Origin of the sequence: Aurantimonas aggregata (genome assembly GCF_010500835.1) — a bacterium.
GTDB classification, from domain to species: Bacteria; Pseudomonadota; Alphaproteobacteria; order Rhizobiales; family Rhizobiaceae; genus Aurantimonas; species Aurantimonas aggregata.
Genome location: NZ_JAAAMJ010000013.1, coordinates 1 through 114,691, shown reverse-complemented (window position 1 = coordinate 114,691; position 114,691 = coordinate 1). Strand labels below are relative to the sequence as shown.

At 66.2% G+C, this 114,691-nt stretch carries 105 protein-coding genes, 1 tRNA gene and 2 pseudogenes; 39 read left to right on the top strand and 69 right to left on the bottom strand.

What is annotated here, in order from left to right; genetic code table 11:
* The first annotated feature begins 55 nt into the window (after positions 1-55).
* Complete coding sequence (locus GTW51_RS15980) at positions 56-1,270, top strand: UbiH/UbiF family hydroxylase (RefSeq protein ID WP_343034033.1); 1,215 nt, start codon at positions 56-58, stop codon at positions 1,268-1,270.
* Here the strand turns inward: GTW51_RS15980 and GTW51_RS15975 are convergent.
* On the bottom strand, positions 1,238-2,200 hold the full coding sequence (locus GTW51_RS15975; RefSeq protein WP_163045019.1) for an AEC family transporter: 963 nt from the start codon (positions 2,198-2,200) through the stop codon (positions 1,238-1,240). The genes GTW51_RS15980 and GTW51_RS15975 overlap by 33 nt on opposite strands.
* 124 nt (positions 2,201-2,324) lie before the next feature.
* On the opposite strand from GTW51_RS15975, the gene hspQ reads away from it, so the two are divergent.
* Complete coding sequence (hspQ, locus tag GTW51_RS15970) at positions 2,325-2,648, top strand: heat shock protein HspQ (protein WP_163045018.1); 324 nt, start codon at positions 2,325-2,327, stop codon at positions 2,646-2,648.
* Between the two features lie 98 nt (positions 2,649-2,746).
* Here the strand turns inward: hspQ and GTW51_RS15965 are convergent, their stop codons facing one another.
* Positions 2,747-3,394, bottom strand: a complete 648-nt coding sequence (locus GTW51_RS15965) for an invasion associated locus B family protein (RefSeq protein ID WP_163045042.1) — start codon at positions 3,392-3,394, stop codon at positions 2,747-2,749.
* A 221-nt stretch (positions 3,395-3,615) separates the two neighbouring features.
* Between GTW51_RS15965 and GTW51_RS15960 the strand changes: the two genes are divergently transcribed.
* Positions 3,616-5,466, top strand: a complete 1,851-nt coding sequence (locus tag GTW51_RS15960; RefSeq protein ID WP_163045017.1) for an extracellular solute-binding protein — start codon at positions 3,616-3,618, stop codon at positions 5,464-5,466.
* Between the two features lie 21 nt (positions 5,467-5,487).
* Here GTW51_RS15960 and GTW51_RS15955 read toward each other — a convergent pair whose 3' ends face one another.
* The 3 genes from GTW51_RS15955 to GTW51_RS15945 form a co-directional block, all read right to left on the bottom strand.
* Entirely contained in the window at positions 5,488-6,243 is a 756-nt protein-coding gene (locus GTW51_RS15955; RefSeq protein WP_163045016.1) for a hypothetical protein, read from the bottom strand.
* A 98-nt stretch (positions 6,244-6,341) separates the two neighbouring features.
* Positions 6,342-9,848 (bottom strand): transcription-repair coupling factor, encoded by a 3,507-nt coding sequence (gene mfd / locus GTW51_RS15950; RefSeq protein ID WP_163045015.1) that lies wholly within the window; start codon positions 9,846-9,848, stop codon positions 6,342-6,344.
* Positions 9,845-10,141: an FAD assembly factor SdhE gene (locus tag GTW51_RS15945; protein WP_163045014.1), complete on the bottom strand. Its 297-nt coding sequence runs from the start codon at positions 10,139-10,141 to the stop codon at positions 9,845-9,847. Before GTW51_RS15945 ends, mfd begins: the two co-directional genes overlap by 4 nt.
* A gap of 93 nt (positions 10,142-10,234) precedes the next feature.
* Here GTW51_RS15945 and recG point away from each other — a divergent pair, with 93 nt between their 5' ends.
* Positions 10,235-12,337, top strand: coding sequence for an ATP-dependent DNA helicase RecG (gene recG, locus GTW51_RS15940; protein WP_163045013.1), 2,103 nt, complete (start codon positions 10,235-10,237; stop codon positions 12,335-12,337).
* A 25-nt stretch (positions 12,338-12,362) separates the two neighbouring features.
* Here the strand turns inward: recG and GTW51_RS15935 are convergent, their stop codons facing one another.
* Positions 12,363-13,061, bottom strand: a complete 699-nt coding sequence (locus GTW51_RS15935; RefSeq protein ID WP_163045012.1) for a DUF502 domain-containing protein — start codon at positions 13,059-13,061, stop codon at positions 12,363-12,365.
* Between the two features lie 140 nt (positions 13,062-13,201).
* Positions 13,202-13,942 carry a cytochrome c biogenesis CcdA family protein gene (locus GTW51_RS15930; protein WP_163045011.1) on the bottom strand — a complete coding sequence of 247 codons (741 nt, stop codon included), beginning with the start codon at positions 13,940-13,942 and terminating at the stop codon, positions 13,202-13,204.
* Positions 13,943-14,132: 190 nt separating this feature from the next.
* Between GTW51_RS15930 and GTW51_RS15925 the strand changes: the two genes are divergently transcribed.
* Positions 14,133-14,208: transfer RNA gene (locus GTW51_RS15925), tRNA-Lys, on the top strand.
* Positions 14,209-14,299: 91 nt separating this feature from the next.
* Entirely contained in the window at positions 14,300-14,614 is a 315-nt protein-coding gene (locus GTW51_RS15920) for a hypothetical protein (protein ID WP_163045010.1), read from the top strand.
* 52 nt (positions 14,615-14,666) lie between these two features.
* Here GTW51_RS15920 and tgt read toward each other — a convergent pair whose 3' ends face one another.
* From tgt to coaD, 5 genes are all read right to left on the bottom strand, one after another.
* Positions 14,667-15,797 (bottom strand): tRNA guanosine(34) transglycosylase Tgt, encoded by a 1,131-nt coding sequence (gene tgt / locus GTW51_RS15915; protein WP_163045009.1) that lies wholly within the window; start codon positions 15,795-15,797, stop codon positions 14,667-14,669.
* Entirely contained in the window at positions 15,794-16,873 is a 1,080-nt protein-coding gene (gene queA / locus GTW51_RS15910) for a tRNA preQ1(34) S-adenosylmethionine ribosyltransferase-isomerase QueA (protein WP_163045008.1), read from the bottom strand. Before queA ends, tgt begins: the two co-directional genes overlap by 4 nt.
* A 108-nt stretch (positions 16,874-16,981) precedes the next feature.
* Positions 16,982-17,452, bottom strand: coding sequence for a peptidylprolyl isomerase (locus tag GTW51_RS15905; protein ID WP_163045007.1), 471 nt, complete (start codon positions 17,450-17,452; stop codon positions 16,982-16,984).
* Between the two features lie 129 nt (positions 17,453-17,581).
* On the bottom strand, positions 17,582-18,136 hold the full coding sequence (locus tag GTW51_RS15900) for a peptidylprolyl isomerase (RefSeq protein ID WP_163045006.1): 555 nt from the start codon (positions 18,134-18,136) through the stop codon (positions 17,582-17,584).
* 40 nt (positions 18,137-18,176) lie between these two features.
* Positions 18,177-18,647, bottom strand: a complete 471-nt coding sequence (coaD, locus tag GTW51_RS15895) for a pantetheine-phosphate adenylyltransferase (protein ID WP_163045005.1) — start codon at positions 18,645-18,647, stop codon at positions 18,177-18,179.
* Positions 18,648-18,817: 170 nt separating this feature from the next.
* Here coaD and GTW51_RS24355 point away from each other — a divergent pair, with 170 nt between their 5' ends.
* On the top strand, positions 18,818-18,946 hold the full coding sequence (locus tag GTW51_RS24355; protein ID WP_281354618.1) for a hypothetical protein: 129 nt from the start codon (positions 18,818-18,820) through the stop codon (positions 18,944-18,946).
* Positions 18,947-19,089: 143 nt separating this feature from the next.
* On the opposite strand, the gene gyrA is transcribed toward GTW51_RS24355, so the two are convergent.
* Complete coding sequence (gene gyrA / locus GTW51_RS15890) at positions 19,090-21,837, bottom strand: DNA gyrase subunit A (protein ID WP_246233205.1); 2,748 nt, start codon at positions 21,835-21,837, stop codon at positions 19,090-19,092.
* A gap of 335 nt (positions 21,838-22,172) precedes the next feature.
* Here gyrA and GTW51_RS15885 point away from each other — a divergent pair, with 335 nt between their 5' ends.
* On the top strand, positions 22,173-22,820 hold the full coding sequence (locus GTW51_RS15885) for a MarC family protein (protein ID WP_163045041.1): 648 nt from the start codon (positions 22,173-22,175) through the stop codon (positions 22,818-22,820).
* A gap of 100 nt (positions 22,821-22,920) precedes the next feature.
* On the opposite strand, the gene ssb is transcribed toward GTW51_RS15885, so the two are convergent.
* A complete protein-coding gene (gene ssb, locus GTW51_RS15880; protein ID WP_163045040.1) occupies positions 22,921-23,457 on the bottom strand; it encodes a single-stranded DNA-binding protein in 537 nt (178 codons plus the stop codon).
* A 279-nt stretch (positions 23,458-23,736) separates the two neighbouring features.
* Between ssb and uvrA the strand changes: the two are divergent.
* The 3 genes and pseudogenes from uvrA to GTW51_RS15865 form a co-directional block, all read left to right on the top strand.
* Positions 23,737-26,586: pseudogene (uvrA, locus tag GTW51_RS15875) on the top strand (excinuclease ABC subunit UvrA); the annotation flags it as partial.
* A gap of 66 nt (positions 26,587-26,652) precedes the next feature.
* Entirely contained in the window at positions 26,653-27,279 is a 627-nt protein-coding gene (locus GTW51_RS15870; protein ID WP_163045002.1) for a glutathione S-transferase family protein, read from the top strand.
* Between the two features lie 19 nt (positions 27,280-27,298).
* On the top strand, positions 27,299-28,108 hold the full coding sequence (locus GTW51_RS15865; RefSeq protein ID WP_163045001.1) for a DUF72 domain-containing protein: 810 nt from the start codon (positions 27,299-27,301) through the stop codon (positions 28,106-28,108).
* Between the two features lie 23 nt (positions 28,109-28,131).
* Here the strand turns inward: GTW51_RS15865 and GTW51_RS15860 are convergent, their stop codons facing one another.
* The gene (locus GTW51_RS15860; protein WP_163045000.1) at positions 28,132-29,667 is read right to left on the bottom strand and encodes an NAD(P)H-hydrate dehydratase; all 1,536 of its coding nucleotides are present in this window, start codon (positions 29,665-29,667) and stop codon (positions 28,132-28,134) included.
* Between the two features lie 286 nt (positions 29,668-29,953).
* Here GTW51_RS15860 and GTW51_RS15855 point away from each other — a divergent pair, with 286 nt between their 5' ends.
* From GTW51_RS15855 to GTW51_RS15840, 4 genes are all read left to right on the top strand, one after another.
* The gene (locus GTW51_RS15855) at positions 29,954-30,292 is read left to right on the top strand and encodes a P-II family nitrogen regulator (protein ID WP_163044999.1); all 339 of its coding nucleotides are present in this window, start codon (positions 29,954-29,956) and stop codon (positions 30,290-30,292) included.
* A 52-nt stretch (positions 30,293-30,344) separates the two neighbouring features.
* Positions 30,345-31,754: a type I glutamate--ammonia ligase gene (gene glnA / locus GTW51_RS15850; RefSeq protein ID WP_163044998.1), complete on the top strand. Its 1,410-nt coding sequence runs from the start codon at positions 30,345-30,347 to the stop codon at positions 31,752-31,754.
* Positions 31,755-32,034: 280 nt separating this feature from the next.
* Entirely contained in the window at positions 32,035-34,059 is a 2,025-nt protein-coding gene (parE, locus tag GTW51_RS15845; protein ID WP_163044997.1) for a DNA topoisomerase IV subunit B, read from the top strand.
* A 46-nt stretch (positions 34,060-34,105) separates the two neighbouring features.
* The gene (locus tag GTW51_RS15840) at positions 34,106-34,663 is read left to right on the top strand and encodes a hypothetical protein (RefSeq protein WP_163044996.1); all 558 of its coding nucleotides are present in this window, start codon (positions 34,106-34,108) and stop codon (positions 34,661-34,663) included.
* On the opposite strand, the gene GTW51_RS15835 is transcribed toward GTW51_RS15840, so the two are convergent.
* A complete protein-coding gene (locus GTW51_RS15835; RefSeq protein ID WP_203566119.1) occupies positions 34,636-35,421 on the bottom strand; it encodes an alpha/beta fold hydrolase in 786 nt (261 codons plus the stop codon). The two genes, GTW51_RS15840 and GTW51_RS15835, sit on opposite strands and share 28 nt — an antisense overlap.
* A gap of 107 nt (positions 35,422-35,528) precedes the next feature.
* Between GTW51_RS15835 and GTW51_RS15830 the strand changes: the two genes are divergently transcribed.
* Positions 35,529-37,067, top strand: coding sequence for a DEAD/DEAH box helicase (locus GTW51_RS15830; protein ID WP_163044995.1), 1,539 nt, complete (start codon positions 35,529-35,531; stop codon positions 37,065-37,067).
* Positions 37,068-37,155: 88 nt separating this feature from the next.
* Here GTW51_RS15830 and hflX read toward each other — a convergent pair whose 3' ends face one another.
* The 8 genes from hflX to dusB form a co-directional block, all read right to left on the bottom strand.
* Positions 37,156-38,544: a GTPase HflX gene (gene hflX / locus GTW51_RS15825; protein ID WP_163044994.1), complete on the bottom strand. Its 1,389-nt coding sequence runs from the start codon at positions 38,542-38,544 to the stop codon at positions 37,156-37,158.
* The gene (hfq, locus tag GTW51_RS15820) at positions 38,545-38,793 is read right to left on the bottom strand and encodes an RNA chaperone Hfq (protein ID WP_163044993.1); all 249 of its coding nucleotides are present in this window, start codon (positions 38,791-38,793) and stop codon (positions 38,545-38,547) included.
* Positions 38,794-38,989: 196 nt separating this feature from the next.
* Complete coding sequence (gene trkA, locus GTW51_RS15815) at positions 38,990-40,366, bottom strand: Trk system potassium transporter TrkA (protein ID WP_163044992.1); 1,377 nt, start codon at positions 40,364-40,366, stop codon at positions 38,990-38,992.
* A 91-nt stretch (positions 40,367-40,457) separates the two neighbouring features.
* On the bottom strand, positions 40,458-41,822 hold the full coding sequence (gene ntrX, locus GTW51_RS15810; protein WP_163044991.1) for a nitrogen assimilation response regulator NtrX: 1,365 nt from the start codon (positions 41,820-41,822) through the stop codon (positions 40,458-40,460).
* On the bottom strand, positions 41,794-44,058 hold the full coding sequence (locus tag GTW51_RS15805) for a sensor histidine kinase NtrY-like (RefSeq protein ID WP_163044990.1): 2,265 nt from the start codon (positions 44,056-44,058) through the stop codon (positions 41,794-41,796). Before GTW51_RS15805 ends, ntrX begins: the two co-directional genes overlap by 29 nt.
* Before the next feature lie 77 nt (positions 44,059-44,135).
* Positions 44,136-45,512: a nitrogen regulation protein NR(I) gene (gene ntrC / locus GTW51_RS15800; protein ID WP_484463064.1), complete on the bottom strand. Its 1,377-nt coding sequence runs from the start codon at positions 45,510-45,512 to the stop codon at positions 44,136-44,138.
* A 76-nt stretch (positions 45,513-45,588) separates the two neighbouring features.
* Positions 45,589-46,731, bottom strand: coding sequence for a two-component system sensor histidine kinase NtrB (locus GTW51_RS15795; protein WP_163044988.1), 1,143 nt, complete (start codon positions 46,729-46,731; stop codon positions 45,589-45,591).
* Between the two features lie 3 nt (positions 46,732-46,734).
* The gene (dusB, locus tag GTW51_RS15790) at positions 46,735-47,775 is read right to left on the bottom strand and encodes a tRNA dihydrouridine synthase DusB (RefSeq protein WP_163044987.1); all 1,041 of its coding nucleotides are present in this window, start codon (positions 47,773-47,775) and stop codon (positions 46,735-46,737) included.
* Between the two features lie 139 nt (positions 47,776-47,914).
* Between dusB and GTW51_RS15785 the strand changes: the two genes are divergently transcribed.
* Positions 47,915-49,132: a bifunctional 2-C-methyl-D-erythritol 4-phosphate cytidylyltransferase/2-C-methyl-D-erythritol 2,4-cyclodiphosphate synthase gene (locus tag GTW51_RS15785; protein ID WP_425483269.1), complete on the top strand. Its 1,218-nt coding sequence runs from the start codon at positions 47,915-47,917 to the stop codon at positions 49,130-49,132.
* The gene (locus GTW51_RS15780) at positions 49,129-49,659 is read left to right on the top strand and encodes a nicotinamide-nucleotide amidohydrolase family protein (RefSeq protein WP_163044986.1); all 531 of its coding nucleotides are present in this window, start codon (positions 49,129-49,131) and stop codon (positions 49,657-49,659) included. Before GTW51_RS15785 ends, GTW51_RS15780 begins: the two co-directional genes overlap by 4 nt.
* Here the strand turns inward: GTW51_RS15780 and GTW51_RS15775 are convergent.
* From GTW51_RS15775 to tpiA, 16 genes and pseudogenes are all read right to left on the bottom strand, one after another.
* Positions 49,620-50,096, bottom strand: a complete 477-nt coding sequence (locus GTW51_RS15775) for a type II toxin-antitoxin system RatA family toxin (protein ID WP_163044985.1) — start codon at positions 50,094-50,096, stop codon at positions 49,620-49,622. The genes GTW51_RS15780 and GTW51_RS15775 overlap by 40 nt on opposite strands.
* Positions 50,097-50,120: 24 nt before the next feature.
* Positions 50,121-51,095, bottom strand: a complete 975-nt coding sequence (gene lipA / locus GTW51_RS15770; RefSeq protein WP_163045037.1) for a lipoyl synthase — start codon at positions 51,093-51,095, stop codon at positions 50,121-50,123.
* Between the two features lie 38 nt (positions 51,096-51,133).
* A complete protein-coding gene (locus GTW51_RS15765) occupies positions 51,134-51,400 on the bottom strand; it encodes a GlsB/YeaQ/YmgE family stress response membrane protein (protein ID WP_163044984.1) in 267 nt (88 codons plus the stop codon).
* A 124-nt stretch (positions 51,401-51,524) separates the two neighbouring features.
* Entirely contained in the window at positions 51,525-52,979 is a 1,455-nt protein-coding gene (gene lpdA, locus GTW51_RS15760; RefSeq protein ID WP_163044983.1) for a dihydrolipoyl dehydrogenase, read from the bottom strand.
* A gap of 134 nt (positions 52,980-53,113) precedes the next feature.
* Complete coding sequence (locus tag GTW51_RS15755) at positions 53,114-53,761, bottom strand: SGNH/GDSL hydrolase family protein (RefSeq protein ID WP_163044982.1); 648 nt, start codon at positions 53,759-53,761, stop codon at positions 53,114-53,116.
* A gap of 3 nt (positions 53,762-53,764) precedes the next feature.
* Positions 53,765-55,168 (bottom strand): pyruvate dehydrogenase complex dihydrolipoamide acetyltransferase, encoded by a 1,404-nt coding sequence (locus GTW51_RS15750; RefSeq protein ID WP_163044981.1) that lies wholly within the window; start codon positions 55,166-55,168, stop codon positions 53,765-53,767.
* A 12-nt stretch (positions 55,169-55,180) separates the two neighbouring features.
* Complete coding sequence (locus GTW51_RS15745) at positions 55,181-55,684, bottom strand: SRPBCC family protein (protein WP_163044980.1); 504 nt, start codon at positions 55,682-55,684, stop codon at positions 55,181-55,183.
* Between the two features lie 4 nt (positions 55,685-55,688).
* Positions 55,689-57,113 carry a pyruvate dehydrogenase complex E1 component subunit beta gene (locus GTW51_RS15740; protein WP_163044979.1) on the bottom strand — a complete coding sequence of 475 codons (1,425 nt, stop codon included), beginning with the start codon at positions 57,111-57,113 and terminating at the stop codon, positions 55,689-55,691.
* Positions 57,114-57,123: 10 nt separating this feature from the next.
* A complete protein-coding gene (pdhA, locus tag GTW51_RS15735) occupies positions 57,124-58,242 on the bottom strand; it encodes a pyruvate dehydrogenase (acetyl-transferring) E1 component subunit alpha (RefSeq protein ID WP_246233193.1) in 1,119 nt (372 codons plus the stop codon).
* Between the two features lie 199 nt (positions 58,243-58,441).
* Positions 58,442-58,762 (bottom strand): FtsB family cell division protein, encoded by a 321-nt coding sequence (locus tag GTW51_RS15730; RefSeq protein WP_163044978.1) that lies wholly within the window; start codon positions 58,760-58,762, stop codon positions 58,442-58,444.
* Positions 58,763-58,877: 115 nt separating this feature from the next.
* Positions 58,878-60,152 carry a phosphopyruvate hydratase gene (eno, locus tag GTW51_RS15725; RefSeq protein ID WP_163044977.1) on the bottom strand — a complete coding sequence of 425 codons (1,275 nt, stop codon included), beginning with the start codon at positions 60,150-60,152 and terminating at the stop codon, positions 58,878-58,880.
* A 323-nt stretch (positions 60,153-60,475) separates the two neighbouring features.
* The gene (kdsA, locus tag GTW51_RS15720; RefSeq protein WP_163044976.1) at positions 60,476-61,312 is read right to left on the bottom strand and encodes a 3-deoxy-8-phosphooctulonate synthase; all 837 of its coding nucleotides are present in this window, start codon (positions 61,310-61,312) and stop codon (positions 60,476-60,478) included.
* Positions 61,309-62,178, bottom strand: a complete 870-nt coding sequence (locus GTW51_RS15715; protein ID WP_163044975.1) for a VOC family protein — start codon at positions 62,176-62,178, stop codon at positions 61,309-61,311. Before GTW51_RS15715 ends, kdsA begins: the two co-directional genes overlap by 4 nt.
* 89 nt (positions 62,179-62,267) lie before the next feature.
* Complete coding sequence (gene pyrG / locus GTW51_RS15710) at positions 62,268-63,896, bottom strand: CTP synthase (protein WP_163044974.1); 1,629 nt, start codon at positions 63,894-63,896, stop codon at positions 62,268-62,270.
* A 336-nt stretch (positions 63,897-64,232) separates the two neighbouring features.
* Positions 64,233-64,685 (bottom strand): annotated as a pseudogene (gene secG / locus GTW51_RS23990) (preprotein translocase subunit SecG); the annotation flags it as partial.
* 97 nt (positions 64,686-64,782) lie between these two features.
* Positions 64,783-65,544 carry a triose-phosphate isomerase gene (gene tpiA, locus GTW51_RS15700; RefSeq protein WP_163044972.1) on the bottom strand — a complete coding sequence of 254 codons (762 nt, stop codon included), beginning with the start codon at positions 65,542-65,544 and terminating at the stop codon, positions 64,783-64,785.
* A gap of 175 nt (positions 65,545-65,719) precedes the next feature.
* Here tpiA and GTW51_RS15695 point away from each other — a divergent pair, with 175 nt between their 5' ends.
* The 6 genes from GTW51_RS15695 (at position 65,720) to lexA (ending at position 71,936) form a co-directional block, all read left to right on the top strand.
* Entirely contained in the window at positions 65,720-67,603 is a 1,884-nt protein-coding gene (locus tag GTW51_RS15695) for a peptidylprolyl isomerase (protein ID WP_163044971.1), read from the top strand.
* Entirely contained in the window at positions 67,600-68,631 is a 1,032-nt protein-coding gene (trpD, locus tag GTW51_RS15690) for an anthranilate phosphoribosyltransferase (RefSeq protein ID WP_163044970.1), read from the top strand. The genes GTW51_RS15695 and trpD overlap by 4 nt, the downstream gene beginning before the upstream one ends.
* Positions 68,628-69,443 (top strand): indole-3-glycerol phosphate synthase TrpC, encoded by an 816-nt coding sequence (trpC, locus tag GTW51_RS15685; protein WP_163044969.1) that lies wholly within the window; start codon positions 68,628-68,630, stop codon positions 69,441-69,443. Before trpD ends, trpC begins: the two co-directional genes overlap by 4 nt.
* On the top strand, positions 69,440-69,931 hold the full coding sequence (moaC, locus tag GTW51_RS15680) for a cyclic pyranopterin monophosphate synthase MoaC (protein ID WP_163044968.1): 492 nt from the start codon (positions 69,440-69,442) through the stop codon (positions 69,929-69,931). Before trpC ends, moaC begins: the two co-directional genes overlap by 4 nt.
* On the top strand, positions 69,928-71,139 hold the full coding sequence (locus GTW51_RS15675) for a molybdopterin molybdotransferase MoeA (protein WP_163044967.1): 1,212 nt from the start codon (positions 69,928-69,930) through the stop codon (positions 71,137-71,139). The genes moaC and GTW51_RS15675 overlap by 4 nt, the downstream gene beginning before the upstream one ends.
* A gap of 65 nt (positions 71,140-71,204) precedes the next feature.
* Positions 71,205-71,936 (top strand): transcriptional repressor LexA, encoded by a 732-nt coding sequence (gene lexA / locus GTW51_RS15670; RefSeq protein ID WP_163044966.1) that lies wholly within the window; start codon positions 71,205-71,207, stop codon positions 71,934-71,936.
* Here the strand turns inward: lexA and GTW51_RS15665 are convergent.
* Positions 71,927-74,347, bottom strand: coding sequence for a ComEC/Rec2 family competence protein (locus GTW51_RS15665; RefSeq protein WP_163044965.1), 2,421 nt, complete (start codon positions 74,345-74,347; stop codon positions 71,927-71,929). The genes lexA and GTW51_RS15665 overlap by 10 nt on opposite strands.
* 64 nt (positions 74,348-74,411) lie before the next feature.
* Here GTW51_RS15665 and gltX point away from each other — a divergent pair, with 64 nt between their 5' ends.
* Positions 74,412-75,869, top strand: a complete 1,458-nt coding sequence (gltX, locus tag GTW51_RS15660; protein WP_425483268.1) for a glutamate--tRNA ligase — start codon at positions 74,412-74,414, stop codon at positions 75,867-75,869.
* Between the two features lie 149 nt (positions 75,870-76,018).
* Positions 76,019-77,308, top strand: a complete 1,290-nt coding sequence (gltA, locus tag GTW51_RS15655) for a citrate synthase (RefSeq protein WP_163044963.1) — start codon at positions 76,019-76,021, stop codon at positions 77,306-77,308.
* A 54-nt stretch (positions 77,309-77,362) separates the two neighbouring features.
* Here gltA and lpxB read toward each other — a convergent pair whose 3' ends face one another.
* From lpxB to GTW51_RS15585, 14 genes are all read right to left on the bottom strand, one after another.
* On the bottom strand, positions 77,363-78,523 hold the full coding sequence (gene lpxB / locus GTW51_RS15650) for a lipid-A-disaccharide synthase (RefSeq protein WP_163044962.1): 1,161 nt from the start codon (positions 78,521-78,523) through the stop codon (positions 77,363-77,365).
* On the bottom strand, positions 78,520-79,389 hold the full coding sequence (locus GTW51_RS24520; RefSeq protein ID WP_343034030.1) for an LpxI family protein: 870 nt from the start codon (positions 79,387-79,389) through the stop codon (positions 78,520-78,522). Before GTW51_RS24520 ends, lpxB begins: the two co-directional genes overlap by 4 nt.
* A 2-nt stretch (positions 79,390-79,391) precedes the next feature.
* Entirely contained in the window at positions 79,392-80,198 is an 807-nt protein-coding gene (lpxA, locus tag GTW51_RS15640; RefSeq protein WP_163044960.1) for an acyl-ACP--UDP-N-acetylglucosamine O-acyltransferase, read from the bottom strand.
* A gap of 3 nt (positions 80,199-80,201) precedes the next feature.
* Positions 80,202-80,669: a 3-hydroxyacyl-ACP dehydratase FabZ gene (fabZ, locus tag GTW51_RS15635; protein ID WP_163044959.1), complete on the bottom strand. Its 468-nt coding sequence runs from the start codon at positions 80,667-80,669 to the stop codon at positions 80,202-80,204.
* Positions 80,662-81,720 carry a UDP-3-O-(3-hydroxymyristoyl)glucosamine N-acyltransferase gene (lpxD, locus tag GTW51_RS15630; RefSeq protein WP_163044958.1) on the bottom strand — a complete coding sequence of 353 codons (1,059 nt, stop codon included), beginning with the start codon at positions 81,718-81,720 and terminating at the stop codon, positions 80,662-80,664. Before lpxD ends, fabZ begins: the two co-directional genes overlap by 8 nt.
* Positions 81,721-81,760: 40 nt before the next feature.
* Positions 81,761-84,217: an outer membrane protein assembly factor BamA gene (gene bamA / locus GTW51_RS15625; protein ID WP_163044957.1), complete on the bottom strand. Its 2,457-nt coding sequence runs from the start codon at positions 84,215-84,217 to the stop codon at positions 81,761-81,763.
* A 208-nt stretch (positions 84,218-84,425) separates the two neighbouring features.
* The gene (gene rseP / locus GTW51_RS15620; protein WP_163044956.1) at positions 84,426-85,565 is read right to left on the bottom strand and encodes an RIP metalloprotease RseP; all 1,140 of its coding nucleotides are present in this window, start codon (positions 85,563-85,565) and stop codon (positions 84,426-84,428) included.
* Between the two features lie 118 nt (positions 85,566-85,683).
* Positions 85,684-86,535: a phosphatidate cytidylyltransferase gene (locus GTW51_RS15615; RefSeq protein WP_163044955.1), complete on the bottom strand. Its 852-nt coding sequence runs from the start codon at positions 86,533-86,535 to the stop codon at positions 85,684-85,686.
* Between the two features lie 4 nt (positions 86,536-86,539).
* The gene (locus GTW51_RS15610; RefSeq protein WP_246233201.1) at positions 86,540-87,226 is read right to left on the bottom strand and encodes an isoprenyl transferase; all 687 of its coding nucleotides are present in this window, start codon (positions 87,224-87,226) and stop codon (positions 86,540-86,542) included.
* A gap of 88 nt (positions 87,227-87,314) precedes the next feature.
* Positions 87,315-87,872, bottom strand: a complete 558-nt coding sequence (frr, locus tag GTW51_RS15605; RefSeq protein ID WP_163044954.1) for a ribosome recycling factor — start codon at positions 87,870-87,872, stop codon at positions 87,315-87,317.
* Positions 87,873-87,906: 34 nt separating this feature from the next.
* Positions 87,907-88,626, bottom strand: coding sequence for a UMP kinase (pyrH, locus tag GTW51_RS15600; protein WP_163045034.1), 720 nt, complete (start codon positions 88,624-88,626; stop codon positions 87,907-87,909).
* Between the two features lie 208 nt (positions 88,627-88,834).
* Positions 88,835-89,761 carry a translation elongation factor Ts gene (gene tsf / locus GTW51_RS15595; protein WP_163044953.1) on the bottom strand — a complete coding sequence of 309 codons (927 nt, stop codon included), beginning with the start codon at positions 89,759-89,761 and terminating at the stop codon, positions 88,835-88,837.
* Between the two features lie 142 nt (positions 89,762-89,903).
* Positions 89,904-90,773, bottom strand: coding sequence for a 30S ribosomal protein S2 (gene rpsB / locus GTW51_RS15590; RefSeq protein WP_163044952.1), 870 nt, complete (start codon positions 90,771-90,773; stop codon positions 89,904-89,906).
* Positions 90,774-90,984: 211 nt separating this feature from the next.
* Complete coding sequence (locus GTW51_RS15585; protein WP_163044951.1) at positions 90,985-91,818, bottom strand: EipB family protein; 834 nt, start codon at positions 91,816-91,818, stop codon at positions 90,985-90,987.
* 132 nt (positions 91,819-91,950) lie between these two features.
* Between GTW51_RS15585 and GTW51_RS15580 the strand changes: the two genes are divergently transcribed.
* The 4 genes from GTW51_RS15580 to GTW51_RS15565 all read left to right on the top strand — a co-directional run bounded on the left by GTW51_RS15580 (position 91,951) and on the right by GTW51_RS15565 (position 94,914).
* On the top strand, positions 91,951-92,418 hold the full coding sequence (locus tag GTW51_RS15580) for a RidA family protein (protein ID WP_163045033.1): 468 nt from the start codon (positions 91,951-91,953) through the stop codon (positions 92,416-92,418).
* Complete coding sequence (locus GTW51_RS15575) at positions 92,418-93,140, top strand: glycerophosphodiester phosphodiesterase family protein (protein ID WP_163044950.1); 723 nt, start codon at positions 92,418-92,420, stop codon at positions 93,138-93,140. Before GTW51_RS15580 ends, GTW51_RS15575 begins: the two co-directional genes overlap by 1 nt.
* 39 nt (positions 93,141-93,179) lie before the next feature.
* Entirely contained in the window at positions 93,180-94,421 is a 1,242-nt protein-coding gene (locus GTW51_RS15570; RefSeq protein ID WP_163044949.1) for a GNAT family N-acetyltransferase, read from the top strand.
* A gap of 70 nt (positions 94,422-94,491) precedes the next feature.
* Positions 94,492-94,914 (top strand): HIT family protein, encoded by a 423-nt coding sequence (locus tag GTW51_RS15565; RefSeq protein WP_163044948.1) that lies wholly within the window; start codon positions 94,492-94,494, stop codon positions 94,912-94,914.
* Between the two features lie 40 nt (positions 94,915-94,954).
* Here the strand turns inward: GTW51_RS15565 and GTW51_RS15560 are convergent, their stop codons facing one another.
* The 6 genes from GTW51_RS15560 to GTW51_RS15540 all read right to left on the bottom strand — a co-directional run bounded on the left by GTW51_RS15560 (position 94,955) and on the right by GTW51_RS15540 (position 99,620).
* Positions 94,955-95,317, bottom strand: coding sequence for an AzlD domain-containing protein (locus GTW51_RS15560; protein WP_163044947.1), 363 nt, complete (start codon positions 95,315-95,317; stop codon positions 94,955-94,957).
* Positions 95,314-95,889, bottom strand: coding sequence for an AzlC family ABC transporter permease (locus GTW51_RS15555; RefSeq protein ID WP_343034029.1), 576 nt, complete (start codon positions 95,887-95,889; stop codon positions 95,314-95,316). The genes GTW51_RS15560 and GTW51_RS15555 overlap by 4 nt, the downstream gene beginning before the upstream one ends.
* Before the next feature lie 15 nt (positions 95,890-95,904).
* The gene (locus tag GTW51_RS24515) at positions 95,905-96,051 is read right to left on the bottom strand and encodes a hypothetical protein (RefSeq protein WP_343034028.1); all 147 of its coding nucleotides are present in this window, start codon (positions 96,049-96,051) and stop codon (positions 95,905-95,907) included.
* A 55-nt stretch (positions 96,052-96,106) separates the two neighbouring features.
* Positions 96,107-98,599 carry an ATP-dependent Clp protease ATP-binding subunit ClpA gene (clpA, locus tag GTW51_RS15550; RefSeq protein ID WP_163044946.1) on the bottom strand — a complete coding sequence of 831 codons (2,493 nt, stop codon included), beginning with the start codon at positions 98,597-98,599 and terminating at the stop codon, positions 96,107-96,109.
* Between the two features lie 8 nt (positions 98,600-98,607).
* Positions 98,608-98,973: an ATP-dependent Clp protease adapter ClpS gene (gene clpS, locus GTW51_RS15545; RefSeq protein WP_163045032.1), complete on the bottom strand. Its 366-nt coding sequence runs from the start codon at positions 98,971-98,973 to the stop codon at positions 98,608-98,610.
* A 236-nt stretch (positions 98,974-99,209) separates the two neighbouring features.
* The gene (locus GTW51_RS15540; protein WP_246233191.1) at positions 99,210-99,620 is read right to left on the bottom strand and encodes a phasin family protein; all 411 of its coding nucleotides are present in this window, start codon (positions 99,618-99,620) and stop codon (positions 99,210-99,212) included.
* A gap of 335 nt (positions 99,621-99,955) precedes the next feature.
* On the opposite strand from GTW51_RS15540, the gene GTW51_RS15535 reads away from it, so the two are divergent.
* Both GTW51_RS15535 and GTW51_RS15530 read left to right on the top strand, forming a co-directional pair.
* Complete coding sequence (locus tag GTW51_RS15535) at positions 99,956-101,455, top strand: SPOR domain-containing protein (protein WP_343034027.1); 1,500 nt, start codon at positions 99,956-99,958, stop codon at positions 101,453-101,455.
* Between the two features lie 69 nt (positions 101,456-101,524).
* Positions 101,525-101,797 carry a hypothetical protein gene (locus GTW51_RS15530; protein WP_425483266.1) on the top strand — a complete coding sequence of 91 codons (273 nt, stop codon included), beginning with the start codon at positions 101,525-101,527 and terminating at the stop codon, positions 101,795-101,797.
* Between the two features lie 9 nt (positions 101,798-101,806).
* Here the strand turns inward: GTW51_RS15530 and GTW51_RS15525 are convergent, their stop codons facing one another.
* On the bottom strand, positions 101,807-102,244 hold the full coding sequence (locus tag GTW51_RS15525; RefSeq protein WP_163044944.1) for a DUF1489 family protein: 438 nt from the start codon (positions 102,242-102,244) through the stop codon (positions 101,807-101,809).
* 144 nt (positions 102,245-102,388) lie between these two features.
* A complete protein-coding gene (locus GTW51_RS24340; protein ID WP_281354616.1) occupies positions 102,389-102,514 on the bottom strand; it encodes a hypothetical protein in 126 nt (41 codons plus the stop codon).
* Positions 102,515-102,765: 251 nt separating this feature from the next.
* Between GTW51_RS24340 and GTW51_RS15520 the strand changes: the two genes are divergently transcribed.
* Positions 102,766-103,452 (top strand): DUF599 domain-containing protein, encoded by a 687-nt coding sequence (locus GTW51_RS15520; protein ID WP_246233190.1) that lies wholly within the window; start codon positions 102,766-102,768, stop codon positions 103,450-103,452.
* Positions 103,453-103,466: 14 nt separating this feature from the next.
* Here the strand turns inward: GTW51_RS15520 and GTW51_RS15515 are convergent, their stop codons facing one another.
* Positions 103,467-104,198, bottom strand: a complete 732-nt coding sequence (locus tag GTW51_RS15515; RefSeq protein WP_343034026.1) for a YdcF family protein — start codon at positions 104,196-104,198, stop codon at positions 103,467-103,469.
* Positions 104,199-104,292: 94 nt separating this feature from the next.
* Positions 104,293-105,123, bottom strand: coding sequence for an aldo/keto reductase (locus tag GTW51_RS15510; RefSeq protein WP_163044943.1), 831 nt, complete (start codon positions 105,121-105,123; stop codon positions 104,293-104,295).
* Between the two features lie 95 nt (positions 105,124-105,218).
* Between GTW51_RS15510 and GTW51_RS15505 the strand changes: the two genes are divergently transcribed.
* Entirely contained in the window at positions 105,219-106,190 is a 972-nt protein-coding gene (locus tag GTW51_RS15505; RefSeq protein ID WP_343034025.1) for a heparan-alpha-glucosaminide N-acetyltransferase, read from the top strand.
* Between the two features lie 45 nt (positions 106,191-106,235).
* Here GTW51_RS15505 and GTW51_RS15500 read toward each other — a convergent pair whose 3' ends face one another.
* Together GTW51_RS15500 and mgtE are read right to left on the bottom strand one after the other, a co-directional pair.
* Positions 106,236-106,637 carry a MerR family transcriptional regulator gene (locus GTW51_RS15500; RefSeq protein WP_163044942.1) on the bottom strand — a complete coding sequence of 134 codons (402 nt, stop codon included), beginning with the start codon at positions 106,635-106,637 and terminating at the stop codon, positions 106,236-106,238.
* Positions 106,638-106,737: 100 nt separating this feature from the next.
* Complete coding sequence (gene mgtE / locus GTW51_RS15495) at positions 106,738-108,150, bottom strand: magnesium transporter (protein WP_163044941.1); 1,413 nt, start codon at positions 108,148-108,150, stop codon at positions 106,738-106,740.
* Between the two features lie 321 nt (positions 108,151-108,471).
* Between mgtE and GTW51_RS15490 the strand changes: the two genes are divergently transcribed.
* On the top strand, positions 108,472-109,560 hold the full coding sequence (locus GTW51_RS15490) for a DUF475 domain-containing protein (protein ID WP_163045026.1): 1,089 nt from the start codon (positions 108,472-108,474) through the stop codon (positions 109,558-109,560).
* Between the two features lie 13 nt (positions 109,561-109,573).
* On the opposite strand, the gene GTW51_RS15485 is transcribed toward GTW51_RS15490, so the two are convergent.
* Positions 109,574-110,485: a lipid kinase gene (locus tag GTW51_RS15485; protein WP_163044940.1), complete on the bottom strand. Its 912-nt coding sequence runs from the start codon at positions 110,483-110,485 to the stop codon at positions 109,574-109,576.
* Positions 110,486-111,124: 639 nt separating this feature from the next.
* On the opposite strand from GTW51_RS15485, the gene GTW51_RS15480 reads away from it, so the two are divergent.
* The 4 genes from GTW51_RS15480 (at position 111,125) to GTW51_RS15465 (ending at position 113,180) form a co-directional block, all read left to right on the top strand.
* Entirely contained in the window at positions 111,125-111,814 is a 690-nt protein-coding gene (locus GTW51_RS15480; protein ID WP_163044939.1) for a YiiX/YebB-like N1pC/P60 family cysteine hydrolase, read from the top strand.
* 78 nt (positions 111,815-111,892) lie between these two features.
* Entirely contained in the window at positions 111,893-112,111 is a 219-nt protein-coding gene (locus GTW51_RS15475; protein ID WP_203566116.1) for a hypothetical protein, read from the top strand.
* Between the two features lie 287 nt (positions 112,112-112,398).
* Entirely contained in the window at positions 112,399-112,713 is a 315-nt protein-coding gene (locus GTW51_RS15470) for an ArsR/SmtB family transcription factor (protein ID WP_163044937.1), read from the top strand.
* Between the two features lie 2 nt (positions 112,714-112,715).
* Positions 112,716-113,180: an SRPBCC family protein gene (locus GTW51_RS15465; protein WP_163044936.1), complete on the top strand. Its 465-nt coding sequence runs from the start codon at positions 112,716-112,718 to the stop codon at positions 113,178-113,180.
* A 457-nt stretch (positions 113,181-113,637) separates the two neighbouring features.
* On the opposite strand, the gene GTW51_RS15460 is transcribed toward GTW51_RS15465, so the two are convergent.
* The gene (locus tag GTW51_RS15460) at positions 113,638-114,525 is read right to left on the bottom strand and encodes an AraC family transcriptional regulator (RefSeq protein ID WP_163044935.1); all 888 of its coding nucleotides are present in this window, start codon (positions 114,523-114,525) and stop codon (positions 113,638-113,640) included.
* Between the last annotated feature and the right edge of the window lie 166 nt (positions 114,526-114,691).

Genomic DNA, 114,691 nt, shown 5'->3' with positions numbered 1-114,691 from the left:
AGCATGGCTGTCTCGGTGTTGCAATCGCGGCGCCCTGCATTGCGAAGGAGTGAGCGTGTCCAGCAAGCGCAGGGAAATCGTGGTGGTAGGCGGTGGCCTCGCCGGAACGGCGACGGCGATCGGCTTCGCTGCGGCCGGTTTCGATACGGTGCTGATCGCTATGGAAGCAGCGCCGGACCGGCGCAGCACTGCGCTGATTGGCCGCTCGGTGGCGTTTCTCGACGAGATCGGCCTGATGGAGGAACTCGGCAGCGCGGCCGAGCCGCTGGCCGTCATGCGGCTCATCGACGACACAGGACGTCTGCTGCGTGCGCCGACCGTCGAGTTCGATGCCGCCGAGATCGGGCTTGATGCCTTCGGCTACAATGTCCTGAACGCCGATCTTCATGCTGCGCTCCAGCGCCGGGCTGCGAAGCTCGACCGGCTCGAGATCGTCGAGGACCGTGCCGTCGGCCTGTCGACCACGACGGACCATGCACTCGTCGAGCTGGCCGACGGCGGGCATTACGCCGCCGATCTCGTCGTGGCGGCCGACGGTCGCGGCTCGCCGATGCGGGAGACCGCCGGGATCACCGTGCGCAAATGGACTTATCCGCAAAGCGCGATCGTCCTCAACTTCGACCACGCGCTGCCGCACCGCTCTGTCTCGACGGAGTTCCACACGCGGAGCGGACCGTTCACGCAGGTTCCCCTGCCCGGCCGCCGCTCGTCGCTCGTCTGGGTCGAGGAGCCGCGCCTTGCCGACCTCTATGTCGATCTGCGCGCCGATCGCCTGGCGGAGATTGTCGAGGAAAAACTGCATTCCATCTTTGGTGCGGTGACCATCGAGATGCCGATCCAGCGGTTCCCATTGTCCGGTGCGTCCGTCGCGCGCCTCACCGGCGAGCGGCTTGCCCTTGTCGGCGAAGCCGGTCACGCCTTTCCGCCGATCGGTGCCCAGGGCCTCAATCTCGGCCTGCGAGACTGCGAGGCGATCATCAGCGTCGCCCAGGACAACCGGGATGATCCCGGCCGGGCGTCGGCGCTGCGGCGCTACGAAGCGATGCGGCGCGGGGACGTGCGCTCGCGCACGCTCGGCGTCGATCTCCTCAACCGCTCGCTGCTGGCTGATTTCCTGCCGGTCCAGTTCGCACGCACCGCCGGGCTGGCGGCGCTGGAAGCGATCCCCTTCCTGCGCCACTTCGCCATGCGCGAAGGCGTGGCGCCGGGCTCGGGCTTCGTCGGCCTGCCCCGCGCCCTACGGGAACGGGTCGGCCGGGACCGCCCCTGAGGCGATCAGGTAGAGCAGCAGCGTCACCGTCCCGACGGACAGGACGGTGGTGACAAGGACGCTGGCGGACGCCCGCTCGACCCAGACGCCGTACTGCTGGGCGATCACGAAGACGTTGGTGGCAGTCGGCAGGCTGGCGAGCAGCATCGCGCTTTGCACCCAGATCGGGTCGAAGCTGCCGAACGCGCCCAGCATAAGCCACACGGCGATTGGGTGCGCCACCAGCTTCAGTGGGACGATGAACGACAGTTCCGGCGGTACGCGCTTCAGCGGACGGAGCGCCAGCGTCACGCCCATCGCGAAGAGCGCGCAGGGCGCCGCCGCGTTGGCCAGCAGCTGCAGGAAGCGGTCGACGGGGTCCGGCAGGACGACATGGAAGATCGCCGCGGTCACGCCGACGATCGTGGCGATGATGAAGGGATGCGTGAATATCCGCAGGAGGACACCGCCGGCGATCTGCAGCGCCGTGCCGCGGCGGTCGCCGCCGAGCGCCATCATCAGCGGCGCCATGACGAAATGCAGCGTGTTGTCGAAGCAGAAGATCAGCGCTACCGGCACGGCCGCTTCCGGCCCGATGGCGACGAGGGCCAACCCCGGTCCCATGTAGCCGATATTGCCGTAGGCGCTGGCCAGGCCCTGCACCGTCGCTGCCGGAATGTCGCCGCGGCTGCGAGCCATTGCCAGGGCGAAACCAAGGGCGAAGATCACGAATGTCGCGAGGGTCGTCGCCGTGACGAACGCAGGGCTCGCCAGTTTTTCGACGGGAGTCTTCGCCAGGAGCTGGAAGAACAGCGCCGGAAGGGCGATGTAGATGATGAAGACATTGAGCCAGGCCAGCCCGTCGACCGGGTGCCGGACGATCCGGCCGGCCCCGAAGCCGAGCGCGATGAGCCCGAAGAACGGCGAGATCAGCCCGACAATGGCGATCAAGCAGGCAGCCCGGAGTGGCTTGGGGGATTCATGGCGATGGGCTTCGACGGATGCGACGACGGCGCGCTTGCTTTGCCGCTGCCGGATTGGCTAGTTGCCGTCGCTTAAGGGAGTCAGGAGAGCGATGCAAACCGCCCGCTTCTATATCGGCCAGGTCGTCCGGCACCGGATGTATCCGTTTCGCGGCGTGATCTTCGACGTCGATCCGGAATTCGGCAACACCGAGGAATGGTACCAGGCCATCCCGGAAGACGTGCGACCGCGCAAGGAACAGCCGTTCTACCACCTGCTCGCGGAAAACGCCGAGAGCGAATACGTTGCCTATGTCTCCGAGCAGAACCTCGTGCCCGACGACAGTCGCGAGCCGATCCGCCACCCGCAGGTAGGCGAACTGTTCGACGGTCCGGTCGACGGCGCCTACCGGCTCAAGGGCGCCCATCGCAACTGACTGCGGCCGCGATCGCGACGACCTGTGCCTTGAAATGCGAACGGCGGCTTTCGCCGCCGTTCCGATCTTGGGTTGTACCGTCGCCGGGCCGCAGATTGTTACTGCGCAGGCGTCTCGGGTGCTGCCTTGGCGGCGTTCTGCGCATCCTCGAACTTCTTCCGACGTTCCTCGGCCTGCTTCTGCAGGGCCTCGTTCAGCTCCTGCTGGCGCTGCGCCAGCTCGGGCTGGGCCGTCGGCGGGCCGTCATAGGCGCCAGTGAAGCCGGAAAGGGTGATCGGGATCGGATTGGCCTGACGCTGGAAGTTGATCGAGGTCACCGTCAGCTGACCGCCAGCCTTCATCGAGGCGACCAGCGCGTCGGTGAGCTCTGCCTCGGCGATGCAGCGGTCGGGGAAACAGACCGAGTAGTTCAGCGTGACCGGCGCATTGGTGTCGATCTTCAGCTGGACCCCGGCAGGGATCACCCGACCCGTGGGTACGACGGCCTGGATCACCTGCTGGTTCACGGCGCCCTTGACGTTGATCAGGTTGACCGCCGTGATCAGCTGCCGGGTGTCGGCGACCATCGTGTACTGGGTATTGCAGATCTCGTTCTCGCCCTGGTTCGAGCAGACCTTGAACCATTCCGCGGGGACAGGTTCGCCACTCGGCTGTGCGGCGGGCTGCCCGGCCGGGGCGCCCTGGGCACTCGCGCCGGAAACGCTGAAGCCGAATGTCGCGAGGCCGACGAGCGCAGCAGCGAGCATCGAGGTGGAAGCGTTGATCAGACGGTGCGTCACAGGAGTCAGACCCTCTCGGCGTGAATCGGAATGGAAATCGTGCGTTCCTTAGCGAGCCTCGACGTCATGCGCAAATAAGGCCGTTTGAAGGCTCCGAACCTGCCCCCAGACTGACCCAAGGCGGTAGGCAAGACAAGGGTTTGCGGGTAGAATCGCGATCAGACGAAACCGCGGAGACGACCAGCAGCATGCAGCTATTCCCGATCACCGGGCGAGCCTATTCTCGTCTTCTCCCGCTGCTTTTCGCCACCATGCTGGCAATGCCGTCCGGGCTTGTAGCCGCCGAGCCGATGCACGCACTTGCGATGCAGGGCGAGCCCGCCCTGCCCGCCGATTTCGACCACTTCCCCTATGTCCAGCCGGATGCGCCGCAAGGCGGAACGATGCGCTACGGCGTCTTCGGGACGTTCGACAATCTCAACCCCGTGATCGTCCGCGGCGCGATGACGACGGCGCGCGGCATCTGGTTCGACAAGGAGTTCGGCAATCTCGTCTTCGAGCCGCTGATGCAGCGCTCCGCCGACGAGCCCTTCACGATGTACGGGATGCTGGCCGAGACGGTCGAGACCGACGACGAGCGCAGCTTCGTCGAGTTCCAGCTCAATCCCAAGGCGACCTTCTCGGACGGCGAGCCGGTGCGGCCGGAGGACGTGCTGTTCACGGTCGAGATGCTGCGCGAGCACGGCCGCCCGATGTATGCCAACTGGCTACGGCCGGCGACGACGATCGAGAAGGTCGGCGAACACGGCGTCCGCTTCACCTTCGACGATACGGCCGATCGCGAGACGCCGCTGCTGATCTCTGGCCTGCCGGTGCTGCCCGAGCACGCCTTCGACCGCGACACGTTCGAGCAGACGACGCTGCAGCCGGTGATCGGGTCGGGTCCCTACCGCATCGGCCGCGTCGAGGCCGGCCAGCGGATCACCTATGAGAAGAACCCGGACTACTGGGGCAAGGACCTCGCGGTAAAGCGCGGCTTCGACAATTACGACACGATCACCATCGAATATTACCGGGACTCCAACGCCCAGTTCGAGGCGTTCAAGAAGGGGCTTTCCTACGTCTATCCGGAAGGCGACCCGAACCACTGGCGGACGGCATTCGACTTTCCGGCCGTGACCAAGGGCGACGTCATCCTCGAGACTTTCACCTCGGGCGCGCCTGCGACCATGCTCGGCTTCGTCTTCAACACCCGCCGGCCGATCTTCGAGGACCGGGCGGTACGCAAGGCGCTGTCGCAGTTGTTCGATTTCGAATGGGCCAATCGCAATCTCTATTACGGAGCCTACGACCGCACGGCGAGCTTCTTCCAGAACTCCGAACTCTCCAGCTTCGGGATTCCGGCCTCGGACGAGGAGAAGGCGCTGCTGGCTAAGATCGACGCCGACGTCGATCCGGCGGTGCTTGACGGCACCTATGCGCCGACGGTTAGCGACGGCAGCGGCAGCGACCGAACGGTCCTGCAAGCGGCGGTAAAAGCGCTCCAGGAGGCCGGCTACAGCTTCCAAGGCCGCTCGATGGTCGGGCCCGACGGGGAGCCGCTCGCCTTCGAGATCCTCGTGCAGTCGCCCGAGCAGCAGCGGATGGGCCTCGCCTTCAAGCGCACGCTCGACCGCGTCGGCGTCAACGCCACGGTGCGGCAGGTCGACGACGCCCAGTACCAGGCCCGGCGTTCGGATTTCGACTACGACATGATCATCGCGAGCTATACGGCATCGCTGTCGCCGGGCGCCGAGCAGGTCTATCGCTGGGGCTCGATCTCGCGCGACGCCAACGGCTCGTTCAACTTCGCCGGCGTCGCCGACCCGGCGCTCGACGCCCTGATCGACGACATCGTCACGGCCCGATCGCGCGAAGCGTTCGTCACGGCGGTACGCGCCTATGACCGGGTACTGATATCCGGCGCCTATGTCGTGCCGCTGTTCCATCTGCCCGAACAGTGGCTGGCGCGATGGAAGTTCATCGGCCGGCCGTCGATGACGCCGCTTTACGGCTACCAGCTGCCGGCCTTCTGGCATGAGCCCGCCAGCGTGAACTGACCGCAAGCCGCGGCCGCAGCATCAGTCAGTCGGCGCGGACGGGCCTCCGTCCGAATCGACTGAGGCGGCCGCGGGATTTGCCCCCGCGGGATCAGTGGAGGGCGTGTCGACGGACGGCACAACCGTCAACGGCGGCCCTTCTACCTCGGGCACCTGCGGGGGCCGCACCGGCCCAAAGGGCGCGACGACCTCGCTGACCGGTACGGCGAGGTGCATCGGCAGGAGCCGGCCAACCTTGTCCGAGAGGCCGATGATCGTCTTCGACAGGAACCGCCCGATGCGGCCCTCGGGCGCGCAGACGAGACTCGCGAGGCTGCCGTCGCCAGCCCTTTCGCCGGTACAGACGACCGTGTCCGACAGGCGCAGGGCCTCAGGCTTGAGACCGAGGAATTCAAGAACCGCGCCATTGCTGCTTGGCTGGCAGGCCATCTCGAAGTCGAGGCGGACCCGTTCCGGCGTCGAGGCGAAGCGCGCCACCTTGTGACGACTCTGGTCCCAGCGCAGGTTCGTGTCGATCGGTATGAAGCTCGGGATCGGCATGCCTACCAGACCAGACACGACACGCAGGTCGAAGGTCAGCGGCGTGCAAATCCCGGCCTCGTTCAGCCGGCTCTCGATGGTGCCCAGCGCGATCGGGTCGGCATCCACCATACCGACCGGATCGCTCTCCTGAGCAATCGTCGGAGTGGCGGCGGCGACGCCGGCCAGGAGGGCTGCCCCGAGCAGGGAGACATGGGGCGGCATCGAGCCGGTTCGAAAGGCGAGGCGGTAGAACATGCCCCGCCTTGAACGTCATCGGCACGGCGAAATTATGGGCCTCCGCCGCTGGCGCCGCAAGGTGTAACCCAGAGCGGCCGTCCCTCGGATAGCCGCTCTCAGGCGGCCTTCTTCTCCGCCTCGCCCGCGAAGCGCGCCAGCTGCGTGGCGATCGTCGCGGCACCGTTGAGCCGCTTCTCCGGTGTCGACCAGTCGCGGATCAATACGATCGACTGGTCCGGACGGATCTTCGCGGCGGCCCCCTGCTCCGAGATGTAGCGGACCAGCGCGCCGGGATTGGCGAAGTTCTTCTCGCGGAAGCTGACGACGAGGCCCTTTGGCCCGGCATCGAGCTTCTCGATATTCGCCTTGCGGCAGAGCGCCTTGATGAAGACCACCTTGAGCAGATGGTCGACCTCGGTCGGTAGCGGACCGAAACGGTCGATAAGCTCGGCGCCGAAGGCGTCGATCTCCCGGGCGTCGCCGAGATCGGCGAGCCGGCGATAGAGCGTCATCCGCAGCTGCAGGTCCGGGACGAAGCTTTCCGGGATCATCACCGAGGTGCCGAGCGCGATCTGCGGCGACCACTGGCCGTCGCTCTCGCTCTCGACGCCCTTCATCTCGGCCACCGCCTCCTCCAGCATCTGCTGGTAGAGCTCGAAGCCGACCTCCTTGACGTGGCCGGACTGCTCGTCGCCGAGCAGGTTGCCGGCGCCGCGCTGGTCGAGATCGTGGCTCGCCAGCTGGAAGCCGGCACCGAGCGTGTCGAGCGACTGCAGGACCTTCAGGCGGCGGTCGGCGCCCTTGGTCGGGGTCTTGTTCGCGGGGATCGTCAACAGCGCATAGGCTCGCAGCTTGGAGCGGCCGACGCGGCCGCGCAACTGGTAGAGCTGCGCCAGGCCGAACATGTCGGCGCGATGCACGATCATCGTGTTGGCCGAGGGAATGTCGAGACCGGATTCCACGATCGTGGTCGAGAGCAAGACGTCGTACTGGCCCTCGTAGAAGGCGTTCATGACGTCGTCGAGTTCGCCCGCCGGCATCTGGCCGTGGGCGACGGCGACCTTCAGTTCCGGCACCTCGCGGTCGAGGAATTCCTTGATCCCCGCGAGATCCGACAGGCGCGGGCAGACATAGAAGCTCTGCCCGCCGCGATAGCGCTCGCGCAGCAGCGTCTCGCGCACCACCAGCGGGTCGAACGGGCTGACGAAGGTTCGCACCGCCATCCGGTCGACCGGCGCGGTGGTGATTAGCGACAGCTCGCGGACACCGGTGAGCGCCAGCTGCAACGTCCGCGGGATCGGCGTCGCCGACAGGGTCAGGACGTGCACGTCGGATTTCAGCTCCTTCAGCCGCTCCTTGTGCTTGACGCCGAAATGCTGCTCCTCGTCGATCACCAGCAGGCCGAGGTTCTTGAAGTTGACACCCTTGCCGAGCAGCGCATGGGTGCCGACGACGATGTCGATCGTGCCGTCGGCGGCGCCCTTCTTGGTCTCGGCCAGCTGCTTGGTGGTCACCAGCCGGGATGCCTGCGCGACATTGAGCGGCAGGCCGCGGAAGCGCTCGCTGAAGGTCTTGAAGTGCTGGCGTGCGAGCAGCGTCGTCGGCACGACGATTGCGACCTGCAGGCCGTGCATCGCGGCGATGAAGGCAGCGCGCAGCGCCACCTCGGTCTTGCCGAAGCCGACGTCGCCGCAGATCAGCCTGTCCATCGGGCGGCCGAGCGACAGATCGTCGACGACGGCGTCGATCGCCGCCATCTGGTCCTCGGTTTCCTCGTAGGGGAAGCGCGCGGCAAACTCGTCCCAGAGCCCGTCCGGCGGCAGCAGCTTCGGCGCCCCGCGCGTCGCGCGTTCGGCGGCGAGCCGGATCAGCCCCGCCGCCATGTCGAGCAGGCGCTTCTTTAGCTTGGCCTTGCGGGCCTGCCAGTTGCCGCCGCCGAGCTTGTCGAGCATCGCCTCGGAGCCCTCGCCGCCGTAGCGCGACAGGAGCTCGATGTTCTCGACCGGCAGGAACAGCCGGTCGTCGCCGGCATAGCGCAGTTCGAGGCAATCATGCGGCGCGCCCGCCGCCTCGATCGTCTTGAGCCCGACGAAGCGCCCGATACCGTGGTCGACGTGGACGACGATGTCGCCTTCGTCGAGGCCGGTCACTTCGGAGATGAAGTTCGAGGCGCGCTTCTTGCGGCCGCGCCGCACCAGCCGGTCGCCGAGAATGTCCTGTTCGCCGACCACCGCGAGATCCGGCGTCTCGAAACCCGACTCGATCCCGAGAACGGCGGCAAGAACGAGATTCTTCGGCGCCTCGTTGACCTTCTTCAGGCTGTCGACGGGCTTCAGCCCTTCGAGGCCGTGCTCCTCGACGACCTGGGCGAGGCGCTCGCGCGAGCCTTCCGTCCAGGCAGCCAGGACGACGCGTTTACCGTCCGCCCGCAGCTTGCCGATATGTTTCACCGCCGCCTCGAAGACGTTGGTGTCGCCGCTGGTGCGCTCGGTCGAGAAATTGCGGCCGCGGGTGATGTCGAGATTGTGGACGTCGAGGTTCGGCGCGTCCGGCACGCGATAGGCCGACAGCCGGACCGGATCGGCGATCGCTAGACCCGCCGCCATCTCGTCCGCGGTCAGATACAGTTCCCCCGGTTCGACCGGATGATACGGCACCGATTCGCCGCTGACCTGGCCGGCGCCTTCCTTGCGGGCCTGGTAGTGGTCCTCGATCGTCGTCCGGCGCTCGCCGACCGCTTCCGCCACCAGATGGTCGAGGACCATCGGGAAGCCGTCGCAATAGTCGAAGAGCGTGTCCAGCCGCTCGTAGAACAGCGGCAGCCAGTGCTCCATGCCGGAGAAGCGCTTGCCCTCGCTGATCGAGGCATAGAGTGCGTCGCCGCGCATCGGCGCGCCGAAGCGCCGGACATAGCCGGTGCGGAACCGGCTGATCGTGTCCTCGCGGAGCGTGATCTCGGAGACCGGCGCCAGCTCGAAATTGCGCAGCTGCCGCGTCGTGCGCTGGGTGGCGGGGTCGAAGGCGCGAATCGTCTCCAGCGTGTCGCCGAAGAAGTCGAGCCGAACCGGCTCCTCCTCGCCGGGCGCGAACAGGTCGAGGATGCCGCCGCGCACGGCGAACTCGCCGCGCTCGCGCACCGTGGCAACGCGCTCAAAACCGCCGCGCTGCAGCGTACGGACGATGTCCTCCATCGCCACCCGGCCGCCGACATTGGCGACGATGGTCTCCTCGGCGAGGACGCTGGCCGGCGGCATCTTCTGCAGGAGCGCATTGGCGGTCGTCAGGATCAGCGCCCGGTGCGGATCGCGCCTGAGGGCCGCGAGCGCCGCCATCGCCGAGAGCCGGCGCGCCGCCGCATCCGAAGACGGGCCGACACGGTCATAGGGCAGGCAGTCCCAGGCCGGCAGCGTCAGCACCGGCAGCTCGGGCGCGACGAAGCGCAGCGCGTCTTCCAGCTCGCCGATCCGGTTGCCGTCGCGCATGACGAAGACGACGGGCTTCTTGGCCCCGCGCAGCCGCGCGATATCGGCGAGCAGGAACGCCTCGTAGCCCTCGAGGACGTTGCCGATCTCGAGGCCCGCGCCGCGCTCCAGCGCCTTCTTCAGCTTCGGGGAGATGCTCATCCCTGCTCCTCCCAGGCGCCGCCATGGAAGTCGCGAACGCGGCGGAAGATCGGCGTGTCGTATTCGGCGGGTGTTTCCACCTCGCCGGTCATCCACTGGAACAGGTCGCGGTCGATCGCTTCCATCAGATGTTCGTACTCCCCGAGCTCGGCGTCGGTAAGGCGGTCGATCTCGGAATCGGCGAAGCGGCCGAGCACCAGGTCCATCTCGCGGGTGCCCCGGTGCCAGGACCGGAAAAGCGCCTTGCGACGACGGACATCGAGATCGCTCGAGGAGCGCTGCATACCAGTCATGACGATCCTGTGGTGTGAATGCCGCCTCTATATAGGGAGCCTTCGGCACTGTCAGCCTTGCCTTCGGCCGGAACGCGGCTAAACCTCGCGCCGATGCGCCCCTCGATCCTCGATCCGCTGTTCGCCGCCGTCACCACGCTCGATGGCGTCGGGCCGAAAGTCGCGACGCAATTCCAGACGCTGCTCGCCGGTGCCGGCGAGACGGTCCGGGTCCGCGACCTTTTGTTTCACCTGCCGAGCGGGCTGATCGACCGGCGCAAGCGCGCCGAGATCGCGCTGGCGCCGGAAGGCTCGATCGTCACGCTGACCGTCCGCGTCGACCGCCACCAGGCACCGGGGCGGGCGCAGCGCTCGGTGCCCTACAAGGTCTTCGCCCAGGACGAGACCGGCGAGATCGCCCTCACCTACTTTCGCGGCCAGTCCGGCTGGCTGGAGAAGCTGCTGCCGGTCGGCGAGACGATGATCGTCTCGGGCCGGGTCGAATGGTTCAACGGCCGGCCCTCGATGGTGCATCCGGACTTCGTCGCCCCTTTGGCCGAGGCCGAGACGCTGACGCTGGTCGAGCCGGTCTATCCGATGACCGCCGGCCTCTCGCCGAAGATTCTGCGCAAGGCCATCACCCAGGCGCTGGAGCGGCTCCCGGAACTCGGCGAGTGGATCGATCCCGGCGTCATGCGCCGCGAGAGCTTTGCCGCGTTCGGTGCCTCGCTGCGCGGCCTGCACGATCCGGCGGACGCGATCGATCTGGCGCCGGAGGGTCCGGGCTACCGCCGGCTCGCCTATGACGAGTTCCTTGCCAGCCAGCTGGCGCTGGCCCTGTCGCGCCAGCGGATGAAGGCCAGTCGTGGCCGCGCCATGCCGGGCACGGGGGAATCGTCACGCCGCGTCGTTGCCGCCCTGCCCTTCACCCTCACCGACGGCCAGGACCAGGCGGTCGCGGAGATCCGCGCCGACATGGCGTCGGGCGAGCGGATGCTGCGGCTGCTGCAGGGCGATGTCGGTGCCGGCAAGACCGTCGTCGCGCTCATGGCGATGGCGACGGCGGCGGAATCCGGCGCCCAGTCGGTGCTGCTCGCGCCGACCGAAATCCTGGCGCGCCAGCACCATGACGGCCTGTCGCGGCTCTGCGAGGTGGCGGGGTTCAGCCTGACGCTGCTCACCGGCCGCGACACCGGGCGGACCCGCGCCGAGAAGCTCGACGCCATCGCTACGGGCCGGACGCAGATCGTCGTCGGGACCCACGCCGTTTTCCAGGAGGCCGTCGCCTATCATGATCTCGGTCTCGTCGTCGTCGACGAACAGCATCGCTTCGGCGTCCACCAGCGGCTCAGCCTGACCCGCAAGGGCGCCTCGCCCGACCTCCTGGTGATGACGGCGACGCCGATCCCGCGGACGCTGGTGCTCGCCGCCTTCGGCGACATGGACGTGTCGCGCCTGACCGGCAAGCCGGCCGGCCGCAAGCCGATCACCACCGTCGCCGTGCCGATGGAGCGGCTGGACGAGATCATCGCGCGGGCCGGCAAGGCCATGGAGGCCGGCGAGCGGCTCTATTGGGTCTGCCCGCTGGTCGAGGAATCGGAGAAGAGCGACCTGATGGCCGCCGAGGAGCGGTTCCGGCAGCTGAGCCAGCTCTTCGGCTCCGCGGTCGGCCTCGTCCACGGCCGTATGTCCGGGGAGGAAAAGGACCGCGCGATGGCCGACTTCAAGGCTGGCCGGACGAAGCTGGTGGTCGCGACGACCGTCATCGAGGTCGGCGTCGACGTGCCGGACGCGACGATCATCGTCATCGAGCATGCCGAGCGCTTCGGCCTGTCCCAGTTGCACCAGCTGCGCGGCCGGGTCGGGCGCGGCGCCAAGCCCTCTTCCTGCGTGCTGCTCTATCGCGCCCCCCTGGGCGAGACGGCGGCGGCGCGGCTTGCGGTGATGCGCGACACCGAGGACGGCTTCCGCATCGCCGAGGAGGACCTAAAGCTGCGCGGCGAAGGCGATTTGCTCGGCACCCAGCAATCCGGCGCGCCGTTCTTCCGCATCGCCCGGATGGAGCACCATGCCGATTTGATGGAGGTCGCCCGCGACGATGCGCGGCTGGTGCTGGCGACCGACCCTGAGCTGACGACGCCGCGCGGCGAGTGCCTCCGCGCGCTGCTCTATCTGTTCGGCAAGGACGAAGCGGTGCGGCTGCTGCGCTCCGGCTGACCGCCGGGGGCGCATGGCGCGCCGGTCAGTCGACCGGTTCAGGCCTTTCCCGTGCCCGCAGCCGCTCCGAAACCAGGCGCGACGCCTGCTGCGGTGACAGCGGTCCGGCCGGATCGTCCTCCGGCGAGACGAGGCCCGCCGAGATCACCAGCTTCAGCGCCGCCTCGATGCTCATGTCGAGGATGCGCACGTCCTCGCGGGGCACGAAGAGCAGGAAGCCGGAGGTCGGGTTGGGCGTCGGCGGCAGGAACACCGCCAGCATCTCGTCGCCCTGGTCGGACAGCACCTGGGCGATCTCGCCGCGCGCCGTCGTCGCCACGAAGACCAGGCACCACAGGCCCGGCCGTGGATATTCGATCAGCGCCGCCGTCTTGAAGGACGAGGACCGGTCGGCCAGCACCGTCTCGAAGATCTGCTTCAGCGCCGTATAGACCGACCGCACCAGAGGCATGCGGCCGAGGACGTTCTCGCTGCCGCCGATGATCGCCCGGCCGATGAAATTGGCGGTGAGGAAGCCGATCAGCGTGATCAGCACCAGCGCGACGACGAGGCCGAAGCCCGGCAGCGCGAAAGGCAGATAGGTGTCCGGCGTGTACTGGGCGGGAATGTAGGGTTTCACCCAGCCATCCACCCAGCCCATGAAGGACCAGGTGATCCAGGCGGTGATCGCCAGCGGGGCGCAGACGATGAACCCGGTCAGAAAGTAATTACGCAGCCGCGCCATCGCTCAGGAGACCTCCGGCGTCGCCGCGCCTGGCACGAACCGGGCGGCATCCGCGTGAAGAATCATCACCGCCGGCGGTGTCATTTGCAAGAACGTTCTTCGCGCCTGCGAAACAGGCGATGCGCTGGCGGTGGCCGCTCTCAGCCAATCGTCTGCAGGGCCGGGAAGGTCTCGAGCAGCCAGAAGGACATCGCCTGCATGCCGCCGGTCAGGAACAGGATGCCGGTGACGACGAGCAGCCCTCCCATCGCCTTCTCGACCGTGCCGAGATGCGCCCGGAAGCCGCTGAGCCAGCGCAGGAAGGCGCCGGAGAACGCCGCCGCCAGGATGAACGGAATGCCGAGCCCGGCCGAATAGAAGCCGAGCATCAGCGCCCCCTCGCCCACCGTCGCCTGCGTGCCCGCCAGACCGAGGATCGCCCCCAAAACCGGCCCGATGCAAGGCGTCCAGCCGAAGGCGAAAGCGAGCCCCATGAGATAGGCGCCACCAATGCTGTGCGGCCGGTCCGGCGCGCGCATCCGTATTTCGCGCGACAGGAAGGTGAGCCGGAACACGCCGAGGAAGTTCAGCCCCATGACGATGATCGCCAGACCCGCGATGATCCCCAGCCAGTCGAGATTTTGCCGCAGCATCTGGCCGATCGAACTGGCGCCGGCGCCGAGCATGACGAACACGGTCGAGAAGCCAAGGACGAAGCTGACGGCTGTGGCGAGCAGCCGCGTATGCGGCGCCGTGCCGGCAACCTGGCCGCTGCGCAGGTCCTCCGCCGACACGCCGGCCATGTAGCAGAGATAGGGCGGCACCAGCGGCAGCACGCAGGGCGACAGGAACGACAGCGCACCGGCGAAGACCGCGGTCGGATAGGAGAGGTCTGAGAGCAAGCGGCTCGCCTTCGGCTGGATCGCGTTGCGCCGCCGCAGGGTGGGCGGATCGCGCCGGGTTCTAGACCGCGCGTTGCTCTCGGGCAAATCGCAATCGCGTCACGGGATGCGGCGGAATTTCCGGTTGACCGCCAAAGGGCCGCTACCTATGGTCCGCCGCGTCTCCGCCGGTGATGTTCACGGGCGGTGCGAGCGCGTAGCTCAGTTGGTAGAGCAACGGACTTTTAATCTGTAGGTCCAGGGTTCGAGTCCCTGCGCGCTCACCAAATTTTACCTGCGCGGCCCGGAGACATAGGCAACAGTTTGTACCTCTGAGTTTGTCACCAGTCGTGCATCTGGCCACATGATCGCCGACAAATGTCCTCGGCAGCTTTAACCCCCTCCGACACGCGCAGCCTGCGAAAGCTTGCCGAAGCGCGCGCCGACCTCCATCTCTCTGGCATGGACCATCATCTGAACGAACCCGCCGCCAAGGCGGCAGTCGATGCCGTCGAGACCAGCGCCGCGGCCCTGACCGAAGCGCTCGGCCGTGCGGCCGAGCTCGGCATTCCCATGGAAATAGAGATACTCCCGCCGGACCACTCCACCGGACGACGTGAGATCGTCGCGCGGATCGTGCGATCCGAGACGGGGCGTCGGCCCGAGGATCTCAATTCTTCCAACGACGACTGAGCGTCTCGAACCTTGGGTCGAGCTGATCGCATGCCCCGGACGCTGTGACCGCCTACAGCGGCGAGATGTCGCCCCGTGCCCAGTCTTCCTCGGTTTGCGCGGCAAAAGCCTCGAACTGGCCGCCTTCGATGGCAGCGCGGATGCCGGCCATCAGCGACTGGTAGTAGGCGAGATTGTTCCAGGTCAGCAGCATCGAGGCGAGCGCCTCGTTGGCGCGCACGAGATGGTGCAGATAGGCCCGCGAATAATCGCGCGAGGCCGGGCAGTCCGATGTCTCGTCGAGCGGGCGGCTGTCCTCGGCGTGGCGGGCGTTCTTCAGATTGACCTTGCCGAAGCGGGTGAACGCGAGCCCGTGGCGGCCGGAGCGCGTCGGCATCACGCAGTCGAACATGTCGATACCACGCGCCACCGAGCGCAGGATGTCCTGCGGCGTGCCGACCCCCATCAGATAACGTGGCTTTTTCGTCGGCAGCACCGGCAGCGTCTCGTCGAGCGTCGCCAGCATCACCGCCTGCGGCTCCCCCACCGCCAGGCCGCCGACGGCATAGCCCTTGAGGTCCATCGCCGCGAGACGCTCGGCCGACCGAATGCGCAGGTCGATCAGATCGCCGCCCTGGACGATGCCGAACATCGCCTTGCCGGGCTGGTCGCCGAAGGCCACGGCGCAGCGCTCGGCCCACCGCAGGGACATCTCCATGGCGCGCTCGATCTCGGCGCGCTCGGCCGGCAGTCGAATGCATTCGTCGAGCTGCATCTGGATGTCGCTGTCCAGCAGGCCCTGGATTTCGATCGAGCGTTCCGGGGTCAGCGCGTGCTCGGAGCCGTCGAGATGCGAGCGGAACTTCACGCCCTTCTCGTCGAGCTTGCGCAGCGCCGCCAGCGACATGACCTGGAAGCCGCCAGAATCGGTGAGGATCGGATGCGGCCAACGGGCAAATTCGTGCAGGCCCCCGAGCCGCGCGACGCGCTCGGCACCCGGCCGCAGCATCAGGTGATAGACATTGCCGAGAATGATGTCCGAGCCGAGGTCGCGGACCTGGTCGAGATACATCGCCTTGACCGTGCCGGCGGTACCGACCGGCATGAAGGCCGGGGTGCGCACGTTGCCGCGCGGCATGGTGATCTCGCCGCGACGGGCAAGGCCGTCGGTCGCCGTCAGCTGGAACTGGAAGTGCTGGCTCATGTGCCCGTCCGATCGAGAAGGCAGGCATCCCCGTAGGAATAGAAGCGATAGTTGCCGGCAATCGCATGGGCATAGGCCGCCTGCATCGTCTCCAGCCCCGAGAAGGCCGACACCAGCATGAACAGCGTCGAGCGCGGCAGGTGGAAGTTCGTCATCAGCCGGTCGACGGCCTTGAAGCGGTAGCCGGGGGTGATGAAGATCTCCGTCGATCCGGAAAACGGCGCGATGCTGCCGTCGTCGGCTGCGGCGCTCTCGAGCAGCCGCAGCGAGGTGGTGCCGACGGCGACGATTCTTCGGCCGGCGCGCTTCGCCTCGGTCAGGCGAGCGGCGGTCGCGGCGTCGATGTGGCCGGTCTCGGCATGCATGCGGTGGTCCTGCGTGTCGTCGGCCTTCATCGGCAGGAAGGTGCCGGCGCCGACATGCAGCGTCAGGAACTCCGTCACGACGCCGCGTTCCGCCAGGCGCTCCATCAGCGACGGGGTGAAATGCAGCCCCGCCGTCGGCGCCGCGACGGCGCCTGCCTCGCGCGAATAGATGGTCTGGTAGTCGCGCCGGTCGTCGTCGTCGACCGGTCGGCGCGTGGCGATGTAGGGCGGCAGCGGGATCGAGCCGACGGTGGCGATCGCCTCGTCGAGCGCGGCGCCGTGGAAGGCAAAGGCGAACGTCACCTCGCCGGCCTCGCCCTTTTCCTGAACGACGGCGTCGAGCGTGCCGAGGAGGCAGACGCTCCCCTCATTGCCGAAGCGGACCGTGTCGCCCGGCTGCAGCTTGCGGGCGCCGCGCACGAAGGCCTTCCAAGTCGCGCCATCGAGCCGCTGGTGCAGCGTGACGCCGACGGACGGCTCCTCGGTGCCGCGGCCGATGCGGCGGCCTTCAAGCTGCGCGGGAATTACCTTGGTGTCGTTAAAGACCAGCACGTCGCCCGGTTCGAGTAGCGACGGCAGGTCGTCGACCGTGCGGTCGGCCAGCCCCCCGTCTGTCGACACCGTGAGCAGCCGGGCGCTCTCGCGCGGCGTTGCCGGGCGAAGGGCGATCAGTTCGTCGGGAAGCTGGAAATCGAATTGGTCGACGCGCATCGCGGCAGTCCATGGATGGTAAAATCCCGGGGCCCTTGCGGACCCCGGGATCGATTCAGCGAAGCCAAGGCAGGGAGATGCCGGCTACTGCCGGATCTCCCGGCCGCATCAGACGTCGGCAGCGACGCGCATCGTGGTGATCGAATCCGGATCGGTCACCGGCTCGCCGCGCTTGATCTTGTCGACATTTTCCATGCCTTCGATCACTTCGCCCCAGATGCTGTACTGCTTGTCGAGCCACGGGGCGCGATCGAAGCAGATGTAGAACTGGGAATTGGCCGAGTTCGGGTTCGCCGTCCGTGCAGCCGACACCGTGCCGCGCTTGTGCGGCTCGGCGGTGAATTCGGCTACGAGATCGGGCTTCTCGGAGCCGCCGGCGCCGGTGCCCGTCGGGTCGCCGGTCTGCGCCATGAAACCGTCGATGACGCGGTGGAAGACCACGCCGTCATAGAAGCCTTCGCGCGCAAGTTCCTTGACGCGGGCAACGTGCCGCGGTGCGAGGTCGGGCCGGAGGCGGATAACCACGCGTCCCTTCGTCGTCTCCAGGATCAAGAGATCCTCGGGGGTATCCTGCGCCATCTTGTTCTCCTTGATAGATCGGCTCCATGCCGAAGCGCCCCGCGGATGACGCGAGGCGCATATGGACCTTCCTTGGGGGAATTTGCCGGTTCCGACAACCCCCCACGCGGGCCTTGCCGTCTCGGGCGGTTATTCCTGGCCGGCGAGCCGGACCTTCACCATCTTGTCCGGATCCTCGACGGAGCCGTTCTGGGCCGCATCGCCCTTCTTGATCTGATCGACATTTTCCATGCCTTCGACGACGTCGCCGACGACCGTGTACTGGCCGTCGAGGAAGTCGCCGTCGGCAAGCATGATGAAGAACTGCGAGTTTGCCGAATTCGGATCCTGCGAACGCGCCATGCCCAGCGTGCCGCGATCAAAGGTCTCGTCGGAGAATTCCGCCTCGAGATCGGGCAGGTCGGAGCCGCCCATGCCGGTGCCGGTCGGATCGCCGGTCTGCGCCATGAAGCCGTCGATGACGCGGTGGAACACCTGGCCGTCATAGAAGCCGTCCCCGGCGAGCGTCTTGATCCGCTCGACATGGTTGGGTGCCAGATCCGGCCGCAGCTGGATGGTGATGTCGCCCGACGCGGTGGTGATGACCAACGTGTTCTCGGGATCGGCGCCCTGCGCGGCGGCGGGGCCGGCAAAGGCCGCGAAGGTCATCGCGCTAGCGAGGCCGAGCGTTGCGAATAATTTCATGTGGTTTCCATCCCAGACCTTGGCGCCCACGCATTGCGCGTCAGGCGACTTTCCTTCGTATCGCTTGTGCGACATTGGCAGGCACGAACGATGCGACGTCGCCACCCATCAGGGCGATCTGGCGAACCAATGTGGCGGTTATGGGCCTTGTCGGCGGCGAGGCCGGAAAGAACACGGTGACGATCTGCGGACGCATGGCCCCATTCATCCCCGCCATCTGCATCTCGTAGTCGAGATCCGTCCCGTCGCGCAGGCCGCGAACAAGGGCGACCGCGCCGGCCTTCGTCGCGGCGTCGACCACCAGCCCGTCGAACGCCACGACCTCGACCGGCGTATCCAGGCAATCGGTGATCAGCGAGGCCCGCTCGTCGAAGTCGAACATCGGTTTCTTGCCGGGATGGATGCCGATGCCGACGACGACCTCGTCGAACACCGCCCTCGCCTGGCGGAGGATGTCGATGTGGCCGTTGGTGATCGGATCGAAGGATCCCGGGTAGAAAGCGCGCTTCATCAAATCCGCCTACTCTCTCGGGAGCGTCCAAGCAATTCCCGGCCGTCTCGTCGCGGCGGACCTGAACGTCTCATGACCACCAGCTTCATCTTCCGTTACAGCCGCACCAGGCAGGGTGGAACTAAATCGGACTGCTGCAGTTATTCAGCCGAATTGATGGAGAATTCCATATGCTCGTCTTCGCACTTTCGCTGGCCATGGTCGTCACGCTCGTCACGGCTACCGTCGTTACCCTTCACAACGAATCGCAGCGCGCCCGCGTCAAAGTCACGGCGAACCGCTCGCGCCTGATGCGCTGATCGCTCGTCGTCGCGGCCTTCGCGCCAGCGACAACGGAAGCGAGTGGAGCCGACTAGCGGTCGAATGGACGCAAGGCTCGACGATCATTCTTCCCTGATAACCAAAAGGCCGCCCGGCATGTGCAGGGCGGCCTTTTTTCGTTTTATTCCGGTGGCAGATCGTCCGGAGCATCTGGTGCTTCTGATTTCCCCGGCGCGTCGTCGGACGGCGGCACATCGTCGGTGCTGTCGGCTTCCGCCTCCCCGGCTTCGTCCTCGCCCTGATCCGGGATGCGTTCCACGGACACGACGCGCTCGCCGTCGGCGGTGCGGAAGATGGTCACGCCCTTTGTCGCGCGGCCCTTGAAGCCGATGCCCTCGACCGGGACGCGGATCATCTGCCCGCGATCGGAAATCAGCAGCAGTTCGTCCTCCGCTTCCACCGGGAAGCCGGCGATCAGCGGCCCGATATCGGCGAGGCGCGAGACGTCGGTGGCACGGATCCCCTTGCCGCCGCGGCCGCTGGTGCGGAACTCGTAGGACGAGGACCGCTTGCCGTAGCCGAACTCGCTGACGGTGAGGATGAACTCCTCGGCGGCGCCGAGATAGGCGTAGCGCTCCTGGTCGATGGAGACGTCCTCGACGCCTTCTTCCTCGACCGTCGGCTCGGCGGTGACGTCGCCCACCGCTTCGCCTTCGACCGCGCGGCGCATCTTCAGGTAGGAGACGCGCTCCGCCGGCGTGGCGTCGACATGGTTGAGGATCGCCATCGAGATGACGCTCTCGCCGGTGCCCAGCGAGATGCCACGCACGCCGACCGAGTTGCGGCCGGCAAAAACGCGCACGTCGGTCACCGGGAAGCGGATGCACTGGCCGGACGAGGCGACCAGGAAAACGTCGTTCTGTTCCGAGCAGGTGGCGACGGCGAGGATCTCGTCACCCTCGTCCAGCTTCATCGCGATCTTGCCGTTGCGGTTGACCTGGACGAAGTCCGACAGCTTGTTGCGCCGGACCGTGCCGCGGGTCGTGGCGAACATCACGTTGAGCTCGGCAGCCGCCTCCGGGTCGCTCGGCAGCGGCAGGATCGAGGTGATGCGCTCACCTTTCTCCAGCGGCAGCAGGTTGATCAGTGCCTTGCCGCGCGACTGAGGCGTGGTCAGCGGCAGGCGCCAGACCTTCTCCTTGTAGACGATGCCGCGCGAGGAGAAGAACAGCACCGGCGTATGCGTGTTGGCGACGAACAGCCGGGTGACCGAATCCTCGTCGTTCTTCAGCGACATGCCGGAGCGGCCCTTGCCGCCGCGGCGCTGCGCCCGATAGGTGGCGAGCGGTACGCGCTTGATGTAGCCGCCATGGCTGACGGTGACGACCATGTCCTCGCGCGGGATCAGGTCCTCGTCGTCCATGTCGGCCGCGCCCTCGCTGAGGACAGTGCGGCGCGGCGTGGCGAACTCGTCGCGGATGGCGGTCAGCTCGGCCTTGATGATCTCGCGGACCCGCGTGCGGGACGACAGGATCTCGAGATACTCCTTGATCTCGGCGCCGATCTTGTTGAGCTCGTCGCCGATCTCGTCGCGGCCGAGCGCCGTGAGGCGCTGCAGGCGCAAGTCGAGGATGGCACGTGCCTGCGCCTCGGAGAGCCGGTAAGTCTCCTCCTCGGAGATGCGGTGGCGCGGATCGTCGATGAGGCGGATCAGCGGCGCAACGTCCTTGGCGTCCCAATGCCGCTCCATCAGCTGCTCGCGCGCTGTCTGCGGATCCGGTGCCTGGCGGATCAGCTTGATGATCTCGTCGATGTTCGCGACGGCAATGGCGAGGCCGACCAGCACGTGAGCGCGTTCGCGCGCCTTGCGCAGCAGGTACTTGGTACGCCGGTTCACCACTTCCTCGCGGAAGGAGATGAACGCCGCCAGCATTTCCTGCAGCGTCAGCTGCTCGGGCTTGCCGCCGTTCAGCGCGACCATGTTGGCGCCGAACGAGGTCTGCAGCGGGGTGAAGCGGTAGAGCTGGTTGAGAATGACGTCGGCCGTCGCGTCGCGCTTCAGCTCGATCACCACGCGGTAGCCGTCGCGGTCACTCTCGTCGCGGATGTCGGAGATGCCCTCGATGCGCTTGTCGCGCACGAGCTCGGCCATCTTCTCGATCATCGACGACTTGTTCACCTGGTACGGGACCTCGGTGATGACGATGGCTTCGCGGTCGTTGCGGATGGCCTCCGTATGGACCTTGCCGCGCATCAGGATCGAGCCGCGGCCGGTCGAATAGGCAGACAGGATGCCGGCCTTGCCGAGGACGATGCCGCCGGTCGGGAAATCCGGGCCGGGAATGATCGCCATGATCTCTTCGAGCGAGATCGTCGGGTTGTCGATCGTCGCGATGCAGCCGTCGATCACCTCGCCGAGATTGTGCGGCGGGATGTTGGTCGCCATGCCGACGGCGATGCCGCCGGAGCCGTTGACCAGGAGATTGGGGAAACGCGCCGGCAGAACCACCGGCTCCATCTCGCGCCCGTCGTAGTTCTCCTGGAAATTGACGGTTTCCTTGTCGATGTCCTCGAGCAGCGGGTCGGAGATCTTCTCCAGCCGGCACTCGGTGTAACGCATGGCGGCCGGGGGATCGCCGTCGATCGACCCGAAATTGCCCTGCCCGTCGATCAGCGGCGCCCGCAGCGACCAGTCCTGCGCCATGCGCACCAGCGCGTCGTAGATCGCCGAGTCGCCGTGCGGATGGAACTTGCCCATCACCTCGCCGATGACACCGGCGGACTTGCGGTAGGAGCGGTTATGGACGAGGCCCATCTCGCGCATGGCGTAGAGGATGCGCCGGTGCACCGGCTTGAGGCCGTCGCGCACGTCGGGCAGCGCGCGGCTGACGATCACGCTCATCGCGTAATCGAGATAGCTGCGCTGCATTTCCTCGATGATGGAGATGGAATCAATGCCGCTCGATCGTTCCGGCGGCGTCGTCTTGTCGTCTGTATCGGCCAAGAAATCGTCCTGAAGAGCTCGGAAATCGCTGCCCCGCTATAGCGCGGATGGCCTCACCGGTGCAAATCGGCGAGGCTTTTCAGATGGGGTTTTTGAGTAGTCTTTTCAATCGCTTGCAACCGGGCGAAAAGAAACCCGTGTGGGCAGTGCCACAATGTCCGCCGGCGCTTGCCGAATCGCCCGAAATGCCGGCTTCCGCAGGGCGAGGTTGACCGCGCATCGGCAACTGCTAGGCAGAAGCTCCGGTGGCTTTCTCGCGAGTGCGCATGGTCGACATCCTCCTCAGCGGCTTCGTGACGATCTTCGTCATCATCGACCCGCTCGGACTGGTGCCGCTGTTCCTGGCCGTGACGCCGGATGCCAACGCGGTGGAGCGCCGCTCGATCGCGGTGCGCGCCTGCGTCATCGCCTTCGTGATCCTCGTCCTCTTCGCCGTAGCCGGCACGGCTTTGCTGGAGGGCCTCGGCATCACGCTGGGGGCCTTTCGCGTCGCAGGCGGCCTGTTCCTGTTCTGGATCGGCTTCGAGCTGGTCTTCGAGCGACGCCAGGAGCGCCACCAGCGCAGTGCCGACCGGGCGGTCGACGATCCGGAGGTGGCGGACGTCGCGGCCTTCCCGCTGGCGATCCCGCTGATCGCCGGGCCGGGCGCGATCTCGGCGGTGATCCTTCTTTCCGGCAACCTGCCCACGGTCGCGGGCCGGGCCGGCCTCGTCGCCATCCTGTTCGTCACGATGGTCATCACCTTCGGCTTTCTCGCCGTTGCCGACCGGATCGACCGGTTTCTCGGCGTGACAGGCCGGGCGGTGATCTCCCGGCTGCTGGGCGTCCTGCTTGCCGCACTGGCGGTGCAGTTCGTGGCCGACGGCGCGGCACTGCTGATGGTCTCGAGCCAGGCTGCCGCGCTTTGAGGGGCGGCCCGGGCCTTGCCTAAACGCATGAGGCGAGCGGCGCTTTCGCGCCGCTCGCCTTTGCCGACTTCTCGGTGCCTCGACCTACTGCCGGCAGGCCTCAGAACGGGATTTCGTCGTCGAGATCGCGTGAGGATCCGCCGCCGCCGTAGCCGCCCCGATCGCCGCCGCCCGATGCGCCGCCGCCGCCGCCGCTGCTGGGGCCGCCGGAGCCACCGCCGCGCGATCCGCCACCGCCGCTTTCGTAACCGCCGCCGCCGCCGCCGGAACCGCCGCCGCCTTCGCCGCGACCGTCCAGCATCTGGAGTTCACCACGGAACTTCTGCAGGACCACTTCGGTCGTGTAGCGCTTCTGGCCCGTCTGGTCCTCCCAGCTGCGGGTCTGCAGCGCGCCTTCGATGTAAACCTTGGCGCCCTTTTTCAGGTACTGCTCGGCGACCTTCACGAGATTCTCGTTGAAGATCACCACGTTGTGCCACTCGGTGCGCTCGCGCCGTTCGCCCGACTGGCGGTCGCGCCAGCTCTCCGACGTGGCGATGCGCATGTTGACCACGGCGTCGCCGGATGTGAGGCGGCGCACTTCCGGATCGGCTCCGAGATTGCCGACCAGGATCACCTTGTTCACGCTGCCTGCCATGAGGAACTCCATACTTTTCTGCCGGCGGCGACCATATCGGACCGCGTTGCCGGGCGAAACCGCCGGGGGCGCCCCGGCCGGCTTATCCAGCGGAAGATTTCGGTGCAGTGCCGAGGCCCGCGCCGGAGGTGTGGCTTCCGCGTTGCGAAACGATGCGGGAGGCTATAGAACGAATAGAGAACATGCAACAGCGGAACGAATCGCGGCTGCCGCTTGGAACTGCGGTGCGGAAGACATAGATAACCGCGTCATCCCACGACAAGGAATGCCGAGCGCTTCATGGCCGAATTGAAGACGATCTCCATTCGCGGCGCCCGCGAACACAATCTCAAGAACGTCGACCTCGACCTGCCGCGCGACAGGCTGATCGTCATGACCGGACTGTCCGGCTCGGGCAAGTCGTCGCTGGCGTTCGACACGATCTATGCCGAGGGGCAGCGCCGCTACGTCGAGAGCCTGTCGGCCTATGCGCGGCAGTTCCTGGAGATGATGCAAAAGCCGGATGTCGACCAGATCGACGGTCTGTCGCCCGCCATCTCCATCGAGCAGAAGACGACGTCGAAGAACCCGCGCTCGACCGTCGGCACCGTCACCGAGATCTACGACTATCTGCGCCTGCTGTTCGCCCGTGTCGGCATCCCCTATTCGCCGGCGACCGGCCTGCCGATCGAGAGCCAGACGGTCAGCCAGATGGTTGACCGGGTGCTGGAGCTGGAGGAAGGCACCCGCCTCTATCTGCTCGCGCCGATGATCCGCGGCCGCAAGGGCGAGTACCGCAAGGAACTGGCGGAGCTGCAAAAGAAGGGCTTCCAGCGGGTTCGGATCGACGGCGAGTTCTACGACATCGCCGACGCCCCGGCGCTCGACAAGAAATACAAGCACGACATCGACGTGGTCGTCGACCGCATCGTCGTGCGGGCGGATCTGTCGGCGCGGCTGGCGGATTCGATCGAGACGGCGCTGGGCCTCGCCGACGGTCTCGCCGTCGCGGAATATGCCGACGGGCTCGACGAGAACGGCAAGCCGCGCCAGCTGGTGTTTTCGGAAAAGTTCGCCTGCCCGGTCTCCGGCTTCACCATCCCCGAGATCGAGCCGCGGCTGTTCTCCTTCAACAACCCGTTCGGCGCCTGTCCGCGCTGCGACGGGCTGGGCTCGCAGCAGGCCGTCGATCCGAAGCTGGTGGTGCCGAACGAGGCGCTGACGCTGAAGGGCGGCGCCATTGCCCCCTGGGCGAAATCGAGCTCTCCCTATTACGGGCAGACGCTGGACGCGCTCGGCCGTGTCTACGGCTTCAAGCAGACCGATCGCTGGGCCGATATCCCGGCGGCGGCGCAGACTGCGATCCTCGACGGCACCGGCCGGGAGAAGATCGAGTTCCGCTACAATGACGGGCTGCGCTCCTACAAGACGACCAAGGCCTTCGAGGGCGTCGTCACCAATCTGGCGCGGCGCTGGAAGGAGACCGATTCCGCATGGATGCGCGAGGAGATCGAGCGCTTCATGTCGGCGACCCCTTGCCCGGCCTGCGCCGGCTACCGGCTGAAGCCCGAGGCGCTGGCGGTCAAGATCGCCGGGCGGCATATCGGCGAAACTACCGAACTGTCGATCCGGGCTGCGCGCGAGTGGTTCGAGGCGCTCCCGGAGAAGCTCAACGCCAAGCAGAACGAGATCGCCGTCCGCATCCTCAAGGAGATCCGCGAGCGGCTGCGCTTCCTCGACGACGTGGGCCTGGAATACCTGACGCTGTCGCGGGCTTCCGGCACGCTGTCCGGCGGCGAGAGCCAGCGCATCCGCCTCGCCTCGCAGATCGGCTCCGGCCTCACCGGCGTGCTCTACGTGCTCGACGAGCCGTCGATCGGCCTGCACCAGCGCGACAACGAGCGGCTGCTGGTGACGCTGAAGCACCTGCGCGACATCGGCAACACGGTCATCGTCGTCGAGCACGACGAGGACGCCATCCTCGCTGCCGACTATGTCGTCGACATCGGGCCGGCCGCCGGAATCCACGGCGGCGAGGTCATCGCCGCCGGCACGCCGGCCGAGGTGATGGCGCATCCGAACTCGCTGACCGGCCGCTATCTCTCCGGCGATCTCGGCGTGCCGGTGCCGGCCAAAAGGCGCAAGCCGCAGAAGGGAAAGCGCCTCAAGGTCGTCGGTGCGCGCGGCAACAATCTGAAGAACGTCACCGCCGAGATACCGCTCGGGCTGTTCTCCTGCGTCACCGGCGTTTCCGGCGGCGGCAAGTCGACCTTCCTGATCGAGACGCTCTACAAGGCTGCCGCGCGGCGCATCTCCAACGCCCGCGACGTTCCCGCCGTGCACGACCAGGTCGAAGGGCTGGAGCTGCTCGACAAGGTCATCGACATCGACCAGTCGCCGATCGGCCGCACGCCACGCTCCAACCCCGCGACCTATACCGGCGCCTTCACGCCGATCCGCGACTGGTTCGCCGGCCTGCCGGAAGCCAAGGCGCGGGGCTACCAGCCCGGCCGCTTCTCCTTCAACGTCAAGGGCGGGCGCTGCGAGGCGTGTCAGGGCGACGGCGTCATCAAGATCGAGATGCACTTCCTGCCCGACGTCTACGTCACCTGCGACGTCTGTCACGGCAAGCGCTACAATCGCGAGACGCTGGAGGTCACCTTCAAGGAGAAGTCGATCGCCGACGTGCTCGACATGACGGTCGAGGAAGGCGTGGACTTCTTCGCCGCGGTGCCGGTGGTGCGCGACAAGCTGGCGACGCTGAAGGAGGTCGGGCTCGGCTACATCAAGGTCGGCCAGCAGGCGACGACGCTGTCCGGCGGTGAGGCGCAGCGCGTCAAGCTCGCCAAGGAACTGTCGCGCAAGGCGACCGGCCGCACGCTCTACATCCTCGACGAGCCGACCACCGGCCTGCATTTCCACGATGTCGCCAAGCTGCTCGAGGTGCTGCACGACCTCGTCGACCGCGGCAACACGGTGGTCGTGATCGAGCACAATCTCGAAGTCATCAAGACGGCCGACTGGCTGGTCGACATCGGCCCCGAGGGCGGCGACGGCGGCGGCGAGATCGTCGCTACCGGCACGCCCGAGGACGTGGTCAAGGTCGAGCGCTCCTACACCGGGCACTTCCTCAAGGAGCTGCTGGAGCGGAGACCGGGTATCAAGCGCGAGGCGGCGGAGTAGCTGGCACCGCCCGGCTCCCTTCGAAGTGATGGAATGATCCTCATCGGACAGTACGACTCCTCATTCGTGCGCCGCGTCGGCATCGTGTTGACGCTCTACGATATTCCGTTCGAGCACCGGCCGTGGTCGGTGTTCGGTGATGCCGACAAGATCGCCGCGTTGAACCCGCTGACGCGCGTGCCGACGCTGGTCCTCGACGACGGTGAGGTTCTGGTCGACAGCTACACGATCCTCGATCATCTGGACTCGCTGGTGCCGGCCGAGAAGGCGATGCATCCGCGTTTGGAACCTGAAAGGCGGCAATCGCTGAAAGTGACGGCCCTGGCGAGCGGGTTGGCCGACAAGGCCGTGAGCCTGTTCTACGAAAAGCGGCTGCACGACACCATCTCGCCGGTCTGGGAGGCGCGGTGCCTCAGCCAACTCCGCGGCACCCTCGTCGCGCTTGAGACCGACCGGGCCGGCCGCCACGGATCGTTCTGGTTCGGCAACCGCATCGGCCATGCGGACATCGCCGTGGCGGCATCGATCCGCCACATGACCGATTCCCATCCGGAACTGGCGCGACTGGAAGACTGCCCGGCACTTGCGGCGCATTGTGCGGCGATGGAAACCTTGCCGGTCTTCCGGCAGATCTCGCAGCCTTTCATTCCGCCCACGTGAGCGAACAAAGGGAAACCACATGGCCCAGTCAGGCACAATCCGCGCGGGCATCGGCGGCTGGACGTTCGAGCCGTGGAACGAGACGTTCTATCCGGACGATCTGCCGAAGAAGCGCCAGCTCGAATATGCCGCGTCGAAGCTGAAGACGATCGAGGTCAACGGCACGTTCTATCGCAGCCAGTCACCGGCGACCTTCGCAAAATGGGCGAACGAGACGCCCGAAGGCTTTGTTTTCTCGTTGAAAGCACCACGATTCGCGGTGAACCGGAAGGTGCTGGCGGAAGGCGGCGAGTCGATCGAGCGCTTCGTCACGTCGGGCATCGCCGAGCTCGGCGACCGGCTCGGCCCGATCCTCTGGCAGCTTGCGGCGACCAAGCAGTTCGATCCCGACGATTTCGGCGCCTTCGTCGATCTCCTACCCGAAAAGGCCGGCAATCTGCGCCTGCGCCATGTCGTCGAGCCGCGGCACGAGAGTTTCGCCTGCCCCGAGGCAGTCGCGATCTGCCGCAAGGCCGGCGTCGCCATCGTCTGCGCCGAGGCGGAGGATTACCCGCAGATCGCCGACGTCACGGCGGACTTCGTCTATGCGCGCCTCCAGATGGGCGACGAGGCCAACCCCACCGGCTATCCCGGCGACGCGCTGGATGGCTGGGCGGCGCGGGCGCGAAAATGGGCGGAAGGCGCCCAGCCGGACGATCTGCGGCGGGCCGATCCGGACAAGGCGCCGCCAAAGCAGCCGCGCGACGTGTTCCTCTATTTCATCCGCTCGGGCAAACCGCGTGCACCGCATGCCGCGGTGGCCCTGCAGGAGCGGCTCGACGCCGGCTGATCGGCCTGCCGGCGCGCGCTCGGTCAGTCTTCCCGCCTGACCAGCGCCTGCAATTCGATGTGGACCTTCGACAGCATTGCCGGAAGGTCCTCCGAGATCAGGCCCGGGCCGAACAATTCCGCCACCCGCCCGTGCATCCAGACGCCGACGCAGGCGGCCGCGAAGCTCGGCATGCCCTGCGCCAGTTGTGCGGCGACGATGCCGGCGAGGACGTCACCGGTGCCGGCCGTCGCCAGCCACGGCGTGCCGTTGGCGTTGATCGCCGCGCGACCGTCGGGCGCGGCGATGACCGTGTCGCGGCCCTTCAGAACCACGATGGCGCCCGCGCGTCGCGCCGCGGCCCGCGCGCGGTCCAGCTTCGACAGGCTGCAGTCGGCGGCGATATCCGGAAACAGCCGTTTGAATTCGCCCTCATGCGGCGTCAGCAAGAGCAACGGCTCGGCCGGGCCTTGCAGGCGCGCGCCCTCGCCCGCGGCTGCGAACAAAGCATCCGGCGCCTCCCGGAACGAGCTGATGCCGTCGGCGTCGAGCACCAGCCGCCGGCCCTTTTCCAGGATCGCGGTGGCGAAGGATCGGGCCGTCTCGCCGACCCCGAAACCGGGGCCGAGCACGAAGGCGTTGAACCGGGCATCCTCGATCAGCGTCGCCAGCTCGTCGGCGTCGTTGCAGCGCTTCAGCATGACCGCCGTCAGGTGCATGGCGTTCACCATCATCGCGGAAGCCGGCGCGAACAGCGTGACGAGTCCCGCACCGCCGCGCAGGGCTGCCAACGCCGCGAGCCGCGCCGCGCCCGTCTGGCTGGGACCGCCGGAAAACACCACCGCGTGGCCCCGGTCGTATTTGTGCCCAGCATCGGCGGGGCTTCGATAATCGCTCAGCCACAAATCCGGCTCGTTGGCGAAGGTCTGCGGCGCGATGCGGTCAAGCACCGCCGGTCCGATGCCGATATCGGCGACGATAGTGCGGCCGCAGAGGCTGCGCCCCGGCTCCAGCAGATGCCCCGGCTTGCGGCGGAAGAAGGTGACGGTGAGATCGGCGCAGACGGCGGCGCCGAGCGCCTTCCCCGATTCGCCCGAGACGCCGGACGGCAGGTCGATCGCGATGACCGGCGTCGCGGCGGCGTTCAGTCGGTCGATCGCGGCGGCGGCGATCCCTTCGACCGGACGGGCAAGCCCGGCGCCGAACAGGCCATCGATCACCAGCCCCGCGTCGGTCGGGTCGAACGCTTCTAGCGGCAGGGTAGCAACGCCCCACGCCGATGCCGCGGCGGCTGCGTCGCCCGACAATCGCGCGGGATCCACGAGGCCGTAAAGGCGCACCTCGCGGCCCGCTTCCCGTAGCAGCTGCGCCACCACATAGGCGTCGCCGCCATTGTTGCCGGGGCCGGCCAAGACGGCGATCCGCCGCGCATCGGGGAAATCCGCGACGGCCACTTTCGCCACGGCCATCCCGGCGCGTGCCATCAGCGCCGTGCCCGAGTCGCCGCCCTCGATCGTCAGGCGGTCGGCCTCCGCCATCTCGCGGGGGCTCAGCAGGATATGAGAGGATTTATCAGTCATGGGTTGCCTAAAGTTACAACTGTATGCCTAAGTTTTATGCACTTGGCGTGAATTCGTGCGTCGTCGGGTGTTGCCGCTATGGGCAGCGAACATTCGGCAGGGTAACGATAGATTCGATAAGCAGTCGCGCCGCAGCCTGCCATGGTGTCGCCATCGGAGCGGGCGGAGACGATCGCCACTATTTCGGGTGTCACGGCTCGAAGCCATGCCTTTGGCACGCCTCCTGCATTGGGCCGGGGGACGGGCCGGCGGCCCGTGACGGGGACAACGTCGTGAAGGAATGTCGATGAAGAAGGTCGAGGCGATCATCAAGCCGTTCAAGCTGGATGAGGTCAAGGAAGCTCTCCAGGACGTGGGGCTCCAGGGCATCACTGTCACCGAGGCCAAGGGTTTCGGGCGCCAGAAGGGCCATACCGAGCTCTACCGGGGGGCGGAATATGTCGTCGACTTCCTGCCGAAGGTGAAGGTCGAGATCGTGCTGGCGGACGAGAACGTCGCGGCCGCCGTCGAAGCCATTCGCAAGGCTGCCCAGACAGGGCGCATCGGCGATGGCAAGATCTTCGTCTCCAACATCGAGGAAGCGATCCGCATCCGTACCGGCGAAGCCGGTACGGACGCCATCTGACCCCTCACCGTCTCCCAACAAAACACATCGTTCAATATCAGGAAGGACCGCTATGACGAGCGCCAACGATATTCTGAAGCAGATCAAGGACAACGACGTTAAATTCGTCGACCTGCGGTTCACCGACCCCAAGGGCAAGATGCAGCACGTCACGATGGACGTGGGCATCGTCGACGAGGACATGTTCTCGGAAGGCTCGATGTTCGACGGATCGTCGATCGCCGGCTGGAAGGCCATCAACGAGTCCGACATGGTCCTGATGCCGGATCCGGAGACGGCCTACATGGACCCGTTCTTCGCCCAGTCGACCATGGCGATCGTCTGCGACATTCTCGATCCGATCTCCGGCGAGGCCTACAACCGTGACCCGCGCTCGACCGCGCGCAAGGCCGAAGCGTTCCTGACCCAGTCGGGCACCGGCGACACGGCGTTCTTCGGCCCGGAAGCCGAGTTCTTCATCTTCGACGACGTCCGCTACAAGGCCGACCCGTACAACACCGGCTTCAAGCTCGACTCGACCGAACTGCCGTCCAACGACGACATGGAATACGAGACCGGCAATCTCGGCCACCGGCCGCGCGTCAAGGGCGGCTACTTCCCCGTCCCGCCGATCGATTCCTGCCAGGACATCCGTTCGGAAATGCTGACCGTGATGGCCGAGATGGGCGTCGAGGTCGAGAAGCATCACCACGAGGTCGCCGCGGCGCAGCACGAGCTTGGCATCAAGTTCGACACGCTGACCCGCAACGCCGACAAGATGCAGATCTACAAATACGTCATCCACCAGGTGGCCAACGCCTACGGCAAGACGGCGACGTTCATGCCGAAGCCGGTGTTCGGCGACAACGGCTCGGGCATGCACGTGCACCAGTCGATCTGGAAGGGTGGCAAGCCGACCTTCGCCGGTGACGAATATGCAGGCCTGTCGGAGAGCGCGCTCTTCTACATCGGCGGCATCATCAAGCATGCGAAGTCGCTGAACGCCTTCACCAACCCGTCGACCAACTCCTTCAAGCGCCTGGTTCCGGGCTACGAGGCACCGGTCCTGCTCGCCTACTCGGCGCGCAACCGCTCGGCTTCCTGCCGCATCCCGTTCGGCCAGTCGCCGAAGGCCAAGCGCGTCGAAGTCCGCTTCCCGGATCCGACGGCCAACCCGTATCTCGCCTTCTCGGCGATGCTGATGGCCGGCCTCGACGGCATCAAGAACAAGATCCATCCGGGCGAAGCCATGGACAAGGATCTCTACGACCTTCCGCCGGAAGAGCTGAAGGAAATCCCGACCGTCTGCCGGTCGCTGCGCGAGGCGATGGAATCGCTCGACGCGGATCGCGATTACCTGAAAGCCGGCGGCGTCTTCGACGACGACCAGATCGACGCCTTCATTGACCTGAAGATGGCCGAGGTGCTGCGCTTCGAGATGACGCCGCATCCGGTCGAGTTCGACATGTACTACTCGGTCTGACGGCGCTTGCCGGAGGTCTCCGGCAGCGGCTGGAATACGATAAGGGGCGCCTTCGGGCGCCCCATATCATTTGTGCCGGAATTGCTGGAACAGCTCGACGGGAACCCGAGGCCGCGTCATCGGGGCAGCACCGGAAACCGTGGATAACGATAGGAAAACCGGGCCCGGGCGGCTCGACCGAGCGGCCCGGGGTTGAAGAACATTTCGTGAAAGTATAGGCAGGTTCCATGTTCGATTGGCGCTCGATCTTCCTGTTTTCCGGCCCGGACGCGACGGCGCGATGAGCGACGACCTGTTTTCCGGCAATGCCGCGCGCCAACCGGCGGCCCCCAAGTCCGCCAGCCGTACGCGCGCTGCGCCTGCCACGCCACCGCCGCCCGCCGAGTACACCGCCGCCGATATCGAGGTCCTGGAGGGGCTCGAGCCGGTTCGCCGCCGTCCGGGCATGTATGTCGGCGGCACCGACGAGAAGGCGCTGCACCACCTCTTCGCCGAAGTCATCGACAACTCGATGGACGAGGCGACCGCCGGCCACGCCAATTTCATCGAGGTCTCGCTGGAGGCGGACGGCACTCTCTCCGTCGCCGACAATGGGCGCGGAATTCCGATCGACCCGCATCCGAAATACAAGAACAAGTCGGCGCTCGAGGTCATCATGACCACGCTGCATGCCGGCGGGAAGTTCGATTCCAAGGTTTACGAGACCTCCGGCGGCCTGCACGGCGTTGGTGTCTCGGTGGTCAACGCGCTCTCCGAGCACCTCGAGGTGGAGGTGGCGCGCAACCGGCGTCTCTACCGGCAGATCTATGCCCGCGGCGTAGCCACCGGCCCGCTGGAAGAGGTCGGCGAGGTTCATAACCGGCGCGGCACGAGAGTGCGCTTCCGGCCGGACCCGCAGATCTTCGGCGCCGGCGCGCGCTTCCGGCCCGAGCGCCTCTACGCCATGGCGCGCTCCAAGGCCTATCTGTTCGGCGGCGTCGAGATCCGCTGGTCCTGCGACCAGGAGTTGCTGACGCCGAATGGCGAGATTCCGGCGCGCGACATCTTCCACTTTCCCGGCGGCCTGACGGACTATCTCGACACGACGCTCGGCAAGGACCGCGTCACGTCGCAGATCTTCGCCGGCCGCACCGAGAAGCAGACCGGCCACGGCGCGGTCGAGTGGGCCGTCAGCTGGACGCCGGACGACGGGTTCGTGCGCTCCTACTGCAACACCATCCCGACCGGCGAAGGCGGCACGCACGAGGCTGGCCTGCGCTCAGTGCTGCTGCGCGGCCTCAAGGCCTTCGCGGAAGTCTCCGGCAACAAGCGCGCTTCGGTGATCACCGGCGACGACGTGATGCTGACCGCGGCCGCGATGCTGTCGGTGTTCATCCGCGAGCCGGAGTTCGTCGGCCAGACCAAGGACCGGCTGGCGACAGCCGAGGCACAACGCATCGTCGAGCAGTCGATCCGCGACTCCTTCGACATCTGGCTGGCCTCCTCGCCGCAGGACGCGGCAAAGTTGATCGACTGGGTGGTCGAGCGCGCCGACGAGCGGCTGCGTCGACGCCAAGAAAAGGAAGTCAGCCGCAAGACGGCGACGCGCAAGCTGCGCCTGCCCGGCAAGCTCGCCGACTGTTCGCAGACCGGCGCGGCCGGGGCGGAACTGTTCATCGTCGAGGGCGATTCCGCCGGCGGCTCGGCCAAGCAGGCGCGCGATCGCAAGGTGCAGGCGATCCTGCCGCTGCGCGGCAAGATTCTCAACGTCGCCAGCGCCGGCCGCGACAAGCTCGGAGCGAACCAGCAGCTCGCCGATCTCGTCCAGGCACTCGGCTGCGGGACGCGCTCGAAATATCGCAGCGACGATCTGCGCTACGAGCGGGTGATCATCATGACCGACGCCGACGTCGACGGGGCCCACATCGCCTCGCTGCTGATCACCTTCTTCTACCAGGAAATCCCGGAGCTGGTTCGCAGCGGTCATCTCTTCCTGGCCGTGCCGCCGCTCTACAAGCTGACGCAGGGCGGCAAGACGTTCTATGCGCGGGACGAGCGCGATCGCGAGCGGATCGTCGAGAAGGAATTCAAGGGCCGCGGCAAGGTGGAGATCTCCCGCTTCAAGGGGCTCGGCGAGATGCTGCCCTCGCAGCTCAAGGAAACCACCATGGATCCGCGCAAGCGCACGTTGCTGCAGGTCGTGGTCGACGAGACGCCGGAAGCGGGAACCGCCGGTGCCGTCGAGGCGCTGATGGGCAACAAGCCGGAGGCGCGCTTCCGCTTCATCCAGGACCGGGCCGCCTTCGTCGAGGATCTGGACATCTGACGCCGTCCGGCGGAATGCTGCGGCAAAAGCCATCGGAGTATCGACCGTGACCCGGATCTTCCCAGCTGCCGCCTTGTTCGGTTCAGCCTTGCTGTTCGCCCTGCCCGCCTTCGGCCAGTCGCCCGAAGCGCCGGCGCCGAACGAGCCAGCAGCCAGCCCGGCCGCACCCGCCGTTCCTGAGACGCAGGCGGCCGCTCCGAGCGAGATGACGACAGGGTCGGCCGTGACCGCCGCCATCGACGCGCTTTCGCCCCTCGTCGAGGACGTGCAGATCGTTGGCCCCTGGTCGGAAGGTACGCGCCAGGGCGTGTGGCGGACCGTCATGGTCCAGTCGCCCGCCGACGAGACGGGGTATCATTTCTTCGTCCAGCAGCTCGAAGGCTCGGGCACCGACCATATCGTGCGGGCATCGACCGAGATCACCGAGATCAACCAGGTGGACGGCGCCATCGTCGGCTACCGGGCCGACGAGCCGAGCCCCGGCGCGCCGAGCGGCCTGACGCTGTTCTTTGACATCCTGCCGGCGGACGGCGAGATCGCCGAGACGTATGAGCTGCATTTCGCGCCCGACGCGCCTTACATGTTCGGCCCGGCGTCGAACTGAGACTGCCGCCCACACGGCGCTTCGGACACTGCGGCCTGCATTTCGGTGAGCGCCTGGGTCACGATGTCCGGCGCCTCCATCGAGAGAAGGTGCCCTTTTGCCTCGATCGTGGTGAGCCGGGCCAGCGGAATGGCTTCGGCCATTTCATGGGAACATTCGACCGGGATGATATCGTCCGCGGTTCCGACGAGAATGCGGGTCGGCATCGCGAGACGGTCGAGCGTCGGACGCTGGTCGGGGCGGCCGATGATGGCCGCCTGCTGGCGCGCGAAGGCGTCGATGCCAACTTCTTTGGCCATGGCGACGACCCGATCTCGCAGATCCGGATCGTGCCGCGCATCCGGTCCCAGCAGGCGCGGACAGAGCGTCTCCGCCACCGTCTCGATGCCCTTCTCCCGGCCGAGCGCCACCAGGCGACGGCGCACGGCGGTCTGCTCCGGCGTATCGGGCCGCGCGCTGGTCGCGACCAAGACTAGACCAGACACGCGATCGGGCGAATGCCGGGCGACTTGCAGTGCGACGTAACCACCCATAGAGAGGCCGCACAAAACGAAACGCGGCGGCGCATGAGCGAGCAGACGTTCGGCCATGGCGTCGATCGATTCATCGCGAACCGTGTCGGCAATGATGACTGCGTCCGGCGGCAATGCCGCGATCTGCGCGCGGTAGAGATCCGCGGTGCAGAGCAACCCCGGAATCATCACGATAGGCGACTGATTCACCATCCTTACCCTGTAAATCCCCTGTTTGAGCGCCATATAGTAGCTTGTGGTTGACTCGGAAAAGCTATCGCCCTACTGCCCCGCGGTAATGGGCCTTCGAAGTCGTAGACCGTAAACCCCATTATCCAAAGAGAACCTGACGCTTGAAACCATTTTCCGAACTCGGCCTCAGTGCCAAGGTTCTGGCCGCCGTCGAGGCTGCCGGATACAGCGAACCGACGCCGATCCAGGAACAGGCCATCCCGCACGCGCTGGAGCGCCGGGATATTCTGGGGATCGCGCAGACGGGTACCGGCAAGACGGCGTCCTTCGTCCTGCCGATGCTGACGCTCCTCGAAAAGGGGCGCGCCCGGGCACGCATGCCCCGCACCCTCATCATCGAACCGACGCGCGAGCTTGCGGCGCAGGTCGAAGAGTCCTTCGTGCGCTACGGCCGCGACCAGAAGATCAACATCGCCCTGCTGATCGGCGGCATGTCCTTCGGTGACCAGGACAAGAAGATCGACCGCGGCGTCGACGTCCTGATCGCGACGCCAGGCCGCCTGCTCGATCATTTCGAGCGCGGCAAGCTCCTCATGAACGCCGTCGAGATCCTCGTCATCGACGAGGCCGACCGGATGCTCGACATGGGCTTCATCCCGGACATCGAGCGGATCTGCAAGCTTCTGCCGGTCACCCGCCAGACGCTGTTCTTCTCGGCCACCATGCCGCCGGAGATTACCCGCCTCACCGAGCAGTTCCTGCAGAACCCCGTGCGGGTCGAGGTCGCCAAGCCGGCGTCCGCGGCACTGACGGTGACGCAGCGGCTGGTCGCCTGCCAGAAGGTCGATTCCGAGAAGCGCGAAGCGCTTCGCCGCGTCATCCGCGAAGAGACGGACCTGACCAACGCCATCATCTTCTGCAATCGCAAGCGTGACGTGGCGACGCTGTTCCGTTCGCTCGAGCGGCACGGCTTCTCTGCCGGCGCGCTGCACGGCGACATGGACCAGCGCTCACGGACCGCGATGCTGCAGAGCTTCCGCGACAACAAGATCCAGCTGCTCGTTGCCTCGGACGTCGCGGCGCGCGGTCTCGACATCCCGGCGGTCAGCCACGTCTTCAACTTCGACGTCCCGATCCATGCGGAGGATTACGTCCACCGCATCGGCCGGACCGGCCGTGCGGGCCGCTCGGGCAAGGCCTTCACGCTCGCCACCAAGGCGGACCAGAAATATCTCGCGGCGATCGAGAAGCTGATCGGCACAGAGATCGAATGGCAGGGCGTGCCCGCTGCGGCGCTGCCCGAAGAGCCCGCAGACGCCGCCCCTAGCGCCCGTCGCAGCTCGCGCCGCACCGATGCATCGGGCGCCGGCCGCACGCGCGTCCGCAAAGAGCGTCCGGCACGCACCCCTGAAGCCACTGACGATACAGCTGCGCCGGCGATCGAAGCCGATGCCGAGCCAGTCGCTGCCGTGATCGAGGAGCCCGAGGTCCGGGAAGTTCGGGCCGTCCCCGCACCGCGCCGTGCGCGCGGCGAGAGGACGGCGCGTCCGGCACCCGCCGCCGAGCAAGCGCCCGCCCCGGCGCCGCGCGCGCAGCCCGTCGACCAGAACCGCGGTCGCGGTGGCGACGACGGCAAGGCCCCGGTCGGCTTTGGCGACGACATCCCGGCCTTCATGCTGATCGGTACCGGCGCCCTGTAGCAGCCGCTGCCGACAAGGCATTTGAAGCTCACAAAAAAGCCGGCCCTTGGGCCGGCTTTTTGCTGTCTGGTGTGGTCGTGTCGCCGGTTCAGCGGATGGTGACATCCGGCGATTGCTGCGCCAGCCGGCGCAACTCGGTGCGCGCCTGCGTGGTGATCTCCACGGTCAGCGACACGGCGCCATCCTCGCGGTCCTCACGACCGCTGACCGAGGCGTTCTCGTAGAGCCAGGGCAGCATGCCCATGCCGTCCGGCCCGACATCAAGCGTCATCTCGCACAGCGTACCGGCGATCCGCCGCTCGACGTCGTCCATCAGCGGCGCGATGCCGGTGTTGGCGACGGCCGAGACGATGTGCGCCGCCCGCGGATCCGGCAGGCCTTCGCGCACCGCCTCGATATGGCTCAGCGACGCCTCGTCCAGAAGATCGGCCTTGTTCCAGATCTCGATGACGTGCTCGCTGTCGTCGACGTCGATATCGAGGTCGCGCAGGATCTTGCGGACGTCCTCGGCCTGCGCCAGCGTGTCCGGATCGGCCATGTCGCGCACGTGCAGGACGAGGTCGGCTTCGATGACCTCTTCCAGCGTTGCACGAAACGCCGCGACGAGATGCGTCGGCAGGTCCGAGACGAAGCCCACCGTATCGGAGAACCTGACTTCCGTGCCGTGCCGCAGCGTCGTGCGCCGGACCGTTGGGTCGAGCGTTGCGAAGAGCAGGTCCTGCGCCAGGACGTCGGCGCCGGTCAGCCGATTGAACAGCGTCGACTTGCCGGCATTGGTGTAGCCGACGAGGGCCACCACGGGATGCGGCGCCTTCTTGCGCTTGGCGCGATGCAGCTGGCGAGTGCGCCGGACGGCTTCCAGATCCTTCTCGAGCCGCTTGATGCGCTCCTGCAGCTGCCGCCTGTCCGACTCGATCTGCGTCTCGCCCGGACCGCCGAGGAAGCCGGCACCACCGCGCTGGCGTTCCAGATGGGTCCAGCTGCGGACGAGGCGGCCACGCTGGTAGTTCAGATGAGCGAGCTCGACCTGCAGCGTTCCTTCCTTGGTGCGGGCGCGCTGGCCGAAGATCTCGAGGATCAAGCCCGTCCGATCGAGCACCTTGGTATCGAGTTCGCGCTCCAGGTTGCGCTGCTGGACCGGCGTCAGCGGGTGGTCGAAGATCACCAGACCGATTTCCTCGGCCGCGACCACCCCCTTGATCTCCTCCAGCTTGCCGGCGCCGATCAGCGTAGCCGGGCGCGGACGCGGGCCGGAGACGACGCCGCTCGCCTTGATGTCGAGACCGATCGCCGCCGCCAGACCCAACGCCTCGGCAAGCCGCGCGTCGTCGCTGCGCCGCACGAGTTCGGCGCCGGGCGCAATGCCGTCCTCCTTGGCCGAGAATTGCTTGAACACCGGCACGAACACGGCGGCGCGCGTCGCGACGCTCGCGTGTTCGATGGGGCCCTTGGGATGGTTTTCGCGGGGTTCGGTCAATCAGTCGGTCCTGTCGTCGTCCCCGCCGTCGTGCATGTGGACCGGCTGGGAGGGCATGATGGTGGAGATGGCATGCTTGTAGACCAGCTGTGAGTGGCCGTCGCGGCGAAGCAGGACGCAGAAATTGTCGAAAGAGGTCACCACGCCGGTCAGCTTGACGCCGTTGACCAGGAAGATGGTCAGGGAGATCTTCTGCTTGCGTACGGTGTTGAGGAAGAGGTCCTGGAGGTTTTGCGTCCGTTCCGGCATCGCTGGTTCCTTGTTCTGTTTCTTATTGGCGAGACGACACCGGTCCGGCGTTCGCTCCGCACATGGTTCATCACCCGTCCCTCGGCAGCGCCGCGTAACGAGCTTGCGTTGTCGTTAACCCGAGGAATAGAGCCCCGCGGGGCTTTTCCCAAGATGATCCGGCGGCAGGTGCATGAAAAAACCTGTCCGGCGCGTGTCAGAAGAACTCCAGACTGACGCGGAACAGCTGTTCGACATGGCGGACCGCGCTCGCCGCGGCGAAGATCACCACCCTGTCCTTCGCCTTGATCTTCGTCATTCCATTGGGCCTGACATATTCGCCGTTCCGGTAGATCGCTCCGATCCGCAGGTTTTCCGGCAGATCCAGCTCGCGCAGCGGCTTGCCGACCAGCGGGGAGGTTTCCAGTGCCTCGGCCTCGATGACCTCGGCGAGGCCGTTCTGGATCGAATGGACGGCGCGAATCCGCCCGCGCCGGACATGCTGCAGCACCCGGGATATGGTGACGGAGCGCGGATTGATAAAGGCGTCGATACCCAGCGTATGGGTAAAGCTCTGATAGTCGGCGTTGTTCAGCAGCGTGAGGTTGCCGCGGCAGCCGAGACGCTTGGCCATGACGCTGGCGAGGATGTTGACCTTGTCGTCGTTGGTGAGCGCGACGAGCAGGTCGCTCTCCGAGATATCCGCCTCGTCGAGGATCACCTGGTCGAGACCGCTACCATGAAGCACGATGGTCCGCTTCAAAGCGTCGGAGATTGTCACGGCCCGATCGTGGTTCGCCTCGATCACCCTGATCCGCGCGCCGAGATTGCGCTTTTCCATCTGCCTGGCGACGTAGAGGCCGATATTGCCGCCGCCGACGATGACGATGCGTGCCGCCTCCGGCTCTTCATGCCCGAACAGGCCGAGCGTCCGACGAACCTGACCGCGCTCGGCGACGACATAGGCGACGTCCCCCGGCACCATCTGGTCGCTTGAGCTCGGCACGAACAGTTTGTCGCCGCGCCAGATCCCGACCACGGTGGCGTTGAGATCGGGAAACAGCTCCGTCAGCTGCTCCAGCGGCGTGTTGACCACCGGACAGTCTTCCCGGCACTCGATCGCCACCATCACGATCGTGTCGTCGGCGAAGCGGACGGCATCCATGGCGCCCGGCAGCGCGATCCGCCGCAGCACCATCTCGCCGACCTCGAGCTCGGGCGAGATGATCACGTCGATCGGCATGTTGTCGGTCGAGAACAGATCCTGCCAATGCGGCCGCAGATAGCTCTGCGCCCGAATGCGGGCGATCTTGGTCGGCACGTTGAACAGCGAGTGGGCGACCTGGCAGGCGACCATGTTGACCTCGTCGTGGAGCGTCACGGCGATGATCATGTCGGCCTGCTCGGCTCCCGCCTCGGCCAGAACGTCCGGCTGCGCGCCGTGGCCGACGAAGCCGCGCGCGTCCAGATTGTCCCGGATCGCCTGGATCAGCGGCGGCGACGTGTCGATCACCGACACGTCGTTGCGCTCTGAGGCGAGACGTTCGGCAATGCCGTAGCCGACCTGGCCCGCCCCGCAGATGACGACTTTCATGCTGTGCAATCCTTGGCCGACGCGCCGGCAAGCCGTTTCTTAACGGCTTCCCGATGCCGGTGCAAAGGCGTCGGGAAGCCCAGCGTCCGCCTCAGATGCCCAACGACTTCAGCTTGCGGTGCAGGGCCGAGCGCTCCATGCCGACAAACTCCGCCGTGCGCGAGATATTGCCGCCGAAACGGTTGATCTGTGCGACGAGATATTCCTTCTCGAAGACCTCGCGGGCATCGCGCAGCGGCAGCGCCAGGATCTGGCCGTTCGACTGGCTCGGCGTGCGCGGCAGCATGTCGCCGACCTCGCTCGGCAGCATGTCCGCCGAAATCGGCGTGTCGCCGTCGCCTTCCCGCGACAGGATCATCAGCCGCTCGACATTGTTGCGCAGCTGGCGGACGTTGCCCGGCCAGTCGCTCGACTGCAGCACCGCCATGGCCTCCGGGCCGATGACCCGCGGCTTGATGCCGGTCTGTTCGCTGATCTGCGCCATGAAGGCGTCGATCAGGGTCGGAATATCCTGCCGGCGATCCGCCAGCGGCGGCACGGCGATCGGCACAACGGCCAGCCGGTGGAAGAGATCCTCGCGGAAGCTGCCGTCGGCAATCATCGATTCGAGGTTCTGCGCCGTCGAGGAGATCACCCGGACATCGACCTTGATCCGCTTCGAGCCGCCGACCCGCTCGAAGGTCTGGTCGGTCAGCACCCGCATGATCTTGTTCTGGGTCTCGCGCGGCATGTCGCCGATTTCGTCGAGATAGAGAACGCCGCGATGCGCCTCCTCGAGTGCGCCGACCTTGCGTTCCACACCCGGCGGCGTCTCGGTGCCGAACAGCTCGACCTCCATCCGATCCGGCGTGATGGCGGCGGCGTTCAGTGCGACGAACGGCCCGTCGGCCCGGCTGGAGCCGGCATGGATCGCCCGTGCCACCATCTCCTTGCCGGAACCCGAAGGGCCGAGGATCATGACGCGGCTGTTGGTCGGCGCGACGCGCTCGATCAGCGTGCGCAGCTGGTTCATCGGATGCGACTTGCCGATCAGATCGGTGAAGTCGGTCGACCGCCGCCGCAGCTCGGAAACCTCGCGCTTCAGCTTCGAGGTCTCCAGCGCCCGCTCAGCGATGAGGATCAGCCGATCGGCCTTGAAGGGCTTCTCGATATAGTCGTAGGCGCCGCGCCGGATGGCCGAGACGGCGGTCTCGATATTGCCGTGGCCCGATATCATGACTACCGGAACCTCGGGGTGCTGCGCCTTGATGGCGTCGAGCAGGTCGAGCCCGTCCAGCCGGCTGCCGCGCAGCCAGATATCGAGAAACACCAGCCGCGGCAGGCGTTCGGCGATGGACTGCAGCGCGGCATCCGAGTCGCCCGCCGTCCGCGTCTCGTGACCTTCGTCCTCGAGAATGCCCGCCACCAGCTCGCGGATGTCGGCTTCGTCATCGACGATCAGGATGTCCGATGCCATTGGTCTCAGTCCTTTCTAAGGTCCCGTCCCCTTGCCGCCCGGCTTTCTCCGAAGCCGGAGCGGCGGGCAGAGTGATGCGAACCATGGCGCCGTGCGGCTGGTCGGGGGCATCGTCCAGCGCGATGGTGCCGCCATGGTCTTCGATAATCTTGCGCACGATCGCCAGGCCGAGGCCCGTGCCCTTCTCGCGCGTTGTCATGTAGGGTTCGAGCAGTCGATCTCGATCCTCGGTCGGAAAACCCCGGCCGTTATCGATGATGTCGATCCGGTGCCGATCGGTCCCGGCTTCGGCCCGGATGGTGATCCTGCCGTCGGTCGTGCCGGTTCCCTCCAGCGCTTCCACCGCGTTCTTCACGAGATTGCCGAAGGCCTGCGACAACAGGCGGATGTCGTAGGCACCGAGCATCGGCTGGCCCGGGATCTCGGCGGTGAATTCGATGCCGTGCTCACCCATCTCGCGCATGAACACCGCCTCCCGCAACGCCTCGCGCAGGTCGATGGTTTCCATCCGCGGCTTCGGCATCCGGGCAAAGGTCGAGAACTCGTCGACCATGCGGCCGATATCGGACACCTGCCGGATGATGGTCTCGATACAGCGGTCGAAGACCTCGCGGTCATCCTCGACGCGCTTGCCGTAGCGCCGGCGGATCCGCTCGGCCGAGAGCTGGATCGGGGTCAGCGGGTTCTTGATCTCGTGGGCAATGCGGCGCGCCACATCCGCCCAGGCCGACGTCCGCTGGGCATCGACCAGGTCGGTGATGTCGTCGATGGTGACGACGCTCGACTGGGCGCCCTGCGCCTCCTCGGACGAGGTGATGCGGACGGCCAGCGCGCGCTCGCGCTGGCGAATCCGCAGCTTGACCTCTTCCTGGTATTCCTGGCGATGCGAGGTCGTGGCAGCGCGATGAATCTGGCCGATTTCCGGAAAGACATCGGCCAGCCGCCGGCCCACGATGCCCTCTGCGCCGACGGCGAGGATGCGCTGCGCCGACGGATTGAGCATCGACACCGTGCCGTCACGTTCGACGCCGATGACGCCCACCGTGACGCCGGACAGCACTGCCTCGATGAAGCGGCGCCGTTCATCGATCACGTCCTTGGCGTGGACCAGCTCGGAGCGCTGGCTGCGCAGCTGCAGGATCATGTTGTTGAACGTGTTCGACAACGAGCCGACGTCGCCGTCGGAAGCGCGGACGGGAACGGAGACCGCGAGATTGCCCTCGCTGACCTCGTCGGCCGCGCCCATCAGGAGGCGGATCGGGCGGACAAGCCGGTCGGCGACCCCGATGCCGGTCCAGATTGCCGACAGGAGCACGATGAGCATGATCCCGAGATAGAGGATCGCGAAGGCGACCTGGAGGCCGAACCGGTTCGACTGGAGGCTGGAATACTCCGCCGACCGCTCCTCCATCAGCCGCAGCGCCGCGATCACCTCCGGGTCGACGGCGCGCACGGTGTAGAGATAGGCGTCGGAAATCTGCCGCAGCTGGATGATCGCCCCGACGAGATTGGTGACGCCCGGCGGAATGAACACCAGATTGCCGTCGGCAGCCTGCGTCAGCGCATCTTCGGGCGGTACCGGCAAGGGCCGCTCGACATCGACCTCGGCGACGAGGAAGGGCGTGCCGTCCGGCCGAAGCAACTGCGCCCCGAGCAGCGAGCGTCCCCTCGCCTGTTCGGTCATCAGCTGCTGAAAGCCGGTCCGGTCGAGATCGTACAGGCGGCGCTGCTGATCCAGGTCGTACGCCATCGAGAGCGTCGAACCCTGGAGGTTGCGGGCGTTCTCGTTGACATAGGCGCGCGCGACGCTGATCGAGGATTCGACGATGGTGCGGGTGCGGATCTCGAACCAGCGATCGAGGCCCAGATCCAGCGTGATGCCCGCGACAATCGCCACGAGGAGCGCCGGCAGGGCCGCGACGATCGAGAACAACAGGACGATCCGGACATGCAGGCGCGAGGCCGCCTTGCCCTGGCGCCGCGCCCGGACCATCCGCAGGACTTCCCGCCCGATCAAGCCGCACAGCAACAGCACGAAGGCACTGTTGACGATCGTTGCTATCGTCACGATCGTGTCGCTGGGCTCAATCGGCGTCAGGCCCATCAGCACGACGAACGAGATCGCGCCGGTCACCAGCGCGCCGACCACGGCCAAAAGGCCGGGGATCAGCATGAAGCGCCGCCGCTCAAGCAGGAACGGCACTTCGTGATCAGACTGGATCGGTTGCGACGTCATTATCCGCTGCGTTTGCTGGGCCCGTTGCCACACAGCAACAGAATGTGTCCAAACTGCAACGAGCGCCGCTTATTGCGTCATCTTATCGACCGGATGACGGAAATGTCGAGGTCGCGGATCTTCTTGCGCAACGTGTTGCGGTTGACGCCGAGCAGGTCGGCGGCCTTGACCTGGTTGCCGCGGGTGGCCGCCAGGGCCGCCGCGATCAGCGGATATTCGACTTCCCGCAGGATTCGGCCGTGCAGCCCGGGCGGCGGCAGGTCGTCGCCGAACGAGGCGAAATAGTCCGCCAGGTAGCGCTCGACCGAAGCGTTGAGTTCGACCGGCTTGCCGCCGTCCGATTCGATGCCTGGGGAGCGCGCACTGTCGTTGTTCAGCTCATGCTCGACCAACTCCGCGGATATCTCGTCCTGCGGGTAGAGCGCCGACAGACGGCGGATCAGGTTCTCGAGTTCACGCACATTGCCGGGCCACGGATAGCGCCGCATCACGTCGAGCGCGCCCTGGCTCAGCGCCTTGCGCGGCAGGCCTTCCTTCTCCGCCTGGGCGAAGAAATGCCGCGCGAGGTCCGACAAATCTTCGATGCGTTCGCGCAGCGGCGGCAGGCGCAGCGGGACGACGTTCAGCCGGTAGAACAGATCCTCGCGGAACAGGCCGCGGCTGATCAACTGGCGCAGATCCTTGTTGGTCGCCGCGACGATGCGGACATCCGTGGTGATCGGTGTGCGTCCCCCGACCACCGTGTATTCGCCCTGCTGGAGCACGCGCAGCAGCCGGGTCTGGGCCTCCATCGGCATGTCGCCGATCTCGTCGAGGAAGAGCGTGCCACCTTCTGCCTGCTCGAACCGCCCACTCGTCCGGGTCTGCGCGCCGGTGAAGGCGCCCTTCTCGTGGCCGAAGAGCTCCGATTCGATCAGGTCGCGCGGGATTGCCGCCATGTTGATCGCGACGAACGGGCCCTTTCGGCGGCGGCCGTAGTCATGGAGCGCGCGGGCGACCAGCTCCTTGCCGGTACCCGACTCGCCGCTGATCGTCACCGTCAGGTCGGTCTGCATCATCCGGGCGAGCGCCCGGTAGATGTCCTGCATGGCGGGCGAGCGGCCGACCAGCGGCATCGATTCCTGCAGATCGTCGGGCGCGGCGCGCGCGCCGCCCTTCGGCTCCGCCAGCGCCCGCCGCACGATCGAGACCAGCTCGGTCAGGTCGAAGGGCTTGGGAATATAGTCGTAGGCCCCCTTCTCCGAGGCCTTGATCGCCGTCATGAAGGTGTTCTGAGCGCTCATCACGACGACCGGCAGGTCGGGCCGGGAATTCTTGATCTTCGGCAGCGTGTCGAAGGCGTTCCCGTCCGGCATCAGCACGTCGGTGATGACGAGGTCGCCGTCGCCGGCGGCAATCCAGCGCCAGAGCGTCGCAATGTTGGAGGTGACCCGAACCTCGAAGCCGGCACGCATCAACGCCTGTGAGACTACCGTCCGGATCGCGGAGTCGTCGTCGGCGACGAGGATCTGCATGGTCATGTTGTCTTTCTCAGCCTTCGCTTCCGAAGTTGTAACGGGCCTCGCCCTCGCCCAGCTCCTCCCGCCAGGCCGGCATCAGGATGCGGAAGACCGTATGGCCGGGCTGCGAATCGCATTCGATCACCCCGCCATGGTCCCCGACGATCTTCGCGACCAGCGCCAGGCCGAGGCCCGAACCACTGGGCTTGGTGGTGACGAACGGGTCGAAGATGTATTCGCGGATGTCGTCCGGCACGCCGTCGCCGTTGTCCTCGACGCAGAACTCCAGCGGCAGCGTCACCCGGTCCTTGGTGCCGGGCACGGAGAGCCGTACGCCGGGGCGGAACGCCGTCATCAGCTTGATCTCGCCGTCCTCGCGATCGCGAACCGCTTCCGACGCGTTCTTCAGGAGGTTGAGGAAGACCTGCACCAGCTGGTCGCGATTGGCGAAGACCGGCGGCAGCGAGGGATCGTAGAGTTCGCTGATCTTGATGCCGCGGGCAAAACCGTTCTTGCCCAGCGTCTTCACGTGCTCGAGCACCGAATGGATGTTGACCGCCGAGCGCTCGATCGGGCGCTGGTCCGAGAACACTTCCATGCGGTCCACCAGCTTGACGATACGATCGCTCTCCTCCTGGATCAGCCGGGTCAGGCCGCGATCCTCGTCGCTTGCATTGGTCGCCAGCAGCTGCGCAGCGCCCTTGATGCCCGACAGCGGGTTGCGGATCTCGTGCGCCAGCATCGCCGCCAGTCCGGTGACGCTGCGCGCCGCAGAGCGGTGGGTGAGCTGGCGATCCATCTTGTCGGCGATCGACCGCAGCTGGATCATAACGACGACAAGCTCAGGATTGTCGGGCAGCGGCGAAACGTAGAGATCAACCATCCGGTCGGTGCCGAGGCGGGGAGACGAGACGTCGACACGGTACTCGCTGATGCGGGAATTCTCGTCGCGAACCTGCTCGATCAGCGCGAAGAGCGGGCTGTCCGCGGGCACGAAGTCCTGCAGGCGCCGTTTGGCCAGATAGGCCATGCCGGCGGAGAAGAACTGCTCGGCATCCGAATTGGCGAAATGGAACCGGCCATCGCGGTCGACCACCACCACCGGATGCGGCAGGGCGTTCAAGATCTTCATCTGCGCGGCGGTTGCCGACATCACTTCGTAGACATTGTTCATGCGTCAGGCCGCCTGCTGCAACGGACGGCGCCGGAAAGCCGGCTCCACCTCGGATAACCGCGTTGCGCCGAGGAGATGGCGCAGCCGGCGCTTGATCGCGGCCGTGTCGCTGCCGCCGAGAATGGCCGCGCGATCGGCGCCGGCAACCGTCGCCGTCGTTGCGGCGAAATGGTCGAGGTACCAGCCGAGATGCTTGCGGGCGCGGCGCAGGCCGCCTGGCGTGCCGTAATGCGAGAGCATCGCCTCATAGTGCTCCTCGACCAGATCGGCGAGGGACAAAAGCTGCAGGCCGGCCTCGCCGATGGCGCCAGCCAGCAACCCCGGGAGCCAGGGACGTCCCTGGCTGCCGCGGCCCACCATCACGGCATCGGCACGGCTTGCGGCCAGCATCGGGGCAATCTCTTCCGGGAGCGTCAGGTCGCCATTGGCGATGACTGGAATGGCGACGGCGTCCCGCACCGCAGCGATGGCAGGCCAGTCGGCCCGGCCTTCATAGAATTCCGAGCGGGTCCGCCCGTGTACGACGATCGCCTGCACCCCGGCGGCTTCCGCCTGCCGCGCCAGCATCGGTGCGTTGATCGTCGAACGATCCCAGCCGAGTCGCATCTTCAGCGTTACCGGCACGGTGCCGGCGCCCGCAACCGTCGCCTCGACGATGCGGAGCGCCAACTCGGGTTCGCGCATCAGCGCCGAGCCGGAGAGGCCGCCGACGACCTTCTTGGCGGGGCAGCCCATGTTGATGTCGATGATGTCGGCGCCCGCAGCGGCCAGCTGTTCCGCGGCCTGGCGCATCCACGCCGGATCGCGGCCAGCGAGCTGGACTACGTGCAGGCCCGGCCCGTCGCGCATTGCCCGTAGCGCGCTCTCCTGGTCGCCTTTGACGAACTCGCCACTGGCGACCATTTCGGATACGACCATGCCGGCGCCGAACCGGCGGGCGAGCCGACGGAACGGCACGTCGGAAATGCCGGAGAGCGGCGCCAGGAGAACGCGGTTTGCGAGCCGCGCTTCGCCGATGGTCAGGGGATCGCGCAGATCGGGCATGCCGAGACTCTTGCCGCCTATTCCTTGGGCGCCTTCGAAAGATGGCGATTCATGCGTCAGTGATTTGTACCATATCGGGGCATGCTCAAAAGACAAGCATATTGCTCTGCAACCTAACCGGAACGATGGGCGAAAAGGCATTGGTCGAGCAAAAGGGCAGCAGGCCGTGAAGCCGAGCGTCGCAGTGATCATCGTCGCCGCCGGGCGGGGCGAGCGCGCAGGCCAGTCCGTCGAAGGACCGAAGCAATACCGGACGATTGGGGGCTCGCCCGTGCTGCGGCGCACTGTCGAGCGTTTCCTGACGCATTCTGCGATCTGCCATGTCACCGTCGTGGTGCATCCCGACGATCTGGATCTGCTTTCCCGCGCGCTCGGGGATCGATTGCCGCAGGTGATCGTGGTCGAGGGCGGGCCGACGCGGCAGTGGTCGGTTCGGCTCGGCCTGGAAGCGCTGGCATCGGGCGCGGCGCCGGAGATCGTGCTGATCCACGATGCGGTCCGACCGTTTGCCGACGGCGCGCTGATCGACCGGACGCTGGCCGCGGTAGGCCCTGCAACAGGCGCCATTCCGGCCATCCCCGTGGCCGACACACTCAAGCGCGCCGCTGCGGGCGGCACGATCGAGACGACGGTCGAACGCACGAACCTCTACGCGGCACAGACCCCGCAGGGTTTCCCCTTCGCGGCGATCCGCGCCGCCCATGCCGCCGCCTCCGCGGAGACGCGCGACTTCACCGACGACGCCTCGATCGCCGAGTGGGCGGGCATGGCCGTCCGGCTGGTCGACGGCTCGGTCGACAATGTGAAACTGACCACCGCCCGTGATATCGCCCTCGCCGATGAGCGACTGAGAAGAGAGCCCAAGATGATCGATGTTAGGACCGGCAATGGCTACGACGTGCACCGCCTGACGGCGGGCGACCACGTCACGCTCTGCGGCATCGCCATTCCCCATGATGGCGCGCTGGACGGGCACTCCGACGCCGATGTCGGGCTGCACGCCCTGACCGATGCGCTGCTCGCCACCTGCGGCGCTGGCGACATCGGCGATCATTTCCCGCCCAGCGACCCGCAATGGCGCGGCGCGGCGTCGCACATCTTCGTCGAGAAGGCGGTGGCGGTCATCCGTGAACACGGCGGACGCATCATTAACGCCGATATATCGCTGATCTGCGAAGCGCCGAAGATCGCGCCGCATCGCGAGGCGATGCGGCTGGCTATCTCGGCGATGACCGGGTTGGCGCTCGAGCGCGTCTCGGTGAAGGCGACGACCAACGAGGCGATCGGCTTCGTCGGGCGGCGCGAGGGGATCGCCGCCATCGCCACCGCGAGCGTCGCCTTCGGAGACTCGGCGTGAACGAGGAAGCCACGACAGGGCGTCTCGCCGCGGCGGTCATCGAACGCTACGCCGCTGCCAATCTGACGATCGCGACGGCCGAATCCTGCACCGGCGGCATGGTCGCGGCCGCCCTCACCGACATCGCCGGCTCGTCCGCGGCCTTCGACCGCGGCTTCGTCACCTATTCCAATGCGGCGAAGATGGCGATGCTGGGCGTCGCCGACGCGGCGCTTGCCGCGCACGGTGCGGTCTCGGAGGAAGTGGCGCGGGAGATGGCGGAGGGCGCCCGGCGTCTTGCCGGCGTCGATGTGGCGGTCTCGATCACCGGAATCGCCGGCCCGGGCGGCGGGTCGGCGACCAAGCCCGTCGGCCTCGTCCACTTCGCGTGCGCCGGCTCTGCCGGCACGTTGCATCGGGAGGAGCGCTTCGGTGACACGGGTCGCGCCGGGATCCGGCTCGCCAGCACGGCCGTCGCGCTGGAGATGCTGCTGGATGCCCTGCCTGATCAGGTCGCGGCGGCGGGTTCCACCGTCGGCTCGCCATAGATGACGTTCGCCCGTTCCTCGAAGGCCTGCGAGAAGCGCCGGAAGGCGAAGTCGAACATCGACCCCATCAGCAGGCCCAGCGTGCGGCTCTTGAAGGCGTAGTCGATGAAAAACTTCACGTCGCAACCGCCATCCGCGGCGGGCGGGAAATTCCAGCGATTGTCGAGATAGCGGAACGGCCCGTCGATATAGCTGACGTCGATCTGGCTCTCGTCCGGCTTCAGCAGCACCTGCGAAGTGAAGGTCTCGCGTACCATCTTGTAGGCGACGGTCATGTCCGCGACGAGCAGTCTCCTGCCGTCCTTTTCCCGCTCGGACTGGATGACCAGCCGCTGGCAGAGCGGCAGGAACTCCGGATAGCGTTCGACATCGGCAACGAGCGCGAACATCTGCTCAGGTGAATGGCGAACGTGGCGCGTGGTCTCGTACTGGGGCATGGGCTCTGGCTGTCGGGGAGCGGATCAGGCGGCGGCCTGGCGGGCAAGCCGCGCGGCCTTCAGCCGGTCGAAATCTTCGCCGGCATGATGCGACGAGCGCGTCAGCGGGCTCGCTGCGACGACGAGGAAGCCCTTGCTCAGCGCGACCGTCTCGAAGGATGCGAACTCCTCTGGCGGCACGTAGCGAATGACCGGATGATGCTTCTTCGTCGGCTGCAGATACTGGCCGATGGTCAGGAAGTCGACGTCTGCCGAGCGCAGGTCGTCCATCAGCTGGAGGACCTCGTTCCGCTCCTCGCCGAGGCCGACCATGATTCCCGACTTGGTGAAGATCGTCGGGTCGAGTTCCTTCACCTGCTGCAGCAGCCGGATGGAGTGGAAATAGCGGGCGCCGGGGCGGACCGTCAGATAGTTCGACGGCACGGTCTCGAGATTGTGGTTGAAGACGTCCGGCCGTGCCGCGACGACGGTTTCGAGAGCGCCCGGCTTTCGCAGGAAGTCGGGCGTCAGGATCTCGACCGTGGTGCCGGGCGCGGCGGCCCGAATCGCACGGATTGTCCGCACGAAATGTTCCGCGCCGCCATCGTCGAGATCATCCCTATCCACCGAGGTGATGACCACGTGGTTGAGCCCCATCGCGGCAACGGCGCGGCCGACGCTTTCCGGCTCGCTACGGTCGAGCGCATGCGGCCGCCCGGTGGCGACGTTGCAGAACGAGCAGGCGCGGGTGCAGATCCCGCCCATGATCATGAAGGTCGCGTGCTTCTTCTCCCAGCATCCCCCGATATTGGGGCAGCCGGCCTCTTCGCACACGGTGACGAGGTTATTGGACCGCGCGATCGCGCGAGTCTCATGGTAGCCCTGAGAGGTCGGCGCCTTGACGCGGATCCAATCGGGCTTGGGCACCATCGTCGCGTTATCCGGGCGATGGGCTTTTTCGGGATGCCGCGGCCGGGGCAATACCCCGGCCGGCTGGCGATTATCGAGCACGGTGACCATGAACGTCATTTAGCCATGGCGCACCGGCGATGCAAACCTTAGACGCGGCCGCGACCGCGGAATGCCCGGAAGATGAAGATCAGCAGGCAGGCGCCGATGAAGCCGGTGATCAGATAGGCGATCCAGCCGGCACCGAAGGAGATGCCGAGGAGTGCCAGAATGGCATTGAGAACGATCGCCCCGACGATGCCGAGGATGATGTTCATCAAGAGGCCCATGTCGCTCTTCATGACCTGCTCGGCGAGCCAGCCAGCAAGGCCGCCGACGATGATCGCTGCAATCCAGCCTACTCCATTAACGTCCATGTCTCAGTCCTTCAGTATTGATGATGCTGCGGGAAATTGGGCAGGAACCGCCAACGGCAAGGCGCTGAAGAATAAAACTTTCAGACGCAACTATCGATGACTTAACGCGTTTCAGCCTGTCAGTTCACATGTGAATGACGCGGCCGTAGGCGTCAAGCACGCTTTCGTGCATCATCTCGGACAAGGTCGGATGCGGGAAGACGCTGTGGAACAGCTCTTCTTCGGTCGTCTCCAGTCCCATCGCGATGACGAACCCTTGGATCAGCTCGGTGACTTCCGCGCCCACCATGTGTGCGCCGAGAAGCTCGCCGGTCTTGGCGTCGAACACCGTCTTCACCAGTCCTTCCGGCTCTCCCAGTGCGATCGCCTTGCCGTTTCCCTTGAAGGGGAAGCGGCCGACCTTGACCTCGCGCCCGGCCTCCTTGGCCTTCGCCTCGGTCAGGCCGACGCTGGCGACCTGCGGCTGGCAATAGGTGCAGCCGGGGATCTGGGTCTTCTGCATCGGATGGACGTCGAGGCCCTTGATCGCCTCGACGCAGATCGTGCCCTCGTGCTCGGCCTTGTGGGCGAGCATCGGCGGCCCGGCGACGTCGCCGATGGCGTAGATGCCCTCGACATTGGTCCGCCCAAATCCATCGATGGTGACGATGCCGCGCTCGATGGCGACGCCGGCTTCCTCGAGGCCCAACCCCTCGGTGTTGCCCTGTACGCCGACCGCCGAGATCAGCCGTTCCGCCGACAGCGTCTGCGACTTGCCGTCCTTGGTCTCGACCGTCACCTCGACGCCCTCGCCACCCTTGGTAACCTTCGACACCTTGGCGTCGGTGAGGATGCGCATGCCCTGCTTCTCGAACTGCTTGCGCGCCAGCCCGGCAATCTCGGCATCCTCGACCGGCATGATCTGCGGCAGCAGCTCGACCACGGTCACGTCCGCACCCATGGTGCGATAGAACGAGGCAAACTCGATCCCGATGGCGCCGGAGCCCATGACGATCAGCGACTTCGGCATCGCCTTCGGCTTCATCGCCTCGAAATAGGTCCAGATCCGGTCGCCATCCGGCTCGATGCCCGGCAGGACGCGCGGGCGGGCGCCCGTCGCGACGATGACGTGCTTGGCCGTGTAGGTCCCCTCGCCCAGCACGCCCTTCGGCACCGGGTTCTGCGGCTCGACGACGGGCTTGGTCATCTTGCCGACCGAGACCTCGACCGGCCCACTCTTCCCGGCCTTGGTGATCTTGGCTTCGCCCCAGATGACGTCGATCTTGTTCTTCTTCATCAGGAAGCCGACGCCGCCGTTCAGCTGCGCGGAGACACCGCGCGAGCGCTTGACGACCGCCGCCATGTCGAAGCCCGGCTTCTCGATCGTCAGGCCGTAATTCGCGGCGTTCTCGGCATAGTGGAAGATCTCGGCCGAGCGCAGCAGCGCCTTGGTCGGGATGCAGCCCCAGTTGAGACAGATGCCGCCCAGATGCTCGCGCTCGACGACAGCGGTCTTGAAGCCGAGCTGCGCGGCGCGGATCGCCGCGACATAGCCGCCGGGACCGCCGCCGATGATGAGAATGTCGTAGGTGTCAGCCATGGGTCATCGTCTCCTCGGACGCGCTGTCGTCGTAGGCCTGTGGCGCGGCGCGATAGCTGCCGACCACATGGCGGAGATAAGAGCTGCGGACCGGTCCTGCCCTGCGTTCGACGCATGGGAGGCCGGTCGCAGGGTCATGCGGTCTCGCCGAGCAGCGCCTTCACCGGCTCGACAAGCGCCTCGCCCAGCGCCCGCGTATGCGCCGCGTCGAGATGGATCCCGTCGAGCGGGGTCGTCTCGCAGACCTCGGACGCATCGAAGACGGCGCAGCCGTATTCTTCCGCAACCTTGGTGCAGGCCGAACGGAAATGCTGCGATTCTTCGACCCCGTGGCCGAACAGCAGGGCGAAGTCCGGCTCCGTCGTCTCGCGGAAATGCGGCGGGGCGACGATGAGGATCTTCGGGACGGCGTAGCCGCGCTGATAGGGAAAGGTCTGTATGATCTCGACCAGCCGCTCCATCCCCTGGCGCGACTCGAACACCCGGCCGCCGCCGGTGTGGCGCTTGAGGTCGTTGGTGCCGAGCATCAGCACCACCAGGTCAAGCGGCTGGTGCGCGCCCAGCGCCGTGGGCAGCGTTCGGGCGCCGTTGCGGTCGCTCATCACGGTGTGATCGTCGAAGGCCGTGGTGCGCCCGTTGAGCCCGTCGGTGACCACGCAGACGTCGTCCCCGAGCGCCCTGGCGAGGACGTTCGGCCAGCGGTCGGCAAAGTCATGCCGCAGCCCGGTCTCGGCGTCGTAGCCCCAGGTCAGCGAGTCGCCGAAGCAGAGGACGGTCTTCATCGCCTAGACCAGCATCGACATCGGATTTTCGATCAGCTGCCGGAATGCCCCCAGCAGCTCGGCACCGAGCGCACCATCGACGGCGCGGTGGTCGGTCGACAGCGTCACGCTCATCACCGTGGCGACGGTGACGGCGCCATCCTTGACCACGGCCCGCGGCTCGCCGGCACCGACGGCCAGGATCGTCGCGTGCGGCGGGTTGATCACCGCGGCGAAATCCTTGATCCCGAACATGCCGAGATTGGAGACCGCCGTGGTGCCGCCCTGGTATTCCTCGGGCTTCAGCTTGCGGCTGCGGGCCCGCTTGGCGAGGTCCTTCATCTCGTTGGAGATCGCCGACAGCGTCTTCTCCTCGGCGCGGCGGATGATCGGCGTGATCAGCCCGCCCTCGATCGAGACGGCGACGCCGACATCGGCGTGCTTGTGGACGAGCATCGCGGATTCGGTCCACGAGGCGTTGGCGGCAGGCACGGCCTTCAGGGCCAAAGCCATCGCCTTGATGATCATGTCGTTGACCGAGAGCTTGTAGGCCGGGCGGTCGCCGCCCTCGCCCTTCACCATCGGTGCAGCAGCGTTGAGCTGCTGGCGGAGCGCCAGGAGCGCGTCGAGCTCGCAGTCGATCGTCAGGTAGAAATGCGGGATCGTCGACTTCGCCTCGACCAGCCGGCGGGCGATGGTCTTGCGCATGCCGTCATGCGGAATGGCCTCGTAGGAGCCCTCGGCGAAGAGCTTGCGGATCTGCTCGTCGCTGGCGCCCTTCGGTGCCGATGCCGCAGGCGCCGCAGCCGTTGCCGGCGCGGCCTTGTCCGGCGCTGCTGCGGGGGCGGATTTGCCGCCGTCCTTCGCGGCTGCCTCGACATCGGCCTTGACCACGCGGCCGTACGGGCCGGAGCCGGCGATCGACGTCACGTCGATCCCCGCTTCCTTCGCCAGCCGGCGCGCCAGCGGCGACGCAAAGACTCGCTCGCCTTCGTTCCGAGCCGGCGCCGGCTTCGGCGAATCGTCGGCTGCGCCGGTGCGCGGGCTCGGCGGCGCTTCCTTCGAAGGTGCCGTGCTGCCCGAGGCCGCGTCGGCCTCCGGGTCGGCCGCAATGGCGCCGCCATCGGCGGAGGCTGGTGCCGAACCACCCGAGCCGTCGCCCTTGGCCGCGGCGGCGACATCCTCGCCCTCGGCCGCCAGGATGGCGATAACGTCGTTGACCTTGACGCCTTCCGTACCGGCCGGCACCAGGATCCGGGCGACGGTGCCCTCGTCGACAGCCTCGACTTCCATCGTGGCCTTGTCGGTCTCGATCTCGGCGATGACGTCGCCGGAAGCGACCTTGTCACCCTCCTTCACCAGCCATTTGGCGAGGTTGCCCTCCTCCATGGTCGGCGACAGCGCGGGCATCGTGACGTTGATCGGCATCCGGGCGTCTCCTCAGTGGCCGTTGCGCAGGTTGCCCTTGCGCCGGGCGTGATGTTCTTCCGCGTGAGTGGCCAGCCCGGCGAGATGCCGCTGCCAGCCGTCGCGATGATCGAGCAGGAGCGTCGCGCGGTCGGGTTCCGGCGCTCGCTCCCAGCCCTGGTGTTCGATGGTCACGCGGGTGCCGCCATCCAAAGGCTCAAGGGAGACCGAGACGATCGTGTCGAAGTCCCAGTCCTCGTCGGCCCATACCATGACGAAGCCCTTCGGCGGATGAAACGCCGTCACCTCGGCCTTCGTCGTCTTCAGGCGCCCTGACGGGTCCGTCCACGGCTCGATGAAACGGCCGCCAAGCGCCGGCTCGAATTCGAGGTTGTCGCGCCACCAGGCCTTGAAGCAGTTCGGCTCGGTGAGGCACGCCCAGACCGAGCGAGGATCGGCGTCGACCGTGCGTGTCAGCACGAGCGTGCCGCCCTCCTCGGGCGGCTGCCGGTCGTCGTGGGCGGCTTCAGCGGCCATCGCCTCAATCCCGGTAGCAGACCGCCTTGACCGCATCGATCACTTCCTTGACCGATGGCAGCGCCAGCTTCTCGAGATTGGCGGCATAAGGCATCGGGACGTCCTTGCCGCTCACCTTGAGCACCGGCGCGTCGAGATGATCGAAGGCCCGGACCATCAGTTCCGAGGCGATATGGCCGCCGACGGAATTCTGCGGGAAGCCTTCCTCGACCGTGACGCAGCGATTGGTCTTCATCACCGAGCGGACGACCGTGTCCATGTCGAGCGGCCGGATCGTGCGCAGGTCGATGATCTCGACCTCGATGCCCTCCTTGGCGAGTTCCTCGGCAGCCTTGATCGCGTAGGTCATGCCGATGCTGAAGGAAACGATGGTGCAATCCTTGCCCTTGCGGTGGATGCGCGCCTTGCCGATCGGCACCGTCCAGTCGTCGAGCTTCGGCACGTCGAAGGCGTGGCCGTAGAGGATCTCGTTCTCGAGGAAGACAACCGGGTTCGGATCGCGGATCGCCGACTTCAGCAGGCCCTTGGCGTCGGCCGCCGAAAACGGTTGCACAACCTTCAGCCCCGGGATGTGGCTGTACCAGGCGGAATAATCCTGGCTGTGCTGCGCGCCGACGCGCGCGGCGGCGCCGTTCGGCCCGCGGAACACGATCGGGCAGCCCATCTGGCCGCCGGCCATGTAGAGCGTCTTCGCCGCCGAATTGACGATCTGGTCGATCGCCTGCATGGCGAAGTTGAAGGTCATGAACTCGACAATGGGCTTGAGACCCGCGAACGCCGCACCGACGCCGAGGCCGGCAAAGCCGTGCTCGGTGATCGGCGTGTCGACCACGCGGCGGGCGCCGAACTCTTCCAGCAGCCCTTGCGTGATCTTGTAGGCGCCCTGGTACTCGGCAACTTCCTCGCCCATGACGAAGACCGTCTCGTCGCGGCGGAGTTCTTCGGCCATCGCATCGCGCAGCGCTTCGCGGACCGTCGTCGACACCATCTCGGTGCCTTCCGGCACTTCCGGACCCATGTCGCCGTCTGGATCGGCCGGCTCGGGGTGCTTCATGCCCTCGGCCGGCACCTTGCGGTCGGCGGCGGGCTTTTCATCCTGCGTGTCGGCAGCTGGCGCCTCGGCCTTCGGCTCGGCGGCCGGCTTCGGTGCCGGAGCGGCTTCCTTGGCGAGGGCACTGGCGTCCTCGCCCTCGGCGAGCAGCATCGCGATCGGGGTGTTCACCTTCACGCCCTCGGTGCCGGCCTGGACCAGGATCCTGCCGAGCGTCCCCTCGTCGACCGCCTCGACTTCCATCGTCGCCTTGTCGGTCTCGATCTCGGCGATGACGTCACCGGCGGCGACAGTGTCGCCTTCCTGCTTCAGCCACTTGGCCAGCGTGCCTTCCTCCATCGTCGGAGAAAGGGCGGGCATCAGAATTTCGGTCGCCATGGTCGTCCCCTTACTCGGCCGCCTGCGGAACGGCGTCCGCGTAGATATCCGTCCATAGCTCGGACACGTCGGGCTCGGGATCGTTCTGGGCGAAGTCGGCCGCATCGGCGACGATCTCGCGCACGTCCTTGTCGATCGCCTTGACCTCGTCCTCGCTCAGGCCGTGCGGCCCGAGAAGCCGCTGCTTCACCTGCTCGATCGGGTCCGATTCGGCGCGCATCTTCTGCACTTCGTCGCGGGTACGATACTTGGCCGGATCCGACATCGAGTGGCCGCGATAGCGATAGGTCATCATCTCGAGGATGATCGGGCCGTCGCCCTTGCGGCAATGTTCGGCGGCGAGATCGCCGGCAGCCTTCACCGCCCGCACGTCCATGCCGTCGACCTGGATGCCGGGAATTTTGAAGGAGAGGCCGCGATGGGCGAAATTCGTCTCCGCCGAGGCGCGGCTGACCGAGGTGCCCATGGCGTAGCGGTTGTTCTCGATGACGTAGACCACCGGCAGCTTCCACAGCGAGGCCATGTTGAAGCTCTCGTAGACCTGACCCTGGTTGGAGGCCCCGTCGCCGAAATAGGTGATCGAGATCGAATCGTTGCCGTTGTAGCGGTTGGCGAAGGCAAGGCCGGTGCCGATCGGCACCTGGGCGCCGACGATGCCGTGGCCGCCGTAGAACTTCTTCTCTTTCGAGAACATGTGCATCGAGCCGCCCTTGCCCTTGGAGTAACCCGAGCGGCGGCCGGTGAGTTCGGCCATCACGCCGCGGGCTTCCATGCCGGTGGCGAGCATGTGGCCATGGTCGCGATAGCCGGTGATGACCTGATCACCTTCCTTCATCGCCATCTGCATGCCGACGACGACGGCCTCCTGGCCGATATAGAGATGGCAGAAGCCGCCGATGAAGCCCATGCCGTAGAGCTGGCCGGCCTTTTCCTCGAAGCGGCGGATCAGCAGCATGTCGCGATAGGCCTGCAGTTCGGCCTCGCGGGAGAACTCGACCGGCTGTGGCGGAACGTATTGCTCCAGCGTGGCGACGATGCCGGTCGACGATTCCGGCGTGTCGGCCGCCGTCGTACCGGCGCCCTGCGTTGCCCCGCCGGGGGCGGGTGACTTGTTCTGCCTGGTCGCCATGGGTGCTCCGGGTCTTGATCGGCCGACAGGCGGCCCCAAATTCTTGCCGAGAGTATAGTGACCGCCGCGCCCCCATCAAGCGAACGAGCGGCGTTTCGGTCGTGATGACCGCATTTTAATCCGTATTCAGTTAATCTGGTGCGGAGCAGCAATTTAACCGTTTTGCGGTTATGATATTTTTCGTAGTCGTCGTCGCAGGTTAGCGGAAATCGTCGCGCAGGATGACGATTTCGTCCTCCATCGCCACGTTGAGGCTGCGACGCGCGCGTTCGTCGATCATGTCGCGTTCCAGCGTCCCGTCATGCAGCAGCTGCACCCGTCGTTCCAGCGCCTCGCGCTCGCGGGTCAGCTCGTCGAGATGCGCCGTGCGCACCGCCAGCTCGCGCGTCAGCGAGGCCCGTGCCTCAAGCCCGTATTTGCCGCTCTGGGCGTGAATCGCAAAATAGGCGAGGAAGCTGGCCGTGATCGCGGGAACGATCAAGCGTCCGATCTGGGTGGGTCGTTTCTGAATCGTGCGCATCGGGCCCTCCGGGAGCCCGACACTGTCACGACCGGGATTAAGAGCGCGTAAACCACGCCCGATCCGACAAGGTGTGCGGCGTCGCTCGGTTGACGACGCCGCGGACACAACAGTCTTAGCCGCGCAGGATCGCCCGGCCGGCATAGACGGCCTGGTCGCCGAGCTCGGCTTCGATTCGAAGGAGCTGGTTGTACTTGGCCAGCCGGTCGGAGCGGGCGAGCGAGCCGGTCTTGATCTGCCCGCAGTTGGTCGCGACGGCGAGATCGGCGATGGTCGAATCCTCGGTCTCGCCAGAGCGGTGCGACATCACCGCCGTGTAGCCGGCACGGTGCGCGACGGAAACGGCATCGAGCGTCTCGGACAGCGTGCCGATCTGGTTGACCTTGACGAGGATCGAGTTGGCGACGCCCTTGGCGATGCCTTCCCGCAGGCGCTCGGAATTCGTCACGAAGAGGTCGTCGCCGACGAGTTGCACCGTGCCGCCGATCTGGTCGGTGAGCGTCTTCCAGCCGGCCCAGTCGTCCTCGGCCATGCCGTCCTCGATCGAGATGATCGGATAGGATGCTGCCAGCTCGCCGTAATAGGCCGCCATGTCGTTCGGGGAAAGCTTGCGACCCTCTCCCGCCAGGTCGTAGACGCCGTCCTTGAAGAATTCGGTCGATGCCGGATCGAGCGCCAGGAAGATGTCCTCGCCGGCCTTGTAGCCGGCCTTCCCGATCGCCTGCATGACGAAGTCGAGCGCTTCCTTCGCCGAGCCGAGATTCGGCGCGAAGCCGCCCTCGTCGCCGACATTGGTGTTGTGCCCGGCCGCCTTCAGCATCGTCTTCAGCGTGTGGAAGACCTCCGCGCCCATGCGCAGCGCGTCCGAGAAGCGCTCGGCGCCGACCGGCATGATCATGAATTCCTGGAAGTCGATCGGGTTGTCGGCATGTGCGCCGCCATTGATGATGTTCATCATCGGCACCGGCAGGACATGCGCCGAGGGCCCGCCGACATAGCGGTAGAACGGCAGGACACAGGCCTCCGCGCCGGCCTTGGCGACGGCGAGCGAGACGCCCAGAATGGCATTGGCGCCGAGGCGGCTCTTGTTCGCCGTACCGTCGAGCGCGCGGAGCACCGTGTCGATCCGCAGCTGGTCCTCGGCCTCGTAGCCGCCGAGAGCTTCGAGGATCTCGCCGTTGATCCCGGCGACGGCCTTCTCGACGCCCTTGCCGAGATAGCGCGACCCGCCATCCCGCAGCTCGACCGCCTCATGGGCGCCGGTCGAGGCGCCCGACGGAACCGCGGCGCGGCCCATCGACCCGTCTTCCAGGATGACGTCGACCTCCACCGTCGGGTTGCCCCGGCTGTCGAGAATTTCGCGTCCGATGATGTCGATAATGGCGGTCATGGGTACCCCTGTCGTGACGAACGAATGGTTCGAGGGGGTTCTAGTGCATGACGGCGAGGCTGGATAGCAGGGGATGCGGACGCATTACTTACGCGGTCGTCATCCTTGGGCCCCCGTCCCGAGGATCCAGAGCGGCGGTGACCCTCGTGGCGTGACTGGACGAGTCGAAGGCCCGAAAGACGGTCGTAGCCACAACTCACCCGGCGTGGAGTCTGGATCCTCGGGACGGGGCCCGAGGATGACGGACGGTGGGTGTCAACGCCTTTCCGTTCAACGCAGCACGACCAAACATGGTCAGCCTCAGATCGCCAGCTCTCGCACCCTCACCCAAACCCCTTCGTCACCGCGTCCAGCGCCTGCAGGCGCTTCAGCAGCTCCGGCATGCGGTCGAGCGGCACCATGTTGGGCCCGTCCGACGGCGCGTGGTCGGGGTCGTCGTGGGTCTCGATGAACAGCCCGGCGACGCCGACGGCGACGGCGGCGCGCGACAGCGTCTCGACGAAGCGGCGTTCGCCGCCCGAGGAGCCGCCCTGCCCGCCCGGCTGCTGGACCGAATGCGTCGCGTCGAAGACGATCGGCGCGCCGGTCTCCGCCATGATCGGCAGTGCGCGGAAGTCCGAGACCAGCGTGTTGTAGCCGAAGGAGACGCCGCGCTCGGTCAAGAGCACGTTGGCATTGCCGCTCTCGGTCACCTTGGCGAGAACGTTCTTCATGTCCCACGGCGCGAGGAACTGGCCCTTCTTGATGTTGACCACCCGGCCGGTCTCGGCCGCGGCGATCAAGAGATCGGTCTGGCGGCAGAGGAAGGCGGGAATCTGCAGGATGTCGCAGATCACCGCCGCCTCGCGGCACTGCTCCTCGGTGTGGACGTCGGTCAGTACCGGCAGGCCGAAGGTCCGGGCGATCTCCTCGAACACCGGCAGCGCGGCGGAGAGGCCGATGCCGCGCCTGCCGGAGAGGCTGGTGCGGTTGGCTTTATCGAAGCTTGCCTTGAAGACGAAGCCGATGCCGAGATCCTCGGTGATCCGCTTCATCCGCTCGGCGATCATCATCGCATGGTCGCGGCTCTCCATCTGGCAGGGGCCGGCGATCAGCGCGAAGGGGCGGCTGTTATCGAAGACCGCCTGTCCGGCGGCGACGCTCGTATTGGTGACGGTCATGGAAGGCTTTCCTCGAAGGCGATGAAGGCAGTGCCGGCGGCGGCGAGCGCTACGGTCAGCCGGTTCGACTGACGCCACGCGCCGGCGTCGCGGACCGCGGTGCTGGTCGCAGCGAGATCTGTGACCGAAAGGACAATACCGGCGATGACCAGGCCGCGTCGGCCGTCCCGGGCAAAGCCGTAGCGCTCGGCGGCAATGTCGTCGGTGATGATTTCGAGCACCGATCCGGCCAGAGGCAAACGCTGGCCCTCGGCGCCGTCTGCGACCAGCGGCTCGTCGCACGCGGACTCCAGCAAAAGGCGGGTGGCGAGCGAGACATCGCCAACCAGCACGATTCGCGAAAGGCCGTTGGCGCCGTTCGTGTGACGGGTCAGCGCGGTGCGGTCCGGCGCCGTGCGATGCAGCTTCTGGCAGAAGAACAGCGTCGCACCAAAGTCGGCGGGCGAGCGCGCGAATGTCAGGCGGAAGGACAAGGTCGCGCTGGTGCCGTCGGCAGAGACGAGATCGCGGGAGAACGCCACGACGCCGTCCTCGCCCAACCCGTGCTCGGCCAGTGTCTCGCGATCCACCAGCGCATCGTCCGAGCGGAGTGCAAGGCCCGAGAAGGCCGGCAGCGCATTGGCGCTGCGGAAAGCCGCATCGTGCCCGACGAAGAGATTTCCCTGGCCCAGCGCATCGCCATAGGCAGCGTGGTCGACGACCGCCAGCGGCTCCAGATAGGCGCCGTCGGCGAAGAACACGCAGGCATTGCCGGTGCCGAACGGGTGCACCGCATCCGGCGCCACCTGGAAGCCGAGGCTCTCGAGACGGGCTCGGGCCGACGGCAGGTCAGGGAACGGCAGGACGACATGGTCGAGGGGTCGCATGGCTTGGTCCTATGCATCTGCGAAGGCTTGACCAGATCCGCCCAAAGCAACCGCCGACACCGCCGGGCCGCCTCGCCCGACGCCGGTGATCAGACCAGGCGGCTCTGCTCCAGCGCCGCCGCGATGAAGCTGGCGAAGAGCGGGTGCGGATCGAAAGGCCGCGACTTCAGCTCCGGATGATACTGGACGCCGACGAACCAGGGATGGTCGGCGAGCTCGATCGTCTCCGGCAGCAGCCCGTCCGGCGACATGCCGGCGAAGTCCATCCCGGCCGCTTCCAGCACATCCCGATAGGAGCGGTTGACCTCGTAGCGATGGCGGTGACGTTCCTCGATCTCGGTCGTGCCGTAGATCTCGGCGATCTTCGACCCGGCCTTGAGCTCTGCCTTGTAGGCGCCGAGCCGCATCGTGCCGCCGAGATCGCCGCGTTCGGCGCGCTGCTCGAGCTCGTTGCCCTTCAGCCATTCGGTCATCAGCCCGACCACCGGCTCCTTCGTCGGCCCGAACTCGGTGGAGCCGGCCTCCTTGATGCCGGCCAGCGAGCGCGCCGCCTCGATCACCGCCATCTGCATGCCGAAGCAGATGCCGAAATACGGCACCTTGCGCTCTCTGGCGAAGCCGGCGGCGAGGATCTTGCCCTCGGCACCGCGTTCGCCGAATCCGCCGGGCACCAGAATGCCGTGGACCCGCTCCAGATAGGGTGCGGGATCCTCTTCCTCGAAGACCTCCGACTCGATCCAGTCGAGCTTGACCCGCACCTTGTTGGCGATGCCGCCGTGCTGCAGCGCCTCGATCAGGGATTTGTAGGCGTCCTTGAGGCCGGTGTACTTGCCGACAACCGCAATGGTCACCTCGCCCTCGGGGCTGCGGATGCCTTCGACGACCTGCTGCCAGAGCTGCAGCTTCGGCTTCGGCGCCGGGTCGATGCCGAAGGCAGCCAGCACCTCTGTGTCGAGGCCTTCGTTGTGGTAGGCGATCGGCACGTCGTAGATCGTGGCGACGTCCAGCGCCTGGATGACGGCAGTCTCCCTGACGTTGCAGAACAGGCTCATCTTGCGGCGTTCTTCGGCCGGAACCGGCCGGTCGGCGCGCACCAGCAGGATGTCCGGCTGGATGCCGATGGCACGCAGTTCGCGCACCGAATGCTGGGTCGGCTTGGTCTTCAGCTCACCGGCCGTCGGGATGTACGGCATCAACGTGAGATGAATGTACACAGCGCCGCCGCGCGGCAGGTCGTTGCCAAGCTGCCGGATCGCCTCGAGAAACGGCATCGCCTCGATGTCGCCGACAGTGCCGCCGATCTCGCAGAGGACGAAATCGAACTCCTCGTTGCCGTCGAGGACGAAGGCCTTGATCGCATCGGTGACGTGCGGGATCACCTGGACCGTGGCGCCGAGATAGTCCCCGCGGCGCTCCTTGGCGATGATCTCCTGGTAGATCCGGCCGGTGGTGATGTTGTCCATCCGGTTGGCGGACCGCCCGGTGAAACGCTCGTAGTGGCCGAGATCGAGATCGGTCTCCGCCCCGTCGTCGGTGACGAACACCTCGCCGTGCTGGGTCGGGCTCATCGTGCCCGGATCGACGTTGAGATACGGATCGAGCTTGCGCAGACGGACCCGATAGCCCCGCGCCTGAAGCAATGCGCCGAGGGCCGCCGAGGCAATACCCTTGCCAAGAGAGGAGACCACGCCGCCGGTAATGAAAATATATCGCGCCATGGGCCTTCCCGATAACCCCACGAGGGAGATTCTGCCAGTCGTTTTTGATCGCCAACGAAATTCGGCGGGACGCCTGAGGCGTCCCGCCGCTGCGATCATGCGGATTAAGTGTCTGGTCTACTGCTGGTTCGTGCCGGTCGTGGTGCCGGTCACCGGGGCCCCGGTGTCTGCCAACGGCGCTTCCACCGGCGGGACGGTCGGCTCGTCTGCTGCGTTCGGGGCGCTCTCGCCCGGATTGGCCGGGATCTGTCCGACCGGCTCCGCGGTGCCGTCGGCATCGGGAACATCGAGGGGAGCGTTCTGCGGCTCGACGGCCGAGGCTGGTGCCTCGGGCGCCGTCGCTTCGGGTGCGTCCGTCACCGGAGCCGAATCGCTGGGCGCGGACTGCATCGCGGCCGGCGGGGTCACCCCGTTCGGAACCGTGAGCGGCTGATCGCCCTCGACCGCCGCACCGTCTTCCGCCGGCAGGCCGCCGAGCTGGTCGAGCAGGCTGCCGCCCTGGTCGCCGTCATTGGTCGTGCTGCCCTGGTTGACCGGCAACCGGTCGAGAATGTCGGTAGGCTGGGCGCCGTAGCGAGCAAGCAGGCCGAGCGAGAGCGACGTGATGAAGAAGCCCGCGGCGAGGATGGCCGTCAGCCGCGTCAGCGCACTGGCCGCGCCGCGCGCCGTCATCATGCCGCCGCCACCGCCGCCGATGCCGAGGGCGCCGCCCTCGGAACGCTGTAGCAGGACCACGATCACGAGCGCGATGACGATCACCAAGTGGATGATGATGAGAATTGTTTCCATTGGACTTTCGCAACGCGTATTTTCGGGAGTTGGGCGCCTTCTATAGAAGCTTGGTCAGCTTTCCAACCGGATTCGGTAAGCGCTCTCCGCGCGCCACTCAGGAAGCGGCACGCGCCCTGCATATCGCGACGAAGTCCGCGGCCTTCAAGCTGGCGCCACCGACGAGTGCGCCGTCGACGTTGTCGACGCCCAGAAGCTCGGCAGCATTCGAGGGTTTGACCGAGCCGCCATAGAGGATTCGGACTCCGCCCGCGACCGCGTCGCCGAAGCGATCGACGAGGGTGTTGCGGATGAAATCGTGCACCTCGCGCACGTCGTCGACGGTGGGTGTTCGACCCGTGCCGATCGCCCAGACCGGCTCGTAGGCGACGACGGTGGTCGCGGCCTGCACAGCGTCCGGGAGCGAACCGGCCAGCTGCACGCCAAGGACATCGAGCGTGTCCCCGGCTTCGCGCTGGGCTTCGGTCTCGCCGACGCAGACGATGGCGACGAGGCCCGCCGCCCATGCCGCCTCGACCTTGGCGCGGACGATGGAATCGCTCTCGCCGTGATCGGCGCGGCGCTCGGAATGCCCGACGATGACGTAGCGTGCGCCGACATCCGCCAGCATGGCAGCGGAGATGTCGCCGGTGTGAGCGCCGGATGCGGCTTCATGGCAATCCTGGCCGCCGACGGCGACGGCCTCACCGAGGAGGCCGTGGCTGGCGGAAAGGATCGTGGCCGGCGGGCAGATCAGCAGGTCGAGGCCCTCCCCGGCCCCTTCGCGCACCGCCGCGGCGATCTCGGCGAGCTCCGGCAGCGATGCCAAAGTCCCGTTCATCTTCCAGTTGCCGGCAATCAATGGCTTCGGTCGCGTCATCGGCTGTTCCTCCCAGAGTGCGCCAGCGCGGACGTAACGGGCCGGCCATGCTAAATCAAATCCGGAGGGCTGCTTGCGCTGGGCCCACCGTCTTTCCTAAGAAGGCGTCCAAGGGACTGGACCGGTTCGATCTCGCCGCAACGGCGACGATTGCCGGCCTGCACGGGAGACCGGAATGCTCAATACCCTCCGCGACAGCGTCAAGGGCTGGACCGCGAAGATCCTGCTGGGTCTCCTGGTGCTCAGCTTCGCCGTCTGGGGCATCGGCGACGCCTTCCAGACCGGCAACGCGACGACCGTCGCCAGCGCCGGCGACACCGAAGTGTCGCTGCAGGATTACGCGCTCGCCTACAGCCGCGCCTCGCAGCGCCTGGCGCAGCAGATCGGGCGGCAGCCGACGGCCGAGGAAGCGCAGATGTTCGGCATCGACCAGGGTGTCATCGGCCAGCTGGTTGCCGGGGCGGTTCTCGACGAGCAGGGCCGCAATCTCCGCCTCGGCCTGTCTGAGGATCAGCTCGCCCGGCTGATCGCCGAGGATTCGAGCTTCCACGACGCGTCCGGCAATTTCTCCCGCAATGCCTTCCGCAACATCCTCGCCAATGCCGGGATGAGCGAGCAGGACTACATCCGCACCAAGGCCGACGAGGCGGTGCGCACGCAGATCATCGATGCGATCGCCGAGGGTGTCGACACGCCGGCCACTTTCGCGACGGCCCTCGGCCTCTACAATGGCGAACGTCGTACGGTCGAGTATGTGACCCTGACGCCGTCTATTGTCCCGCCCGTCGCCGATCCGTCCGACGACGTCCTCGCAACCTATTTCGAGGAGAACAAGGCGAACTACGCAGCGCCGGAATATAGGTCCTTCGCCTATGCGCTGCTGACGCCCGAAGCCCTCAGCGATCCGTCGACTGTCACCGACGAACAGATCGCCGCCGATTACGAAACCCACCGGGAAAACTACATCACCCCGGAACAGCGCCGCGTCCAGCAAATCGTGTTCCCGGACCGCGCCGCGGCAGATGCCGCGCAGGCACAGCTCGATGCCGGCTCGACGTTCGAGGCGGCAGCCGAGCAGGCCGGGCGCAGCATCGTCGACCTCGGCATGGTGGCCCGCAGCGCGATCCCGGACCAGGCGCTTGCCGATGCCACCTTCGCGCTGGCCGAGGGCGAGACCTCCGCGGTCGTCGACGGGCGCTTCGGCCCCGTGCTCCTGCGGGTGACGGAAATCCAGCCGGAGGGTGCTCGCCCGATGGAAGAGGTGTCGGAGGAGGTTCGCAACGAACTGGCGCTGGTCGCGGCCAATGACGCCGCGGCAGCGGCCTACAACGCCTTCGAGGATGCCCGCGCCGGTGGCGCCGACTTCGAGGAAGCCGCCCGCGGCGCCGGGATCACCGTCGTGACCGTCGAGGCTGCCGACCGCCAGGGCAACGATCGCACCGAAACGCCGATCGCGGACCTTCCCGCCGAACAGGAACTGCTGACCGGCGTGTTTGATACCGAGCCCGGCCTCGACAACGTTCCGATCAATTTCGGCTCGAACAGCTACGTCTTCTATGACCTGCTCAGCATCACCCCGGCCGGCGACCGCAGCCTCGACGAGGTTCGCGACCGGGTCGTTGCGGACTGGAAGGCCGCGGAGACCCAGCGTCTCCTCGCCGAACGCATCGTGGCGCTGCGCGCGGAACTCGATGCCGGTGGCGATCTCGACGCGATCGCCGCGGAAGTGGGCGTTCCCAAGCAGACTGCACAGTCGATCTCGCGCCAGTCCGGCGTCGCGGAACTGGGACAGGCGGCGGTGGCGGCAGCCTTCGGCGGCGGCAACGGCACCGTCGCTACGGCGCCCGGTTCGACGCCCGGGACCCAGCTGCTGCTGCGTGTGACGGAAGTGGCGCCGCCTGCCGACCCGGCGGCGAACGTTGCGGCAAGCGAACGCCAGCAGATGGCGACGATGCTCCAGGACGATCTGCTTCAGAGCTACGTGACCCTCCTCCAGAACGCCTATCCGGTGAGCATCAACGCGGCCGGCATCGAGAACGCCAAGGCCATGCTGCGGTGAGCCCAACCCTCAAACCCTTTCTCGCCAAGGTCGCGACCGGCGCATCCCTCGACCGGGAGGAAGCCGAGGCGGCCTTCGGCGTGATGATGGCCGGCGAGGCGACGCCGGCGCAGATCGGCGGGTTCCTGATGGCGCTCAGGGTGCGCGGCGAGACCGTCGACGAGATGGCCGGCGCCGTGTCGGTGATGCGTGCCAACATGCTCAAGGTCACGGCACCGGAAGGCGCCATCGACATCGTCGGCACCGGTGGCGACCAGGCCGGGACCGTCAATGTCTCCACCTGCTCGGCCTTCGTCCTGGCCGGCTGCGGCCTCGTTGTCGCCAAGCACGGCAATCGCGCGCTGTCGTCGCGATCCGGCGCCGCCGATGTCCTCACGGCACTCGGCGTCAATGTCGAGTTGCGGCCGGAGGCGATCTCCCGGACGATTGCGGAAGCCGGCATCGGCTTCATGTTCGCGCCGACGCATCATGCCGCCATGCGCTTCGTCGGGCCAAGCCGGGTGGAGCTCGGCACGCGGACGATCTTCAACCTGCTCGGGCCGATGTCCAACCCGGCGGGCGTCAGGAAACTCCTGCTCGGCGTCTTCGCCCCGGAATGGCTGATGCCGCTCGCCGAGACGCTGCAGGCGCTTGGCGCCGAGTCGGCCTGGGTCGTGCACGGCGACGGGCTCGACGAGATGACGGTCACAGGCCGTACCGACGTCGCGGCCCTGAGCAATGGCGCGATCACCACCTTCAGCATCGAGCCCGAGGATGTAGGACTGCGTCGCTGGACGATCGCCGACGTGCGGGGCGGCGATGCCGAGGCCAACGCGGCTTCGCTCCTGGCCGTGCTCGACGGGACGCACGGCGCCTACCGGGACATCGTACTCCTCAACAGCGCCGGTGCCCTGGTCATGGCCGGCGCCGCGGAGGATCTTCTTTCCGGCGTCGCCGCCGCGGCCGACGCGATCGACAGCGGCCGCGCCCGCGCCGCGCTCGACCGGCTGGTCGCCGTCACGAAGGGTTTTGCCGGAGCTACGCCATGAGCGACATCCTGCGGGAGATCGAGATCTACAAACGCGACGAGATCGAAGCGGCCAAGCGCGCGCATCCGCTCGCCGAGATCGAAGCGGCGGCGGCACGGGCCGATCCACCGCGCGGCTTCGTCGACGCCATCCGGCAGAAGCTCGCCGGCGGCGATCTGGCGCTGATCGCCGAGGTGAAGAAGGCGAGCCCGTCAAAGGGGCTGATCCGTGAGGATTTCGACCCGCCTGCCCTCGCCGTCGCCTACGAGCGGGCCGGCGCGGCCTGTCTCAGCGTCCTCACCGATGCTCCTTCCTTTCAGGGCGCCCCGGAGTTCCTGACCGCGGCGCGTGCGGCGACGACGCTTCCGGCGCTGCGCAAGGACTTCATGCACGACACCTACCAGGTGGCGGAGGCACGAGCCTGGGGCGCCGACGCGATCCTGATCATCATGTCCGCGGTGGACGATTCGCTGGCCGCCGATCTCGAGGCTGCAGCCGAGGCCTACGGGCTCGACGTCCTTGTCGAGGTGCATGACGAGGACGAGACCGAACGCGCGCTGCGGCTCCGCTCGCCGCTCATCGGCGTCAACAATCGTAATCTGCGGACCTTCGAGACGAGCCTCGACACCGCCGAGCGACTGGCGCGGCTGGTGCCGGACGATCGCATCCTCGTCGGTGAGAGCGGCATCTTCACCCATGCCGACTGCCTGCGCCTTGCCGATCACGGCATCCGGACGTTCCTCGTCGGCGAAAGCCTGATGCGCCAGCACGACGTGGAGGCTGCGACGCGCGCCTTGCTCGGCAAACCGCGTATCGCGGAGGGCGCCGCGTGAGCGAGGAGCCCCGCCTCACCCATCTCGACGCCTCCGGCGCGGCCGCGATGGTCGATGTCGGCGACAAGGAGGCCACGGTTCGGGTCGCCGTGGCCGAGGGCCTGGTGCTCATGGAGCCGGCGACGCTCGAACTGATCCTTTCCGGCCAGGCGAAGAAGGGCGACGTGATCGCCGTCGCCCGGATCGCCGGGATCATGGCCGCCAAGCGGACGCACGAGCTGATTCCGCTCTGCCATCCGCTGCTGATCGACAAGGTCGCGGTTGAGATCGAGGCTGAGCCGGCGCTTCCCGGCCTTCGCGTGACCGCGACTGTTCGGGTCGGCGGCCGCACCGGCGTCGAGATGGAGGCGCTGACCGCCGTCTCGATCGCGTGCCTGACGATCTACGACATGGCCAAGGCGGTGGACCGCTCGATGGCACTGACCGGTATCCGGCTCCTGTCGAAGTCCGGCGGCCGATCCGGCGACTGGGTGGCCACGGGGCCATGAGCCTCATCTCCGTCGATGCGGCCTATCGGCTGATCCTGCAGGACGCCGCACCCATCGCTCGGACGGAGGAGTTGACGCTGAGCGAGGCGGCGGGACGGGTGCTCGCCAGCGACATCGTCGCGCGCCGCACTCAACCGTCCTTCGATGCCTCGGCCATGGACGGCTATGCCGTGCGGTCGGCCGATCTCGCCGCTGGGCCAACGCCGCTCCGCCTCATCGGCGAAGCCGCCGCTGGTCGCGCTTTCGGCGGCACGGCCGGCGCCGGGGAGACGGTCCGGATTTTCACCGGCGCCCCGGTTCCGGAAGGCGCCGACGCGATCCTCATCCAGGAAGACGCCACGGTCGACGGGGCGGGCCGAATCCTGCCCGGCGCGACGGTGTCCGAGCGGCAGCACGTCCGGTTCGCCGGCATCGACTTTGGCGAGGGGGACACGCTGCTGCCGGGCGGTTGCCTGCTGTCGCCGGGCGCGATTGCGCTTGCCGCGAGCGGCGGGCACCCGACGCTGACGGTCCGCCAGCGCCCGCGCGTCGCGGTGCTCGCCACCGGCGACGAACTCGTGCTGCCCGGCGTCGCCCCCGGACCCGCCCAGATCGTCGCGTCCAACGGCTTCGGCGTTGCGGCGATGGTCTCGGCGGCGGGAGGTGAGGCGCTCGACTACGGCATCGCCCCGGATGACAAGACAGCGATCGCCGCGCGTCTCGATAAGGCGCTGGCGGAGGGGGCCGACATCTTCGTCACGATCGGCGGCGCGTCGGTGGGCGACCACGATCTCGTCGGCGCGGTCTTCGCCGAGCGCGGCGTCGCGCTGGATTTCTGGAAGGTCGCGATGCGGCCAGGCAAGCCACTGATGGCGGGGCGCCTGCACGACACGCGCATCGTCGGCCTGCCAGGCAACCCGGCTTCCTCGATGGTCGCGGCGATGCTGTTCCTCGTGCCGCTGGTCTCCCGGCTCGCCGGACGGCCCGTGCGCCCGCTTTACCGACATGGCGTCCTCGGCGCGGCAGTGCCGGAAAACGGCGAGCGGACGGATTTCGTCCGCTCGGTCGTCGTGATCGACGACGACGGCATCGCGACAGTCACGCCGCTGCCGCGCCAGGACTCCTCGCTGCTGTCCATCTACGCCCATGCCCAGGGCCTTTTGATGCGCGCGCCGCAGGCGCCGCCAGCGGCTGCGGGCGAGCCGTGCCGCTATGTTCCGCTGGACTGACGGGCTTGCAGAACACAACTAGAACAGATAGCTTTGTTCAGGTTTTGTTTTAAGGAGTCGCCCTGATGCTGACGCGCAAGCAGCACGACCTTCTGGTGTTCATCAACGGACGGCTGAAGGAGACCGGGGTGCCGCCTTCCTTCGACGAAATGAAGGACGCGCTGGATCTCCGGTCGAAATCCGGGATTCACCGGCTGATTACAGCGCTCGAGGAGCGCGGCTTCATCCGCCGCCTGCCGAACCGGGCGCGGGCGCTCGAGGTACTGCGCCTGCCCGAATCGATGCAGGCAGCCTCGACCGCTCCCGTCGGCCGTCCCGGCTTCCGCCCGAGCGTCATCGAGGGACGCGGCGCGACGGCGCAGAAGCCCGCAGAGCCGGCACGCAGCCCGCAGGGCAGAGGCTCCAGCGATGCGATGATCTCGATCCCGGTCATGGGCCGGATCGCCGCCGGCGTCCCGATCTCCGCCATCCAGCACAACACCCATTCGCTGTCGCTGCCGCCGGACATGATCGGCAGCGGCGAGCACTACGCTCTAGAGGTGAAGGGCGATTCGATGGTCGAGGCCGGCATTCTCGACGGCGATACCGTGGTGATCCGGCGCTCGGATACGGCGGCGCCCGGCGAGATCGTCGTGGCGCTGGTCGATGACGAGGAAGCGACGCTCAAGCGCTTCCGGCGCCGCGGCGACACGATCGCGCTGGAGGCCGCCAACCCTGCCTACGAGACGCGGATCTTCGGCGCCGACCGGGTCAAGGTGCAGGGCAAGCTCGTCGGCCTGATCCGGCGCTATTCCTGAGCACCCGCCGGCGCGGCGAAGCCTTTCACCGCATCTGACAGGGGCGACGCGATGTCCGGTGGTTGTGTCACCGCCGGAGGATTCGGCGCATCGACGGCCGGTGGCGTCGGGGGTATTGGCGTCGCGACGGCATCGGTTCCCTCTCCCGCCACCGCTTCTTCCTCCACCGGCTTTCGCCAGTATTCCGGCCAGGGCGCAGCCCGGTGGCTGTTCCACTCGACGAACGGCTCGGCGATCGACCTCGCGATGACGGGTCTTGCCGTCGCTGGGTCTGTGCTGACGGCCAGCGAGCCGCTCCGGCGCAGCGTCCGCAGGGTGACAAGCGCCGCGCCTGACCGGCATCTTGTCAGCCGGATCGCCCGGGCGACGATCGCGACATCGGCTTCGTCGCAGGCCTTTCCGGTCTTTTCGTAGTCATTCGTCCACGCGATCCTCATGCCGCTGCGAGTCACAAAGCGGCAGTAGCCCTCGGCACACTCGGCCGGCAGCCGGATTCGTCCGGCGCTGCTGGGCCGGATATGCGGCGTGAAGGCTCGCTCCCATTGCTCGGCTACGAAGTCGTTCGGCAGCTCGCGGAGGAAAGCGAGATCCCCGGCCTCGCCGACCGTCGCCAGCTCCTTGCCGTCCTCGAAAACCAGGAGTTCGGGCAGCGGTGAACGGTCGGGGAACAGTAAGAGACCGAATGCCGCCAGCGGCACCGCCAGCCATCTGAGACCGCTCGTGAAGAACGAGCCGGCAAGGATCGCCGCGGTGAGCAGCAGCAAGCCCTCCGCCGTCATCAGACCGACGCCGCGGTCCGGCAGGCGAACATGGACCTCGTAGGCGATGTCCAGCACCAGCGAAACGCCGGCGCCCATCAGTTGCAGGAACAAGCCGTCGAGGCCAAGCGGCATCAGCAGCGCGCCGATCAGTGCCAGGGGCATGATCCAGAAGCTGAAGAGCGGCATGGTCAGGAGGTTGGCGACGAAGCCGAACAGCGCCATACGGTGAAAATGGTAGGCCGAATAAGGTGCCGTGGCCGTGCCGGCGAAGAGGGATGTGGCAATGATTGCCACAAGCCCAACCAGCACGACGCGCCCGATCCCGCCCTTGCGCGGCGCGACGGCCTGGCCGCGGCGCCGTTGCCACGAATTCCACGCCGCATAGCCGCCGATCAGTGCCGCCGTCGCGGCAAAGCTCATCTGGAAGCTCGCCGTCATGACCGCGTGCGGGCGGAGTGCCACGACGACGATTGCCGCGATCGACAGGTTGCGCAGGGTGAGCGCCGGCCTGTCGAACAGCACGGCCAGCAGCATCACCGCCATCATGACATAGGCGCGTTGCGTCGCGACGTTGGCGCCGGATATGCCCAGATAGAACGTCGCAACGGCCAGCGCGGCGACGGCGGCGATCTTCTTGGTCGGCAACCGCAGCGCCACCGGGGCGATCAGCGCCAGGATCGATCGGACCAGCACGAGGGCGAAGCCCGCGACGATCGCCATGTGCAGCCCGGAGATCGACAGGACATGGGCAAGGCCGGTGCTGCGCAGCCACTCCTCCGAGTCTTCGGGGATGGCGGCGCGCTCGCCGGTGATCAAGGCGGCCGCGATGGCGCCGGCGGGTCCGCCGATCGTGTCCTGGATGCGCTCGGTCATCGAGAGGCGGACCAGCGCCAGCTCCGTGCGGATGCGTTCGACGAACCCAGGGACGGGCTCTGGGAGAGCGGCGCCCACCACGCCGTCCGGCGCCCCGAGGCCGAAACCATAGGCGCCGAGCCCGGCAAAGAAGGGCTGGAACGCGAAGTCGTGGCTGCCCGGATAGGCCGGCCCGGAAGGCGGCCGCAGCCGCACGAGCCCGGCATAGGTCTCGCCGGGCGCGATCGGCTGGTGGCGGCTGCCCACAAGGATCCGCACGCGCTCGGGCGGGCGCGACAGCACCGGCCGGTCGGTCGCAACGACGTCGATCATGTAGCGATAGCGGCCGCGATCGTCACGTTCCCGGGCGACGACCGTTCCGACGATGCGCACCGTTGCCTCGCCGGAAAAGATCGTCGTCGCGGTCCGCGTGATCTCGCTCGAGGCCAGGCCGGCGCCTGCCATGCCCATGCCCGCGACGAAAAGCGCACCGCGCAAGAGCGGGCGCCCGTCGAAGCACCAGGCGACCAGGAGCAGGATCGCGCTGGTGCCGAAGGCGAGGAGAAGCGAAGGTCGCCACCCGAGTGCGTGAACGAGCACAATGCCGGCGATCAGTGCGATCGGCACAAGATGGAAGCCGGCGCGGGCGCGGGTCTCCGCCTCCAATTGTGCGACGAGCCAGCCGGGAATGGCGTCGGACGCTGCACGGCGCCATCGCGGCAATCGGGCCGAAGTCCAGGCGCGGCCGTCGGAGCTGGGCGCAGTCTGCGGCGTGTCCCGGTCCGCGGTGGCTTCCATCGAGCTGCTCCGTCGCCTTGTCTCAGCCCTCGCCTATGCTACACAGCCGCGACGCGAATGCGATATCGAACGCGATCCCATTTTCTGCTTGATCGGAGAGACCATGGCGCAAGCCGTCGTTACCCGTTTTGCCCCCTCGCCGACCGGCTTCCTTCACATCGGGGGAGCGCGCACGGCGCTGTTCAACTGGCTCTATGCGCGCGCCAAGGGCGGCAAGATGCTGCTGCGCATCGAGGATACCGACCGCGAGCGCTCGACCGAGCCGGCGGTCCAGGCGATCATCGAGGGGCTGGAATGGATGGGACTGGCGGCCGACGAACCGCCGGTGTCGCAGTTCGAGCGGGCCGAGCGGCATCGCGAGGTCGTCGAGCAGCTGCTCGAAGCCGGCCAGGCCTATCGCTGCTACGCCTCCCAGGCCGAGCTCGAGGAGATGCGCGAGCGCGCACGAGCCGAGAAACGCCCACCGCGCTATGACGGCCGCTGGCGCGATCGCGACCCCTCGGAGGCGCCTGCGGGGGTCAAGCCGGTGATCCGCCTGCGGGCGCCGCTCGAGGGCGAGACGATCGTCGACGACAAGGTCCAGGGCCAGATCCGGTTTCCGAACAAGGATCTCGACGATTTCGTCCTGCTGCGCTCCGACGGCAACCCGACCTACATGCTCGCCGTGGTGATCGACGACCACGACATGGGCGTCACCCACATCATCCGAGGCGACGACCACCTGACGAATGCCGGGCGCCAGACGCTAATCTACCGGGCGCTCGGCTGGGACGTCCCGGTCATGGCCCATATTCCGCTGATCCACGGCTCCGACGGCGCCAAACTGTCGAAGCGCCACGGCGCGCTCGGCATCGAAGCCTACCGGTCGATGGGCTACCTGCCGGTCGCACTGCGCAATTATCTCGTCCGGCTCGGCTGGAGCCATGGCGACGAGGAGATCATCTCGACGGAGGACATGATCGCCTGGTTCGACGTCGACGAGATCAACAAGGGCGCGGCGCGCTTCGACTTCGCCAAGTTCGAAGCGCTCAACGGCCACTGGATCCGCCGGACGGACGATGCCGATCTGGTCGAGATGCTGATGACCGAACGGGATTTCCTGCCGAACGGTGCCATCCTGAAGTCGCATCCCGACGCCGAAATCCGCGCCAAGCTGTCGGCCGCCATGCCGGGGCTGAAGGAGCGCGCCAAGACGCTGGTCGAGTTGACCGAGAGCACCGCCTACCTCTTCGCGTCACGGCCCCTGCCGCTCGAGGAAAAGGCCGCGGCGATTCTCGACGACGGCGGCCGTGACATTGTCGCCGCCATAATGACCAGGTTCGAGGCGGCAAACTGGACCGCCGAGGACCTCGAAGTCGTGGTCCGAGACTATGCGGAGGCCGAAGGGCTGAAGCTCGGAAAGGTCGCCCAGCCGCTGCGCGCGGCCCTCACGGGACGCACCACGTCCCCCGGTGTTTTCGACGTTCTGGCGGTCCTCGGCCGCGACGAATCGCTTGGGCGGCTATCGGATCAGGCAAACTAAGGCCCACTTACAAGGGGTCTCATTTCGCGACGCAGCATGCTTCTTTCCGACAACTTGTGGCCTCAGTGGCTTTGGAGTAGGCAGGGGTCTGAGCAAACCTTGTGCGCTGCGAAGGGTAAACCTGCCGCCGCTTTTGGAAGGGGAAACGCATGACGGAACAGTCTTCGAGAATCATCGTGGGCGAAACGGAGGCGGATCTGGAGCTTCGCAGCGGGACGATCGGTCCGGACGTCGTCGACGTCACGTCGCTCTACAAGAAGACAGGCCTGTTCACCTACGATCCGGGCTTCTCGTCGACGGCGTCATGTGAATCCAAGATCACCTACATCGACGGCGACGAGGGCGTGCTTCTGCACCGCGGCTACCCGATCGATCAGCTTGCCGAGCGGGGCGACTTCCTCGAAACCTGCTACCTGCTGCTCTACGGCGAACTGCCGACGGCGCGAGAGAAGGAAGACTTCGTCTACCGCGTGACGCGGCATACGATGATCCACGAGCAGATGAGCCGCTTCTACACCGGCTTTCGGCGCGACGCCCATCCGATGGCCGTCATGGTCGGCTCCGTCGGCGCGTTGTCGGCGTTCTACCACGACTCCACCGACATCGCCGATCCGCATCAGCGCATGGTGGCCAGCCTGCGGATGATCGCCAAGATGCCGACCATCGCGGCAATGGCTTACAAATACCATATCGGCCAGCCGTTCGTTTATCCCCGCAACGACCTCGCCTATGCCGAGAACTTCCTGCACATGTGCTTCGCGGTGCCGTGCGAGCCCTACCGGATCAATCCGGTGCTGGCGCGGGCGATGGACCGGATCTTCATCCTCCACGCCGATCACGAGCAGAACGCTTCGACGTCGACCGTGCGTCTGGCCGGATCCTCGGGTGCCAACCCGTTTGCCTGCGTCGCGGCCGGCATTGCCTGCCTCTGGGGCCCGGCGCATGGCGGCGCCAACGAGGCTGCGCTCAACATGCTGACGGAAATCGGCACGGCCGACCGGATTCCGGAGTTCATCGCCCGCGCCAAGGACAAGAACGACCCGTTCCGCCTGATGGGCTTCGGCCACCGCGTCTACAAGAACTACGATCCGCGCGCCAAGATCATGCAGCAGACCTGCCACGAAGTGCTCGACGAGCTCGGCATCAAGGACGATCCGCTGCTGGAAGTCGCGATGGAGCTCGAGCGCATCGCGCTGACCGACGAGTACTTCATCGAGAAGAAGCTCTATCCGAATGTCGACTTCTATTCGGGCATCACGCTGAAGGCGCTCGGCTTCCCCACCGCGATGTTCACCGTGCTGTTCGCCGTGGCGCGGACCGTCGGCTGGATCGCCCAGTGGAAGGAAATGATCGAGGATCCGAACCAGCGCATCGGTCGTCCCCGCCAGCTCTACACCGGCGCGCCTTTGCGCGACTACGTGCCGGTCGACGGCCGCTGAACCTGGCCGGGTATCGGACGGGAATGAAAATGACGGGCGCCGCGGCGCCCGTTTTCATGTTCGGCGGCGGCGGGAAACGAGATCGAGGACGATCGCGGCGGCCGAGTCGCCCGGCGCCTCGGCGATCGCCATGCGGTCGCGGATCAGGCTGAAGCCCTCGAGCTGGGCGTGCCGCTCCGGCGTCTCGGTGATGAGCCGCTCGAGTCGACGGGCGAGAAGCTCTGGCCGGATGATCTCGTGAAAATGCTCCGGCACCAGCGGATGGCCGGCGATGAAGTTCGGCAGCGCCGCAGTCCAGGCGGTGATCAGGTGGCGGAAGCGATAGCCGACCGGATCGAGGCGATAGGTGAGCGCCATCGGGATGTCGGCCAGTGCGAGTTCGAGCGATACCGTGCCCGAGGCCGCGAGCGCCGCATCGGCCATTGCAAAGGCCTCCCATTTGCCCGCCTCGCCGGTGACGACGCGCGGCTGGATTGCCCAGCCTGCGACCTTCTCCCGTACCAGTGGTGCATGCCTGTCGAGCGTCGGCAACACCGACTGCAGGCCCGGCACGCGTTGGCTCAGACGTTGCAACGTGTCGCCGAAATCGTCGATCAGGCGGACGATCTCGCCGCGCCGCGAGCCAGGCAGCAGCAAGAGCGTCGGTGGCTGCTTCGCACGGCGATCGGCACCCGGTGCCTCGACCCGCGCGATGATCGCGCCAAGCGCCGGATCGCTCATCAGCGGATGGCCGACATAGGTAGCGGGCGGTCCGCCGAACCGGAGCATCGTCTCCGGCTCGAAGGGTAGCGCGCAGATCGCATGGTCCACATAGGGCCGCATCTTCGCGGCCCGGTTCTCGCGCCATGCCCAGATCGTCGGCGGGATGTAGTTGGCGATCGGCAGATCCGGCAGACGCGCACGCACGCGCTGGGCGACGCGATGCGAGAAGGTCGGGCTGTCAATGATCACCAGCGCGTCCGGCCGCGCCTTGACGATGAAGTCGCTGGTCTGGGACAGGCGCCGAACCAGCTGTGGCAGGCGTGCGACGATCGCGCCGATGCCGATGATCGACAGTTCGTGGATGTCGAAGAGACTTTCGAGCCCTTCGGCCTGCATCGCCTCGCCGCCGAGCCCGACGAAGGTGACGTCTCCCCCCGCCCGAAGCGCGCGCATCAGGTCGGCGCCGATCCGGTCGCCCGAGGGCTCACCCACCACGAAGGCGATCGTCGTCATGGCCGGACCTCCTCCGGTTCGTCGGCAAGCCCTACCAGCGCGATGCCGCTTCTGTCGCTCGCTGCCACCACGTCCTCGAGCCCGAGGATGAGGCTGCGCCCGGCGCTGACGCCGATGGCGGTGATACCGCCGGAGGCAGCTTCCGCGATCGTCGCCTCGCCGATGCTCGGCAGGTCGAAGCGCGAATCCTGCTGCGGCTTGACGCTCTTGACCAGCACGCATCGCTCCGACGGGGTCACACGCCCGCGGCGTCGAAGGTCGCCGACCCGCGCGAGCATCTCGCGCGTGCCCTCGACGCCCTCGACGGCGATCACCCGTTCGCACGAGGCGACGACGGCCTGGCCGATGTCGAGCTCGCCCAACCGTCGGGCCGCCGTGGCGGCGATCGCAATCGCCCGGCTTTCGTCGTCGCGAAGCGCCCGGCTTGAGAGCAGGCCTGTCGGCGCCAGCAGTTCCGGCACGATTTCCTGGACGGCGAGCATGGTGAAGCCGTCGCGCTCCAGATAGCGCGAGACGCCGCGCAGCAGATGGTCGTCGCCGCCGCGGACCATGCGAATGGCCGCCGGCAGACGGACCAGCGTGCGTAGACTGGGCAGAAGGGCACGGAAGTCGGGGCGCTTGGTGACGGTGCCGCAGAAGATCACGCGGCGAACCTGGTGGCGCTTCAGATAGGCGAGCGCGTCGCCGCTCCGGCCCCAGGCGAAGGCCTTGCCCTCATAGCCCGTCCAGTCTTCCGTGACGCCGTCGCCGATTCGGACCACGAGCGGCGTCCATCCGGCCGCAAGGGCCGCCGCGGCGACGATCCTCGGCAGCGAACCGCCGCCGGCGAGGATGCCGAGCCGCTCGCCCGGGCGCTCCGGTTCCACCGTCACCCCGGCAGCGACTGCCGGGGCGTGACCAGCGAGCGATCGCCGCCGGAACGGATGAAGCCCATCAGGTCCTGGACCAGCGGGTCCTCCGGGAACTCGGCCTGAACCTCGTCCATGTTTTCCTTGAACGTCAGGTCGAAGGAGAACAGCATCCGATAGGCCCGCCGGACGTTGCGGACGGCGTCCCGGTTAAAGCCCGCGCGCTTCATGCCGATGACGTTGAGGCCCGACAGATAGGCGCGGTTGCCCAGCACCATGCCGAACGGGATGACATCACCCTCGACAGCCGCAAGGCCGCCGACATAGGCGTGATGGCCGATGCGGGTGAACTGGTGGATGCCCGAGCCGCCGGCGATCGTAGCGTACTCGCCGATCGTGCAGTGGCCGGCCAGCATGACGTTGTTGATCAGCGTGACGTTCTGGCCGAGCACGCAATCATGCGCGACATGGGCACCGGTGAAGAAGGCACAGTCGTCGCCGACGGTCGTCTCCGAACGCCCCTGCACGGTTCCGGCGTTCATCGTCACGTGTTCGCGGACGAGGCAATTGCGCCCGATCACCAGCCGCGTGTCCTCGCCGCGGTACTTCAGATGCTGCGGCGCATGACCCAGTGAGGCGAAGGGCCAGATCTGGGCGCCCTCGCCGATCACGGTGTTGCCCCAGAGAACAACGTGCGAGCGAAGCCGGCTGCCGGCGCCGAGCCGGACCTGCGGGCCGATATGACAGAACGGACCGATCTCGCAGCCCGCGCCGATGACGGCCCCGTCCTCGACGATGGCGGTCGGATGGATCACGGATTCACTCATCGATCAGGACTGATCACGCGCAACGAGCATCGCGCTCACGCTGGCTTCGGCGACCTTAACGTCGTCGACCTTGGCGACGCAGTCGAACTTCCAGATGTTGCCGCGCTTCTTGGTTTGGGCGACGTGGTATTCCAGCCTGTCGCCGGGAACCACGGGCTTGCGGAATTTGGCGTTGTCGATGGTCATGAAATAGACCAGTTGCGGCACGCCCTTGCCGGTCGCCCGGGTGCAGATGGCGCCCGCTGTCTGGGCCATGCCCTCGATGATCAGCACGCCCGGCATCACCGGCGAGCCCGGAAAATGGCCGAGGAAATGCGGCTCGTTCGCGGTAACGTTCTTGATGCCCACCGCGCTCCGGTCGCCGTCGATGGCGATGATGCGGTCGACCATCAGGAACGGATAACGGTGGGGAAGAAGCTCGAGGATCGCCATGATGTCGATGCTCTCGAGCACGCTCACCGCCTCATTCATCGCCAGACCTCTGCGACCGCCCCTTGAGGGCCTGCTCGTGTAGATACGTCACTTCGCGAAACCATTCCCGTACCGGCCGCGCCGGTGTTCCACCCCAGCGAGCGCCCGGCGGCACATCGCCGTTGACGCTCGATACCGCAGCGATCTGCGCGCCGTCGCCGATCGTCACATGGCCCGTCACGCCGGTCTGCCCGCCGATCATCACCCGATCGCCGACCGTCGTGCTGCCGGATATGCCGACCTGCGCGACGATGGCGCAATGCCGCCCGATCCGCACGTTGTGGCCTATCTGCACCTGGTTGTCGATCTTGGTTCCCTCGCCGATGACGGTGTCGCGGATCGCGCCGCGATCGATGGTCGAGTTGGCACCGATCTCGACGTCGTCCTGAATGATCACCCGGCCGATCTGGACGCTTTTCGAAAGACCCGTTGCGCCGGCGGTATAGCCGAAACCGTCTTGGCCGATGCGCACGCCCGGATGCAGGATCACCCGGTTGCCGAGCAGCGCATTGGTCGCCGTTACGCCGGCGCCGATCCGGCAGTCGCGCCCGATCCGGCAATCCGCGCCGACGACGGCGCCCGCCGCGACCAGCGTGCCGCGACCGATCCGCACCCGCGGCCCGACGACGGCGAAGGCCTCGATCGTGGCGCCGTCTTCGATTTCGGCGGAGGGGTGAATTTCGGCGCGTGCCGAAATACCATCGATGCCGCTCGGCGACGTCGGCGCCGCAGCCATCGGGAAGAGAGCCCGCCCCGCCGTAGCGAAGGCAGTCGCGGCATTCTTGGCGATAACGCTGGGGATGCCCGCCGGCACCAGGCTGACGTGCTTTTGCGCGACCACGACGCAGCCGGCCCGCGTCTCGGCGAGGTCGGCGGCATAACGGGGAGCATCGAAGAAGGTGAGATCGTCGGGACCGGCTTCGCCGAGCGCGGCGATCCCGGTGACAAGGCGAGAAGCGTCGCGATCCGCGCCGAGCGTACCGCCAACGAGATCGGCAACGGCCTGAAGCGTCAGGCCGTTGCCACGAGGAAAGAATGTTGGATCTTGCATCAGTGACGGCGGGGGCACGAAGGCCCCCACCCCTTCCGCATCAGAAGCGCGAGGAGAAGCCGAACGAGAACTCCTGGGTCTCGTCGAAATCTTCCTTCATGAACGGGTGAGCGTAGTTCACCCGCAGCGGACCGAAGGGCGAGGCCCAGATCAGGCCGACGCCAGCCGAGGCACGCAGTTCCGCATCGGTGCCTTCGACGCCAGGGTCGCCCTCGAACTCCGAACCCCAGAGCGAGCCGGCATCGGCGAAGATCGCGCCACGGAAGCCGAGGTCGCGGGAGATCGCCGGCAGCGGGAAAGTTGCTTCCGCCGAGGCGTTGGCGAAGTTCGTGCCGCCGATCGCCACGCCATTCTGGCGCGGGCCGATGCCCTTATATTCGAAGCCTCGGACGATGTCCTGACCCTTGAAGAAGTTGTCGAACACCCGGAGCCCGTCGCCGCCCAGCGTCGAGACGTTGCCGGCGCCGCCGGTCACCGAGCCGATGACGTCGTATTCCTCGTTCAGGAGGTGGAAGTAAGTGCCCTTGCCCGTCGTCTTGATGAAGTTGGCATCGCCGCCGAGACCGGCGAATTCCTGCCCGGCCTGAAGGAAGAAGCCGTCGCGGGGATCACGGGAATTGTCCAGCGTGCTGTAGGTCAGCGAGTAGGACACCGACGACGTAATATACGGGCTGTCGCAGATCGCCTCGTTGATGATCGGCGACCTCGTGTAGAGCGGCGCGTTGGCAGGATTACCGTTCTGATCGAACTGGTTGCCGATGGGGTTCGGAGCACCGCAGGTGCTCGACGTATCGATGTAGCCGTCGTTCCCCGGGGTAATACCGTTCTGGTCGGTGATCAGGAAGCCGTTGTCGTCGCCGAACTTCTCCTGCTTGAAGTTGTAAGCGACCTGCGCCGTCAGGTGCTCGGTGATCGGCGCCGCGATCCGAACGTCGCCGCCGGTGCGCTCGGTGTCGTAGTCACCCGACGAGTTCGTGGCGTGATAGACGTCGAAACCGGCTGCCAGGCGGCGGCCGAGGAAATACGGCTCGGTGAAGGACAGCGTGTAGTTGCGCGTGTCCTGGCCGAAACCGGCCGAAACCTTGATGAACTGGCCGCGTCCGAGGAAGTTGCGCTCGGTCACGCCGATCTCGGCCACCGGGCCTTCGCTCTCGCCGCCGGTCGTGTAGCCGCCGCCGACCGACAATTCACCGGTCGCCTTCTCCACCACGTCGACGATGACGATGACGCGATCGGGCTCGGCGCCCGGCGCCGTCGAAATCGAGACGGTCTCGAAGAACTGCAGATCCTCGAGGCGCTGCTTGGCGCGCTGCACCAGCACCTGGTTGAAGGCATCGCCTTCCGAGACGTCGAATTCGCGGCGGATGACGTAGTCGCGGGTCTTGGTGTTGCCGCGGATCTCGATGCGCTCGACATAGGCGCGGGGCCCCTGGTCGATGACGTAGTCGATCGCGATCGTGCGGTTGGTGAAGTCGCGGTCGCCCCGCGGGGTGACCTGGGCGAAGGCAAAGCCGGCATTGGCGACGCGGTTGGTCAGGTTGACCAGCGTGTCCTCGACTTCCTTCGCGCTGTAGACCTCGCCCGGCTGCGTCTCCAGCTCGCTGTAGAGCGAGTCGGTGTCGATTCCCGGGACGCTGCTGTCGATGGCGACCCGGCCGAACGTGTAGCGCTCGCCCTCGTCCACCGTCACGGTGAGGAAATAGGCGTTCTGCGTCGGATCGAGCTCGGCGACGGACGAGACGATGCGGAAATCGGCGAAACCGCGATTGTAATAGAAGCGCCGGAGCGACTCCTCATCGGTCCGCAGCCGGTCCTCGGCATAGATGTCGTTGCGCTGGATGAAGCTGAGGATGCCGGATTCGCGCAGCGCGATCACCTGCTTCAGGCGCGAGTCGCTGAAGGCGCTGTTGCCGACGAAGCTGATCGAGGCGATCTTGGTGCGATCGCCTTCCTGGATGTTGAAGATGACGTTGACGCGGTTCTCGCCGACCGTCTGGGTATTGACGCTGACCACGGCGTCGCTGCGGCCAATGGCCGTGTAAGCGTCGCGGATGGCCTGAACGTCGGCCTCGGTAGTCGCCGACGAGTAGGCGCCGCGCGGCGAGGTCTGGACGGACGCGTTGAGCTGCTCATCCTTGATCTTGGAATTGCCCTGGAAGAGCACCTGGTTGACGATCTGGTTCTCGTCGACCTGCACGACCAGCGTGCCGCCGGACTGGCTGATCCGCACGTCGGAGAAGAGACCGGTGGAGAACAGGCGGCGGACCGCGGCGTCCTGGTCGGCCTCGCTGACGTTCTGCCCGGGCGTGATCTGCATGAAGCCGCGAATGGTTTCGGCCTCGACGCGCTGATTGCCGCGGACCTCGACCCGATTGACTACGGCGGCCTGCGCAACACTGACTGCGGAAAGCTGAGCACCGAGAGTCGTCGCAGCGAGAACGGTCGAAGAAAGCGCGATCGCCGAAGCAGCGCGCAGAATTTTCGTTCTAGCCATCATAGGCTCAACCACCTTTTTATTTCCAAGCCGCGACCTTCTAGGCAGCGTACTCGTCGATGTCTTTTACCGGCTTTCCGGGTCCGTTCAAGCAAACTGGACCGAGTCCATTGAGGAATTGGAAAAGTCGTTGCAACGTAGCCACGGCCTTCGTCGCCATGGTTAAATTTCTGCAAAGTCCCCCAAGTCCCCCGACCCGGCCAGCCCTCGTTCAGACGAGGCCCGAAATATCGTTCCAAAAGGCGAATACCATAAGCAGCATCACGAGGGCGAGACCAATTCGAAAACCGATCTCCTGGATGCGCTCGCTGAGCGGACGGCCCCTCACCGCCTCGAAGGCGTAGAACATCAGGTGGCCACCATCCAGCATCGGAATCGGCAATAGATTCAACAGCCCGATCGATACCGACAGGAGCGCCGCGAGGTTCAGAAGGGCGCTGAAACCGATGGTCGACACCTGTCCCGAAACCTGCGCGATGCGAATCGGCCCGCCGATCTGATCGGCGCTCTGCTTCCCGGTGATGATCTGGCCGAGGAAATCGACGGTCCGCTCGGTGACGAACCATGTCTGGGTCACGCCATAGCCCAGCGATTCGAGCGCCGACATTTCCTCGACGCGGAACGACGAGCCGTCATTGGTGGCGACGAGGCCAATGACCGGTGTCTCGAAACTGTTGCCGAAGCGATCCGTCTGGGTCTCGACGCGCGGCGTCACGGTAAGCTCCACCGGCTGACCGGCGCGCTCGACGACCATCGCGATCGGCGTATCGGGCCGCGCCGAAACGTAGCGCTGCAGATCGGAGAAATAGGCAATTGGCCGTCCGTCGGCCGACACCACCCGGTCGCCCGGCTGGAAGCCAGCAACGGCAGCCGGCGAGTCGGGCCGCACGTCCGAAACGACCGGATCGCCGACGACGCGGCCGTCGACGAAGGCGACGCCGGCGAAGATCACGATCGCCAGGATGAAGTTCGCGATCGGGCCGGCCGCGACGGTGGCGGCGCGCCGGCCGACACTGGCGCTCGGGAACGCACCCGCGCGATCGGCGGGAGCCATGCGCGCCATTGCGGCATGGTCGGGCACGGAAGCGGCGTTCTCGTCACCGAGGAACTTGACGTAGCCACCCAGCGGCACGGCGGCGAGGCGCCAGCGCGTGCCACGGCGGTCGTTGAAACCGAAGATCTCCGGGCCGAAGCCGACCGAGAACACCAGCGCCTTGATGCCCGACCAGCGGGCGACGAGATAATGGCCGAGCTCGTGGAAGAACACGATGGTGGTCAGGACGAACAGAAACGGGATTATATAGATGAGGCCCCCGCTCCAGAGACTGGCAAGGCCAACACCGAAATCCATTATCGTCACCTACTGATTGGTTGCGTCGGCACCAGGCACCAGCCTCGCTTCGACGCTGTCATAGCATTTCACGATCGCGTCGCAATGATGGCGCGAGGCCGCGGGCAGGCTCGTGCCGTCAGAGCGGAAAGATCCCGCGGGCGGGATGATCGAAGCCGGCGAGGAGGAGCCCGACGAGCCAGGCGATGGCGGTGGCGATGATCAGCCCGTCGATACGGTCCATCAGGCCGCCATGCCCCGGGATCAGCCGACCCGAATCCTTCACGCCGAAACGGCGCTTGATCCAGGATTCGTAGAGGTCGCCGGCTTGCCCGAAGATCGACAGCAGCGCCGCGAGGACGACGATGAACAGTCCCGCCGATCCTGCCACCCATTCGGCGAACAGGACGCCGAAGACGACGCCGGCGACGAGGCCGCCCAAGGCGCCCGAAATGGTCTTCTTCGGCGAGACCCGCGGCATCAGCTTGGGGCCGCCGATGCTGCGGCCGGTGAAATAGGCGAAGATGTCGGTCGGCCAGACGACCGCGATGATCAGCCCCAGCGCGGTAAGGCCGGCGGCGTCATCCCCGCGCAGCATGCCGGGCGTCAGCGAGGCGACCGCGGCATAGAACAGGCCGCCCAGCACCCAGTCGGCCTTGCGCTCGCCCCGGTCGACGAAGGCGATGAACGCGGCGCCGCCGAAGACGATCGCGACCGCCGCGAGGTAGAAGCCGAAAAGGAAGGCGATCAGCGAGAGATACAGCGCGCGCCGGGCAAACCGGAAGATCGGGCCAGCAAGTTTGGCACGCGTCATCCGCGACCATTCCTCGAAGACGATGACGCCTGTCGCCACGCAGAGCACGCGGAACGGCCAGCCACCGATCATGGTCAACGCCAGGACCAGAAGACCGAGAACGACGGCCGATATCAGCCGCGAGCGGAGATCGGTCCAAGTCGGCGCTGCGAGGAGTCGTCGGAGACCAAGACCCATCGGCTCAGGATGCTATTTCGCGCGACAGTCCGCCATAGCGGCGCTCGCGGCTGGCATATTGCGCGATGGCTTCCTCGAAGGCCTTGCGGTCGAAATCCGGCCAAAGGCACGGCAGGAAGACGAATTCCGAGTATGCCGCCTGCCACAGGAGGAAATTCGACAGGCGCAACTCGCCGCTGGTGCGGATGATGAGATCGGGATCGGGGATGCCCGCCGTGTCGAGATGGCTATCGAGATAGTCCGCCGTCAGAGCCTCCAGCGGAACCTCGCCGGCGGCGAATTTTGCGGCGACCCGGCGAACGGCGCGCGCCACCTCGTCGCGGCCGCCGTAATTGAAGGCGACGACCAGCGTCTGGCGTTCATTGTCCCGGGTAAGGTTTTCCGCCTCCTCGAGCAGCGAACGGATGTCGGGGGTCAGGTTGTCCCGCGCCCCGATGACCCGGACCCGCACGCCTTCCTTGTGAAGGTCGGCGAGGTCGCGCCGGATGAAGTGCTTGAGCAAGCCCATCAGTTCCTCGACCTCCTCCGGCGGCCGCCGCCAATTCTCCGAGGAGAACGCGAACAGCGTCAGGTAGTCGATGCCCAGTTCGCCGGCGGTTCGAACCGCCTGGCGCACGGCCTCGACGCCGCGCCGGTGGCCGACGCTGCGGGGCAAGCCCCGCGCATGAGCCCAGCGGCCGTTGCCGTCCATGATGATGGCGACGTGTTGGGGATGCCGCACCGTGATCCACCTTCTCCGATATTTTGCCGTCGCCTGCGGGTCTGGCTCCGCCGCGATCCTAGACCTGCATGATTTCGGCTTCCTTGACCGAGAGCATCTTCTCGATCTCGGCGATGGTGTCGTCGGTCATCTTCTGTACGCGATCGGAGGTCTGGCGGCTGTCGTCCTGGCCGATCTCGCCGTCCTTCTCAAGCTTCTTCAGCGTTTCCATCCCGTCCCGGCGCACGTGGCGCGCGGCGATCTTGGCGCCTTCGCCGTATTGCTGCGCCACCTTGACCAGTTCCTTGCGCCGCTGCTCGTTGAGTTCCGGCAGCGGAATTCGCAGCGTCTGCCCATCGGTGATCGGGTTGAGACCGAGACTGCTCTCGCGGATCGCCCGCTCCACCTTGCCGACCATCTGCTTGTCCCACACGGTAACGGCCACCATCCGCGCCTCCGGCGCCGTGACGTTGGCGACCTGGTTGAGCGGCATCTGGTTACCGTAGGCCTCGACGGTGATCGGGTCCAGCAGGCTGGGCGACGCACGGCCGGTCCGCAAGCCCCCGAGATCGCTCTTGAGGCTGGAGATGGCGCCGTCCATGCGGCGCTTCAGTTCGTTCAGGTCGAGTTCGGCCATCGGTTCCTCTTTCGGCAATACGGACGCAGGATAGTCAGTCGGAGACGATCGTCGCCCGGCCCGCGCCAGACAGTATCTTGGCAAATTCCCCCTTCTCGTGGATGGAGAACACCACGATGGGGATATGGTTTTCGCGCGCCAGGGCCACGGCGGCAATATCCATGACGGCCAATCCCCGACCGAGCACCTCGTCATGGGTCAGCCGCTCGAAACGGGTGGCGTCAGGGTTGCGCTTGGGGTCCTCGGAGTAGATGCCGTCGACCTGCGTGCCCTTGAACAGGGCGGCCGCACCCATCTCCGCAGCACGCAGCGCCCCGGCGGAGTCGGTGGTGAAGAACGGATTGCCGGTACCGCCGGCGAAGATTACCACGCGGCCCGCCGCCTGATGCGCAAGCGCGGTGCGCTGGGAAAAACTCTCGCAGATTTCCGGCATCGCGATCGCCGACAGGACGATCGTGTCGATCCCGAACTTGGTCAGCGACGTGCGCAGGGCCAGCGCGTTGATGACGGTCCCGAGCATGCCCATGTGGTCGCCGGTCACCCGGTCGCCGCCCTTCGACGCGACGGCAACGCCGCGGAAGATGTTGCCACCGCCGATGACCACGGAGATCTCGACGCCCAGGCGGCGGGCTTCGGCGATGTCGGAAGCGATGCGGTCGGCGACGGCGACGTCGATGCCGAACCCCTGGCTTCCCATCAGCGCCTCGCCGGACACCTTCAGAAGCACGCGCCGGTAGCGGATCTCGGACGTCATCATTCACCTTGCTTGCGTCCGCAGTCCCCCGCGGCAGCCCCGGAACGGGCCGCTTCAGGTATGCCGGAACGAATACGGGCCGTAAATCTGCCGCGGCGCGACGTTCAGGGCGCGTGGACGGCCCCTCCGGCCCCGCCTGGTCGGCCTGCGATACAATAAGGGCGCCCGCTTGTGAAGCGGACGCCCTCTCATGCGTCGGTTGGTGGAATTACTTCTTGCCGGCGGCCGCAGCCACTTCGGCGGCGAAGTCGCCTTCTTCCTTCTCGATCCCCTCGCCGAGGGCGAAGCGGACGAAGCCGGTGATCTTGGCCGGCGCGCCGAAGGAGGCTTCCGCCTCGGCCAGCGCCTTCTCGACCGTCAGGTCGGGATTGATCACGAAGCCCTGCTTCAGCAGCACGACCTCTTCGTAGAACTTGCGCAGCCGACCTTCGACCATCTTTTCGATGATGTTGTCCGGCTTGCCCGACTGGCGGGCCTGATCGACGAAGATCGCCTTCTCGCGCTCGACGGTCGTCGCGTCGATCTCTTCCGCCGTCAGGGCGAGCGGATTGGTCGCCGCCACGTGCATCGCCACCTGGCGACCGAACTGGGCGAGTGCTGCCTTGTCGCCGGTCGATTCGATCGCCACCAGCACGCCGAGCTTGCCGAGGCCGTCGGCGACCTGGTTGTGGATGTAGGACGCGACGACGCCGTCGCCGACCGACAGCATGGCAGAGCGACGCAGGCTCATGTTCTCGCCGATCGTGGCGATCGTGTCGCGGATCGTGTCGGTGACGGACTTGGACGCGCCCGGATAGGTCGCCGCGCCGACCGCCTCGACCGAACCGTCGGTCGTCAACGCCACCGCGGCGACGTTGCGGACCAGCGTCTGGAACGCGTCGTTGCGGGCGACGAAGTCGGTCTCGGAATTGACCTCCACGACGACCGCACGGGTCCCTTCGGATGCAGCGCCAACGAGGCCTTCCGCAGCCGTGCGGCCCGACTTCTTGTCGGCCTTGGCAATGCCCTTCGTGCGCAGCCAGTCGACAGCCGCTTCCATGTCGCCGCCGGTCTCCGAGAGCGCGGTCTTGCAGTCCATCATGCCTGCGCCGGTCATCTCGCGCAGTTCTTTTACCATCGCAGCGGTGATTGCCATGTTTGCCTCTTCAGAAATCATTGGGCGCACCGGTCCGGTCGGAACGGGTGCGCCAGAATTGTGACGCCGTCATTACGCGACGCCGCAGATAGACCTTGAGGCGCGGGCGGGTGCCGGTCGAACCGGCTCCCGCCCGGCCGGATCAGGCGGCGGTTTCGGCAGTCTCGGCGGTTGCCTCGGCCGGAGCGGCCTCGCCTTCCGGCGCTGCGACCTCAGCGGATGCTTCCTCGGCAGGAGCTTCCTCGGCCGAGGTCTCAGCGGGGAGATCCTCCTCGACCGGCGCTTCCTCGAGGGCGCCGAGATCGACGCCGGTGTCGCCCTGCTGGCGAGCGATGCCGTCGACCGCGGCACGGGCGATCAGGTCGCAGTACAGCGTGATCGCGCGGGCGGCGTCGTCATTGCCCGGGATCGGGTAGTCGATCGGCAGCGGATCGCAGTTGGAATCGACGACGGCGACGATCGGGATGTGCAGCCGCTTGGCTTCCTCGATCGCGATCGACTCCTTGTTGGTGTCGATGATGAAGATCATGTCCGGCACGCCGCCCATGTCCTTGATGCCGCCGAGCGCCCGGTCGAGCTTGTCGCGCTCGCGCTGCAGCGTCAGGCGCTCCTTCTTGGTGAAGGCGCGGGCCTCGCCACCGGCGAGCATCTCGTCGAGCTTGCGCAGGCGCTGGATCGAGTTGGAGATGGTCTTCCAGTTGGTCAGCATGCCGCCGAGCCAGCGGGCGTTGACGTAATACTGGGCCGAGCGCTGCGCGGCATCGGCGACGATGTCGGACGCCTGGCGCTTGGTGCCGACGAACAGCACGCGTCCGCCGCGGGCGACCGTGTCGGAGACGGCCTGGAGCGCGCGGTGCAGCAGCGGCACCGTCTGGCCGAGGTCGAGAATGTGGATGTTGTTGCGAGCGCCGAAGATATAGGGCGCCATCTTCGGGTTCCAGCGATGTGTCTGGTGGCCGAAATGGACGCCCGCTTCGAGCAGCTGGCGCATGGAATAGTCTGGCAAAGCCATCGGATGTTTCCTTTTCCGGTTGAGCCTCCACGGAACGAAGCGACCTTGTGGCCGCCACCGGTGGATCGCGTCGACCGAGCCAAAGCTCAACCGTCGAAACCCGACTTCCGTGTGTGGAATGGACGCGCGAATAACGCAAAAGCTGGCGGAGCGCAAGCTTTGTGGCCTTGGCGGCAACCCTCACCGGCTGCTTAGAGAACGGCCCAAAGGCTTATGGGCAGTCCGGACTATCCAGGAAATCCAGGCTGGCAAGACCACCCGTCAGCGCATAGCCGTCGAAGCGCAGCACCAGATCGTCGGAGACGCCATTCTCGTAGAGCGTATAGGCGGTCTCGAAGACCGGCATCCCGTCGCCGTCGCTGTCGGAATTGTAGAACGACTCGCTGACGCGCCAGGACCGCAGCCCGGCCAGCGGGTCGTTGGGCGTTGCCGCCGGTTCCGTTCCGAGGCCGTTCGTGGCGGCTGGAGACGCTTCAGGGTTTCCTGCTCCGCCCTCGGTGACGGGGCCGATGATCGCCGTGCTGGTCAGTTCCTTCTGAGGATCGTCGTCGCCATCGAAGAGCGCAGTTTCGACGATATTCTCGCCGGCCTCGGCCTTTTCGATCAGCGCGCGCGTGTGCTGCATGGGAAAGAGCGCCAGCGGGATGTCGACGCGGTGCTCGCCCGGCTGCGTGAAGGTCACGACGGTCCGCGTCCCGTCGGAAGCGGCCGTGCCGGCCACCGTGTCCTGCGGGCTGGAATCGACGAAGGTCTTGGTCTCGAACTCGAACCACGAACCGTCGCGCGATTCCCGCGATTCCGTCTGCTGGTCGGTGACGATCAGCTCCTGCTCCTGCTGGAAGCGGGCGACGAAGCGGTAATCGAGGTCGTAGGCGTCGCAGTCGCCGGCAATCTCCACGGCGATCCGCCCTTCCGCGCCGACCAGGTCGCTCGAGTCCGCGGACAAAGCGAGGTCGTAGGAGGCGCGATGCAGCGCCAATTCCACAGCCGTCGCATGTGCCGTGCCGGCGCCGAGCAAAAGGAACGCAGTGGAGATGGCTCGCATGTCGACTCGATCTTTCACTGGACCAGCGGATGGGCTACCGCTCGACGGAATTCCGGGGCACGGAACCGTCTCGCCGATGTGGCGCGGCGGGAACGGACGCTGGTATCCGTCACGGCAAAGGAAGACAACATGATGTCCGACACGATCGAATCCCGCCTGAGCACCGCCGGCGTCGTTCTGCCCGAGGCCGCAGCGCCCGCGGCGAACTACGTTCCCTATGTGGTCACCGGCAACCTGCTCCAGACCTCCGGCCAGTTGCCGCTGGAGGGCGGCAAGGTCGCGGTGACCGGCAAGCTCGGTGGCGGCGTCAGCCTCGAGGACGGCCAGCGCGCCGCGCGGCTCTGCGCTGTCAACGTGCTGGCGCAGGCCAAGGCGGCGGTGGGCGGCGACTGGTCGCGCGTGTCGCGCCTCCTCAAGCTGACGGTCTTCGTGGCGAGCGCGCCGGAGTTCGTCGAGCAGCACAAGGTGGCCAACGGCGCCTCGGATTTCCTGGTCGAGATTCTCGGCGACGCGGGCCGTCATGCACGCTCGGCCGTCGGCGTCCCGGCCCTGCCGATGGATGCGGCCGTCGAGATCGAAGCCCTGTTCGAGCTCGTCTGATGCCGGGGGGCGGTCTGGACTGGCTCATCCGGCGACCGATCGCCCATCGCGGCCTGCACGACGGCAACCATCTGGTGGCCGAGAACTCGCTTCCGGCCGCCCGGGCGGCCATCGCCGCGGGCTATGCCATCGAATGCGACGTGCAGCTCTCGGCCGACGGCACGCCGTACATCTTTCATGACGACACGCTGGACCGGCTCACGGGCCGGGCCGACGCCTTCCGCGAGACGGATGACGCCGCGCTGAGCGGACTGGCTCTGGTCGCCGGCGGCGCCACCATTCCCACCGTGGCGGATTTCCTGGCGCTGGTGAACGGCGCGGTGCCGATCGTCATGGAGCTGAAGGGCATCTCCGCCGAAACCGATGCCGGCTATGTCGAACGTCTCCGCCCGGCGCTATCCGGCTATTCCGGCGAACTGGCGCTGATGTCGTTCGATGCCTGGCTCATCGATCAGTTGCTCGAAGCAGGACTGCCGCATCCTGTCGGCCTCACGGCGGAGGGGACGAAGCTGGAGGCCCTGCGCCGTCACCGGGAAATCTTCGGACGCGGCTGCGACTTCGTGTCCTACAACGTCCACCACCTCCCGAATGCTTTTGTCGGCTGGGTCCGCGAGCGCGGCGCCCCGGTGATGACCTGGACGGTGCGGACGCCGGATGATGAGGCGCAGAGCAGGCGCCATGCCGACCAGATCACCTTCGAGGGCTTCGCACCGCAGCACTGACGGCTTGCGCTGCGACGCGGACGGCATAAGTCTCATCGCATGAGAGAAACCGCGAAGACCCCGGCGAAAGAGAGCGAACGGACTTTCGTGGTCCGGGTCGTCGACAGCGTGACGCATATCGATCGTTCCGTCTGGGAAGAGCTGGCTGGCGCCAGTCCCGCTGTCGCCGGCGAAACGACACAAGCAACCTCCCCCAACCCTTTCGTATCGCATGCATTTCTCAGTTCGCTGGAGGACAGCGCCTGTGTCGGCGAGCGGGCCGGCTGGCTGCCGCAGCACCTGATCCTCGAGGACGAGGCAGGCCAGGCGATCGCGGCCGCACCGGCCTATCTCAAGAGCCATAGCCAGGGCGAATATGTCTTCGACCAGGGCTGGGCCGATGCCTTCCAGCGCGCCGGCGGCCGCTATTATCCCAAGCTGCAGATGTCGGTGCCGTTCACCCCGGCTTCAGGGCCCCGTCTGCTCGTCGGCCAGACGCCGGGCGCCGACATCCGCCGGCAGGCGCTGGCGGAGTCCGCCAAGACCTACGCGGAACGAACCGGTGTCTCATCGGTTCACGCCACTTTCTTGATCGACAAGGATCTTTCGGTCCTGGAGGACTCGGACTGGTTGCATCGCACGGACCAGCAGTTCCATTTCCTCAACCGCGGTTACGACACCTACGAAGCATTCCTAGACACACTCGCTTCGCGCAAGCGCAAGACGCTGCGACGGGAGCGCCGCGAGGCGCTGGAAAACGACATCGAAATCGTCTGGCTGACCGGAAGCGACCTGACGGAGGAAGCCTGGGACGCGTTCTATGCCTTCTACCTCGACACTGGCAGCCGCAAATGGGGACGTCCCTATCTCAACCGCCGCTTCTTCAGCCTGATCGGCGAGCGGATGGCGGACCAGACGCTGCTGGTGATGGCGCGCCGGGGCGGCCGCTATATCGCCGGCGCGCTCAACTTCATCGGCGCCGATACGGTGTACGGCCGCAACTGGGGCTGCATCGAGGAGCACCCGTTCCTGCATTTCGAGGTCTGCTACCACCAGGCGATCGACTACGCGATCGCCCACAAGCTGGCCGTGGTCGAGGCAGGTGCGCAGGGACAGCACAAGCTGGCGCGCGGCTACGAGCCGGTGACGACGCATTCGGCGCACTGGATCGGCCATCCGGGCCTGCGCCGGGCCGTCGAGGACTACCTCGAAAGCGAGCGCGAGGAGGTCGCGCGGGTCTCGGAGATCCTCGGCGAGCACACGCCCTACAAGAAGGGCGATGGCGGCGCGTCGCAAAGTTAGCGGTCATGCTTGGACAAGCGGGCGCAGGCCCCTACCCTACGGCCGATCCGCAACCATGACCGAGCCTCCCATGACCAGCTACGACGACGGCAACATCTTCGCGAAGATTCTGCGCGGCGAGATTCCGAGCCTCAAGCTCTACGAGGACGACACCGCGATCGCGGTCATGGACATCATGCCGCAATCGAAAGGCCACTGCCTGGTCATCCCGAAGGCACCATCGCGCAACCTGCTCGATGCCGACGATGCGACGCTTGCGGCGGTCATGCCGATCGTCGCCCGCCTCGCCCGCGCCGTCCGGACGGCGTTCAATGCCGACGGCGTGCGGATAGCGCAGTTCAACGAAGAGTCGGCGGGCCAAACGGTCTTCCACCTGCATTTCCATGTCGTGCCGGCCTATGAGGGTGTATCGCTCGCACCCCATGCGGGCGGCAGCGCGACCCCGGCAGAGCTTGAGAAACAGGCCGAGCAGATCCGGGCCGCGCTCGGCTGATCCCGATCGGCGTCAGCGGATGTCCCGCGGATGCCGCGCTTCAGAGCAGGAACGCTGCGCCAAGAAGCACAGCTTCCGCGACAAGGATTGCCGCCAGTACCCGGCGACCGCATGCGAGGTAAGCAACGAACCCGGCCGCGACCGCCCCGATGCGGGCGGCGGTGGGAATCGCGGCCAGAGAGCCGGCTGGGTACAGGACGAGCTGGGCGATCACCGCCGCCACCATCGACGTCGCGATGGCCCGGGTGAGCGAGGCGAGCGGCGAATGTTCGTCCATCCGTCCGGCCGTCAGCACGCCGAGATAGCGCCAGGCATCCGTCGGCAGCCATCCGGCGAGCAGGATGAAGGCGAATGGCCACCATTCGCCCAAGGGCGCGTCGAAGCTCAGGTCGAGGCCCGTCATGGATGGCGGCGCCTCTCGGCCCATTGCCCAAGGCCATAGGCAGCCAGACCGCCGACGATGCCGGCCACCATCAGCTCGAATTGCGGCCAAAGATAATGGGCCGGCGGCAGGGCCGCCATGCCGGCGAACAAGGCAAGGCGCCCGGAAAGGTCGCGGGCGGAGCCGTAGAGCGAGACGAGAAAATAGATCGGCGTCAGGAACGCCAGCGCCCCCGTCACCAGCGCCGGCAACTGGCACATCAAGTTGAAGGCGACTGCCACGATGATCGTGTTGACAGTCGTCAACGTCACGGCAAACCCGCCGAAGAACGCCGTCCGCTGTTCACGCGGCACATGCCGCGCCCGCTCCATCGCGAAGACCCAGCCAGTGATGGCGACGAAATGCGACAGGAAAAGAAGCGTCGATTTTCGTGTCCGGGATCCGGCGATCTCCGGCATCAGCGCGACCACCATCGGCATCATCCGGATCGACGACAAGCCGACCGCCAGTGCCGCCGCCGGCAGCGACGCGCCCGCCGTGATGGCGCCGACCAAGATGATGTTGGCAGGCAGCGCCCAGACCGTCGCGGTCATGAAGGAGGCTTCGACTCAGGTCAGTCCCGCTTCGCGCGAGAGCCCGGCAAATCCGACAAAGGCGGTGATGAGGATCAAGGCCGGGGCGCTGGCAATGCCCTTGGCGCCCTGCAGCGCCCAGTAGGCCGCACCCTGATCGTCGGCCGGATCGAGATGTTCCAAGACTGGCTCCGGCCGTCATGCTGAAAGGGCCGCCCCTGCGGGCGGCCCTCATTGCTCAGTTCAGCTTGCGCGGGACTTTCGGCACCGTGGCAGGCCGCTTCGACGCGGCGACTTTCCCGGCAGGCGCCGGCTCGGCCACTGCATCGTCCGGCTCGTCCTCGTCACTCTCGTCATCGTCCGGCTCGTCAATCTCCGCGCCATCCGCAGTGACCTTGCTCCGTCGACGCGACTCCGACTTCTTCGCCTTCGGCGGGACTTCGTCGGCGATCGCCTCGAGCGCGAGGGTCTTCGTGCCGTCTTCGGCCGTGTCCACGGTGACCTTCACCGTGCCGCCGCGCTTGAGCTTGCCGAAGAGCACCTCGTCCGCCAGTGGCTTCTTGATGTACTCCTGGATCGTCCGGCCAAGCGGCCGGGCGCCCATGTTCTCGTCGTAGCCCTTCTCGGCGAGCCAGGAGACCGCTTCTGGCGTCAATTCGAACGTCACGCCGCGTTCCGACAGCTGTGCCTCCAGCTGCATGACGAACTTCTCTACCACCTGGTGGATGACCGGTGTCGGCAGCGATCCGAACGGGATCACAGCGTCGAGGCGGTTGCGGAATTCCGGCGTGAACAGGCGGTTGATCGCCTCCTCGTCCGCGCCGCTACGCCGCGAATGACCGAAGCCGATATTGGCCTTGGCCATTTCCGACGCGCCGGCATTGGTCGTCATGATCAGGATCACGTTCCGGAAGTCGATCTGCTTGCCGTTGTGATCCGTCAGCTTGCCGTGATCCATCACCTGCAACAGGATGTTGAACAGGTCCGGATGCGCCTTCTCGATCTCGTCGAGCAGCAGCACGCTGTGCGGGTGCTGATCGACACCGTCGGTCAGAAGGCCGCCCTGGTCGAAGCCGACATAGCCCGGAGGCGCGCCGATCAGCCGCGAGACGGTGTGCCGCTCCATGTACTCCGACATGTCGAAGCGCAGCAGCTCGACGCCGAGCGACGACGCCAGCTGGCGCGCCACCTCGGTCTTGCCGACGCCGGTCGGGCCCGAGAACAGATACGAGCCGATCGGCTTGTCCGGTTCGCGCAGGCCGGCACGGGCCAGCTTGATGGCCGAGGCAAGGTTCTCGATCGCCGCATCCTGACCGTAGACGACGCGCTTCAGCTGCTCGTCGAGATGGGCGAGGACTTCCTCGTCATCCTTCGAGACGGCCTTCGGCGGGATCCGCGCCATGGTGGCGACAGTCGCCTCGATCTCCTTGACGCCGATCTGCTTCTTCCGCTTGGCCTCGGGCACCAGCATCTGCGAGGCGCCGGTTTCGTCGATCACGTCGATCGCCTTGTCCGGCAGCTTGCGGTCGTTGATGTAGCGGGCCGACAGCTCGACGGCCGAGCGGATCGCCTCGTTGGTGAACTTCACCCGGTGGAAATCCTCGAAATAGGGCTTCAGGCCCCGGAGGATCGACACGGCATCCTCGATCGACGGTTCCTTGACGTCGATTTTCTGGAAGCGCCTCACCAGCGCCCGGTCCTTCTCGAAGAACTGGCGGTATTCCTTGTAGGTGGTCGAACCGATGCAGCGGATCGCGCCCGAGGACAACGCCGGCTTCAACAGGTTCGAGGCATCCATCGCCCCGCCCGAGGTCGCACCGGCGCCGATCACCGTGTGGATCTCGTCGATGAACAGGACAGCGCCCGGATACTCCTCGAGTTCCTTGACCACCTGCTTCAGCCGCTCCTCGAAGTCGCCACGATAGCGCGTGCCGGCGAGCAGGGTGCCCATGTCGAGCGAGAAGATCGTCGCATCGGCCAGAACGTCCGGCACGTCGCCCTCGACAACGCGCTTGGCGAGGCCCTCGGCGATCGCCGTCTTGCCGACGCCGGGATCGCCTACATAGAGCGGGTTGTTCTTGGAGCGGCGGCACAGGACCTGGATGGTCCGGTTGATTTCCTCGGCCCGCCCGATCAGCGGATCGATCTTGCCGTTGCGCGCCTTCTCGTTGAGATTCACGCAATAGGCGGTCAGGGCGTCCTGAGCCGTCTTGCGCTTGCCGTCGTCATCCTGGCCCACGGTCGATTGGTCGTCCTCGGCGCCTCTGAGCGGCCGGCTTTCTGATTCGCCCGGCCGCTTGGAAATCCCATGCGAGATGAAGTTCACTGCGTCGTAGCGGGTCATCTCCTGCTCCTGCAGGAAATAGGCTGCATGGCTTTCGCGTTCGGCGAATATGGCGACGAGCACGTTGGCGCCGGTCACTTCGTCGCGGCCGGAAGACTGCACATGGATCACAGCACGTTGGATGACGCGATGGAAGCCCGCCGTCGGCTTCGAATCCTCGTCGTGACCCGTGACCAGGTTGGTGAGTTCGGTATCGATATAGGAGATCAGGTTCTTGCGCAGGAGATCGAGGTCGACGCTGCAGCCCCGCATGACGGCAGCGGCGTCCTTGTCCTCCAGAAGCGCAAGCAGCAGATGCTCAAGCGTCGCGAATTCCTGCCGGCGCTCGTTGGCGAGCGTCAGTGCCTGATGCAGCGACTTCTCAAGGCTTTGCGAAAATGTCGGCAAGCTTCACCTCAATTCTTTTCCATCACGCATTGCAGCGGATGTTGGTGCTGGCGCGCAAAATCCATGACCTGCGTGACCTTCGTCTCCGCTACCTCGTAGGTATAGACCCCGCATTCGCCAACGCCGTGGTTGTGCACATGCAACATGATCCTGGTGGCCGCCTCGGCATCCTTCTGAAAGAACCGCTGGAGCACGTGGATCACGAACTCCATGGGTGTGTAATCGTCGTTCAGAAGGAGCACTCTGTAAAGGCTCGGCCGCTTTGTCTTCGGCTTGGTGCGGGTGATGACAGACGTGCCGCGATCGGTGTCGCCGTCGCCGCCCTCATCCTTCCCCGCCTGCCCGCGCCCCGGGGCGAACCCGCCATCGGTCATGCGCTTCTCGTCGGTCAATTCAGCCACCATTCTCATCGCACCGTATGTATGTGCCGTCCGCCGGATTTTAAGACGCATCACGCGCTCGGCAAAGCATTCTCCGTCACCCGCCCGTCGTCGAGGCTTCGGGGTGGTGCGTCCCAGTCCTTCCACCAACAAAAAAGGCCCGGCGTCGTCCGGGCCTTCGAAAAAATTCCATTGAGGTGTCGTCTGCCCTGAGGCCCTGCCGGCTTGGATCAGGCGGCGACCTGCGTCTCGTCGGCCTTGGCCACCTTTGCAGCCGTCTCGGAGTTCTCGCGGGTGTATTCGACGCCGCGCCCGTAAGAACCCAATGCGATCTGTTCGAGCGGCTTGCAGGCCTCGCGCGCCATGTCAGCGTAGATCTCGCCGAACTTCGTCGTCTGGGACACCCAGCTCTGATAGATCGACTTGGCGAAATCGCCCTGCAACTCGAAGGTCTTGTCCATCGAACGCGCCTGCAGGAGCTTCTCCAGCATCGCCATCTGATGCTCATAGGAGCGCTTGCCGAATTCCGACGTTTCGGTGGCTATCTGCTGCAGGCCCTTGGTCACCACCGTGAGGGAATCCAGGGTGCTGTCCACGGCGCTCTTGCTGGTGCGGGTCGCATCTTCGTAACTAGTCATCATTGCGTTCCCCTGGCTGGAAGTTGCTTGTGCCGACGACGATCATCGCCGCCAGCGGGACTGATCATGCTGGCCTGAATATATTGCGCTGCACAATATTTGCCAACGCCTGACGGCATTGCGGGCCAGCGCCCGCATTGATGTCGGCTTTCTGCGCTACCGATGATTGCCGCGCACGGTGGAAGGGTTCGGCAACCATAAACCGATTGGTAAGCCCGTCCGCCTAATCTGCATTTCAACGGGGGCTGTCAGCGCCCGCCGGAATCCGAAGTGCCTGCGACATCGTGCCCGACATCTCGCGGCAGGTTCGCAGCAGGTCAGATCAAGAGAGTAGCCGCGTGCGCAAGATTTTTCCCCGTCTCAGAGCCGTCACCGTCGCGTTTGGAAAGACGCTCGGCTTCGCTGCCCTCGGAGGCGCGCTGTGCCTTTCGCAGATGTCCGCGGCCCACGCGAACCCGCGTTATGCCGGATTCGTGATCGACGCCAACAACGGCAAGGTCCTCTATGAGGACAATGCGGACGCGTATCGTTACCCGGCTTCACTCACGAAAATGATGACGCTGTACATGACGTTCGCCGCTCTCAAGACCGGCCGCGTCTCCAAGTCTAGCCAGATGCCGGTGTCGAAATACGCCGCTGCGCGGCCACCGTCGAAGCTCGGCCTGAAGGTCGGCTCGACCATCACCCTCGAGGAGGGCATCAGCGCCCTCGTTACCAAGTCCGCCAACGACGCGTCGGTGGTCATGGCCGAGTTCCTGGGCGGATCTGAAGCACGATTCGCAGAGCAGATGACGGCAACCGCCCGCAAGCTCGGCATGTCGCGCACCACGTTCAAGAACGCCAACGGCCTGCCGAACAGCGAGCAGCGCACCACCGCGCGGGACATGGCGACGCTCGGCATCGCGCTGCGCGAGCATTTCCCGGAATATTACGGCTACTTCTCGACGCGATCCTACAATTTCCGCGGCACCCGCCTCGGCAACCATAACCGGGTGCTCGGCCGCGTCGAAGGTACCGACGGCATCAAGACCGGCTACATCAATGCGTCGGGCTTCAACCTTGTCTCGTCCGTCAAGCGCGACGGCAAGAGCCTCGTCGCCGTGGTGATGGGCGGCCGTTCGGGCCGTTCCCGCGACGACCATATGGTCAAGTTGCTCAACCAGTACCTGCCGCAGGCCAGCACCCGCGACGGCGGCGCACTCATCGCCTCGCGTGCCAGCGTTCCGACGCCGATGCCGGTTGCCGCCGCTGCACCAGCAGCCATAACCGTCGCCGCCCTGCCCAGCAACGGTCCGGTGCCCGGCTCCCGGCCGGCGCCCGTCAATGTCGACGAACGCATTGCCCTCGCCTACGGCTCGGATGCTGCCGGCGCGATCGCCCGGCTGCCGCAGGCCGACGCTCGTCCCATCGTCGGCCGCGACGCCCTGCGCGCCGCCCTCGTCCAAGAGCGCCCTGCTTCGCACATTCCGTTCCCGGCCGTTTCCCGGCCGGCGATGAACACCGGCGTGCCGATGCCGCGCCTCGGGGTTCCGGGTGCCGTCGACCACGAGCCGACCGGCTCCGTCCAGTCGGCTTCGGTCTCTCGCCCGAGCTCGCCCTGGGTCGTCCAGATCGCCGCAGCGCCCGCCGCCGCCGACGCCATGAGCATGCTGTCGGAAGCCAAGCGCAAGGTCGGGGGACCGCTGAACGCCGCCGAGCCGTTCATCGAACCGGTCAGCAGTGGCGCACAGACGCTGCATCGCGCCCGGTTCGCCGGCTTCGCGAACAAGGACCAGGCCTGGGAGGCCTGTGCTGCGCTGAAGCGTAACGACTACAATTGCTACGCCGTCGCCAACTGACATGCCCGCTGCGGGCGAAAGCCCGTTCGGTTTCAATCCTAGTGTATCGCGTTTTGAGGGGATTCAGGCATGTCGATCGAACAGCATGGTCTCGGCCAGGAAGTCATGGAGACGCCCTTTCCGCGGGCCCTCAACCAGGGCGGGGCCCACCCGGTGCATCAGGCGGCGCTGCGCCTTGCCGAGGTCAGAGACGGACGCTCGCGCCTCAAGGCCAAGGATCTGGTGGCGCTGCTGCTCTGCCACGGGGCGCGGGCCTGGCGCTCCTCCCAGCCGATCTCGCACACGCGCATCCGGGTGGCAGGAACCTCCGGTACGCCTGCCCTCCGGCTACGCTTCCGCTGAACGGACGGTCTAGAGAAGGCCGAGTTCGAACAGTTCTCGGCTCAAGGCCGGCGGCAGCGCCTCGTCCGGCGTCTCTCCCCCGCCGAGGTCCATCGGCGCATCTTCGGGCTTGAGGTAGCGCCAGCCCTGGAAGGCCCGTCGCGGCTGCCAGGCGGTTCGGGTGAAGACCGGCTCCAGCACCAGACGGCAGCGCCCGATCCCCGCCTCGTCGACGAACGGGCGGACGGCGAGCAGACGCTGGCGAACCTGCGTATGGCCCTTGATCACCCAATAGAGCGACCCGCCTTCCACCAGTTCGGTGGCGCGCTTCGGGACCATCCGCGTGGTATGGATCTGCTCGACGGCCGTGCCCATCGTTCGGGCGTGCGCAAGGCGGCCCGCAACGTGGGTCTCGAGCTCCTCGATGGTCTCGACGCCGACGCATAGCTTGATGAGGTGGAGCGGCACGGCTGCCTTTCGAACGATCGGCGCTCAGTTGTCCGGTCGATAATCGGTCGGCCAGGCTTCAGTATGCCCGGGAGAGCCGCCTGGCGGCGCGAGTTGCAGCGGGCGGCGAATGCGGCAGTCGACCTCGGGCCGACCCCACAATGATCAGTTCGCGGCGATCGTCACCGTCTCGGCGCCGGCGAAAAGAAAGCCGAGCACGAGGAGGGCTGAGAAGACGGCGACCGTCCATACGGTCACGCCCCAGCACGACTTCTGCACACTGTCATCCATATATGAAACTGTCCTGCATTGATGTTGCGGCGGATCCGTCATGACCCCCGTCCCGGTCCGCAGCTGTTAAATATCCGTTAAGGCGTCGGCGTACAAGGCACCCCCCAGAAGGATTCTGTCGTCACTTTGCTGGCCCTGCCTTGAGCCGGACTTGCGCCGACGCCGCCAACCCTGTCACCTCCGGGCGGAATTGATCCGCAGAATCCGCGCGGTCCGGTCGACGGAAACGGTGCGGAATGGGAGACGGCCCGATGCTGATGATCGAGACGGCAGACGGCATCGCGGTGGCGATCTTTCTCGTCGTGTGGCTGGGGTACAACTGGATCAATGACCACGGCCCCCTCGCCGACAAGGGCCTGTCCAGCGCCATGAACGTCCAGCGCGGACGCTGGATGGAGGTGATGTCCCGGCGCGACCTGCGGATGATCGACACGGCCATCATGGCGGGGCTCCAGCAGGGCACTGCCTTCTTTGCCTCGGCCTGCATCTTCGCCATCGGCGGCTGCTTCGCGCTCCTGGGTTCGGCCGAACGAATCGCTACGATCTCGGCCGACCTGCCATTCTATGCCGGTCTCGACCGAGGCATGGTAGAGCTCAAGCTGCTCGGTCTGGTGCTGATCTTCGCCTACGCCTTCTTCAAGTTCGGCTGGGCCTATCGGCTGTTCAACTATTGCTCGATTCTCATCGGCGCTGTGCCGATGCCCTCAGATCCCACCGTGGACGCGGCGACGCGGGAACGGGCGGTACTGAAGGCGGCGCGGCTCAACCAGATTGCCGGCCGCAACTTCAATACGGGCCTGCGCGCCATCTTCTTCGCCCTCGCCTATCTCGGCTGGTTCCTCGGGCCCTATGCGCTGGTCCTGACGACGACGCTCGTCGTCGTCATCATCGCACAGCGGCAATATCGCTCGCCTGCCCGGGATGCCGTGCACGATTAGGCTCACCTGCCCGATCAGCGTGGCGCAGGGAAGAGCGCGTCGGTTCGGCCGGCGACGTAGTAGGCGGCAAGGCCGACATATTCCCGGATGGCGAAGTGGACCTTTTCGAGATTGCGCGTCGTCGCGGTCGAGGGACGCCACAAAGCCGCTCCGCTTGGCGTCCGGTAATCCACCGGATACGGGATCACGTCGAAGCCAGCGACGCGGAAGCACCCGACCGCCCGCGGCATGTGCGAGGCCGAGGTGACCAGCAGCCACGTCTCGCCCGGCTGCGGCTCGGCCAGTTCCTTCGCGTAGACGGCGTTCTCGAACGTGTCTCTGGCGCGGTCGTCGAGCAGCAGTCTGTCGGGTTCGAGATCGAGCGATGCGAAGAACACTTCTGCGACGTAGGTCTCGGGAATGTCCTCCTCCAGCACCGCCGCGACGCCGCCGCTGAAAAGTACCCGGGCTTCCGGATAGCGGAAAGCGAGGGCGCGGGCGACGGTGACCCGGTCGCCCGCCTCGTTCAGCTCCGGCTCGCCACGGGTGCGGGCGACGCGGGTATCGAACATGCCGCCGAGGACGACGATGCCGTCGACATCCTGCGGCAGCGACGGGCGCGGGAACCGATCCTCCAGCACTGCCGTCATGACGAGGCCGGCGGGCGTCAGGCTGCACAGGACCAGCGCCAGAGCCGCAAGCCCATAGAAGGCGCCGCCCAGACGCCAATAGCGCAGCCGGCGGGCGAGGAAGCCGATGGCGGCCACGAGGATGATGGCGACCAGCGGCTGCAGGACGAACCAGCCGATCTTGGCGATGATGAAGAACAGTCCAGCCTCCTGCTTCCGGCCGCGCGTGGGTCTAGGCGCGATCCCAGTGCGGCGCGAAGGACGGATCGACGAGGCGCGCCCTGCGCCGCGTCAGGTCGCTGATCGCCGCGTGCTCTGCCTCGGTCAGCGCGAAGTCGAAGATCTCGAGGTTCTGCCGCAGCCGCTCCGGATTGGACGTGCGGGGGATCGCACCGACCATGTCCTGCTCGATCTCCCAGCGCAGCACGATCTGAGCCGGCGACTTGCCGTGCGCTTCGGCGGCTTCCCGGATCACCGGATGACCGAGGACGTCGCCGCCCTGGCCGATCGGCGAATAGGCGATCATCGCCATCTCGTTGCGCCGGCAGGCCGAAAGCACGTCGTCCTGCGAGAGGAAAGGGTGATACTCGACCTGATTGCAGACCAGCGGGCGGGACGACATGGCGCACGCCTCGTCGACCATGGCGCTGGTGAAATTGGCGACGCCGATGTGGTGCGTCAGCCCGTCGGCAACGGTGCGGTTCAGCGCGTCGATTGATTCTTCCAGCGGCACGTCCCGGTTCGGCCAGTGGATGAGGATGAGGTCGACAGCCCCGATGCCCAGAGCCTCGATGGCCTTGTGGGCCGACGCGGAAAGGGCGTCCTCGGTGAGATCGGTCCACCAGACCTTGGTCGTGACGAACAGCTCTCCGCGATCGATGCCGCTGCGCCGGATGCCCTCGCCAACCTGGACCTCGTTGCCGTACATGCGGGCGGTGTCGATGTGGCGGTAACCCGCCTCGATCGCCTTCGCCACCATGTCGACGCAAGTCTCGCCTTCGAGTGTGTAGGTGCCCAGGCCGATGGACGGAATGCGAGCGCCGTGCGCCTCGATGATCTTCATGTCGTACCTCTTCGGGGATAGACCGCCGCGCGAAACGGCGGCATTGCCGTTCAACATAGGAAGCCGCCGTGGCTGTCCAGCTTCAAGGAACACGCGTGCCCCCAGCAGTCGGTCCCGCCCCCAGCGGGCGCATCGAAATCGTCGACATCGCCCGTGCCGTCGCGCTGCTCGCGATGGTGGTCTATCACTTCACCTGGGATCTCGAATTCTTCAACTATGTCGATCGCGGCCTGACCGGTGAGGGCGGCTGGCGGGTTTTCGCCCGGGTCATCGCCTCGAGCTTCCTGTTCCTCGTCGGGATCAGCCTCGTTCTCGCGCATGGCGGCGGCGTACGGTGGCGGCCGTTTCTTGTACGACTCGGCCAGGTCACCGCGGCAGCCGCCGCCGTCACGATCGCCACAGTGTTCGCCACGCCGAACAGCTTCGTCTTCTTCGGCATCCTCCATCACATCGTGGTCGCGAGCCTGATCGGCCTGGCCTTCCTGAGGCTGCCGTGGATCATCGCTGCGTTGGCCGCGGTCGGCGTGATCGCCCTGCCCTGGTTCGTCACCAGCCCGGCATTCGACACGCGATGGCTGGCCTGGACCGGCCTCGCCGAATCGCCGCCAGTGTCGAACGATCTGGTGCCGATCTTCCCGTTCTTCGGCGCCGTGCTCGCCGGCATCGCGGTCGCGCGGCTGGCGCAGCGAGCCGGGACGTTCGAGGCGCTGCGCCGCTGGAACCCGTCGCTCGCACCGCTTGTGCCGCTCGGCTGGCTCGGCCGCCATTCGCTGATGTTCTATCTGGTGCACCAGCCGGTGCTGATCGGCCTCGTCTATGTCTTCGCCCAGATCGCGCCGCCGGACCGCGATGCGGTGTTCCGGTCCGACTGCAGCCGAGCCTGCCTGGCCCAGCAGGACGAGCGGTTCTGCCAGGCCTATTGCGACTGCGCGCAACGCGAGATCGTCGCGGCCGATCTCTTCGATGCGCTGATGGCCGGCGACACCGACGAAGCCCAGATGACCCGGATCCGCGACATCATCAACGAATGCACGTTCCGGACGGTGGACCAGTTCGAGGCCCAGTAGCAGGCCGCTGAACGACGCGGTTGGCAGGGAGCGATGCGCCGGTCGCTACTCGGCGCGTGCCGTCTGGCCGACGCCGAGTTCGGCCATGCGGGTGAGGCAGGCCTCTTCGGCCGCGTCCAGCTCGCGCAGCAGTTCCTCGATGTCGCGGCGCTTCTGCTCGAGCTCCTGCCGGCGGTCGCCGACACGTCGGACGATCGCCCGCAGCTGCGCGGCCTCACCCGGCGGGCTCTTGTACATGTTCATGATCTCGCGGATCTCGGCGATCGAGAACCCCAGGCGCTTGCCGCGCAGGATGTTCTTCAAAAGCTGCCGATCGGAGTGCCGGAACAGCCGCGTCCGGCCCCGCCTTATCGGCGCGAGCAGGCCCTCGTCCTCGTAGAAGCGGATGGTCCGGGTCGAAATGTCGAACTCCCGGGTGAGCTCGGTGATCGTGTAATAGTCGCGCATGAAAGCGGGATCCCCGACAGCGGTGCCATAGCTGCATGAGGCCAGCCTTACGTAAAAGTCAATCCATGCACCGCAGCACGGCGCGCCCCCGGTGGTGCCGTCAGCCGATGTTGAACCAGATGGCGGCCAGGCCCAGAAACGAGAAGAACCCGACGACGTCGGTCACCGTCGTCACGAAGGTGCCGGACGCGATGGCCGGATCGACGCCGAAGCGATCGAGGACCAGCGGAATCAGGATGCCGGCCAGCGCCGCCGCCAGCATGTTGACTATCATGGCGATGGCGATCACTTCGCCAAGGCCGCGATTGTCGAACCAGAACGCAGCAACGAGGCCGATGATCACCGCAAACAGGACGCCGTTGAGCAGCCCGACGAGCGTCTCGCGCCGGATGACCCGCCCGGCGTTGTAGAGGTCGATGTCGCGGGAGGCGAGCGCCCGCACCGTCACCGTCATCGTCTGCGTTCCGGCGTTGCCGCCCATCGAGGCGACGATCGGCATCAGCACGGCCAGCGCCACCATCTGCTCGATCGTCGCGTCGAACAGGCCGATGACCAGCGAGGCGAGGATCGCCGTCACCAGGTTGATCAGCAGCCAGGAGAAGCGCGAACGCGCGGCGGTGAACACGGTATCGGAGATCTCTTCGTCGCCGACGCCGCCGAGACGCTTGATGTCCTCGTCGGCTTCCTGCTGCAGGATGTCGAGGACGTCGTCGATGGTGAGCACGCCGACTAGGCGTTCGCTCTCGTCGACAACGGCAGCCGACAGCAGATCGTACTGCTCGATGACCTGCGCCGCTTCCTCCTGGTCCATCTCGGCCGGGATCGCGTGGCGCGTCTCGTGCATGATGTCTTCGATCTTCTCCGGCCGCTTGGCGCGCAGGATGCGGTCGAGATCGACCGCGCCGAGCAGCTTGAAGGCCGGATCGATGACGAAGATCTGGGCGAAGGATTCGGGAAGGTCCTCGTCCTCGCGCATGTAGTCGATGGTCTGGCCGACGGTCCAATAAGGCGGCACCGCGACGAACTCGGTCTGCATCCGCCGGCCGGCGGATTCCTCGGGATATTCGAGCGAGCGCCGCAGCCGGATGCGTTCGCGGAACGGCAGGCGCTCCAGAATGTCCTTGCGATCCGCCTCGTCGAGATCCTCGAGGATGTAGACCGCGTCGTCCGAATCCAGCTCGCGCACCGCTTCGGCGATCTGCGCGTTCGGCATGGCGTCGACGATCGACATGCGGATCGCTTCGTCGACCTCGGTGAGCGCGGTGTAGTCGAACTGGTCGCCCATCAGCCGGACGAGGGACTGCCGCTCCCCGTGGTCGAGGGCTTCGAGCAGGTCGCCGAGTTCCGACTCGTGCAGATGGCCGATTTCCTGCTGCAGGAAGTCGGCATCCTCCGCCTCGATCGCGGCCTCAACGTTTTGGCGGAAAGGCTGCGCGACGAAGCCGTCCTCGTCGTAGACCTCGTTCCGCACACCATCTGCAGGCGCGTCGCTGTTCAGCTGCGGATCAGCCATGCACCCTCCCCGACTTGTGGTGAAACGGATCGACCCGCCGGCAACAGCGGTCGCCCCGCGTCTAGAGGATTTTCATCCACTTCGAAAGCACGACCGCCGCGATGATCCGGTGATGGAGGCCGCAAATGGGAGGCCACTATCGACCGGGATGCAGACCGTCGGCGGACGTGGCTTCCCGACAACATAATTGGCGCGCGGGAGGTGATGGATAATCGCGCGCCGGAGGCGTACATCGCGATGTCGCTGCCGAGCGCCGCCTCTGTCGTCTGCGGTGACAGCCAGAGCTGCTGCTACGGCGTCTTGCTCACGAACGGACCCCACATGGCGAGCCTGCATTACTTTAAGTGGTCATTCATCGTGACGGCCGTCGGCCTCGCGCTCGGCGCGTGGCTCGGCTGGAACGCCACCGGCACGATCGGTGGGATGTTCGCCGTCTTCTTCATCTGCGCGGTCCTCGCCGTCCTCGAGATTTCGCTGTCCTTCGACAACGCCATCGTCAACGCGAACAAGCTGAAGGAGATGACCCCGGTCTGGCAGCGGCGCTTCCTGACCTGGGGCATCCTCATTGCCGTGTTCGGCATGCGGGTTCTCTTCCCCCTCGTGATCGTGGCGATCGCCGCAAGCATCGGGCCGATCGCGGCCATGCAACTGGCGATCAACGAGCCGGCCGAGTATTCGCGCATCATGCTGGACGCCCATCTCTCGATCGCGGCGTTCGGCGGCACGTTCCTGATGATGGTGGCGCTCAGCTTCTTCTTCGACGAGCACAAGGAGATCCACTGGGTCCACGTGATCGAGTCGCGCGTCAGCCGCTTTGCCAGCATCCGGGGCGCCGAGATCACCTTCGTTCTCGTCCTGATGCTGATCTTCGCCCATCTGGTCGACTCGGCCGAGAAGCTCACCTTCGTCATGTCGGCGATCTATGGGCTGATCACCTTCCTGTTCGTCGACATCCTCGGAAGGGTACTCGACAAGGCCAACGAGGCGATGGTCGGGGCCGCCAAGGGCGGTCTCGGCGCCTTCCTCTATCTGGAGGTGCTCGACGCCAGCTTCTCGTTCGACGGGGTCATCGGTGCCTTCGCGCTGACCCAGAACCTGTTCGTCATCACCATCGGACTCGGCATCGGCGCGATGTATGTCCGCTCGATGACGATCATGCTCGTCGAACGCGGCACGCTGATGGAATACCGCTATCTCGAGCACGGCGCCTTCTACGCCATACTTGCGCTGTCGGTGATCATGTACGCACAGGCGGTCGTCCACGTGCCCGAGGTCCTCACGGGTCTCGGCGGTGCGGTCGTCATCGGCGTCGCCCTATGGTCCTCGATCCTCTACAACCGGCATAACCCGGCCGAGGTCGAGGGACCCTCGCTGCAGTCGACGACGGAGGACGCCGGGGGCCGACACTAGCCACCCGGCCCGGTCAGGCGGCCGGGGCGCTCGGCACGAACACCCGCAGCGCCTTGCGGTGGATCCGAAATGTCGCGGGCGTCTTCGATGCGAGATCCCCGTCGGCATTGACGTCATGCGGCCGCCGCGTGCTCAGCGTCAGGCCGGTGGACTGGAAGGTCCGGACCTTCTTCCACCGCCCTTGCGTGCCCCGCCGCAGCGACGGCGCCAGAGCAACGAGCTCCCACCAGTGCTCGACCTCCAGGCTATAGACGTCGAGCAGGCCGTCGTCGGGCGCCGCATCCGCCGCGACGGCCATGCCGCCGCCGTAGAATCGGCCGTTGCCGACGGAGACCTGCACCGTCCGGACACGCTCGACGACGCCGTCATGCTCGATGTCGACCGAGAAGGGCCGGCTCTGGCGCAGCAGCTTGAACGCCGCGATCGCGTAGCCCAGCTTGCCCCACTTCTTCTTGGCCGCCGCCGTCAGGCTGCGCGCCAGGTCGGCCGAAAAGCCGATGCTGGCGACATTGAAGAACAGCTGGCCGTTGACCTCGCCTAGATCGACGGCACGCAGTTTGCCGGCAGCGATGACCGAAGCGGCGGCGGTGATGTCGGTCGGGATCGTCAGGGTCCGGGCAAGATCATTGGCGGTCCCGAGCGGCAGGATACCCAGCGGCAGATCGGCCTCCATCAGCGCCGCCGCCGAGTCGCTCAGTGTCCCATCGCCGCCGCCGAGGACGACCAGATCGACCTGGCTCGCGTATTCCCGGATGATCTCGCGAAACGGACGCTCGTCCTGTGCCGGCTCGACAAGCGTCATCCCGGCCTGACGCAGCACGTCGAGCGCGGCCGCCGCGGACCCGTCGCCGCCGCTTCGGGCCTTGGCATTGAGGAACACGAGGGCCCGTTTCGGCAATGTGCCGCCGAGATTGTCTTGATTCATCGTCGTCCCCGTCGCCGCCCCGTGGTCCATGCCATCACGCGGCGAAGTGGCAACGTCCGGCCGGCTGCACAAGGCGCACGGGTCAAGCGCTCGAATCAGCACCGGCCGAGGCGGTCGACGGGCTCATGCCAGACGTCGTTGTCCGCACAACGGGCGTCAGCGACGAATTCCATTGGGGTTCGATCTGAACGTTCACCGCCGCATCCTGGTAGGAGATGCGGGATGGGGACCGGGAGGCCCCGACGCTCTTTGCCTTCAGAAAAGGCTGGTGCGGTCGAGAAAGGTGCCAATTTTTAAAGAAATCAAGCAGTTATGAAAAGGTGCGGGGAATTCGGTCGCTTTGTTTTGATTGAGGTATTTTCCGCTGTCCCCGCACCTAAGCACGCTGCCCCAGACCCGGCGACCGCCTGAATGCCGCGCTTCGCGGGCACCCCTGCGGCCGTCCGCTCTCGACCCTTCGGTGACGTTCCCACACCCCATCGTTGGTCCCCGAACCGGACGTGCCGTTCCGCCCTTCTACGAATTGGCAGGAGATAGAGGCTGCGCCGCCTTGCCGACACAGCGCGCGCGGCGTGATGGTAACAAGGTCCTAACCGTTAGTGCTCTCGCCATTTGGTCTCGATAATCAGGACGATACGAGTGAAACTGCATGGCATGACATTGAGCAGCCTCTGCATAGTCCTCTTCGCGATCATGTCGCTGACAACCCAAGCCTACGCCGAGCAAGAATGGAGCGGTTTGGCCAATGGTGACATCATCTTTCAGGATCGATCAGGGCCGCGCAGCGAAATTCTGAAACGTGCCAGCGGAACTTCTATTACCCATGTCGGGATCGTTAGACCGACAGGCGGAGGGTTTTATGTGGCCCATGTGATGCCCGAGCATGGCATGTTCGAGGAGCCGATAGAGAGCTTTATCGAGAAGGGTCGGGGCGGACGTTACTGGATCTCTCGCTACGATGGGCTGCCCTATCCTCCCGACGAGAACCATCCGGCGGTCGCATCTGCCTATGCATCCCACTACCTCGCCGAGTACGATACGTTCCACATGCCCGGTAATGAGGCGCTCTACGACGCCGAGTTCATCAACGTCGTTTACGGCGAGAACGGTGTGGACCTGGGGGAGCCGGCGACGCTGAAGTCGCTAGGGGTCCGATCTGAAAGTGATTTGACCACCTTGTTCGGGGAATGGGAGGCCCATCCGGTGTGCCAGTCGCGCAAGCTCAGCGCGCAGGACTGTCGCGCTGAGCTCATGGACTTTGAAATCCTGACGCCCGCCTCGATCGCGGAAGATGAGGAGCTTGAGCTGGTCTACACTAATGCCCGGTAGAGCCCTGTTCAGTTGAGGTGCGGGCCCAACCCGGATCCGGTGGGCACGGTACCTCCTATGCGCTGTGCGGTCGTGAAGATGGCTAGCTACTGCAAAGCGAGCGTAATCGACCGCGTTGTCCCCCCCAACCTACCCGTATCCGGCGGGAACCATTACGGCTTCTTCGCAGCCTATGGCACGCAGAAATCCACTACCACGATCCTTGAAATCGACCCTGAGCAGCGCATCGTGTTCTGGACGTTGTCCGATGACGCCGTGGAGGGCGACTTTGCCTGCGCACTGAAGGCCTTCGACTAGCTGAGTAGTAGCAGGTTTTGGCAGTAGACCGCCCTACCGAACGGCAGCTTAGCTTCGTTTCGACCGGAAGCGGACAGTCGTCTCTCCACCCCGTCCAGACGCTGCACCGAGGGAAGTGGACGGACGGCTGGCGACCCAACCAAGTCATAGCCGACGATTGCCGATCTCGCCGTAAGCGGACATGGGGTTTGAGCAGAAGGTCACGAGCGCGGACGGTCTCAGCACCGACTGGCTTCTTGACAGGCAGGTAATTACCTGCATATTTGTGTCTATGCAGATTAAGACCAATGCACATTGATAAAGTTTTCAAAGCGCTGGGCGACCCGACACGCAGAAAGCTGCTCGACCTTCTGTGTGAGAAGAACGGGCAGACGCTGGGCGCGCTTTGCGAAACCCTGGACATGACCCGGCAATCCGCCACGCAGCACCTCGGGATATTGGAGGATGCCAATCTGGTGAGCTCGGTCAGGCGTGGCCGCGAAAAGCTGCATTTTATCAATCCGGTGCCGCTGCACGAAGTCTACGAGCGATGGGTGAGGAAATTCGAACGCCAGCGGCTCAGCCTGCTGCACGATCTGAAGATAGAACTCGAGGGAGAGTAGCAATGACAAGAGAGACGACCAGATTTGTTTACGTAACCTATATTCTCTCGACGCCGGAAAAGGTGTTCGAAGCTATAACGAAACCGGATGTTGCAAGGCGTTACTGGGGCCACGAGAATATTTCGGACTGGAAAGTTGGATCGAAGTGGGAGCACATTCGTGCCAATGACGAACGCAGCGTCGAACTTGTCGGCAAGGTCATCGAGGTCTCTCCGCCGACCCGTCTCGTCATCTCGTGGGCGAATGCTTCGCAGGCTGACGATCCGGCCAGCCACAGCCGCGTGGCCTTCGAGATCGTTGAGTATGAGGAGATGGTCCGGTTGACCGTCACCCATGACGACCTGATTGCGGGCAGCGGCATGGCGAACGGCGTCAGCAACGGCTGGCCAACTATCCTCTCCAGCCTGAAATCCCTCCTCGAAACCGGCAAAGGTCTGGACGTCTTCGCCAAGCCAAAGGCTGCCTGATACCTGGCGGCGTCAAATGTCAGTCCGAGAAAGCATAGTCATGACCAAAGCCTATACCGGCGGCTGCGCCTGTGGTGCAATCCGCAGGGGCCTCTTAATCAGCGGGTCGTAGGTTCGAACCCTACGTCACCCACCAAATTTTCTGCAAAGATTGCAAAGACTTAATGTGGATAGGCTTCTCGGTTCCGCAGACCCTCCGCCGCCAGTTTGTCGATTTGGTTGCTTTACTTCAGACACTGATCCAATCCGAAAATGACGCTGTTAGCCTCGCCACCCCGAAAGCCATCGAGAGTGGAAGGTCACAGGGATACGCCTGGAGGGCATTACAGAGGTGGCATCCACAAGCGTGTCCGCTTTTGTGGAACTGAGCGCTGAGCAGCCGGTCTCCTTTCGACCCATTGCTGCCGTCCGACAAGATCGCAGCGATCGTCCGCTTCGAGCCCAACCTACCCATTCGTCAGGTTGCCGCGAATGGCTGCCTTCTGATGAACGCGCTCGGGCTAACGCCGAGGATTTGTCGGAACATGTAGGCGAACGCGCTTGACGATTCGTACCCCATATCGAAGGCAACCGATGTGACTTTGTGACCGGATGCGAGGAGCGAGACGGCGTGCAAAATCCGGGCATGGCGCAACCATTTGGAAGGCGGCATCCCCGTTTCTGCGGTGAACAGCCTTTCAACCGTTTTGCGGCTGGCAGACGCGTTTGCCAGCCATGCCTCAACAGATCGAACAGTGCCGGGGTCATTGAGCGCGGCTTGGGCGACCCCGCGAATACGGGCATCCTTTGGCAAAACCAGCGACAGCGGCACGTCACGCGCAGACAGTAACTCGTGCCTAAGAAGAACGTGCAGAGCGTCGTCGTGGTTGGTCCGTCGCGCATCGGTGCCTTCAGGCATGGTCGCGACGAACAAGGCACCAAGCAGCGGTGTCATGGCAATAACTCTGCAATCGCAACCAAGCTGATCCGCTTCACCGCCGTTCACGTCCACATAGAGCATCACGTTGTTGGACCCGTAGCGCATCCAATGCTCGGTATCTGGCGGTATCCAAACGGCCATGGCCGGACTCAGGAGTAGAACCCGGTTGGGCGTACCCACATACATGGAGCCTGAAGCGGCTGAGATGAGCTGGCCGTAATCGTGCACGTGCCAGTCATAGCTTTCTCCTGCTTCCGGTTTGATCGTCTCACCAAGATAGCGCGGTCGATACTCTGTGTCTGGCTGCGCATCCCTCACTGACGAATCCTCGATGGTAAATGACCTTTCTTCGACAGGCAGACATATCGCGCCCAAATAAGTTTGGTCAACGATCGGACATTGAGTCCGGTCCTCTGCATCGGACAACGCTCGTCACATGGACAACCGATCACTCATGACCTGGTTTGAACCGCCCCGAGTTTGTCGGAGGCTCCAACTCTTGAGAGACTGGAGCCATGACGAAGAGAACTCCGCCGTTTAGTCCCGAGGTGCGCGCCCGCGCGGTTCGGATGGTTTTGGATCACAGGGAGGA

Bases quoted from the DNA above. Each gene is read 5' to 3' on its own strand.
- GTW51_RS15865 (WP_163045001.1), top strand. From the start codon at position 27,299: ATGGCCCAGTCAGGCACAATCCGCGCGGGCATCGGCGGCTGGACGTTC.
- GTW51_RS15795 (WP_163044988.1), bottom strand. From the start codon at position 46,731: ATGAACAATGTCTACGAAGTGATGTCGGCAACCGCCGCGCAGATGAAG.
- GTW51_RS15935 (WP_163045012.1), bottom strand. From the start codon at position 13,061: ATGGCGCGGCTGCGTAATTACTTTCTGACCGGGTTCATCGTCTGCGCC.
- GTW51_RS15520 (WP_246233190.1), top strand. From the start codon at position 102,766: ATGCTGATGATCGAGACGGCAGACGGCATCGCGGTGGCGATCTTTCTC.
- GTW51_RS15675 (WP_163044967.1), top strand. From the start codon at position 69,928: ATGAGCCTCATCTCCGTCGATGCGGCCTATCGGCTGATCCTGCAGGAC.
- GTW51_RS15740 (WP_163044979.1), bottom strand. From the start codon at position 57,113: ATGGCGACCGAAATTCTGATGCCCGCCCTTTCTCCGACGATGGAGGAA.
- lpxB (WP_163044962.1), bottom strand. From the start codon at position 78,523: ATGACGACGATCGCCTTCGTGGTGGGTGAGCCCTCGGGCGACCGGATC.
- rseP (WP_163044956.1), bottom strand. From the start codon at position 85,565: ATGGATTTCGGTGTTGGCCTTGCCAGTCTCTGGAGCGGGGGCCTCATC.
- lpdA (WP_163044983.1), bottom strand. From the start codon at position 52,979: ATGGCTGACACCTACGACATTCTCATCATCGGCGGCGGTCCCGGCGGC.
- trkA (WP_163044992.1), bottom strand. From the start codon at position 40,366: ATGAAAGTCGTCATCTGCGGGGCGGGCCAGGTCGGCTACGGCATTGCC.
- GTW51_RS15560 (WP_163044947.1), bottom strand. From the start codon at position 95,317: ATGACGGGCCTCGACCTGAGCTTCGACGCGCCCTTGGGCGAATGGTGG.
- recG (WP_163045013.1), top strand. From the start codon at position 10,235: ATGCGCCCCTCGATCCTCGATCCGCTGTTCGCCGCCGTCACCACGCTC.
- GTW51_RS15945 (WP_163045014.1), bottom strand. From the start codon at position 10,141: ATGACTGGTATGCAGCGCTCCTCGAGCGATCTCGATGTCCGTCGTCGC.
- ntrX (WP_163044991.1), bottom strand. From the start codon at position 41,822: ATGGCATCGGACATCCTGATCGTCGATGACGAAGCCGACATCCGCGAG.
- GTW51_RS15490 (WP_163045026.1), top strand. From the start codon at position 108,472: ATGGCGAGCCTGCATTACTTTAAGTGGTCATTCATCGTGACGGCCGTC.
- lexA (WP_163044966.1), top strand. From the start codon at position 71,205: ATGCTGACGCGCAAGCAGCACGACCTTCTGGTGTTCATCAACGGACGG.
- GTW51_RS15555 (WP_343034029.1), bottom strand. From the start codon at position 95,889: ATGACCGCGACGGTCTGGGCGCTGCCTGCCAACATCATCTTGGTCGGC.
- pdhA (WP_246233193.1), bottom strand. From the start codon at position 58,242: ATGGCGACCAGGCAGAACAAGTCACCCGCCCCCGGCGGGGCAACGCAG.
- gyrA (WP_246233205.1), bottom strand. From the start codon at position 21,837: ATGCAGCGCAGCTATCTCGATTACGCGATGAGCGTGATCGTCAGCCGC.
- GTW51_RS15860 (WP_163045000.1), bottom strand. From the start codon at position 29,667: ATGACTGATAAATCCTCTCATATCCTGCTGAGCCCCCGCGAGATGGCG.
- GTW51_RS15585 (WP_163044951.1), bottom strand. From the start codon at position 91,818: ATGCGAGCCATCTCCACTGCGTTCCTTTTGCTCGGCGCCGGCACGGCA.
- hfq (WP_163044993.1), bottom strand. From the start codon at position 38,793: ATGCCGGAACGGACGCAAAACCTCCAGGACCTCTTCCTCAACACCGTA.
- GTW51_RS15665 (WP_163044965.1), bottom strand. From the start codon at position 74,347: ATGGAAGCCACCGCGGACCGGGACACGCCGCAGACTGCGCCCAGCTCC.
- GTW51_RS15580 (WP_163045033.1), top strand. From the start codon at position 91,951: ATGTCCGACACGATCGAATCCCGCCTGAGCACCGCCGGCGTCGTTCTG.
- GTW51_RS15485 (WP_163044940.1), bottom strand. From the start codon at position 110,485: ATGAATCAAGACAATCTCGGCGGCACATTGCCGAAACGGGCCCTCGTG.
- GTW51_RS15835 (WP_203566119.1), bottom strand. From the start codon at position 35,421: ATGGCGCTCAAACAGGGGATTTACAGGGTAAGGATGGTGAATCAGTCG.
- queA (WP_163045008.1), bottom strand. From the start codon at position 16,873: ATGCGCGTCGACCAATTCGATTTCCAGCTTCCCGACGAACTGATCGCC.
- ntrC (WP_484463064.1), bottom strand. From the start codon at position 45,512: ATGCGTGCCGGCTTCGAGGTTCGGGTCACCTCCAACATTGCGACGCTC.
- glnA (WP_163044998.1), top strand. From the start codon at position 30,345: ATGACGAGCGCCAACGATATTCTGAAGCAGATCAAGGACAACGACGTT.
- GTW51_RS15920 (WP_163045010.1), top strand. From the start codon at position 14,300: ATGTCCTCGGCAGCTTTAACCCCCTCCGACACGCGCAGCCTGCGAAAG.
- clpS (WP_163045032.1), bottom strand. From the start codon at position 98,973: ATGACCGATGGCGGGTTCGCCCCGGGGCGCGGGCAGGCGGGGAAGGAT.
- GTW51_RS15575 (WP_163044950.1), top strand. From the start codon at position 92,418: ATGCCGGGGGGCGGTCTGGACTGGCTCATCCGGCGACCGATCGCCCAT.
- GTW51_RS15615 (WP_163044955.1), bottom strand. From the start codon at position 86,535: ATGGGTCTTGGTCTCCGACGACTCCTCGCAGCGCCGACTTGGACCGAT.
- eno (WP_163044977.1), bottom strand. From the start codon at position 60,152: ATGACCGCCATTATCGACATCATCGGACGCGAAATTCTCGACAGCCGG.
- hspQ (WP_163045018.1), top strand. From the start codon at position 2,325: ATGCAAACCGCCCGCTTCTATATCGGCCAGGTCGTCCGGCACCGGATG.
- GTW51_RS15755 (WP_163044982.1), bottom strand. From the start codon at position 53,761: ATGAAGACCGTCCTCTGCTTCGGCGACTCGCTGACCTGGGGCTACGAC.
- GTW51_RS15715 (WP_163044975.1), bottom strand. From the start codon at position 62,178: ATGCGACCCCTCGACCATGTCGTCCTGCCGTTCCCTGACCTGCCGTCG.
- tpiA (WP_163044972.1), bottom strand. From the start codon at position 65,544: ATGACGCGACCGAAGCCATTGATTGCCGGCAACTGGAAGATGAACGGG.
- GTW51_RS15900 (WP_163045006.1), bottom strand. From the start codon at position 18,136: ATGAAATTATTCGCAACGCTCGGCCTCGCTAGCGCGATGACCTTCGCG.
- GTW51_RS15745 (WP_163044980.1), bottom strand. From the start codon at position 55,684: ATGGCCGCTGAAGCCGCCCACGACGACCGGCAGCCGCCCGAGGAGGGC.
- tsf (WP_163044953.1), bottom strand. From the start codon at position 89,761: ATGGCAATCACCGCTGCGATGGTAAAAGAACTGCGCGAGATGACCGGC.
- bamA (WP_163044957.1), bottom strand. From the start codon at position 84,217: ATGATGGCTAGAACGAAAATTCTGCGCGCTGCTTCGGCGATCGCGCTT.
- GTW51_RS15465 (WP_163044936.1), top strand. From the start codon at position 112,716: ATGACAAGAGAGACGACCAGATTTGTTTACGTAACCTATATTCTCTCG.
- GTW51_RS15570 (WP_163044949.1), top strand. From the start codon at position 93,180: ATGAGAGAAACCGCGAAGACCCCGGCGAAAGAGAGCGAACGGACTTTC.
- mgtE (WP_163044941.1), bottom strand. From the start codon at position 108,150: ATGGCTGATCCGCAGCTGAACAGCGACGCGCCTGCAGATGGTGTGCGG.
- GTW51_RS15750 (WP_163044981.1), bottom strand. From the start codon at position 55,168: ATGCCGATCAACGTCACGATGCCCGCGCTGTCGCCGACCATGGAGGAG.
- GTW51_RS15870 (WP_163045002.1), top strand. From the start codon at position 26,653: ATGATCCTCATCGGACAGTACGACTCCTCATTCGTGCGCCGCGTCGGC.
- gltA (WP_163044963.1), top strand. From the start codon at position 76,019: ATGACGGAACAGTCTTCGAGAATCATCGTGGGCGAAACGGAGGCGGAT.
- GTW51_RS15905 (WP_163045007.1), bottom strand. From the start codon at position 17,452: ATGGCGCAGGATACCCCCGAGGATCTCTTGATCCTGGAGACGACGAAG.
- GTW51_RS15475 (WP_203566116.1), top strand. From the start codon at position 111,893: ATGGCTAGCTACTGCAAAGCGAGCGTAATCGACCGCGTTGTCCCCCCC.
- GTW51_RS24355 (WP_281354618.1), top strand. From the start codon at position 18,818: ATGCTCGTCTTCGCACTTTCGCTGGCCATGGTCGTCACGCTCGTCACG.
- parE (WP_163044997.1), top strand. From the start codon at position 32,035: ATGAGCGACGACCTGTTTTCCGGCAATGCCGCGCGCCAACCGGCGGCC.
- GTW51_RS15730 (WP_163044978.1), bottom strand. From the start codon at position 58,762: ATGCGCACGATTCAGAAACGACCCACCCAGATCGGACGCTTGATCGTT.
- GTW51_RS15960 (WP_163045017.1), top strand. From the start codon at position 3,616: ATGCAGCTATTCCCGATCACCGGGCGAGCCTATTCTCGTCTTCTCCCG.
- GTW51_RS15565 (WP_163044948.1), top strand. From the start codon at position 94,492: ATGACCAGCTACGACGACGGCAACATCTTCGCGAAGATTCTGCGCGGC.
- GTW51_RS15610 (WP_246233201.1), bottom strand. From the start codon at position 87,226: ATGGACGGCAACGGCCGCTGGGCTCATGCGCGGGGCTTGCCCCGCAGC.
- lpxA (WP_163044960.1), bottom strand. From the start codon at position 80,198: ATGAGTGAATCCGTGATCCATCCGACCGCCATCGTCGAGGACGGGGCC.
- GTW51_RS15695 (WP_163044971.1), top strand. From the start codon at position 65,720: ATGCTCAATACCCTCCGCGACAGCGTCAAGGGCTGGACCGCGAAGATC.
- coaD (WP_163045005.1), bottom strand. From the start codon at position 18,647: ATGAAGCGCGCTTTCTACCCGGGATCCTTCGATCCGATCACCAACGGC.
- kdsA (WP_163044976.1), bottom strand. From the start codon at position 61,312: ATGACCGTCACCAATACGAGCGTCGCCGCCGGACAGGCGGTCTTCGAT.
- lpxD (WP_163044958.1), bottom strand. From the start codon at position 81,720: ATGCAAGATCCAACATTCTTTCCTCGTGGCAACGGCCTGACGCTTCAG.
- trpC (WP_163044969.1), top strand. From the start codon at position 68,628: ATGAGCGACATCCTGCGGGAGATCGAGATCTACAAACGCGACGAGATC.
- pyrG (WP_163044974.1), bottom strand. From the start codon at position 63,896: ATGGCGCGATATATTTTCATTACCGGCGGCGTGGTCTCCTCTCTTGGC.
- GTW51_RS15955 (WP_163045016.1), bottom strand. From the start codon at position 6,243: ATGTTCTACCGCCTCGCCTTTCGAACCGGCTCGATGCCGCCCCATGTC.
- GTW51_RS15765 (WP_163044984.1), bottom strand. From the start codon at position 51,400: ATGGACGTTAATGGAGTAGGCTGGATTGCAGCGATCATCGTCGGCGGC.
- ssb (WP_163045040.1), bottom strand. From the start codon at position 23,457: ATGGCAGGCAGCGTGAACAAGGTGATCCTGGTCGGCAATCTCGGAGCC.
- GTW51_RS15775 (WP_163044985.1), bottom strand. From the start codon at position 50,096: ATGCCCCAGTACGAGACCACGCGCCACGTTCGCCATTCACCTGAGCAG.
- frr (WP_163044954.1), bottom strand. From the start codon at position 87,872: ATGGCCGAACTCGACCTGAACGAACTGAAGCGCCGCATGGACGGCGCC.
- GTW51_RS15805 (WP_163044990.1), bottom strand. From the start codon at position 44,058: ATGACGTCGCAACCGATCCAGTCTGATCACGAAGTGCCGTTCCTGCTT.
- mfd (WP_163045015.1), bottom strand. From the start codon at position 9,848: ATGAGCATCTCCCCGAAGCTGAAGAAGGCGCTGGAGCGCGGCGCGGGC.
- GTW51_RS15855 (WP_163044999.1), top strand. From the start codon at position 29,954: ATGAAGAAGGTCGAGGCGATCATCAAGCCGTTCAAGCTGGATGAGGTC.
- tgt (WP_163045009.1), bottom strand. From the start codon at position 15,797: ATGAGCCAGCACTTCCAGTTCCAGCTGACGGCGACCGACGGCCTTGCC.
- GTW51_RS15500 (WP_163044942.1), bottom strand. From the start codon at position 106,637: ATGCGCGACTATTACACGATCACCGAGCTCACCCGGGAGTTCGACATT.
- fabZ (WP_163044959.1), bottom strand. From the start codon at position 80,669: ATGAATGAGGCGGTGAGCGTGCTCGAGAGCATCGACATCATGGCGATC.
- GTW51_RS15540 (WP_246233191.1), bottom strand. From the start codon at position 99,620: ATGATGACTAGTTACGAAGATGCGACCCGCACCAGCAAGAGCGCCGTG.
- pyrH (WP_163045034.1), bottom strand. From the start codon at position 88,626: ATGACGTCCGAGATCCGCTACCGGCGCGTGCTTCTGAAGGTGTCCGGC.
- GTW51_RS15470 (WP_163044937.1), top strand. From the start codon at position 112,399: ATGCACATTGATAAAGTTTTCAAAGCGCTGGGCGACCCGACACGCAGA.
- dusB (WP_163044987.1), bottom strand. From the start codon at position 47,775: ATGCCCGATCTGCGCGATCCCCTGACCATCGGCGAAGCGCGGCTCGCA.
- GTW51_RS15965 (WP_163045042.1), bottom strand. From the start codon at position 3,394: ATGCTCGCTGCTGCGCTCGTCGGCCTCGCGACATTCGGCTTCAGCGTT.
- rpsB (WP_163044952.1), bottom strand. From the start codon at position 90,773: ATGGCTTTGCCAGACTATTCCATGCGCCAGCTGCTCGAAGCGGGCGTC.
- GTW51_RS24340 (WP_281354616.1), bottom strand. From the start codon at position 102,514: ATGGATGACAGTGTGCAGAAGTCGTGCTGGGGCGTGACCGTATGGACG.
- lipA (WP_163045037.1), bottom strand. From the start codon at position 51,095: ATGGTCACCGTGCTCGATAATCGCCAGCCGGCCGGGGTATTGCCCCGG.
- GTW51_RS15530 (WP_425483266.1), top strand. From the start codon at position 101,525: ATGTCGATCGAACAGCATGGTCTCGGCCAGGAAGTCATGGAGACGCCC.
- GTW51_RS15510 (WP_163044943.1), bottom strand. From the start codon at position 105,123: ATGAAGATCATCGAGGCGCACGGCGCTCGCATTCCGTCCATCGGCCTG.